Below are 81376 nucleotides of genomic sequence, written 5' to 3'. Positions count from 1 at the left end.
GAAGGGCGACATCCACATCACCGAAGCCGTAAGCGGCACGGTCACCCTGCGCACCCAGTCCGGCGACCTGTCGATCGGCGCCGCCCGCGGCGTCTCCGCATCCCTGGACGCCGGCACCACCTACGGCCGCATCCACAACGCCCTGAAGAACACCGACGGCGCCGACGCCGGCCTGACCATCCACGCGACCACCGCCCACGGCGACATCACCGCCCGCAGCCTCTGACGCAAGACCTACGGCGACAAGACCGTCCGAGGTGCCCAGCAGCACCCTCACCGCGACAACCATCCACGCAACCCATAAGGAGCGCACGGCCATGTCCCTCACCACTGCCGGGCAGAATCGCCCGGAGTTACAGAAGGCCATTCAGGAGATCGTCGATTCCGGTTTCGCCGGACTGCAGCTGCGCGTGCACGATGAGCGGGGCCAGTGGGTCGGCAGCGCCGGGGTGCGCAAGCTCGGCGAGAGCGCCAAGCCGCCGGCCAACGGGCGGGTCCGGATCGGCAGCAACACCAAGACCTTCATCGCGACCGTGGTGTTGCGGCTGGTGGCCGAGGGCAAGATCGGGCTGGACACCCCGGCGGACGACTACCTGCCCGAGTTGGGGCTGGACCGGCGGATCACGGTGCGGATGCTGCTGCAGCACACCAGCGGAGTGTTCAACTTCACCGGCGAGTACGAGGACGACGGGACGGTCGTGCCGGGGATCCCCTGGCAGGGTCGGGAGTGGGTGGACAACCGGTTCAAAACCTACCGGCCGCAGGAGCTCGTACGGCTGGCGTTGTCCAAGCCGGCGCGGTTCGAGCCGGGTACGGACTGGAGCTATTCCAACACCAACTACGTGCTGGCCAAGCTGCTGATCGAGAAGGTCACCGGCCGCACGCTCGCCGAGGAGATGCAGCGGCTGATCCTGGGGCCGCTCGGGCTGTCGGGCACCGTGGTCCCGGATACCCGACAGGAGGTCCCCGAGCCGCACGCCCACGCCTACTACCGGTACGAGGACGCCGGCCGGCAGAAGACGGTCGACGTCACCCGCCAGAACCCCTCCTGGATCTCCAGCGGCGGTGACATGATCTCGACCACCCAGGACCTCCATACGTTCATCTCCGCGCTCATGGGCGGCAAGCTCCTGCCGGCCCCGCTGCTGGCCGAGATGTGCAAGCCGCATCCCAAGGTCGGTTACGGCCTGGGGTTGTTCGTGCAGGACACGGAGCACGGCGGCACCATCGTCACCCACAACGGCGGTATCACGGGCCACGCGGCGCTGATGTACAGCACGCCCGACGGCAGGAAGACCCTGACCGCCTCGCTGAACTATGTGGACGACGCGGCACTGTCCCTGGCCGAGGCGTTCCAGAGGGCGACGCAGAGGCTCGTCAAGGAGGTGTTCGGCGGTGGGCAGGCGGAGCCTGCTGACGAGGCGGCCGAGCCGACCCGGCCGACGGACTGACACCTCGGACCCCTACCCTTGAAGGCGGACTTCTTGCGGTCGTGCATCAGGCAGAGCGCGAACCGGGCCACGCCGAGCTCACTGACTCGGCGTGGCCGGCCGAGCCGGGCAGACAGCAACGGAATCGTCACACGGGAGACGTCAACGCATGCATACGCCGCCATCACGGCCTGGACCGACGCCAACTGACGGATCATCCGTCCGGATCGGCGCTCTCGTCCCGCTGACTCGGCCTGGCTGGGTCGAGGCAGGCCGACACTTGCTCGCGGGACTCGAGCTTGCCGTGCGCGAAGTCAATGACGCCGGCGGGATCGCCGGAAAGCCACTCGAGCTGATCGTCCGAGACACCGCGGCTGACCCGCAGAGGGCCGCGGCGGCCGTGGACGAATTGGCTCGCCTGGGCGTGGCTGCTGTGGCGGGCGAATATCACAGCGTCGTCGCTCGCGCCGCTGCCGCCAGGGCCGACGCCCTCGGCCTGCCGTTCCTCTGCTCGTCAGCGGTTCTCGACGCGCTCACCGAACAGCCGACGGAATGGGTCGCGCGCCTCGCCCCGGCGCAGTCCCACGGCTGGCAGATCTACGCGGACTTCCTCCTCGGCGCGGGCCACAGGCGCATCGCCGTAGCAGCCGAGTCCAGTGTCTACTGGGCATCTGGGACCCGCATTCTGCGGGACTACCTCGCTCCGCGCGGCGGCACCGTCGTCGAACTCGACATGCGAGAGCTCGCCCCCACCGCCGTGTGCGACCGACTCGTCGACCATCGCGCGACAGCCCTCGTCCTTCTGGTCGGCCACCCGGAGCCGGCCGTGTCGATCGTCAAGTCCGTCCGCCACGACCAGCGCCTCGCCGGGATCATGATCGGTGCTCCGGCCGGGCAACCGGAATTCGCCGAATGGCTGGCCTCGCTGGGCGACGACAGCGCCGCGATCCCCTTCTTGCGCTACCTGCCCGAACGCCTCGGCCCACTCGGTGCCCGAGTCGAAACGGCCCTTCGCGAGCGGCTGGCCGAAGCGCCCTCCTTCGTCGCCTTCGAGGGCTACGACACGGTCTCCGTCCTCGCCGATGTGCTGCGTTCTCACGGCGCGGGCCGGGCGCACACGGCCGAATTCTGGCGGGCGGTTGAAGTCGAGGGCACCCGCGGGCCGATCCGGTTCTCCCGCGTGCCGGGCATCAGCGTGTGGCAATGGGCTTGGGCGCCCGTCCAAGTCGTTGACCGAGATCCGGCGGAACCCGATCGCTTTCGGATCCTCCACACCGGCTGAGAGGCGTGGGTCCGGCGCCTAATCGAGCGGCTTGCACACCTCGGTGACGCGCTTGCCGCCGTGGTCTTCGTAGTCGTTGTAAGTGATGCTCTTTCCGTCCTGGTTGAAGGTGAGGGTGCCGCCACGGAAGTCCTTGACCGTCTGACCCCGCTGGAGGATTTCGTTGACGTAGTTCCCGCTGCCGGCGACGAGCACGGCCTGGTCACGGTCGATGACCATGAGGCCGTATCCGACCCCGCAGGTCGGCAGGCCGGCGATGCCGGGCGGTGCGACCTCTCCGACCGTGTACTTCGGGGAAGGTGTGGGTGAAGGGGCCGCGCTCGCGGGAACGGCCGGGGCGGCGGCGGCTGTGAGCACGGTGCCCAGGAGGGCGGCCTTCACGAGCAGCTGTGATGTACGCATCACAAGGTTCCTCTTCTCTGATCACCAGACGGTCAGGAGTTCAACTGAAACTGTTCGCCCCGGTCGTTCTGGTTGACGCATGCGATGTACGGATTCGGGGTTCCCTCTCGGCTCTCGCACGTCCAGGGAACGCGGTCGACCGTCACGGTCACGGGTCGCTCGTCCACGGACGTCTTCTGCGACGCTACGTAGAACGCCTTCGCCACCTTCAGAGCGGTGGGACAGGCCGACTTGCTTTGCGCGTGGACCGCCAGGCCGCCACCCCACTGGCTCCCGCAGTACACCCACGTTTCGCCCAGGAGACGGGTCGAAACCGGGTGGGTGGGCGCGGAATCCCGGCCGACGGCCCCGACCGGTGTGGTCAGCCCCGCCAGCACGGCGGCACCGGTGACGACCACGGCTGCGACGGATCTACTGACGAAGCCCATGTCGACCTCCCTGGTACGGGCTGACCCGTGCGCCGCGGAAAGTCGACACACGCCCCTTCGACCGTAGGGCCACCCACACGGAGTAACCACGATGATGTAGCCCATACGGGTGATATCGGACCTATCCTCCCTGGTCCAAGCGGCCCCGGGGCGAACATTCACCCATTCGGCTCAGCCACCGCTCCCATCGGCGAAGATGGTGAGGTCACTCGTCCTCGCACGTGAGGAGCATGCGCGCAGATGCCAACTTCCGGTCTCGGCTCCAAGCCACCGACGATCGCCGATGTCGCACGTGCCGCCGGTGTGTCGCGGACGACGGTCTCGCACGCCCTCAACGGGCTGGGCAAGGTCGACCCCCGGACGCGGGAGCGCATCAAGCAGGTCGCCGCGGAGCTCGGTTACCGGCCCAACCTGCGGGCCCAGCGGCTGCGGCGCGGGCAGGCCAAGGCCATCGCGCTCGCCTCTTCCATGCCGTTCGCGGTGGCAGGAGGGCCGTCCCGGCTCGGGTTCTACATGGAGATCGCCGCCGCTGCCGCCGAGAGCGCCCTGCTGCACGACTACGCGCTCGTCCTCGTACCGCCCGTGCAGTCCGGTACAGGTCTGCACTCCGTCGACATCGACGGGGCCATCGTCGTCGAACCGGATGTGCACGACGCGGCTGCGGCCCATCTCACCGAGCGCGGGCTCCCGTACGTGGCGCTCGGCAGGCCCGTCTCACCGGACGAGGCCGCTCCGTACGTCGATCTGCGCGGCGGGCCCGTCGCCGAACTGCTGCTTTCCCATCTGTACGAACAAGGCGCCAGGCGGCCGGCGCTGATCATCGGGTCCGGGGCACGGCACTCGTCGGTGGACGCGCGCGCCGCCTACGAGCGCCTCGCCGAGGAGTACGCATGGACGCCTATCGTGGCGACCGCCCCCGAGGCGGGCGGCGAACAGGCCGGCTATGAGCGCTGTGCGGCCCTGCTCGCCGAGCACCCCGGGATCGACGCCGTCTGCGCGTTGGTGGACGCCTTCGCCGTGGGTGCGGTCCGGGCGATCCGGGAGAGCGGGCGCGCCGTACCGGACGACGTCATGGTCGTCACCCGCTATGACGGCCTGCGGGCCCGTACGTGCGAGCCGCCGCTCACGGCTGTCGACCTGCATCTGGACCGGGCGGCGTCCGACGCGGTGGAGCTGCTGCTGGGCCGGCTGCGTGGCGACGTGACCACCGTGGCGGTGGCCACGTCGCCCGAGCCCAGGCTGATCGCGCGTCCGTCGTCGCTGAGGGTCACACCCCCGAGATGAGCAGCAGGCCGGAGACCAGCGCGAAGACGAGCACGAACAGACGCGTCCTGCGCGCGTCCATCCGGTGGTGCACCAGGCGGCTCAGCCACGCTCCGGCGGCGATCGCCGGGAGCAGCGCGGCTGCCCAGCCCAGATCGGCCGGTTGCCCCTCCCCGGTGGCGAACAGCAGCGCCAGCGACGCCACTTCACCGACGAGGAAGCAGAGGGCGACGGTGGAGCGCAGCTCGGCGGGCGGCCGGTGCTGGTAGACCAGCGCGAGCGGCGGGCCGCCGATGCCGGTCGCGGTCTCGGTCAGCCCGGTCACCGCGCCCGCGCCGATGTAGGCGGCCCTGCCGGGAGTGAAGGCGGGTGCGGCGAGACTCACGGCCGCCGCCAGGACGGTGGCGACGCCCACGAACAGGCCGAGGCTGCGGTCCGGGATCAGCCAGAGCAGCGCCAGTCCCCCGGGGGTTGCGGCGAGCCGCGCGGCTGTGATCCAGCCCGCGCCACGCAGATCGAGCGAGGCGCGTTCGCGCCAGGCGACGTACAGGTTGAGCGGGATCATCGACGCCAGGACGAACACCGGGAGCAGACCGGGATCCAGGATCCCGGCCACGGGTGCGACGATCAGGGCGAAGCCGAGTCCGCTGCTGCCTTGGACGAACGCGGCGACGGCCACCGTGACGGCCAGGACCACGAGTGTCTCGGTACTCATCGTGCGGTGCTCCGCGCGCGTGCCGCGGTGGAGGTCGGATGCACACGGGTGATGGCGGCCCTCTTCACTGCGGCGCGGGCCAGTTCGGCCGCCTGCCGTACGAGTGCGGTCCCGTCCCAGGTGGTGGGCCGGCCGCGCCACAGGCGCAGTCGGCCGGCGACGAACACGGCGGTGATCTGGTCGCGGTTGCCGCGCCGTACCAGTTCCCACGGCAGGTCCCAGGAGAGCGCGAGTTCCGGGGTGGTGACATCGACGAGGAGGAAGTCGGCGGCCAGGCCCTCGGCGATGGTGCCGGTGCGGGCGCCGAGGCCGACCGCGTCGGCGCCGCCGCGGGTGGCCCTCTCCAGCCAGGTCCATCCGGCGCCGCAGGACGAGTCGCCGGTGATCAGGCCGTACGCGAGCCTCTGGGCGAATTCGGCCGCCTCGGCGAGCCGGAATCCGTCGCCACGGGTGCCGTCGGTGCCGAGCCCGAAGCGGACGCCGCGTTCGGCCATGGCGGTGGCCGGGGCGACCGCGTTGCCCTTCCAGGCGCTGGCGACGGGGTTGTAGCTCACGGCGGTGCCGGTGTCGGCGAGCAGGGTCAGCTCACGAGGGGTGAGCAGGGTGGCGTGCGCGGCGAGCAGTTGTGGGCCGAGCGCGCCGATGTGGTGCAGGTATTCGAGCGGGCGCAGGCCGTGCTGTACGAGAGAACGTTCGACACCGGCCAGGTGCTCGTTGACATGGATCTGTACGGTGGCTCCGGCTTCCGAGGCGAGACGGGCGGTGTGTCGCAGGGTCGTGGCGGTGGCCGCCTCGGGAACGGAGACGGCGAGGGAGGGGTGGACGAGCTCATCGCCGTCGTACCGGGCGAGATGCTTCGCCGCGGCCGCGAGGACGGAGGGAGCGGCGTCCTCGGCGTGCTCGGCGTACTCGGCGTCGTTGCAGACGAGTCCGAGCACGCAGCGTATTCCCGCGTCGCGGGCGGCGCGGGCGACGACGTCAACGTCCACATCGGCTCGGGTACCGGCGTCGGTGACGGTGGTGAAGCCGCCGCGCAGCGCCTCAAGGGCCGCCAACTTCGCTGCCGCGTAGGCCGATTCCTCGTCGAGCGCGCTCTCCAGCGGCACCCACACCCGCCGGAAGATCTCCGACGGCTCCCCGAAGGCGAGCGCGGAGCCGAAGCTCTGCGTGAGGTGGTGGTGGGCGTCGACGAAGCCGGGCATCAGGAGGTGGCCGGGCAGCCGTACGGCGTCGAGGTGCGGATGCGTAGCCCGGAGTTCCTCTGCGGGGCCCACGGAGCCGAATGAGCCGTCGGTGACGACGACCGCGAGGCCGGCGACGGGGCCTTCGGGCAGCAGAACGGCGTCCGGGACGAGGAGGAGCGGGCCGTGGCCGTCGAGGAGGTCACGGGAGAGCTGGTTCATCGGCTGCTTTCGGTACGGGTGCCGGCCAAGCGGGCAGCGATGCCCGGGCGGATGTGGTGGAAGAGGATGTTGAGGACGGCGGCGACGAACGCGCCGACGGCGACGCCGCTTTCGAGGAGGATGCGGACGTTCGGCGGGAAGCCGGCGTACACACCGGGGATGAGGATGGGCAACAGGCCGAGCGCGAGGGCGACGGCACAGATGAAGGTGCTGGTGTGCTTGTCGAGGTCCGAGCGGCCGAGCATCTGCACCCCGAGAACGGTGATCACGGCGAAGACGACCATGGCGGTGCCTCCGATGACCGCGGCCGGGATGACGCTGATCGCGCGGGTGACGGGCGCGAGGAATCCGATGACGATGAGGACCACTCCGGCCGCGGCGGTGACGAAGCGGCTGCGTACGCCGGTGACGCGGACGATCCCGATGTTCTCGCCGCTCGTCACCATCAGCGGCAGTCCGAAGAATCCGCCGAAGAGGGAGGTGAGCGCGTCACCGCGAACCGTCTTGGGGACGTCGGTGCGCTTGTCGATCTCCTTGCCGACGGCCTCGGCGTTGATGACGGTCTGGCCGGTGGCCTCCGCCATGGAGGCGAGGCTGTAGAGCATCAGGGGCAGGGCGGCCAGGAGGTTGAACTCGGGTGAGCCGAACGGCAGCAGCTGCGGCATGCTGACCAGGCCGCCTTCGCTGGCGCGCCCGAAGTCGATGGCGCCGAGAACCGCCGCCAGGGCGGTGCCGGCGAGCAGTCCCAGCATGACGGCGAGCTGGCGCAGGACGCCGGTGAAGAGCAGGTAGAAGACGACGGTGAAACCGATCGTCGCCATGCCGAGCGCGAGATTCGTGGTGTCGGCGAAGCCGGGCTGGCCGGGACGGCCGGTGACGAGGACGGCGCCGACCTTCACCAGATTGACGCCCACGATGACGATCATCGTGCCGATGACGAGGGCCGGGAAGAAGACGAGCAGCCGCGAGAAGACCGGCAGGACGACGAAGTAGAAGGCAGCGGTGAGGATGACCGCGCCGGTGGCCGTGCGCAGGCCGTGCTGCTCGGCGATGGCGAGGAAGAGGATGAGCGGCGCGCCGCCCGGCAGCATCACGAACGGCAGCCGGGGCCCGAACCTCCAAGGCCCGAGAGACTGGATCAGCGATCCGACGCCGGAGAGCACGAAGGCGGCGGACAGCAGATTGACCGTCAGGCCCGGGTCGAGGCGGAGGGTGGCGCTCATGAGGAAGATCGCCGAGATCGGGGTGGCCGCCATGACGAGAACGTGCTGGATCCCGAAGAGGACGATCCGGCCGAGGGGGCGCGACTCGTCGACGGGGTGCGTGGGCTGCGGCGTTGGTGGCTGTTCCGTACCGGGGAGGGTCTGGCGGGGACTGGACACGTGTGAGCTCCGTTCGGCGTATGGCACGTTCGGGTTTCAGCCGGAACCAAGCCCTGGACGGTGGGCCAAATCGATGTGGCCAAATCGATTTGGCCGCCAGTATGTGAGGGCGGACGAGCACCGTCAAGAGCCTCGACGTCGCGACGAGGAGAGCGGGCAAGAGGCGGTCGGCGCGGGCCGGTTCCGGGCCGGTTCCGGACCCTTGGCCAGGATCCGCGCCCCGCGGCTCCGCTGACGGGCTGGTTACCCTCCTCCGCCCGGCGGACCCCTGCCTGCGTGCAGCACGATTTCGGGTACCGGAACTACGGCAGTCGCATCCCGGGCGGCCTCGGCACGGGACCGAACCGGGGATGCTCCATGCCCGGCCCTTCAGCAGCTCTGGAAGAAGAACTCGGCGTTCTTGCCGTCCGGTGAGAGGAATAGGTAACCGCCCCCGTTGTCACCGAAGTTGACGTCGAAGGGCAGTTGGTGGGAGTCGAGCTGGGCGACCAGCTGCCAGCCCTCGCCCGGCAGGGCGTCGCCCTGCAACCAGACCGGCACCACATCGGGGCCGCCGCGACTCGGTGACCTGCCCGCCCGGCTGGACGACGACGGTGGCGTGTTCACTCGAGAACCCGATGGCGAACAGGTACACCATCCGGTCCCCGTTCCCGCCGCCGTCCGTCGCCGGCACCGGGAACTGCCCCATGAACGGGGCGAGTTCGTTCTCATACGGGTCGACCGGCCACTGCGGCTCCTCCAGCCAGTGCGGCAGGCCGCCCAGCCGGGTGCCGTCCGTGACGGCTGCCTCGGCGTCACTCGCCGGATGGTAGGACGTGAAGCGGTACCGCATGTGGATCCCCCGTGTCGACTGACCTGCTGTGCTGCCGCGCGCACAAGCCGCGTGCCGAGTGGGTCAGGCCGGAGCGTTCCAAGCGGTCGTCAGCCCGTCCAGCCACGCGGGCGGCAGCTCCGCCGCGTCCCACTCCTCCCGCAGCTCCTGCGGCGCGGCGACGAGCCGCTCCAGCACGGCGATACTCGTGGCGGAGTGGAGGAGCGAATAGCGGCCGTGAACCGTGGTGGCGCTGCCCGGTCCGTACGCCGCGAACAGTCGCTCCAGCCGGGTCCGGTGGGCGGCGGCGAACTCCGTCAGACGCCCGGCGTACCTGGCCCGCTGCAAGGGGCTCATCGTACCGAGGACGGCGGCGAGCACCTCCTCGGTCACCTCCGGATCCAGCTCGGAGGCCGCGGTGAACGAGAGGTACAGAGGTGTGACCGCCACCCGCGTCCGCTCCACCTCCATCCGCCCGGCCCGAGGATGCTCCCCGGCCGGGCCCTGGGGCCCGTCCTCGCCCACGACCCGTAGCAAGGTCCGCTCGACGACGATGCCGAGCTCGTCCAGGAGGTGCCCGGCGCCGTCGAGCCAGCCCGACTCGTACGCCTCGCCCTTGTCCCCCGGCGCGCTCCAGTCGCCGCTCAGCTCCTCGTGCGCGAGGGCCAGCGCACCTGCCTCCAGGAGCCCGATCAGTTGCCGCGCGTCACCTGAAGGGACCCCCGCCCGCGCGAGGAGCTGCAGCAGCGTCGTCCTCGCGTTGTCGGCACTCACCTCGTCCGGCCACTGCCGTCCCTCATCGGCCGCGCTCATCAGATCCTCCTCATCGCTCGGGTGGTGCGGTGTGTGCAACGAATCGCTTCCTTGGACGCCATCCAAGCAGCTGGGGACACGGAGCGGCGGCCGGCCGTCGCGACCGCGCACGGACGGCGGGCGTTGCTCCCGTGCGTCGCTGGTGGGTGACCGGGTGACCCGCGAGCGACTGGAGGGCGCCGCCACGGGATCCGGGGCGGTCTGACGCCCTCGTCCTCTGGTCCCCGCCTCGGGGTTTACGGGGCGTCGGTCGCGGTGAACTTCGTGAGGATCAGCAGGGTGTCGACGAGGTCCACGGCGGGGGCGCCGGTGGCCAGGCGGCGGAGCTGCTGGCCGAAGACGAGGGCGACGGCGGCGCCGGCCAGGCGTTCGGGGTCCGGCACGCCGAGGTGGGTCAGGACGCGGGTGGCGAGCAGGTCGTAGGCGGCGAAGCACTCGGCCGCGGCGGCACGCAGCCGTTCGTCGCGGCCGGCCTGGACGTACAGCTCGAAGGGCGCGATGTGGCGGCTGTCGAAGACGTTGCCGCCCGCGACCTGCGCCACCACCTCGGCCGCCTGCCCGATGTCGAAGCGCTCGTCGGAGCATGCGTCGGCGAGCGCCGTGAAGTGCCGGGTCTCCTCGGCCACGAAGTGCAGCAGGCTCTCGCGCAGCAGCTCGTGCTGGGTGGCGAAGTGGTAGGTGACGGAACCGAGGGAGACTCCCGCCTCCTTGGCGATCCGCCGGTTGGTGACGGCGGCGATGCCGTCCTGCCCGATGATCCGCAGTACGGCGTCGATGATGCTCTGGCGGGTGTCGGAAGCATGGGGCATGGCGACATTCTGCCCCATCGGCCGGCACGACCACCCGGGCAGGGCTGGGGAGTTGGGGGCGACCGAGGTGTGGACAAGGGGCGGGGTCATCCCTACTGTTCGTTCGAACGAACAGCACAGGGACGCCGCATGGGAGTCGTCGTGGACATATCCGGATCGAACGTTCTGCTCACCGGGGCCACCGGAGGCATCGGCTCCGCCTTGGCCGCGCGCCTGGCCGCGCAGGGGGCCCGTCTCACGGTCACCGGGCGCCGTGAGGAGGCCCTCAAGACCACCGCGGACGCCTGTGGCGCCCGCACCGTGGTCGCCGATCTGGCCGTCCGATCCGACGTCGTGCGCCTCGCCGGGACCTGCGCCGAGGCGGACGTCCTGGTCGCTAACGCCGCCCTGCCCGCCAGCGGCGATCTTCTGGACTACACAAAGGAGCAGCTCGACCGCGCCCTCGACGTCAACCTGCGCGCGCCCGTCCTGCTGTCCCGGCTGCTCGCGGCGCACATGGTGGCCCGCGGCCGGGGCCACATCGTGCTGGTCGGTTCCCTTTCCGGCAAGGCGGCGACCAAGTCGACCTCCCTCTACAACGCGACGAAGTTCGGGCTGCGCGGATTCGCGCTCGCCCTGCGCCAGGAGCTCAGGGGCACGGGGGTGGGGGTGTCCCTGGTCCAGCCCGGCTTCGTACGGGACGCCGGGATGTTCGCGGCCACCGGCGCCGCTACGCCGAAGGGCATCAGGACCGTCACGCCCGACCAGGTCGCCGACGGCGTCGTCCGGGCCGTCCGCCGCGACCTGTGCGAGGTCAACGTCGCACCGCTTGAGCTGCGGCTGCTAAGTGCCATCGCCGGACAGTTCCCCGGGTTCGCCGAGCGGATCCAGGGCCGGACGGACCTCGACGGCTCCGTGCGACAGATCGTCGAGGCCCAGCGCTCGCGCCGTTAGGCGACGTCGCTCCCGCGCCGCCGGGCGGGAGCGCCGCTCGCCCCGACTCCCCACCCACCTCACGTGAACGGAGAGCACCGCTGTGCCGAGTGAAGATGACCTCCCGAAGGATGCGCCCGACCCCGGCCCGGGTGTCGAGCGCAGGTCCCTGCTCCGATTAGGGGCCCTGCTGGCCGCCGGCGGAGCCGCCGCGCTGGTTCCCGCCCCGGTCGCACACGCCGCGACGAGGGGCCAGGGGACCGACACGGTGACCACCACCTACCGGGGCCGCTCCCCGTACGGCAACGACCAGTGGGCGTACGTCGCCTTCGACGTTCCCGCCGGAGTGCAACGGATCTCCGTGTCGACCTCCCACGACGCCTCCGCCGGCATCCTGGACCTCGGCATCTTCGGCCCGCCCGGCTTCCGCGGCTGGTCCGGGGGCGAACGGTCCGGGTTCACCCTCTCCGCGGCGGACGCCACTCCCGGGTACGTCCCCGGGCCCGTCGGGCCCGGCAGCTGGTCCGTCATCCTGGGGCCGATGGTCGGCGCCGCCGCCGGCATGGCCTGGCAGGTCGACGTCACCCTGCACCTCGGACACGCGCTGCCCACGACCCCGTACGACATCCTGCCGACCTCGGTGGCGGGGCGGGGACCCGGCTGGTACCGGGGCGACCTGCACCTGCACAGCGTGCACTCCGACGGGAAGCGCACGGTGGACGAGATCGTCGCGGCCGCCCGCCAGGAGGGGTTGCACTTCATCGCCACGTCCGACCACAACACCAGCTCCACCGGCGTGACATGGCACGGCAACGTCCCGAGCGACCTGCTGGTCATCAACGCCGAGGAGGTCACCACCCGCCACGGCCACTGGCTGGCCGTCGGCCTGCCCCAGGGCGAATGGGTGGACTGGCGCTACGGCCCTGCCGACCAAGGGGTGTTCGAGGCCCACGCCCGGCGCGTGCACAGTCTGGGCGGACTCACGATCGCCGCCCATCCGCTCACTCCGGCACCGGGATCCTTCTGGGAGTTCGGCCTCGACCGCGTGGACGCGCTGGAGGTGTGGAACGGACCCTGGACCCTGGACGACGCGGCCAACATCGCGGCCTGGCACGTCATGCTCTGCCTCGGCAAGCGGGTCGCCGCCGTAGGCAACAGCGACGCCCACAGCCCCGCGGACGCCGTCGGGCGGCCCCACAACGTGGTGCGTGCCACCAGCCTGTCGACGCCCGCCGTACTGGACGCACTGCGCCTGGGCCGGTCGTACGCCGTCGAATCCGCAGCCGTGACCCTGGACTTCACCGCCCGCGCCGGCGGAGCGGTCGCGGGACCCGGCGAGGAACTGCCCCTGTCCTTCTTCGACAGCGTCGACGTGACCTTGGACGTGACGGGCGCCCCGGACAGCATCGCCACGCTGTATACGGAGTGGGGCATCATGGCCGCCACCTGCATCGACGGCAGCGGCAGGGGGCAGCTGCGCTGGCGCGGCTGGGGCAAGGCCTCCCTGTTCGCCCGGGCCGAGGTGCGTCGGCCCAAGCCCGCCTCCACCACGCTGGACCAACTGGTGGCCCTCACCAACCCGGTGTGGTTCTACTCCGCGCAACTGCCTCCGTACGACGTCGAGCGGCGCGCGCTCTTCCACACCGAGCGCCGCCCGGACGGCTCGTGGAGCAGCATGCGCCCGCTGCCGGGCGCCGCCGGCGCCGCCTCGTTCGCTGGGGTCCAGAGCGCCGTGGCCGGCATGGCGGACGGCTCGGTGGTGGTGTTGGGCATCGCGTCCGACAACAGTCTGTGGCTGACCGCCGTACGGGGCTCGGCCACGCTCCAGCCCTGGCAGCGGGTCGCGGGACCGGACGGCTCGACCGGGTTCACCGTCCGGGAGGCGGACATCGCGGCCTTCCCGGACGGCACCTGCCAGATCGTGGTGACGGCCACGGACGGCACCACCTTCCACCAGCAGCGCCGCGCCGACGGCGCTCTGCCCGGTTTCCGGGCCGTGCCCGGCTTCACCACGCGGAGCCGCTGGGGTGCGACGAAGGTGTCGATCACCGCCATGCCGGACGGGTCCGCCCAGCTGCTCAGTTACGGCACGGACGGTGCCATGTACCACTGCGTTCGCGGGCGGGACGGTACGTGGACGGCCTGGGGACGTCTGGCCGGCTACAACGGGGCCCCGACCTTCTCCGGCCCCGCTCTGGCGATCACCGGGATGCCCGACGGTTCCTCCCAGGTCCTCGCGATCGGGCTCGACGGGATCGTGTACCACCAGCAGCGGCGGCCCGACGGCTCCTGGACCGGCTTCCGGCCCCCGCGGGGCGTCAGCACCGCCACCATGGGGGCCAGCGCCATCGGCATCACGGGGACGCCCGACGGCTGCGCCCAGGTCGTGGCGGTCGGGCTCGACGGACGGATCTGGCACAACATCAGGAAGCCGGACGGCTCCTGGACGCCGTTCTCGCAGATCCCCGGCCCGAACGGAAGGGACCCCTTCCCCGCGGGGCAGGTCCGCATCACCGCCCTGCGTGACGGCACCACGCACGTGGCGGCCATCAGCGCCGGCTAGCCGGAGCCGCCCGGCCCGCCGGGCGGCGCTGCGGCCCGAGGTCGTGGCCCGAGGTCGTGGCCCGAGGTCCTGGCCCGAGGTCGTGGCCCGAGGCTTTTTCCCAAAATGCCAGCTTCATGGGCTTCCCGCATCATGAGTGCTGTGTATGACACAGGCAGGGAATCGATCGCTCTGTCGATCGTGGTTCCCATCTTCAACGAGGAGGAGGCCCTGCCTGTTCTGGCGGCGCGGCTGCGGCCGATCCTGGACGCGAGCGGCGAACCGTACGAGGTCCTCGCCGTGGATGACGGTTCGACCGACGGGACTCCCCGCCTGCTGGACGATTTGCGCGCTGCCTGGCCCCAGCTGCGCATCGTGACCCTTCGGCGGAACAGCGGCCACCAAGCCGCTCTTACCGCCGGATTGCGCCGTTCCTATGGCGCCTATGTGATCAGCATGGACGCAGACCTCCAGGACCCGCCGGAAATCATCCCCGACATGCTCGCCATGGCCCGGGCCGATGGTCTGGACGTCGTCTACGGCGTCCGAATCGACCGCTCCACCGACAGCGGATTCAAACGCCGGACAGCCGCTGCCTACTACTGGCTGATGCGCCGCCTCGCCGGCTCCTTCGTCCCCGCTCAGGCCGGTGACTTCCGGCTCCTGTCCCGCGCTGTCGTGGAAACGCTCAAGACCCTCCCCGACCAGCAGCAGATCTATCGTCTGCTCATCCCCTGGCTCGGCTTCCCCGCCGGCCAGATCAGCTACCAGCGCGGAGAGCGGGTGGCGGGCACCACCAAATATCCCCTCCACAAGATGATCCTCCTGGCATTCGACAGCCTGACCAGCTTTTCGGCAGTCCCGCTGCGCCTGGCCACAGCGATCGGCGCCTTCGGTCTTGTCGTCTGCCTCGCGTTTCTCGTCTGGATCCTCATCGTCCATGCCACGGGAAGCACCCTGCCCGGTTGGACCTCATTGATCACCACGATCCTGTTCTTCGGCGCCGTTCAGCTGTTCTGCCTGGGAATGCTCGGTGAATACGTGGCCCGCATTTACACGGCCGTCCAAGCCCGGCCCACCTATGGCGTCGCTCGCGACACAGACGAGGAACAGCAGTAGAGATTCGTTTCTGCGGAGTGCGCTCGAACGTTACACCAGCACCCCGGCGAAAAACATCGCCCCCAAAAGGGCATACTGGATCGCGCACCACACCAACAGGGGTACCTGGACCCATCGGGACACGCGCCCCACCAGCACGAGCCCGACAAACATTTGCGCATGATTGCGATACCACGACATTTCCGCACCGGCGAAGAACGGCAGCAGGAAAATCGCTACCGTCAAGATCAAGGCGGCCCACTCCTCGACGTCGAGTCGACGGTTCCGGAGGAGTCGAAATGCGACCGTCGCCAGAATGAGCACTATGAAAGCGATATTCAGCCAGAGCTGGCTCCTGTGCGCGGCGAGACTGTGCTCCACCAGCCACGGCAGCCGCCCCTCGGGCGTGTACCAGTGGCTGAACGGAAAATCGTAGGCCTTCCTCATCTCGTCGAAGGGCTGACGTAGGGCACCCTGCTGATAACTGGATTCCTGGAGGATCTCGTACGCGTCCCAGCGGCCGGTCTCCTGCCACATCAGCCACTTGGCCCAGAGCACGCCGCAACCGGCGAGAGCCGCCGACCCTCCGGCCTTCGCGCACCGTATCGGCCACGTGTCCTTTTGCCACGCGAAGAGCGCGCTCAACAGCAGCATGCCGATGGCGACAGCGCCGACCGGATGGCAGGAGGTCGCCACGAAACCACCCGCGGCAGCAATGGCCCAGGAGCCGCGCTTCACTCCGACGATGCAGACGAGCAGTGCCAGCGTTCCGGTGGCGATCGGAAACATGGCGTGGAAATAGACACCGCCCGGGAATACCGTACCGATGGCGAGGGTGAGGCCTGTGGCCCATGTGAGGCGTGCGCCGAGCAACCACCACAACACCGCGAACATGCCGAACAGAGACGCTTCAGCGATGACAACAGCGGATATTTCATAGGAAAGTCCGGTGGCGGAAACCGCCCGGACCGACATGGGGTAGCCAGGGAACCAGGCGACATTTCCACACATGACATCGCGGAAATTCGGGTACCGGTCCCGGCACCAAAACATTTCGTAGCCGGTCTTGGCGATGGACAGATAGTGTCCTGAGTCCCAGCGATGACGACCTTCCGTGGACCAATAAGCCACTTTGGATCCATCGCCCGCAACGGATTGTTTCGCGACCAGCCAGGTGATGAGGTTCGCGACCAGCCATGCGCCGACTGGCGGCAGAAGACTTCGGCGCCCATCGAGGCGCGCCCGCCGGGTGGGTTCCACCGGTGCGGAGTCAGGCATCAGGCATCAGGCACCATGCGGATCACCCGCTGGTCGCTGGAACTCGATCATCTCCGGCTCCGCGGTCGTCTCGTCGGTGAGCTCGATGCCGTGCTTCACGATCAGTCTGGCGAACGCCTCGCTGAGCTGCATCCGGAAGTACTCCGCCGGGCGAGCCGGACCCGTCAGGCGAGCGCCGCCGCCAACACCTCGGCGGCCCTGGCGACCAGCGCGTCGTCACGCGGCGCGGCGGCTTCCGGTTTGGTGGTCAGCACGGCCAGCACCACGGGCGGGCGCCCCGGCGGCCAGGCGAGGCCCGCGTTGTTGTTGGTCCCGTACGACCCGGCGCCCGTCTTGTCCCCGACCGCCCAGTCGGCGGGCAGGCCCGCCCGGAATCGGTCGCCGCTCGTCGTGTTGGCCAGCAGCCACCGCGTCAGGTGCTCCCGGTGCCGGGGAACGAGCGCACCGCCGAGCACGAGCCGCCCGTACGTCCGTCCGATGGCGCGCGGGCTGGTCGTGTCGGTCAGCCGCCACGGCTCGGCCGAGTTCAGCGCCGGCTCCCACCGGTCGAGGCGCGTCGTGCGGTCCCCCACGGAACGGCAGAAGGCGGTGATCGCGGCAGGGCCGCCCAACTCGCGAAGCAGCAGGTTTCCGGCGGCGTTGTCGCTCTGGGCGATGGCCGCGGAACACAGTTCGGCCACGGTCATCCCACCGGCGACGTTCTCGGGCCGCCCCGTCTCCGAGCCCCCGCCCGCCTGCGTGACGTCGTCCTGCGTGTAGTGGATGCGCCGGGCGAGGAACTCGCCGTCACGGTCGAGGTCCCGCATCACGGCCGCCGCGGCCAGCGTCTTGAACAGCGAGCACATGGGGAAGAGTTCGTCGGCGCGGTACAGCACCGTCCTGCCGGTGGCCGTGTCCCGCGCGTACGCCCCCAGGCGCGCCCCGTGCTCGCGCTCCAGCCCGCGCAGCCGCCGGACGGCGTCGCTGTCCCCGCCGCGCGACGCCGCATGGGCCGCGCCCGCCGGCAGCGCCGCCGTCAGCGCCGCCCCCGCTCCCAGAGCCAGTACCGCACGACGAGTCTGATCCACGTCGACTTCTCCTCTTCCCTTGACCGGCCACATGACGAGGAGGACGCCAAAGAGACCCATCCGGTTGCCGCCCGCCCCTCGCGCGACGGCCCGACGGACGCACGGCCCGCCAGGGCACGGGCGGGACGACACCCGGCCCCGGCCCCTGCCCCTGCCCCTGCCCCTGCCCCTGCCCCTGCCCCAGCGGGGTCAGTACCTCCGGCCGCCGCGCAGCTCCAGCCGCTCCCCCGGGAACCGCTCGCGGAAGTCGCGGTCGTGCGAGACCGCCACCACCGCTCCCGGGTACGCCGCGAGGGCCGTCTCCAAGTCCTCGATCAGGTCGAGCGCGAGGTGGTTCGTCGGCTCGTCGAGTACGAGGAGGTCCGCGGGCCGGGTCACCAGGCGTGCGATCTGCAGCCGCCGCTGCTGCCCCGCGGACAGCGCCGCGACGGGGACGCGCAGGTCCTCTTCACGGAACAGGCCGAGCGCCAGCAGCTGTTCGGCGTACTCCTCCGGCAGCCCGGGCCGCCCGGCCGCGAAGGCGGCGAGCAGCGGGAGCCGCGTGGAGCGCGCGGGCAGCTCCTGCGCCAGGTAGCCGATCCGAGCGGGGCGGCGTACCGCGCCCGCGTCCGGCTCGAGGTCGCCTGCCAGGACGCGCAGCAGCGTCGTCTTGCCCGCCCCGTTCTCGCCGGTGACCAGGAGCCGCTGCCCGGGCGCGATCGCCAGCAGCCCGTCCAGACGCAGCCGTTCGCCGACCGCTACGCCGTCGAGCTCGGCAATGGGGAGTCCCCTGCTCGAAGGAAGCGGGGAGCTTGGGGAAGGGGTGTCGACGGGATGCCCGCCGCCTGCCGCCGACAGCGCCGCCGTGAAGCGCAGCGGCTCCGGCGGCGCCGGCACCGGGTTGCGCCGCAGGTGGGCCAGCCGCTCGCGGACCGCGCGCACCTGCCCGCCGAGCTTCGCCTCGTGCGAGCGGCGGTGCTTGCCGAAGCCCTGCCGGGGGTCCTTGCCGGTGGTGGCCAGCCGCTTCCCAGCGGCCTGGAACAGTTCCTCGGTGCGGGCCACCTCCTCCAGCCAGCCCGCGTGGTCCTGCTCCGCGCGGCGGCGGGCGGCGGCCTTCGCGGCGCGGTAGCCCGGCCAGCCGTCGCCGTACCGGTGCACGGTGCGCGCGTCCCGGTCGACCTCGAGGATCGTGGTGGCGATGCGCTCCAGGAAACCGCGGTCGTGGGTGACGGCGACGACGGTGCCGCGGTGCGCGCGCAGGTGCTCCTCGAGCCAGCGCACGGCCGCCGCGTCGAGGTGGTTCGTCGGCTCGTCGAGGAGCAGCAGCTCGGGGGCGGCGGCCAGCACGCAGGCGAGCGCGAGGCGCGACTGCTCGCCGCCGGAGAGCGAGCCGAGCACGCGGTCGCGGGTGATCCCGGCGAGCCCGAGCCCGTGCAGGGCGGCGTCGACGCGGGCGTCCGCCCCGTATCCGCCGCGTTCCTCGTAGGCGATCAGCAGCTCGCCGTACGCGGTGAGCTCGTCCTGCGATGCCCCGCCGAGGCGCTGCTCCGCCGTGCGCAGCCGGCGCTCCATGTCGCGCAGTTCGGCGAGGGCGTGGTCGACGGCGTCCTGCACGGTGCGGGCCGGGTCCAGGTCGAGGGTCTGGGCGAGGTGGCCGGTGCCGCCGGGGAAGCTGACGGTGATCTCCCCGGCGTCCGGCATCTCGGCCGCGGCGAGGAGCCGCAGCAGCGTGGACTTGCCGGAGCCGTTCTCGCCGATCACGGCGGCCTTCTCGCCGGGGCGGACGGTGAAGGAGATCTGGTCGAGGACGGTGCGGGTGCCGTAGGACTTGGTGACGTCCTTGACGGACAGCTGCGCCACGGCAGCCGCAGCGGGGACAGCGATGGGGGCGCGTTCGCGCATGGGGGCTTTCCCTGGGGATGTGAAGTGTCTACGGGCGGCAGAAACGGCGGCGTCGGCCGTGCCCGGGACTCAGAGAAAGGAGAAGAAAGCCATGCGGGCACTATAGCAAGACGATTCGTCTCGTCTCTACTGGTGCGCCGAAATCGGGCGATCCGCGGCGGCGGGCCGCCGGAGCACGCGCACGAAGGTGGCGCCGAGCCTGCCTGCGTGACACCCTGACGACCGTGATCATCAGGGTGAGTGAGGCACGCGTACGTCCTGAACGCTTCGAGGCGTTCCACGACGTGATCGTCTCTGCGGTACGCGATTTTCCCGGCCGCTACCCGGGACACTTCACGCTCGCGTCTCTGACCCGGCAACCGGACGAGGAGCGAGGCTGATGGAAGCCCTACGATTTCCGGTCGTCGAACTGCGGCAGTACACGCTGCACCCAGGACAGCGAGACGTACTGATCGATCTGTTCGACCGGGAGTTCGTCGAGTCCCAGGAGGCGGTGGGCATGACCGTCCTGGGGCAGTTCCGCGACGTGGACGACCCCGACCGGTTCGTCTGGCTCCGCGGCTTCGACGACATGCCGCGCCGCGCCGAGGCGCTGGAGAGCTTCTACGGCGGGCCGGTCTGGCAGGCGCACCGCGACGCGGCGAACGCGACGATGATCGACTCTGATGACGTCCTGCTACTGCGCCCGGCCTCGGCACGCGGCGGGTTCCCCGTGCCGGTCGGCGCCCGGCAAGCCCCCGGCGAGCAGGCGGCATCGCCACCGTCGCTGGTCCTCGCCACGATCTGGTACGGCCGCCGCCCCTTCGACGCCGCGTTCGTCGAGTTCTTCGAGCAGCGGATACGGCCCGTACTGGCTGAGACCGGCGCCGAGCCACTGGCGTACCTACGGTCGGAGCACGCACCGAACACCTTCCCGGCACTGCCGGTGCGGACGAACGAGGACGTCTTCGTATGGTTCGCACGTTTCACCGACGAAGGCGACATCGACGACCACCTGCATCGCTTGCAGCATGCGGGACGCTGGCGCGAGGAGGTGCTGCCGGCCCTTTCGGAACGGTGGGCCAGGACCCCGCAACGGCTCCGGCTGGCACCCACGGAGCGGTCACTGCTGCGGTGAGTTCCGAGGGTGGTCAGCCGAGGGTGGTCAGCCGGCCGCGATGCTCTTGAGGCGGCCGGTCACCACCAGGTTGCCGTCCGGGGTGCGCCGCGCGAGGTCGCCGGTGCGGAAGTAGCCGTCGGTGGTGAAGGAGCGTGCGTTGTGGTCGGGCGCCCGGTAGTAGCCCCGCAGGGTGTACGGACCGCGCGCGAGCAGCTCCCCGGGTTCCCCGTCGGGCACGTCCTTGCCCTCGGCGTCCACGATGCGGATCTCGTCGTCGGGCGAGAGCGGGCGGCCCTGCGTGGTGAGGACCGTCTCGTCCGGATCGTCGGGCCGGGTGAGGGTGAGCAGCCCCTCGGCCGAGCCGAAGACCTGCTGCAGGCGACAGCCCCATGCGGAGCCCATCCGTTCGGCGGTCGCCCGGTGCAAGGCGGCGCCGCCGATCTGCACGAGACGCAGGCTGCTCAAGTCGGCCTGGACCGTGGGAAGTGCGTCGAGCCAAAGCTCGGCGGCGGCGGGCATCAACGACGTGACGGTGACCCGCTCCCGCCCGATGACCGCAAGGCATTCGCCGGGTGCCGGGTTCTCGACCAGGACGACGGTGCCGCCGACGGAGAGGGTGCCGACGATGCCGGGGCAGCCGAAGGTGAAGTTGGACTCGGCGGGCAGCGCGGCGAGGTACACGTCGTTCTCGGTGAGCGACACCAGCTCGGCGGCGGCCCGCGCCTGGTAGGCGTAGTCGTTGTGGGTGCGCGGAATGAGCCTGGGCGCCGGCGCCGCGGTGGTACCGCCGGAGAGCAGGAAGAACGCCACCTGGTCGGCGCTCTGCGCAAGCGCCGGCCCGGGCGGGGCGTCGATGGAGCCCAGCGGGCTGTAGTGGCAGCCCGACGGGTCGGTCGTCAGGCCGCCGTACGGGGACGAGGCGCCCGGCGCCTCGAGGGTGAACACCCGCCGCAGGAAGGGCCCTTGGGCCGCGATGTCCGCGGCCATCGCGGTGTGGTCGAAGCCCTGGTACGTCGAGGGACCGACGTAGCCGACGGCCTGGGTGATCCGCACGAGGTGGGACACCTCGGGCGCGCGGTGCGAGACCGGGCAGAACACGGGGACCGCGCCGGCGCGCATCAGCGCGAACACGGTGATGACGAACTCGGGAACGTTCGGCAGCTGGACGACGACCCGCTGCCCGGGCCGGGGGCCGAGCAGCCGGAATCCTGCGGCCATGCGGTCAACGCGCCGGTTCAGGGCCGCGTACGTGATGCGGGTGCCGCCGTGCACGAGCGCGGTCCGCGGTCCGTACTGCAGGGCCCAGCCGCGGAGCAGGTTGTCCAGCGTGTTGCCACGCCAGTGCCCGGCCGCCCAGTAGCGGTCGGCGAACTCCTGGGGCCAGGGCGTGCAGCCGTCGAGCATGGATGTCATTCGTTTCTTTTCTGTGCCGGTCAAGCCGTGGCAGTCGAGGGCCGGTCCGGCACGACGTCTTGATCTTGGCAATCCAATGCGTCAACACCCGCCCACGCAATGTGCTTTCCCGACGATGGACGCTGGCCTCCATCGGCGGAAAGCCCAAGGAGCGCCGCTGACCAGGAGAAAGGGCGGAAGCAGCGTGCACGAGGTGCGCCACCCCCCGTGCCCGTCCAGACTGGGATGGTGAGGCGTACGCGTACGGTCCTGCTGTGCATCGCCGGCCTGATGGGCGCGGTCCTTCCGGCCGGGACCGCAGCGGTCCCGGCACCGGCACCGGTACCGGCCGCGGCAGCGCCGGAGGCCTGCGTCAGCTCGCCCGGCCCCGCCGAGGGCGACGCGCGCAAGGTCCTCACCATCGCCCAGCGGGCCCAGCGGGAGTTCGGCCTGAACTCGGTGATCCTGCGGGTCTCCTCCGGCGACCGGGAGGTGCTCACCACGGCTCTCGGGGAGTCGATGACGGGAGTCCCGGCCGAGCCGTCGATGCACTTCCGAACGGGGTCCGTGGGCATCGTCTACATGGGCACCGCACTGCTCCAGCTCGTCGAACAGGGCAAGGCCTCGCTCGACGACCCGGTGTCCCGCTGGCTTCCGGACGTGCCGCACGGCTCGAAGATCACCCTGCGGATGCTCGGCAGCTCCACGTCCGGCCTGCACGACTACGTCACGGACCCCGCCTTCGTCGAAAAGCTCGAGGCCGCACCGTTCCGCAAGTGGACACCGGCCGAGGTCATCGGAATCGCGACGGCTCACCCGCTCTTGTACGAACCGGGGACCAACTGGAGCTACTCGCACGCCAATTTCCAGATCCTCGGCGCCTCGCTGGAGAAGATCAGCGGCCTCCCGCTGGACCGGCTGCTCAGGGAGCGTGTGATGGAGCCGCTCGGGCTGAGCCAGACCAGTAACCAGTACACGCCGCGGATCCCGGAGCCCGTCCTGCACGCTTTCACCTCCGAGCGCGGCATCTACGAGGAGTCCACCTTCTGGAACCCCTCGTGGACCACCGCTCCCGGCGCGGTTCTCGTGCAGAACATCTGCGATCTGGACCGGTCGGCGCGTGCCATCGGCACGGGGGAGCTGGTGTCCGCGAAGTCCCTCCGGACCCAGATCGATCCGGGGACCGTCGGGCTGGGCCGCGCGACGTCGTCGTGCCCGGCCAGTGTCTGCCTGACCAATACGGCGGCCCACCACTTCGGCCTCGGTGTCCTCGTCGTCGACGGCTGGATCCTGACGAACCCGTCGTTCTCGGGCTACGCCGCCATAGCGGCCTACCTGCCGGCGCAACGGCTGTCGATCTCGGTCAGCGTGACGCAGGGCCCGAAGAGCCCCGAGGGCAACTCGGCCCAAACGATCGCAGAACGCATCTCCGCCGCCCTCGCCCCCGGACAGGCGTTCAAGATGAGGTGATCCGTCGCCCCTAGGCGGTGCGGTTCAGGGGGTGCTGTTCAGGGGGTGCTGTTCGCCTTTTCGGACACGGCGTGGAACAGGTTTCTGTATGCGCCGTCTTCGCCTGCCGGGTCGTTGGTCTCGCGGAAGAGTTCGACCGCTTTCCGGCAGGCGTCGATGGCCTCCTCGAATCTGTGCAGTTCGATCAGCGCGGCGCCGACGTTCGCGTAGCCGATGGCCACGCCGTGCTGGTTCCCGACCGTCTCGAAGATCTTCACAGCGTGGCGGCCGGCGGTGACCGCTTCCTCGTACCGTGCCATGGCGATCAGCGCGGCCGCGAGATTGCCCGACGCTCTTCCTTCGCCGGGGCGATCGGCGATCTCGCGGTAGAGGGCGGCGCCTCGTGTGTGGGCGGCGACCGCTTCCTCGAACTGGCCCAGCTCTCTGCGGGCCAGGCCGATGTTGTTCAGGGCGTCGGCTTCCGACTGCCGGTCCGCAGTCTCACGGAAGAGCTCTGCCGCCCTGTCGTGGTCTTCGACGGCCGCCGCGAACTGGCCCGCTCTCCGGCGGGCGCAGCCCAGGTTGTTCAGCGCGATGCCCTCGCCGTGGGGATCGGTCTCATGGAGGAGCTCAACGGCGCGGACGTGTTGTTCGACGGCCTCCTCCGGGCGGCCGAGCTGGACCAGGTCCGTCCCGATGTTGGTCAGCGCGAGACCTTCGCCGTGAGGGTCGTGTGCCTCGCGGAAGGCTCTGGCGGCCTGGCCGTGGGCTTCGACGGCCTCGTCCAGCCGCCGGGCGTCGAGCAGGGCCAGACCGAGGTTGTTGCGCGCGAGTGCCTCGCCGTGCCGGTCGTCCATCTCGTGCAGGAGTTCGGCGGCTCGGGTGAGGGCCGTGATGGCCTCCTCGATGCGCCACTGCGCCCTCAGGGTGTTGCCGAGATGGGTGAGCGCGACCGCCTCACCGTGGCGGTCGGCCATCTGGCGAGAGAGATCGGCTGCGTTGTCGAAGGCTTCGATGGCGCGCTCGAACTTCCTCATCCCGGCCAGGGCAGTGCCGAAACGGAGCCAGTTGTTCCGCTGATCCTCGGCGTCCGCGATGTTTCCCTGGAGGTTCACCCCGTCGGCGAGCAAGGAGATCGCCTCTTCGAATCGTCGCAGCTCGTTCAAGACTCCGGTGAGACTGCCGAGCGTGACGGCCTGCCAGCGGCGGTCTCCGAGCTCACCGAAGATTTCCGCACCCTGGGTGTAGGCGTGAATGGCCTCGTCGAACTGGCGCTTCTGGTTGTGCACGTTGCCCAGGCCGAGAAGCGATGTGGCCACGCCGTGCCGGTCGCCTGCTCCCGCGCGCAGGTTCAGGGCATGGGTGTGCACCGCGATGGCATCGTCGAACCGCCGCGCCTGGGTGAGTGCGGCAGCGACGTTGTTCATGGCATCGGCCCTGCTGGTGGGCGAGCCGGTCATACGGCAGAGGTCGAGCGCGATCGCGCTGACGGTGATCCAGTCATCGACGTGGCGTCGGCGGTCGAGGTAGCGGGTGAGCGCGAAGGCGAGATGGAAGCTGATGTCAGGGCGACCCAGGGCTGCGGCGTACCGAACGGCCGTGACCAGATTGACGTGTTCGGCGTCCAGCCAGGCGAGGGCCGCTCCGAGGTCGGCGAAGCGGCGCTCTTGATCTTCGTAGCCGGGCCCCAGGTAGGTGTCGGCGGCCTCGGTGGTCAGGCGGTAGTGGTCCAGGAGACGGTCGAGGGCACCCTTCCGGCCGTCGGCCTGAGCCTCGGCCCGTCCGTGGTCGTCGGCGAACAGCCGGAGCAGGTCGTGCATCGACCAGCGCTCACCGCTCGGCTGCTGCACGAGGTGGGCGCGGGCCAGGGCCGCCAGCAGGCGCCGGGTGTCGGGCCGGTCGACCAGGACGGTGGCCGCGGCGGTGGAGATGTCCGTGCCCGGGGCCGCGGCCACCAGCCGGAAGACCTTCGCCTGCGGGCCGGTCAGATGCCGGTACGACAGCTCGAAGCAGGCCCGGACCGCCAGCGGACGGCCCTGTTCGTCGACCCCGTCGTACGCCAGTACGTCCAGGTCCTCGGCCAGCCCGGCCAGATCCTCCGCCAGGTCCGCCAGGGCCCGGTGCGGCTCGTCACGGAGCAGCGCGGCGATGATCCGCACGGCAAGTGGCAGGTATCCGCACAACCCGGCCAGGCGCTGCGCGTCGGCGCGCTGGGCGCCGACCCGCTCGTCGCCCGTGCCGCCGACCCCCAATGCCTTGCCGAGGAGCGCGACGGCCTCGTCGGAGGTGAGGGGATCGAGATCGACGCGGTGGGCGGGCAGATCGGACAGGGTCTGGCGAGACGTGATCAGGACGCGGTGCGGAGGCGGCGGCGCCAGCGTGGCGATCTGTCCCGGGCTGCGTACGTTGTCCAGCACTGCCAGCAGCGGCCGTCCCCGCTCTGCGAGTTCCTCGAGCGCCAGGTGCCAGGCGTCCCGCTTCCCCTCCGCGGTGGGGGGCACCTTGATCCCCAGCGCACGCAGGAAGCGGTCCGTGACCGCCGCGGCGTCCAGTTCGGAGTCCGGGCTGAAGCCGCGCAGGTCCGCGAAGAGGATCCCCCCGGGGAACCAGCCCTGCTTCCGGGCCTGGTGTGCCGCCTGCAGCACGAGAGCGGTCTTGCCGACCCCGCCCATCCCTGCCACCACCACGGCCCCGCCCTCGTCACGGGCCGGGTCGAGCCAGTCCATCACCTCCCGCACCGCCGCGTCGCGGCCGGTGAACTCGGACGGCGGCGAGGGCAGTGTCACGGGCCCCGTCGGCGGTGCGGTGCCGCCGGCGGCGCGAGGCCGCCCTCCGCGAGCCTGGCCACGCTCGACCTGAGCCTTCGACAGGGCCTCGGACCACCACCCTTGCGGCCGGGGGGTGTACCCGCTCCCCGCCGCGACCGCCCGCCCCTGGAGGAAGAACGCGACCAACAGGAAGAACTCGGTCATCTTCGGAGCGGGCACGGCGGCGCCGGTCAGCCAGGCACTGATCGAGGTGTCCGAGGCCGGGGCGACCGGCGGCCTTCGATCGGCGGCCAAGGCCACCAGTCTCGCCAGCTTCGGCGACCCCGCCGCCTCGTACACCGCCCTCAGCTCGGCCCAGAACCGCTCCGCGTGTGCTCCCATCCCCGACCTGCCCCCCAGCCTTCGGCTTCCGCTTCCGCGCAGCGCATCCCCGGAAGAGCCGCTGTCCGCAGGCTGAGCAGGCTAGTTGCTCCCCGCCGCCCTCGTACCCGTTCGCCGGAAACCTCCCGGGAACCGCTCCATGGGGCTACGAGCAACGGAACCTCTACCTCTACCTCTACCGGGGAGCGCACCATGACCCGCACCACGCCCGACGCCGACCGCAGCAGCCGCCGTACCCGCCGCACCCGCCGTACCCGCCGCACGGAAATCCTCGCCGTCATCGGCAGCGCCGTCGCCGGAGCCGTCAGTGGCGCCGTACGCGCTCTCACCACCTGGCTCCTCGACCACTGAGCCGGGTGTTCTCGCGGGCCCGGGGTAGACGAACCGGTGACGCACGGCACAAGCGCATGACGGCAGAAACGCGGTGAGGACATTGGCGGTCAAGGCGGTGGGCTGGGCGCGGTCGTTTCCGGTTGCGGAGGGCGTCCGGGCAGCGCGGCAGTGGACTGCGGGGCACCTGGCGTCACTGCCGTGGAAGGGTTCGGCGGTCGACACCGTGCACTCCGTGCTGATCTGCGTCTCCGAACTCGTCACCAACGCGCACCTGCACGCGCTCGGCACCGCACATCTGGTCCTGACCTGGGACGGCTGCTGCCTGCACGTGAGCGTCGCCGACTCCGATCCACGGCTGCCCAGCCCCCGGGAGCCCGACGCCGACGAAGGTGCCACGTCCGGTCGCGGGCTGGGCATCGTCACCGCACTGGCCGATTCCCTGGACGTCCACGCGTGCCACGGCGGCAAGGCGATCACCGCGTGCTTCCGCCCCACCGGCGGACCGGACCCGCACGCGGCCGACCCGTGCACAGGCTGAACGCCCGGCGCACGCACCCCACGCTCATGGACAGGGCCGGGACCTGCCGAGCCCGGCTTACACCGCCTCCCCGCGCATGCGGTCCGCAGAGGCGGGTAGCCGCGCCTCCAGACGTCCTGACGGACGACCCGCACCTGGAGGTGCGGGGCTGCCGACGACACGGAAGGGGTGCACATGTCGCACGTCGAGGAGTACGTCGAGGTCAACGTCCCCGTGAGCACGGCCTACAACCAGTGGACGCAGTTCGAGGAGTTCCCCGCCTTCATGGAGGGGGTCGAACGCGTCGACCAGCGCACGGACACGCTCACCCACTGGGTGACGAACGTGAACGGCGTGCAGCGCGAGTTCGACGCGCGGATCACCGAGCAGCTCCCGGACCGGCGCGTCGCGTGGATGACGGTCGACGGGGAGCCCCGCCAGGCCGGGCTCGTCACCTTCCAGCCGATCGACGCGACGACCACCAAGGTCGTCCTGCACATGAACTGGGTGCCCGACGGGCTGGCCGAGACGGCCGCCGACAAGCTCGGCTTCGTCAGGCGTCAGGTCATGGGTGATCTGAAGAGGTTCAAGCTGTTCATCGAGTCGCGCGGAATCGAGACGGGCGCCTGGCGCGGCGAGGTCTGATCCCGCCGGCGGAGGCTGCCGGACCGGACGGGGCCCCGGTCTTCAAGAGGGTTACGCGCCTGAGGCAGGCGCAATCCCCGGCCATCTCGGCCAAGTTGCGCGTACGCCCCCGAACGCCCCCCGCAGTGACGTTCCATCCCCCCTGTACGGGGGCACCCGCGTGGTGCCGTTGGTTCGTCAACCGAGGAGAGCTCACGATGACGAAGGTCCTCGTCCTGCACAGCGTCAGCCTGGTCAGGTCGGCACTGGCCGCCCTGCTGAGATCGGAAGGGCCGTTCGAGGTCACCTCGGCGGGCTGGCGGACCGCGGCACGCCAGGCCGAGTCCTTACGACCGGACGTGACGGTCGTCGACCTCGACTGTCCGGGGACGACGGCCGTCCTGGCCGACAACGGGGGCGCGGACCGCCAGGTCCTGGCGTCCCCGTCGCCGGTCCTGGTGCTCGCGTCGACCGGCGCGCCCGGTTCGCTGCACCGGGCCTTCCGGGCCGAGGCCCGTGGCTACGTCGACAAGGACGGCTCGCCGGGGCGGCTCGTACGGGCCGTCCGGAAGGTCGCCGCGGGGGAACGCTTCATCGACGCCTCGCTGGCGTCCGCCTTCATGGAGGCCGACCCCGTACCGCTGAGCCCGCGGGAAGTCAGTGTGCTGGCCCGGGCCGCGGAGGGCGATTCCATCGCCGAGATCGCCCGCACCCTGCACCTGGCGAGCGGGACGGTACGCAACTACATGGCGGCGGCGACCCGCAAGACAGGGGCGCGCAATCTCATCGACGCGATCCGGATATCCCGGCGGGAGGGCTGGGTCTGATCCGCTGCCGTCGGGGCGGGGAGTGAGGGCCGCGTCAATCGTCCGCGGCCCCGTTCCATTGCCCCACCAGATCGCGGTACAGCGGCGATCTGGCCGGGAGTTCGGCGTGCGTGCCGCACACGGCGCGGGTCCCGTCGAGGACGAGGACCCGGTCGGCGCGGGCTGCGGAAGAGACGCGGTGGGCCACGACGACGAGGGTGCCGGGACGGTCCGCGAGGGCCCGTTCGGCACGCTCTTCCGTACGGGGGTCCAGGTGGCAGGTGGCCTCGTCGAGCAGGAGCAGCGGAGCCGGCGAGAGGTAGGCGGCGGCGAGTGCGAGCTGCTGGCTCTCGCCCCGGGACAGCAGCCGGGGGGACACCTCGGCGTCCAGCCCGCCCAGCCGCTCCACCAGGCCTTCGAGTCCCAGGGCGCTGATGGCGCGCAGCACCTGGGCGTCCACGGGCGCGCAGGCCCGTCCCGGGCCCGAAGACGGGCTGGTCAGGTGGGCCAGGTGGGTCAGGTTCTCCCGCACGGTGCCGGTGAACACGTAGGCCTGCTGCGGCAGCAGGGTCCGCCGCGGGTCCGGCCCCGTGGCACCCGGTTCCCGGCGGGCGGCCGCGCCGGCGACGAGGACCGTCCCCGCGTCGGGTGGCAGCATCCCGGCGAGCAGCGCGGTGAGCGTCGACTTGCCGATGCCGCTCGGCCCGACCACGGCGAGGTGCTCCCCCGGCCGCACCACCAGGTCGAGCGAGTCGAGTACGGGAGCCGCGCCGGGGCCGTAGGCGAAGGTGACGCCACGGAGCTCGGCCGCGGCGGCGGTCCGCCGGCCGGCGGGGACGGGCGCCCGCGGCTCGGTCGTGCGGCGGCCGTCCGAGGCCGGCGGCAACGGATCGCAGAAGCGTTCGAGGACCACCAGCAGGCGGGTACCGGCGGAACCGAGCGCCGTCATCAGCGCGTCGAGGGCGGGCAGCAAGGCCGTGACCACGTACGTGAGACCACCGGCCAGCGTGCCGGCGGTGATCCCGTGCCCGAGCAGCCAGGGCGTCGCGGCGAGCAGTGCGATCACCGGCAGCCGGCCCGCCGTGCCCAGGGCCAGGGTGCGCAGGGCCGTCCAGCGGGCGAGCCTGCGCGCCAGCCGCTCCTGGGTGGCGATCAGGTGCTCCACCCGGGCTTCTGCCGCCGCCTGTCCGCCGCAGGCGACGATGTCGCGCAGGCCCTCCCCCAGCGCCCCCACCCGGTCCGACAGCGCCTCGTCGGTGTCCAGGGCGCGGCGTTGTACGGACGCCATGGGGCGGAGCGTGGCCAGGAAGGCGGCCGCGCCCAGCAGCAGGGGCGGCAGCACGATCAGCAGCAGTACCGGGGCCAGCGCTGCCATGCCCGCGAGGGCGCCCACGGCGGTGAACACGAACGCACGCGCCGTCAGGACCAGCCCGGCGAAGGAGTCGCGGGCCATTTCCGTCTGCTGGGTCAGCCGGGACACCGCGCCCGTGCCGGGAGCGCGCGCCGGGTCGGCCACGGCGCGGTCCAGTGCCTGCCGCACCGCCCTGCGGACCAGGCCGTCCCGCAGCGGCTCCACGAGGTCCGCGAGTGCGGCGAACACGCCGCGCAGCGCGAACCCGCCGAGCAGTGCTCCGGCCCCGGCCGCGGCCAGCCAGGCGAGACCGGTGGCGGTGCGGCCGGCGAGGAAGCCGTCGTCGAGGGCGCGGGCCACACCGTAGCCGCCGAGGAAGGTGTGCGCGGACTCGACGAGCGACCATGCCGCGAGCCGTACCAGAGCGCCCTTGTGGCCACGTAGGAACCGCCGGCCCTCGGGGGCGACCCGACGCCAGGCCTCGCCCTCGCTCACCGCGCCGCCTCCGGGGCCGCCACGGGATCGTCCGCTTCCGCTCCGGCTCCCGTCTCTGCGTCGGCGGCGAACACGGCCCGGTAGTCGGGGTCGTGCCGCCACAGCTCGCCGTGGGTACCGGCCGCCCGCACCCGCCCGTCCTCCAGCCATACGACGAGGTCGGCGCGGGCGGCGGACGAGAGGCGGTGCGCGACCACGACCCGGGTGCCGGGCCGGATCCCGTGGGCGAGCGCCCTCTCGACCTCGCGGGCCGTGACGGTGTCGAGGCTGGAGGTGGCGTCGTCCAGCACGAGGAGCCGGCCCGCGTGGCAGAACGCCCGGGCCAGTCCGAGGCGTTGGACCTCACCGCCGGACATCGGGGCGTCTGCGAGGCGCGTGCCGTACCCGTGGGGCAGGCGCCGCACGAACAGGTCGGCGCCCGCGGCACGGGCCGCGGCGCGGACCGCTTCCGGGCCGGGCTCCGGACCCGCGCCGAAGCCGATCGCGGCGCCGACCGTGTCCCCGAACAGCACGGGCCGGTCGAAGGCGTACCCGACCTCGCGGCGCAGGGCTTCGGCGGTCAGCTGCCTCAGGGGTACGCCGTCCAGCAGGACCTGGCCCGCGTCGGGGTCGGTGAGCCGGCCGGCCACGGCGGCGAACAGCGTCTTGCCGGCCCCGGACCGGCCCACGACCGCCACCGTGGCGCCGCCGGGGATCACCAGGCTGACGTCGTGCAGGACCGTCGATCCGCCGCGCACGACCCGGACGTCGCACAGTTCCAGGGTGCCGGGGCCGCCTTCCGGCAGCTCCGCCCGCCCGTGGTCGAGTACGGGCAGGGTCAGCAGGGCGGCGGTCCGCCGGGCGGCGGCCCGGCCGCGGACCACGGCGGCCAGTCCGCCCGTCACGGCGCCGACGCCGGCCGCGAGGGCGGCGTAGCGCACGGCGGCGAGGAGTTCGCCGACCCCGATGGCGCCGGCCGCCAGGCGGATGCCGCCGACGGCGAGGACCGCGTACAGGAGCAGCGGCATGAGGGCCGCGGACCGGGCCGTCGTGCCACCGTAGACCTGCCACATGCGCCTGCCCTCGGTGCCGAGCTCGGGCAACTGCGCGAGGATCCTGGCGCGTTCGCGCTCCACGGTACCGGCGGCGGCGATCGTGCGCGCCCCGGCCATGGCCTCGGCGAGGCGGCCGGCGGTCGCGAGCTGCACCTGCTGGTAGCGGGCGACGCTGGTGAAGGTGTCGCGGGCGAAGGCCCGCAGCAGGAGCACCAGCAGCGGAACGCCCAGGAGAAAGGCGAGCGCCGTCCACAGGTCGATGAGGAAGAGTGCGGCGACCGCGCCGAGTGGCGGCAGCAGTGCGGCGACGGCGTGCGCGACGGCGGCCGGGACCTTCCCCGCCTCGGTGGCGTGCGCGGTCAGCCGCGCGGCGGTTTCGCCGGGTGCGTACCGGGCGGCGTGGTGCGGGGCCGTCCACAGCAGCCGGGCCAGCCCGAGCCTGCGCAGCCGGGCGGTGGAGCGGCCGTCGACCTCGCCGGTCAGCCGTGCGGCGGCGGCGTCCAGTGCCACTTCGGCCGCGATGACCGCCGCGCACAGCAGCGTCCAGACGGGGCCCGAGGGGTCCCGGCGGAGCAGCAGGTCGAGGGTGTGGCCGAGGACCGCCGGTTCGGCGAGTGCTGCCGCGGCGGCCGTCACCGCGCATCCGAGGACGGCGGCGGTGCGTCCGCCACTGTGCCGGGCCGCTGCCACGAGCGCCTGATCGGCGCCGCGTGCCACGGTCGGCGCCTGTGCCGGATCGACGGCCGCGTCAGGGGGGCTCATCGGCGGATCCCTCCAGGGACGGGGTGCGGGCCCGGACGGCGAACCGCCCGGGCCCGAGGTGACCCGAGTCAGTTACAGGTCGTGATGCTCAGGCTGCTGTCACCGCAGAGCAGCAGGCTGGCCCGGCTGCCGCCGCCGGTCATCGCGACCTCCGCGGTCTCTTCCTCGGGGGTCTCCATCGACTGCAGGTCAAGAAGCGTCATGTCAGGTTCCTCTTCTTCTCTTGAGTGGTGCGATGGGTCACGGCCCCGGTCGGGACCGGCTCGGGGGCCGCCGCGGTGTCGCGCAGCGGCGGGAGGAACGGCAGGTGCGCGCGCCCGCCGGGCGCCGCGCTGCCGAGGGCGAGGAGAGCGCCGGCCGTGCCCGTGGCGAGGTCCATGGACAGCCGCATCATCTGCTCGCCTGGGAAGGCCAGATGCCCCTGGTACGGCACGGCGTGCCGGGCCAGTGCGTCGATCTGGCGGGCGATGGCGTCGGATCCGGTGCCGGGGCCCGGCGTGGTGGTACGGGCCAGGTAGAGGATCATCCCGGCGGCGCCGCGCATCAGCCCGGGCTGGGCGTAGAAGGTCGCCTGCGCCGCCCGTACGATCTCGCGCCGGGCCTGTGCGAAGCGCTCGTCCGGACCGTGCTCCAGCCAGTCGTCGAGCACCATGCCGATGCCGACGCTGCCCTCGCCGAGGTACGGCATGGTGCGCCAGCCCTCGTTCACCTGGAGGGTGCCGAACGCGCTGGTGACGCAGCGGTCGAGGTCGCGGTGGAGCGCATGGGCTGCCTGGGTCAGCAGTTCCTTGTCGCCGGTGCGCTCGTACAGCCGCACGAAGAGCAGGGCGGGGCCGGAGTCGCCGTACAGCAGTCCCGCGCGGGTGGGCCGCTGCTCGGGGCGGGCGAGCAGTTCGGCGCAGCGCAGGGCCGCGGTGTGCAGCTCACTTTCGCCGCTCGCGGTGCCGAGGGCGTCCAGGGCCAGGCCGATGCCGGCGAGTCCGCTGTGCAGGTCGGGGCCCGTGCTTTCCCAGGGCTGGTGCAGCAGTTGGTCGGCGAGGGCGAGAGCACGGCCGTGGTGTCCGAGCCGGTGCAGTGTCCACGCGGTGCCGGCCAGGCCGTCGTAGAAGCCCAGCGCGGTGCCGGAGAGGGGTTCCTCGGTCCGGTCGAGCAGCCATTCCTCGGCCTCGGGCCAGGGTTCGCCGCCGGTCTCGGCGAGGGCGTGGAGCACTCCGGCGATGCCGTAGCCGAAGCCGATGCCTCCGCCGGCGGTCGCGAACTGGGCGATGTCGCCGGGGACGAGGCGGTCCTCGCGGTCCGGGGTGGCGCTCGCGCGCAGCGCCGCGGTCATCGACGTACGGGCGGCCGGCCAATCCCGCGGTTCGACGGGCAGGTATGGCCCGCCCGGTTCGGGCGGGCGGCCGCCCGGCGCCTCGTGCGGAACGCCGGAGAGGATCTCGTCGACGGCCTCGTCGAGGAACCATCGCGGTACGGGGAACTGCTCGGCGGCGACGGCGGCCAGATGTGCGGCCTTGGCCCGGTCCAGGACGAGCAGGCTGGTCAGCGGGAGGAACAGGGCGAGCCGCAGGCAGGCGAGGGCGTAGCGGTCGACGGAGAACCCGCGCCGCTCGGCCGGGGCGACGAAGGCCGGGTTGGCCACGGTCTGCCGCAGCCCCTCGTCGACGTGCGCGGCCGCTTCGAAGTCCAGCAGTGCGACGGAGGGTTCGCCCGTCTCGTCCTGCGCCACCATGATGTTGAAGAGGTGGAGGTCGTTGAAGACCACGCCGCGGGCGTGCACGGCGTCGACGGCCTCCGTGACCCGCCGGTGGATCGTGAGGGCCCACTCGGTGTACGCGGCGAGCTCCGCCGGGTCGGGATCCGCCTCGATCAGCGGGTGGCGGCGGGCGAAGTAGGTGTTGAGCGGTTTGCCCGCGAGGTGTTCCAGCACCAGGAAGTGGTGGTCTCCGACGGTGAACGCGTCGCGGACCGCCGGGACGCAGTCCAGGCCCGTCAGCCGTTCCAGTGCGGCCCGTTCGCGGTGCAGCCGGGTCACGGCGTCGGCGCCGTCGGCGGCGAGGCCGGCGTACGGCCGGGCCTCCTTGAGGACCACGGGCTCGCCGGTGCGGCTGTCCTTGCCGAGGTAGACGCCGCCTCCGTTGGAGAAGTGCAGCGCCCGTTCGACCGTGTAGGGGATGCCGGTCAGGGTGACCGCGGAGCGCGCCGTTAGGTGCGGCTTCACGAAGGCGGGCAGGTCGAGCCACTCGGGCGGCTGGAAGGCCGGTCCGCGCCGGTCCGGTACGAGCCGCCCGTCGGGGGTCTCGATGGCCGGTACCAGTTCGCCGTGCTCGTCGTAGCAGTGCCGCAGGGTGAAGCTGCCGTAGCGCAGGTGGACCGGTCCGGCGCCCCAGCGCAGATCGCTGAGGATGTACGGGCCGGCCGCCCCCGCCAGCGCGGCGTCGAGGTCCTCCGCGATCCGGCGGCACTGCTGCTCGTCGGCCGGGTAGACGGTGATGAACTTCCCGCTCGCCGCGCGGTCGGCGTACTTGGCGTTGCGCAGGTGCAGCAGGTACCGGCTCGGTATGAACTTGAAGGCGATGCGTCGGGCGGTGCAGTAGTCGTACACCGTCGTCAGCAGCGGCTCGGCGTTGTCGAGCGTGGCCGAGACGTGGATCTTCCAGCCCTGCACGGGCAGTTCGGCGCCGGCGGGACGCAGGGCGAGCCAGTCGCCGCTCCGGTGCGAGCGCCATCCCGGCGGGACGGGGGCGAGGGCGGCCGGGTAGCTCTCGCCGGCGCGCCGGTACGGCGCGTCGTAGAACCAGCGGTCGGCGTCGCAGAAGGCGGCGTACCCCTTGTTCACACCTGCTCCCTCGGTCGGCGGCAGACCCGACCGTGTCACGCCGGGCGGAGGCGGCGACAGTCACCTCTGTCACCGGTGGGATGTGCAGTACTCACGAGTCACGAGACTTTGGCCGCGGCCTTGGACGGGCCGGCACCCGCGCACCGCTGACGGCCCATCAGGGCGGGCCTGCCATCCGCAGTCCGGCACCGGTGTGCCCGTACGCGGGAGCTCACGGGCGCATGCGAAGGGCCCTGTGGGGCACGCGCACGGCGTGAGCGACATTCCCCGCACCGCGCCCCGTCGAGCCGGTCCACCCGCCGCCGCCCTCGTGGCGCGCACCCGCGCCGAGCTGCGGCGTACGGCCGTCCGCGTCTGGACCGACCACCTCGCCGACCACGCGGCCGCCCTCACCTACTACGCCGTACTGGCGCTCCTGCCCGCGCTCGTCATCGCGGTCTCCCTCGTCGGGCTGCTGGGCGAGGCGACGAGGAGCCGGCTGATCACCGAGCTGACCTCGTACGCACCCCCGCAGTCGGCGCAGGTGCTGCGCGAGGCGCTCGCCGGCCTCTCGGCAGAGCAGTCCTCGGTATGGGCCCTGCTGATCGGCGGTTCTCTGAGCGCGCTGTGGTCGGCGTGCAGTTACCTGGCGGTGTTCCGCCGTGCCCTGCACACGATGCACCGGGTGCCCGACACGCGGCCTCCGCTCCGTGCGGCCCACACCCTGGTCGTCAACGCCGTGCTGCTGCTGATCCTCCTCGTCGTCGGCGCGGCGGGACTGGTCGCGTCCGGGCCACCGGCCCGATGGGTCGCACGGGCCGTCGGCGGCGGCAGCCCGGACGGCATCGCGCTCCTGCGCTGGCCCGTACTGCTGGTGGTCGTCACCCTCCTGGTGCTGGTCCTCTTCCGTACCGGACCGGCCCGGGTCCGGGGCACCCGCCGGGGCCTGCCCGGCGGCGTACTGTCGGCCCTGCTCTGGCTGGCCGCCTCGGGGCTCTTCACGCTCTACACGGAGCTGGACACGTACGGCCGGCTCTACGGCTCGCTGGCCGGCGTCGTCGTCTTCGTCGTCTGGCTCTGGTTCGCCAATCTGGCCCTGCTCACCGGGGCCCAGTTCAACGCCGAACGGGCACGGGGGCCGGCGGCCCGACGGAGGGCCGCAGGTGCGCCGCGCGGGCGTCCGGTCAGCCTTGTCCGCTCGGAAGGATCTCCTTGACCTTGGCGATGGCGAAGCCCCACTCCTGGCTCACCGTCGGCTTCGCGGGCACGGCCACCTCATCGGGATTGGTCACGACGTCCAGCACGACCGGGCCCGGCGTCTGCAACGCCCTGCGCACGCTGTCGTGGAGGTCGGCCGGGTCGGTGACGCGGATGCCGGTGAGGCCGAGTGCGGTGGCGACCGCGGCGAAGTCGGGGTTGTCGAGTTCCGTTCCGAACTCGGGCAGGCCGCCCTGTTCCTGTTCGAGTTTGACCATGCCCAAGCGGTGGTTGTCGAAGACGACGAGCTTCACCGGCAGCTGGTACGTCTTGATCGTCATGAGGTCGCCCAGCAGCATGCTCAGGCCGCCGTCACCGCAGAAGGCGACGATCTGGCGCTCGGGCGCCCAGAGCTGTGCTCCAAGGGCCTGGGGCATGGCGTTCGCCATCGACCCGAGGTTGTACGAACCGATGAGGCGCCGGCTGCCGCGCATGGTGACGAAGCGGGAGAGCCAGACCGTGGCCATGCCGGTGTCGGAGGTGAAGACCGCGTCCTCGGCGGCGTACGTGTCCACTGCGGCGGCCAGGGCTTCGGGCCGGATGGCGCGGTCCCGGTTGTCCAGGACCGCCCTCAGCTTGCCGAGCAAGCGGCGCTCGTGGGCGGGGTCGGCCAGCCGCTGCTGCCCCTCCTGCCAGTGCGCGAACCGGTCCCGCGCGTCCTCCAGGTGGGCCCGGTCCGGTGCCTCCTTCAGGAGCGGCAGCAGGGCCCGCAGCGTTGCCCCCACGTCCCCGGTCAGGCCCACGTCCACGGGGACCCGGCGGCCCAGGTTCTCCTCGCGGGTGTCGATCTGGACCACCTTGCAGTCCTTCGGGTACCAGTCGCGGTAGGGGAAGTCGGTGCCCAGCATGAGAAGTGCGTCGCCGTGGTCGAGGGCGTGGGAGGCCGCGGGATTGCCGATCAGTCCGGTCTGGCCCACCTGGAAGGCGTTGTCGTCCTCGAAACCCTCCTTGGCCTTGAGGGTGAGCACCATGGGAGCGGCGAGCAGTTCCGCCGTACGGAGCACTTCGGTACGGGCGTCGCGCGCTCCGCGGCCGACGAGCAGGGTGACGCGGGAGGCGGCGTTCAGGAGTTCGGCGGCCTCGGCGAGGGCCGGGTCGTCCGGGCGCGTGAGGGGGCGGTCGAGGGCGAAGCGCGCGGGACGGTCGTCGCTCAGTTCCTGGTCACCCAGGTCGCCGGGCACGCTCAGGACGGCCACGCCGCTGAGGCTGACGGCAGCGCGTACGGCGGACTCCAGCATCCTCGGCATCTGGTTCGGTGAGGTGACGGTGGCACGGTAGACGGCCACGTCACGGAAGAGCAGGTCGTTGTCGACTTCCTGGAAGTAGTCGCTGCCGATCTCGGCGAGCGGGACCTGGCCGCAGATCGCGAGGACGGGGGTGCGGCTCTTGGCGGCGTCGTAGAGACCATTGAGGAGGTGTACGGAGCCCGGTCCCACGGTGCCCATGCACACCCCGAGGGTGCCCGAGAGCTGGGACTGCGCCCCGGCGGCGAAGGCCGCGGCCTCCTCGTGCCGACAGCCGATCCAGTCCAGGCCGTCGGTGGTGCGGATCGCGTCGGTCAGGGGGTTCAAGGCATCTCCGACGACTCCGAAGACGTGCTGGACGCCCAGTTCCTTGAGTGCGTCGACGATCACATGGGCGACGGTACGTGCCACAGGGGTGCCCTTCGGTCCGGTCGCGGCTCCCTCGGTGTGGGTGCCGGGTTCAGTCGTGAAGTTCCTCGCGGTATCGACGGGTGGCCGTTCACAGGTTGCGCAGGGCGGGCAGCAGTTTGGCCTCGGCCCACTCCAGGAAGGGTTGCTGCTGGCCGCCGCCGACCTGGACGAGGGCGACCTCGGTGAATCCCGCCTCCGCGTACGGGCGTACCGCGTCGACGAAGGCGTCCACGTCGTCGCCGCACGGGATGGCCTCGGCGACGTCCTCGGGCCGGGTGCGTTCCGAGGCTTGTTCGAAGCTCGCGGGGCCGGGGAGTTCGGCGTTGACCCGCCAGCCGCCGAGCGCCCAGCGGAACTGGTCGTGCGCGCGGGCCACCGCGGCGTCGCGGTCGGTGTCGTAGCAGACGGGGAGCTGACCGACGCGCGGTTTGCCGGCGCCGCCGTGGGCGTCGAACTCCTGCAGGAGCTCCCGTTCCGGCTCGGTGGCGATCACCAGGTCGCCGTGCCGGCCGGCGAGCTCGCAGGAGCGGGGCCCGGAGACGGCGATGCCGATCGGGGGCGGCTGGTCGGGCAGGTCCCAGAGCCGGGCGTTCTCGACGTCGAAGTGGACACCGTGGTGGCTGACGCTCTCCCCCGTGAACATGCGCCGGATGATGTCGACGGCCTCCTCCAGCATGTCCAGGCGCACGTGGGCGGCCGGCCAGCCGGCCCCGACGATGTGTTCGTTCAGGTTCTCGCCGGAGCCCAGGCCCAGACGGAACCGGCCCTCGGACAGGATCTGCATCGTCGCCGCCTTCTGCGCGACGACCGCCGGGTGGTAGCGGAAGGTCGGGCAGGTCACGTACGTCATGAGCGGGATCCGGGAGGTGGCCTGCGCGGCGGCGCCCAGGACGCTCCAGGCGTAGGGGGCGTGGCCCTGTGACGTCAGCCAGGGGAAGGAGTGGTCGGAGATGACGGAGAAGTCGAATCCCGCCTTCTCCGCACCCACCACGTGGGACACCAGCTCTCGTGGTCCGGCCTGCTCGGTCATCATCGTGTACCCGATTCGCACCATACGGGGCGCTTTGCCGCGATCACGTCCCGCGAAACCCTCCGAGGAGCAGAAGCCCCCCTACGGCCCAGCAACGGTGGGGCCGGACTGACTGGGAACGCCGGGGCCGCCGCACCCCCCTTAGGTGCGACGGCCCCGGCGCGTTCGCGGGCGGCTCCGCTTACTGCGCGGACACCTTCAGTAGCTTGTTCGGGGTTCCGCTGCTCGGGTTGGTGATCTTCCCCGGGGTCGCCCCCGTGGTCAGGGCCTGTGCGATCTGCGAGGGCGACGCGTCCTTGTGGGCAGCCAGATAGAGGGCCGCCGCCCCGACCACATGCGGGGTCGCCATCGAGGTGCCGGAGATGGTCTTCGTGCCGCTGTCACTGTCGTTCCAGGCGGAGGTGATGTCCGAGCCGGGCGCGTAGAGGTCCACGATCGAGCCGAAGTTGGAGAAGGAGGACTGGGAGTCGTCGGCTGCGCTGGAGGCCACCGTGATGGCCTCCGGGACCCGCGAGGGCGAGCCCTGCCCGGCGTCGGAGGACTCGTTGCCCGCCGCGACGCCGAAGGTGACTCCGGCGGCTATGGACCGGCGCACCGCCTCGTCGAGCGCCTCGTCGGCGCCGCCGCCGAGGCTCATGTTGGCCACCGAAGGTCCGGTGTGGTTCTTCGTGACCCAGTCGATGCCCGCCACGACCTGCTCGGTGGTGCCCGACCCGTTGTCGTCGAGTACCCGGACGGCAACGACCTTGGCCTTCTTGGCCACCCCGTGGGAGGTGCCCGCGATGGTCCCGGCGACGTGCGTGCCGTGCCCGTTGCCGTCGTCGGCGGTCTGGTCGTTGTCCACGGCATCGAAGCCGTGCGCGGCCCGGCCACCGAAGTCCTTGTGGCTGATCCGTACGCCGGTGTCGATGACGTACGCCGTGACGCCCTCGCCGCCCGCGTCGGGGTACGTGTACTTCTTGTCCCCCGAGGTCGCCGTCTGGTCGATGCGGTCGAGGCCCCAGGACGGGGGGTTGTCCTGGGTGGTGTTGATGGAGAACTTCTTGTTCTGGACGACCTTGCCCACGGCCGGGTCGGCGGCGAGGCGCTTGGCCGCGGTCTCCGAAAGCCCGGATGCGGAGAAGCCGTTGACCGCGGACGTATAGGTGCGCTTCAGCTCGCCGCCGTACTTCTTGGCGAGTGCCTGCTTGTCGGCGTCCTTGTCGAGTATGACGATGTAGCTGCCGCTGAGCGCACCGGGTGCGCCGAGCCCGTACACCGTTCCCTCGGCCGGAGTGTTCGCACCGGCGAGAGGGGACAACAGCATGCAGACACCGGTTGCAGTGGCGACTCCCGTGGCCACTGCAAGGACCCGGAAGCCGCGCGAACGGGTGCGTGCGTGCTTGTGAGTTGACATGGAGAGAGTGCTCCTCGTGTTGACGTGTGGGGCGTCAAAGCGTGTTGCGCAACCCCTCTGGAGCCGAAAGATCTCCGGGGGTACAGCTCGAAACCCTGACCGATTACCGGAGTTGATTCAAGGCCGCCCCGCGCGTCAGCCTTATTCAACAAGGTTTCTTAAAGAGACCTCCTCGCCAGCCCCTCCGGATGACCACACTCTTCGAACCATCCACACATACGCGTTACCTTCCGATGCACTCGCGAACACACGCCTGAAACACAGGGGTTCGCTGCCGAAAAAACGGTCCCCCGAACGGTTACCCGCCCTGGTGGCCGGACATCAGGAGGGCGATCTCCCGCGCCACCGCGCCGCGCTCCTCCTGGCGCCCCATGAGCGTCAACTGCTGCTCGTAGCGGTGCAGAGCGCCGACGAGCAGCCGCACCCTTTCGGCCTCCATCGCGTGCATGCGACGCGCTGCGGCGACCGCCTCGGCCCGCAGGGCCAGCGCTATCGCGGGCTCGTCGGCGAAGTCCTGACGGCTGTATTCGTACAACGCGACTGTCAGCAGGGGCAGATACGCCAGCGGGCTCACCTGGGCGAGCACGCGGTAGGCGGCGACCTGCTGTCGGACCGTCAGCGCCTGGGAGCCGAGGAGGGCCACGCGGGCCCGGAGTACCGCGTCGTGATTGATGTGCGCCGTGTGAGTCATGACGTTGATTCTGAAAGCCGCACAGGGGCCCGAACAAGGGCATTTGCCTGTGCCCTTGGTCCTACGAAAAGGCCCTCTGACCTGTCATGATGGATACGTCATCACCCCTGCGCCCGCCGCCCGGCGGGCGGGTCAGGTGCACCGGGTTCCCCTGGCGGGGAGCCGCCCCTCGATGAGGTAGGCGTCGACCGCGTCATCGACGCACGAGCTGCCGATGTTGTACGCGCCGTGGCCGTCGCCTTCATGGGTCAACAGCACACCGGAGTCCAGCTGCCCGGCCAGTCCCTCGGCCTCCGCGTACGGGGTGGCCGGGTCCCGGGTGGTGCCCACCACCAGGATCGGGGGCGTCCCCGGGGCGGTGACCTCGTGGGGTGTGCCGACCGGCTCGACCGGCCAGTCCGCACAGCCCAGCCCGCTCCACGCCAACCACTCCCCGAAGACGGAGGAGGCCCGGCGGAAGGAGGGCAGCTGGGCTCGGACCTGTTCGGGCGAGGTCAGGGCCGGGGGGAGGTCCAGGCAGAGGACGGCGGTGAGCGCCTCCGAGTAGTTGTCGGCGTACGGCATGGCGATGAGCGCCGGCATGTCCGCCCCGTTGCCCGCCAGCGCCTCCCGTAGGGCTGCCTCCAGCCGGGGCCAGGCGTGCTTGCTGTAGAGCGCGTCCGAAATGGCCAGCAGGGCGGTGTCCTTGTCGAGGGTGCCCTGCTCACCTGCGGGCAGTGGCGTACGGTCCAGGCGCGTCAGCAGTTCGGCGAGGCGTTGCCGGGCCCCCGGAACATCAGTGCCCAGCGGGCAGTCGGGCCGGCCGGCGCAGTCGGCCAGGAACGCGTCCAACGCCCGCTGGAAGCCCGCCGCCTGGCCGCGCAGGGAATCGAGCGCGTTGCGCCTGGGGTCGACGGCGGCGTTGAGGACCAGCCGGCCGACCCGGTCGGGGAACCGCTCGGCGTAGAGGGCACCCAGGTAGGTGCCGTACGACAGGCCCAGGTAGTGCAGGTGCGCGTCCCCGAGGACCGCACGCAGCACGTCCATGTCACGAGCGGTCTCGATGGTCGAGACATGGGCCAGCCGCTCACCGGAATCCGCCTGGCAGGAGGCGGCGAAGTCCTTCTGGGAGGCGACGTAACGATCGACCTCGGCTGGATCGTCGGGTGTCACGTCGACCACGGCGGAATCGGCCGACGGTGCGGCGGACCGGCAGTGGATCGGCGCGCTCTGCCCCACCCCGCGGGGGTCGAAGCCCACGAGGTCGAACCGGGACCGCAGCCGGTTGGTGAAGTGTTCGTTCGCATGGTCCTGCACGGCGAGGAGGCCGGATTCGCCTGGTCCTCCCGGGTTGAACAGCAGCGAGCCGGTCCGGTGGGCCGGGTCGGTCGCCGGTCTGCGGACGAGGGCCAGCCGGATGGTTCGTGCGCCCGGGTCGGCGTAGTCCAGCGGCACCGTCAGCCGGCCGCACTGGGCACCGCGTCCGCACTCCTTCCAGGCGATGGTCTGGGTGTAGAAGGGGCGCAGCCCTGCCGGTACGGAGGCGGGGATGCTCGCCGCGTTGCCCTGCGAATGGGCCACGGGCTTCTCGGAACGCACGTACGGGACCAGCAGGAGCGCGCCGACGACGAGTACGACCAGGACGAGCACGACGGCCACCCACAGACCACGCCGCCGGTGGCGGCGGTGCGGTCCCTGGCGCAGGCTGCCGGCGGCAAAGTCGAGGAGGGCCGCCGGCCAGATCAGGGCCCGGCCCCAGGCCCGCCTCAGCATGGTCGTCCGGCGGGGGGCGGGCTCGGGGCGGGTGGGACGTACGGGGGGTTCGCTTCCGGAAGGTTCCGGGGCCTGGGCGTCCATGGTCGTCCACCAGCCTCCAGGTGGCCGTGGCAGACCGCCCCACCTCGGGCGGAGGCCCAGGTCGCGGCGGGGCGCCGTCCTGGGCAGGCTCCGCCAAGGGCGATCCTAAGTTCGAGTCGGAACCCGCGCACCTTGGCCGTCGCGGCCAACGGCCGCACGGGCGACATGTCGTGCGGCCGAGCCGTGGCGATCGCTTCGTCGACCGGTACGGCGTGGCCGCCGTCACACTCGCGTGGTGTCACATCCGGCGCCGCTGCGCTGTCCTCGCTACGGAACCGAGAGAAGGGATCCGTCAGGATGAACGCCGTCATCGTGTGCGTCTCCGTGTCGCACGGCAATACGCGCCGTGTCGCCGACACCATGGCCCGGGTACTGGGCGCGAAGGTCGTCTCCCCCGAGGAGGCCGACCCGGAGGAGCTGGCCTGCGCCGACCTCGTGGGGTTCGGCGCGGGCGTCTTCCACAGCAGGCTCCATCCGCGCCTGACCGACTACGTCAAGGGACTTGCCCCGAGGCGGGGACGAGCCTTCGTGTTCGCCACCAGCGGGCTCCCCGAGGTACCGCTGGCGCCTTTCACGCGCCCCCTGGTCCAGCTCCTCGAAGGCAAGGGCTTCGAGGTGGACGGGAGCTTCTCGTGCCGGGCGTTCGACACCTGGACGCCCTTCAAGCTCGTCGGCGGCATCAACAAGCAGCGGCCGAACGTCGGGGACCTGACCGCGGCGCGGGCGTTCGCCGCGCGGCTGCGGGACGGACGAGGGCCGGTGTCCTGACCGTGCCGCTGCCCGGCCGTTCGAAGGTACGCTCCCGGGCTCCTGCGTCGCGATGCGGCGGAAGGCAGGGAAGCCACGGAAGCCAGAGGAGGTCCTCGTACGCGTGGCCGGGATCCCCGATAGCGTCGAGGCGCCGCGAGCCCGTCCTGATCGGAAGCCACCCCGGACGGGGCCTAGGCCGTCTCTTTCGGATCTTGTCGGTCGAGCCCGCGTTGTCCGGTGCCGTGCATCGCAAGGCGGAGGGGCGCCCGTGTACTGGACGTACTCGGTCGCCCCGACAACGCGGCGAGGTGCGGTGCCGGGCAGCGAGGGCCCGGCAAGATCCGAAAGAGACGACCTAGCTCCGGTCCGGGCGGAGTTCGATGCGGTCCGGGGCCAGGTCGACCGCCACGCGGTGTTCCATGCCCAGGGCCTCCAGGAACTTCGGGGGGAGCTGGACGCGTCCGGAGCGGTCCAGGACGACGTACTCGCGTTCGCTGATCGATTCCTCGCCGTGCTCGTCGGTGACCAGGCGGCGCAGCACCTCGCTGCTGGTGCGGCCGTCACGGATCGCCACCGTGCGGCGGACCTCGCCCGCCACCATGGGGTCGTGCGTCACGATGACCACCGTCACGCCGAGCTCCTTGTTCACCGTGCGGAAGGTCTCGAAGACCGCCGCGGCCGTCTCCGAGTCCAGTTCGCCCGTGGGTTCGTCGGCCAGCAGCACCCTGGGGTCGTTCGCCATCGCCACGGCGATCGCGACGCGCTGCTGCTGGCCGCCGGACAGTTCCGCCGGGCGCCGGTGCGCCAGGTCGCCGATCCCCAGGGCGTCCAGGACCTCCGCGACCCGGGCGGCGCGGCGCGCGCCCGCGCCGCGCCGGGAGCCACCGCCACCGCCGCCGCCGCCCTTCAACTGCATCGGCAGGGCGACATTCTGGGCGGCTGTCAGGAACGGGAGCAGGTTGCGGGCCGTCTGCTGGAAGACGAACCCGACCGCTTCGCGCCGGTAGCGCAGCCGGTCCCGCGCCGACAGCTCCAGCAGGTCGTATCCGGCGACCGCCGCGCTGCCCGCCGTCGGGACGTCCAGGCCCGCCAGGATGTTCAGGAGGGTGGACTTGCCGCTGCCGGAGGCGCCTACGAGGGCCACCAGATCGCCCTGGGCGACCGTCAGCTCCAGTCCCTGGAGGGCCTGCACCTCGATGCCGTCCGTGCTGAAGATCCGGACCAGGCGGTCGCAGGCGATCGCGGCGTCCGCCGCCGGGGTGCGGGGTTCCGCGGCGGCCGTCGCCCGGCGGCGCAGCTCCTCGTACGTCGGCTGGTCGGTGTTCAACGCTGGTCTCCCGCTCTCAACTCGTGGGTGATCTGCCGTCGCCCGGACGTCGCCGCCTCGACGAGCACGGCGGCGGCGACCAGGACGGCCAGGCCCAGGGCCTGGGTCAGTACGGGTCCCGGCGTGAGCCGTACACCGGTCGGCACGTTCGCGCCGACCAGCGTGGACAGGTCCATCGCCGGGCCCAGCAACGCCACCGCGGCCGCCGCCACCAGGGCCCCGCCCAGCGCCGCGGCCAGGGTCTGCGGCAGGGTCTCGGCGAGGATCAGCGCCACGCCCTGCCGGCGGCGCAGCCCCATGGTGCGCAGCCGGGCCAGCAGCGCCGCACGTTCGGGGACGGTCCGCATCAGCGTCAGGAGTACGGCCAGCAGCGCGAATCCGGCCGCTGCGGCTACGGAGGCCCAGAAGAGGCGCTGCGCCGACCGCTGCAGCGGATCGGCGCCCAGCTCGGCGACGGCCTCGGCGCTGGTGCGCACGGGATACACCGCGTCGGCCGGGTGCACCCGGGAGGCCGGATCCTGCCCCGTGGCGGGCGCCGGAGCCGCGGCGGCGGACGCCGCCGGGAGCGCGGCCCGGACCAGCGCGCGCAGCCGGTCCGCGTCGGGGGAGCCGAGGCCGGACCACTGGTTCGGGTGGTCGACGCCGCCGATGAGGGCCGTCGCGGGGCCCGACGGCAGGACGACGGTCGCGGCGCCCGCAGCCGGCCGGGCCGGGGTGCAGTCGATCACTCCGGTGACCCGTGCCCGCAGCTCTCCACCGTTGCCGGGCCGCAGTACGTAGGTACCCGCGGCGGCCTGCCGTGCCAGGGCGGCGCTGAAGAGCGCGGGCACCGGGGCATCGGCGGACGCGCCGCCGGCGGCCAGCAGGGCGGGGTCGAAGGAGCCGCAGCCGAGGGCACGGGAAAGCTCCGCGTACGCGGCCGGCTCGGCGACGATCACCGTGACCTGGGTGGAGCCCTGGGCGGTGCCGAGGACGGAGGAGTCGTCGTCGATCCACAGCGGCACGGACGTCCGTACGCCCGGCAGTTCGCCCGCGGCCTTCGCGAGCCCGGCCGGGAGCGGCGAGTTCCCGTACGTGGAGATCGCCGCGTCACCCCCGACCTTCAGCCGGGCCACCCCCAGCCGGGCCGAGTCCACCGACTCCAGGACGGCGGCCCCGAATCCCCCGGTGGTGATGGCGAGCAGCAGCGCGACCATCGGCAGGACGGAAGGACCGCTCCGGCCACGGGTGTGCGTCCCGGTGCCCCGGGCCCCCGAGCCGCGGGCGGCCCGCGCCAGCCCCAGGAAGCCGACCAGCCCGCGGCGGCGGCCGGCCGCCCGTGCGAGCCACCCGGTCACCACCGGCTGGAGCCGGGCCAACAGCAGCGCCCCGCACAGCGCGAGCAGCAGTGGAGCCGCGACCAGCAGTGGGTCCGGGTCGCTGCCGGCCGGGGCGACCCCGCGGCGGCGGACCTCCAGCACGGCCGCGCCGGTCGCGGTCAGGACGAGCAGCTCGGCCACGGGCCTGCGCCACCGCCCGGCCGGGCGCGGCGGGGAGAGCAGCACGGCCGCCCGTACCGGGAAGGCCAGCAGCGCGAGCAGTGCGACGGCCGCGGCCGAGAGCAGCGCGGGTGCGAGCCGGGGCGTGGGCAACAGGAGTACGGCGAGCGCGGCGGCGGCCGCGGCCGCCGGGAGCACCGTGACGGCGCCTTCGCCGAGGAGCCGGCCGACGATGGCGGCGCGCGAGCCGCCCCGCGCCAGCAGCAGCCGCAGTTCGGCGTCCCGGCGGTCCCCGGCGAGCGCGCCGGCCAGGCACAGGACGACGAAGGCGACCCCGCCGACCCCGGCGGGTCCGATCGCGGCGAGCGGCGCCGCGGCCTGTCTGCGGGCGCGGGCCTGCTCGAACAGCTCGGGCAGCCAGGAGGTGGTCCGCAGCCGCTCGCGGTGGGTCTCCCGGGCGACGGTGGCGGCGGTGGGCCCGGCGACGTACGAGGCGATCTCCTGCGTCGTGGCGTCGAGCCGGTCGGCCCGCAGGCGGCCGACGTCCACCGGAAGCCGCCAGAAGTCCTCGGCGGTGCGGCCCCAGGTGTCCATCCGGTCGAGGTCCCCGGCTCCGATCAAGGCGTCGGCGTCCCAGGAGAGGTTCTCTCCGTTGTAGTGCTCGCAGGCACGGACGAGGCATCCCATGTCCACCCAGACGTCATCGGTCTCGTCGCGGACCGCGTAGAGACCGACGACCTCCACGGAGGGCGTGCCCTCGACCAGGGGCGTGCTCTTCAGGACGGATCCGAGGCGGGCGCCGAGGGTCTCGGCGACGCGCTGCGAGAGAGCGATCTGCAGGGGCGCCCAGCCCGCGGCGGCGTCTTCGGGGGCACCCGCGGGCGCTTGGCCGGCGGGCGCGGCGGGTGTGCTGCTCGGCCAGCGCCCCTCCACCAGCTGCACGTGCGCCTGCGCCTGCCGGACGTACAGCAGGGACAACCGGGGCGGGAAGCCGGACGGGCGGGACAGTTCGGGATTCAGCAGCGGCTGCCGCTTGGTGGTCCGCGTGCCGTGGACCACCGTGTCCGGGTCGACGTGGAAGGTGTTCCCGGTACGGGCGAGCAGGCTGTTCAGCGTCCCGTCCAGGCGTTGGGGGCTCTGCCCGTCCTCCGGGGCCGGCGCGGTCACCAGCAGGCTGGTGCTGCTCGGCCCGCTGCGGTGCAGGAAGGCCCTCAGGGCCTGGTCGGCGCCCCGGTCCTGGGCCAGTGGCAGCGCGGCGGCCAGCAGGACGGCGACGAACGCGAGCGCGGCACCGAGCGCGGTGCCCAGCGGCGCCGCCCGCAAACGGGTCCTGACCCACGGCGCGGGCCGCGGGGTGGCAGCGGCGGACGGCGGGGTGGCGGCGGACGGGGCGGCGGACTGCGGCGGGGTGGCGGACGGCGGCGGGGTGGTCACATCTCCTCCACGGGGCGCAGCCGGGCGGCGATGTCGCGGCCCCCCGGGCCGCTGAGCACGGCCGACAGCAGCGGAACGGCCGCGATGGCGGCGGCTGTGAGCAGGGTCGGCCAAAACGGCATGTCCACCCGTACGGGCGGGAACGGCCGCCCGGCGGTGGGTGTCAGCACGATCAGGGGCGCCATCAGATGGACGAGGGCGACGCCCAGCCCGGTCCCGACCGCGGTCCCGATGGCGATCAGCACCCCGCCCTCGGCGGCGGACGCCCGGGCCAGCGACCGGCGCGGCGTGCCGAGGGCGAGCAGGACCGAGAACTCCCGTCCGCGCACGCGCCGTTCGGCGGCTGTGGAGGTCGCGAAGCCGATCGCCGCCAGGACCGCGCACGCGGCGGCGAGGGCGGCCAGCGCGCTCTGCGGGCCGGCGCTCAGCGGGTCGCCCAACAGGCGCGCGCTGATCTCCTCGCGCAGGTGGACGCGTTCGGTCCTGGTCCCTTCGCGCAGCGCGGCCGCCGCGCGGGCCGGGATCGGGTCGCCGGCCGAGGCTGCGGGCAGCCACCACTCGGTGGGCGGGGGCGGCTGCTGACCGGAGGACTCCAGCAGGAACCGGCCGAGCGTGCGCAGGTCGACGGCGAGCGCCGCCCGTCCGACCACGGGCAGGGAGTCCACGGCGGCGGTGATCCGTATCGGGGCGGTCGCGCCGTCCAGCGTGACGGGAACCGTCTCGCCGACGGAGGCGCCTATGGACCGCAGGTAGGGGGTGGTGGCGACCGCCGGAACCTGGGCGGCGGGCGGCTCGGTGGGCGTCGGGAACAGCACGGCGCTGACACCCTTGTCCGTGCCGGACCCGCCCCAGTAGCGCAGCCGCAGCACGTCCGGTGAACCGGCCGGGACCGGGGACAGTTCGGGGGCCCGCAGGGAGCGGGGCCCCTGTGGGGGCGCCGACTGCCAGCCGCCCCTGCCCGCGGGGGCGGGTGCGGCGACCGTGGCGGCGCCGCCGTCCACGGTGTCGGAGACGGCGATCCGGCGCAGGGTCAGCTCGCTGCCGTCGCCCCCGGGGCCGCCGTCCCCTGCGTACGAGAGGCGTACGCCCGCCAGCGTCAGCGGGGCTGCGACCGAACCGACGGGGGGACCGGTCAGTGTGTCCAGGAGGAAGGGGAGGGTGGCGTCGCCGCTGGTGGGCAGCGTGACCGACGGCGTCCCGTGGGTCACCCCGAACCGGTCGCGCACCAGCAGGCTCACGGCTGCCCAGCTCGTACCGGTGGACCGTACCGTCACGTCGAGGTCGATCCGGCGCGGGGAGCCGGACAGGACGACACCGGGGCCCTCCGCGGCGGCGGTCGCACCTGCGGCGTCCGCGTCGCCCGCGGCGAGCGGGGCGAGCGGGGCGAGCGGGGCGAACAGGTCCCGCATCCGGTGGCCGCCGCGCAGGTCCGCGCGCAGCGGTACCCGTTCGCCCACCTTGGCGGCGTCCAGCGCGACGAGCTCGGTGACGCCCCCGCCCGGCAGCTGCTGCTCCCGGCGGACCACCGGACTCAGGCGGTCCCCGCCCGGCAGTGCCCCGTAGCGTCCGCCCTGCCCCATCGGGGGCATGCTGCTCGCGGAGAGCCGCAGGCCGCCCGCAGTCGCGAAGTCGGCCTGGTCGCGCTGGGACGCGGACCAGGCGGTGTGCTGACCGAGGGCCAGGATCCCGCTGGAGACGGCGAGTACGAGCAGCAGCACGGGCCCGGTGGCCCGGCCGGGCCGTCGGGCGAGCTGCCAGCCGAACAGGGCCGGGCCCAGGCTCCGGCCGCGCGCCGCCAGCCGTCCCCCGGCCCGCGCCGCGAACGGCAGCAGCCGCAGGACCAGGAGCGTGCCCCCGCACAGGGCCAGGGCCGGAGCGGCGACCAGGACCGGGTCCACGCCGAGCCCGCCGCCGAGCCCGCCGCCGGCGGGGCCGTCGGCCGCGGGAGCGTCCGAACCCCCGTACTGCGACAGCTGCTGGTAGCCGAGGACGGCGAGGACCACCACGGCCAGGTCCACGCCGGAGCGGGCGGCGCCCGTCACCAGGGCCTGCCTGCTGCCCACGCGGCGCAGTACGGCGGCCGAGGCGCCGCGCAGGACGGAGGGCAGGGTCGTCAGCAGGACACAGGCCAGGGCGCAGCCGGCCGCGACCGGCCAGACCAGCCAGGTGTCCGGGATCTCCAGGTCGACCCGCCCGAGCGGTCCGAACCGGCCGAACAGGCGCAGCAGGGGCGGTGTGAGCAACGGTGCCAGGACGGCGGCGGGCAGGGCGAGCAGCAGCGACTCGGTCGCGCCCAGCGCGCCGAGGCGCCGGCGGGAGGCACCGCGCGCGGTGAGCAGGACTCGCTCCGGCTCCTGGCGGACGGTCAGGATGTGGGAGACGAGCAGCAGCGCGGCGGTCGAGAGGACGGCGAGCTGGAGCGCGCCCATGAGGAGGGTGGACCGGGCGACGAGCATGCCGGAGTCCAACTCGGCCAGCAGTCGGGGCAGTTCGGTGGTGGCCCGGAGCGAGGTGGTGCGCTCGAGGGAGTCCCCCGCGGGGTCCGTCGCGGTCCGGACGGCCTCGGCCTCGGACGTGCGGATCGTACGCAGGTCCGGTGTCAGCAGCGTGAGGCGGTAGTTCTGCAGGAGGCCGCCTGTCGTGAAGGCGCTGTCGTCCACCAGGAGCGGGCCGTAGGTGGCGAAGGCGCCGGCCTGGATCTCCCGGCCGCCGAGCGGGTCGAGCCGCCAGTACGCGGCGTCCGGATCGGCGGCCCGGTACACGCCGGTGACCAGCACGGTCAGCGGAGGTCCGCCGAACCGGTCGTCCAGCCGGACGGGTGCGGGCAGCGCGGACTCGGCCAGGCCGAGCCGTGTCAGCGCCGCGCGCGGCACGGCCACCTGCGCCGGTGCCGTCGGGGCGCCGGGCCCGGCGGCGGCGACCGGCCCCGGCCACTGGCCGGCGAGCAGTTCCACGTGCTCCCGGCCGAGCGCGGCGAGCAGGGTCAGGTCGGCGTCGCGGCCCGAAACGGCAGCGCCGGGAAGTCCGTACGAACGGCTGCGGGCCACGCTCTCGGAGGCCACCGGAAGCCGCCCGAACACCTCGTCCGCGAAGGTGCGGACGGACTCGTCGTCCTCGGCGCGGGAGGAGGCGGGATGGCCACTGGTGATCACGACGGTGGTCCGGGGCTGTTCCGGGCCGGTCAGGGCCCGTCGAAGCCCCTCCTCCCCCACGCCACGGGTGAATGCCGTCAGCGCGGTCAGAGCGGTCGCGGTGATCAGTACGGTGAGCAGTACGGCGACGGCGAGCGGCCATCGCCCGCGCAGTCGGCGCACGACGAAGCCGAGCACGTGTGCAGTTCCTCCCCCGCCCGGACCCTCGGTACCGGATAGCGGACGATGCTGTCAGATATGAGCCATAGACGGAAGGGGCTTGCGTGAAAGCAGTGACAGATGCGCAAATGCGATCAGAAAGCTACAGCGGCAGGGCCTGCGGGACGCGCGGCGGGGCGCTCCGCTCGGACAACTCGACGGTGGGGTAGATCTCATGAGTGACCATCAGGAACCGGGGGCGGTCGCGGCGGTGCGGGAGGGCGGTGGCGCGCCGATCGTGGTGGTGGACGACGTACGCCACAGCTTCGGCAGCGGACCGCAGGCCGTCCACGCCCTGCGCGGCGTGTCCTTCGAGGTCCGCCGCGGCGAACTCACCGCCCTCAGGGGCCGGTCGGGCTCCGGCAAGACCACCTTGCTGAATCTCGTCGGCGGCCTCGACACCCCGACCAGCGGCCGGATCACCCTCGACGGCACCGACCTGGCGGACCTCGACGAGCCGGGCCTGCTGGCCTTGCGCCGCGACCGCATCGGCTTCGTCTTCCAGTCCTTCGGCCTGATCCCCGTCCTCACCGCCGCCGAGAACGTCGGCGTGCCGATGCGACTGCGCCGCGTCCCCGCCCAAGAGCGCGAGGAACGCGCCCGGACCCTGCTCGCCCTGGTCGGCCTCGCGGACCACGCCGAGCAGCGCCCCGGCGAACTCTCCGGCGGCCAGCAGCAGCGCGTCGCGGTGGCCCGCGCCCTGGCCAACGACCCCGACCTGATCATCGCGGACGAACCCACGGGCCAGCTCGACTCGGAGACCGGCCGGTCCATCATGGAACTGCTGCGTGCGGTGGTGCGCAGCGAGTCGGTCACCATCCTCGTCGCCACCCACGACCCCCACTTGATCGAACTGGCCGACCGGGTCGTGGAGCTGCGCGACGGCCATATCGTCTGAGCCCGTGCCGCGTCTGCTACGGGCGCCAGGGAGACGTGGGCGAGCCAGCACCACCGGCTGCGGCCCCCGGCGGCATCCCGTACGGCGTCTGCCAGCACCCGGTCGTGCCCGCGTCACGTAGCCGGGCAGAACCCGCCCCTGGCCGGGTCCGGTGAGCACGGGGCCGGCAGGGTGGACCTCCAGATCGTGCGGATCCCATGCGCCGATGGGCTTGGCCGGGCCCGACGGCCGCGCGGGAACAGCGGTGCCTTCTCCTGCGGCCGTCCGCCGCAGTTCCAGCAGCTCGTCGACCGGCAGCCGCAGCGCACCGGCCGGGGCCACGACGGTCGCGGCCGACGGCACGGTCCCGTCAGCGCTGAAGGCCCCGTGGACCGTGGTGCGGCCCAAGCCCGCCCGGACCGCGAGCCGGGTCTTGTCCGTACGGGCGCGAGCCAGACCGTCGAGCAGCTCCTCGCGCAACCTGGCGAGCGCGTCCCCGCGCTCACCCGGCTTCCCTGCCACGTGCCCTCCGATGTGTTCGCCGGTGTCATCTTCCACCGGCCGCACCATGGCGAACACCTCTTCCGGGACGGTCGGTCACGTCAACGCCCCAGCCCTCAGCCGGAGATCGCCGTGAACCGTCTCGCCCTCGTCTGCCACGGTGACGGGAGCCCTCGCCCAGTTCCTCGCGTGAACCCGGGCTCGGGCCGCGCCGATCGCTACGGGCGGGCCGCGGTGACCAGGTAGTAGTCCAGGATCTGCTGTTCCCAGGCGGCCAGGAAGTTGCGGGGCCAGGTGCCGGGCTTCCACAGGCGGGCGAGCCAGCGGTCCCAGCCCGGCCAGACCTGCGCACCGATCGAGGTCACCTGGACCTCGGCGAAACCGGCCTCGGCCAGGGCATCGGCGAGCCGGGAGACGGGCCGGGCGATGTCCAGGCCACTGGCGAACGAGTCGAGCAGTCCCGCAAGCCGCTCCGCGTGTGTATGCGCGTGCGGGTGCGTGTGCGCGTGCCCGCCGTCGACGGTGAAGAAGCTGGCGACCGCCAGCCGCCCACCGGGCCGCAGAACCCGCGCCGCCTCCCGGGCGAACGCGGACAGATCCGGGAAGTGCTGAGCCGCCTCGACGCTGTACAGGGAGTCGAATTCCGCGTCGCCGAGCGGCAGACGCTCCGCCGCCCCGAGTACGAAGCGCAGCCGGTCCGGCTGCGCTTCGAGGAGCGGGGAGTTCACCTCGCGGGCCCGCTCAAGCTGCTGGGGGTGGATGTCCACCCCGGTGACCGACGAAGGCCCGTACTCCTCCAGGGCGAGGGCGCACCCGAGGCCGAGACCGCAGCCGATCTCCACGGCCCGCCGGCCCTCGGGGGCGGCCGCGTCGAGTACGTGCCGGTAGAGGTCCTGCTCGCTGCGGATCCGGTCGCCCTGCGACAGCGGTCGTCCGAGGTCGATGGACCGCCAGTATCCGAAGTTGATGAACCCTCCGGCGAACACCGGCACAGCGCTGAGATCGGCCGGCCCGTACGTCTCCCACACCGGGGGCCGAACGACCGGAGGGGACTGCTCCGCAGGTTCACCCGACAACTCCCCACAACCTCCTTGTGACGGGGGCGTTCCGCCCCGAAGTCATCAGTGTGGCCGGTGAAGCCGCGTCACGACAGGGGACCCGCCCGCCCTCGGCGCACTTCGGGGGGCGAGGAGCCGTCGTACGCCCTCACCCGAATGCCCGGTCCAGTGGGCATCCGGGCCGCCGGGCCTTTGACTGGGAAGTCCGGAACACCCTGGGAGGCGTGGTGGCGGCAGTCGCGTGGACGCGTGGTGCGGCAAGTGTGGCGCTGTGCGCGGTGGCACTGGGCGCCGCGAGCTGTGCGGACGGCGACGGCGGCCCGCCCGACGCCGTGGCGAGCGCCGCATCGGCGGTGAAGTCGGCAGGCGAAGCGGTCTCGTCGGCCGCCGCCGAGGCCGCGAGGGCCGCCGAGTCCGCCGCCGCGGTCGCGAAGGACAAGCTCGCCGAGGTCAAGAACGGCGTCGATGCCAAGGACCAGGTGTCCTTGGGTGCGGTGACGACCGACGGGGACGGGTACACGACGGTCCCCGTGACGGTACGGAACACCGATGACGGAACCAAGTCCTTCGCCGTGCAGGTCGAGTTCAAGGACGAGAGCGGCAAGCTCCTCGACACCGTGGTGGTGACGATCTCGGACGTGGCCGGGAAGGGCACGGGGCAGGGTACGGCCCGCAGTACGCACAAGCTGTCCGGCACGGTGTCGGCCGGGACCGGAACCGCCTTGCGCTACTGAGCCCCTCGGTCGGCTTCCTGTCCGGGATGAGGCTCACGCCGATCTCCCCGTTCACTCGTTCGGGTTGCCGCGTGGAACGGAAATGGGGAAGGGACGGGGACCGTGCGGGTGCGGGGCGCAAGGGCGGCGGCGCCAGCCCCAGTCCCGGCCCCTCCGCCGGTTGTTGCGGGAACGTGGCGGTTCCGTGGCAGGTTCGCCGACTCGCGGCCGGGCCGTCCCGGGGCGCCTATCATCCCCGGCATGGCTCCGGAGTCGCGCGTCGTGCCGTACCCCGTCGGCGCGTCGGCGCGCCGCTGAGCCCTCCCCCGCCACTCCCTCTGCCAAGGACCAGGTCCGCCATGAGCGTTCCCACCTCCCTCGATGTCAACCAGGCGCATTCACGACTGCGCGAGCTGACCGTCGTCGACGTCCGCACTCCGGGCGAGTTCGCGTCCGGCCACCTGCCGGACGCCGTCAACGTTCCCCTTGACCGGCTCCCGCGGAGCCTGCCGGAGCTGCGGCAGGCCGCCGAACGCAAGCCCCTGCTCGTGGTGTGCGCCTCCGGTGCCCGTTCGGAGAACGCCGTCGGGACGCTGACCTCCCACGGCATCCCCGCGTCGAGCCTCACGGGCGGCACCCAGGCCTGGGCGGCCGAGGGCCACGACCTCCAGCATCCCGACGGCTCCCCGACGCGGGCCGTCTGGGCGATGGAACGCCAGGTCCGCTTCACCGCGGGTGTCATCGTGCTGCTCGGTCTGATCCTCGGGCTGCTCCTCCACCCGGCTTTCTCCCTGCTGTCCGCTGCGATCGGGGCCGGCCTGGTCTTCTCCGCGCTCACCAACACCTGCGGCATGGCGGTCGTGCTCGGCAGGCTGCCGTTCAACCGCCGCGGCACGGAGGCGCACCCGTGACCTCCCCGGTAGCGACGAGCGTGAAGGAGTGACCGGCGGGATCGCTGAAGCGGCGGGCGTCGAGCGGGCCGTCCTCGCAGTCGGGCTCCAGCGGCCGGGCCCCCAGTGAGACGGCTTCGCGCTCGGCCTCGTCGAGATCCTCGGCTCCGACGAGGATCCGCAGGTGCGCCTGCTGGGAGTCCTCCGGGCGCGGCCAGCTCGGCGGCGCGTAGCCGTGGTCGCGGCGGAGGGAAAGGTGCACCCCGGAGTCCCCCACCACCTCGACCACGTCGGGCTCTTCCCCGGCCCACACTTCGGCGCCAAGAAAGCGGGCGTAGAACTGGGCGAGGGTCTGCGGATCGGCGCAGTCCAGAACGAGGACGCTCATCTTTTTCACCGTCATGTCCCGCGCGTACCCGCCGAATCCGGCCGTACGCCGTCGGCAGCGCGAAGACCGCGCCACCCAGGGCGCTCCTGCCACTTTCAACCTATAGCGCACCAGGGGGCTTGCGGCAAGACCCGGGGCGTGCCGCAGAATCGCGGATCGAGGCCAGAACCTGCGGACATCGGAGTTGCTCAATGCGTGTGTTGTTCTCGACGTACGGGTCGCGCGGGAGCGTCGAACCGATAGCGGGACTCGCGGTGCGGTTGCGGGAACTGGGCGCGGAGGTGCGGGTGTGCGCGCCGCCGGACGAGGAGTTCGCGGAGCTGCTGGCCGAGGTCGGTGTGCCGCTGGTGCCGACGGGCCGGCCGGTGCGCCCGCTGGTGACCTCGGTGACGCCGGGGTCGGCGGTGGGACTGCCGCAGCGCGCGGCCGAGTTGATGGCGGCGCAGTTCGGCACGGTCGCCGCGGCGGCCCAGGGATGTGATGCGCTGGTGGCGACCGGCCCCTTGCCCGCCACGGCCGGCGCGCGGTCGGTGGCCGAGAAACTGGGCATCCGCTACGTGCACGTGAGCCACCAGCCGGTCAGCCTGCCGTCTCCGTACCGCCGGCCTCCCGCGCGGCGGGGCCGGCCGTTGCCACCGGACGAGACCGACAACCGGGCGCTGTGGGACCTGGACGCCCGGATCGCCAACGCGATGTTCGGCGAGATGCTCAACACCCAACGGGCATCGATCGGCCTGCCGCCGGTGGACAACGTCCGCGACTACGCCTTCACCGACCACCCGTGGCTGGCCACGGACCCGGTCCTGGCTCCGTGGCAGCCGACGGACCTCGACGTCGTCCAGACCGGCGCGTGGTTCCTGACCGACGAACGCCCTCTTCCCGCCGAGTTGGTGGCGTTCCTGGACGCCGGCACACCACCGGTGTACGTGGGCCTCGGCAGTACGCCCCTGAGCGCCCCGAAGGACTTCGCCCGGGCGGCCATCGAGGCGATCCGCGCGCAGGGCCACCGCGCGGTCGTCGCCCGCGGCTGGGCCGACCTGGCCCTGATCGACGACCAGGACGACTGCTTCCTCGTCGGCGAGGTCGACCACGAGGCTCTGTTCCGCCGGACGGCCGCCGTCGTACACCACGGCAGCGCGGGCACGACGACGACCGCCACACGGGCCGGCGCGCCCCAGGTGGTCGTACCCCAGGGGGCGGACCAGCCGTACTGGGCAGGCCGCGTGGCCGAGCTGGGCATCGGCGCGGCACACGACGGTCCGACTCCGACCACCGGATCCCTGTCAGCCGCGCTCGACAAGGCCTTGTCGCCCGAGACCTGCGCGCGGGCGAAGGCGGTGGCCGGCACGATCCGCACCGACGGGACGACGGTGGCCGCGAAGCTACTGTTCGGCGAGGTCAGCTGAGAAGGGCCGCAAGAGCCCGCCACCGCGGCCTGGGCGTTCCTCCTCGCTCCCGTTCCTCATCGGCTGCGTCGCGTACCGGGGGGCGCCCTGACGACGGGTGTCCTGGCGCCGCCCGCGGCATCGGCTGGCGCCAGGCCCGACACCGTCCAGCAGGGCCTGAGCGCGCTGGTGCGCTCCGATGGCCTGCCCGCCGCGCTGGCGAGCGTCAAGGACCGTGAGGGCCGTACCCGTACCTACACCGCGGGGGTGGGCGACCTGGCCACCGGCTCGAAGGTGCCGGTTGACGGTCAGGTGCGGATCGGCAGCACCACGAAGACGTTCACCGCGGTGGTCGTGCTGCAACTGGTCGGTGAAGGGAAGATCGGCCTCGACGCCACGGTCGACACCTATCTGCCGGGCCTCGTCCGCGGGGAGGAGATCGACGGACGCCGCATCACCGTCCGTCAGCTCCTACAGCACACCAGCGGACTTCCCGACTACGAAAAGTACGTCGAGGACGACATCCTTCCCCTCCCCTGGTGATATGACCATCCGAGAGTCCCATCCCAGGGGCTATCACAGGGATGCAGCCGGCGCGCCTCTGCGCGACGTCACGGAAATAGACCCCTCCGCGAGCTGGGCGGCAGGGCAGATGATCTCCACCAACTCCGACCTCAACGGGTTCTTCACCGCACTCCTGGCCGGCCGTCTGCTGCCGGCGGCCCAGCTCACCGAGATGCGCACCACCGTCCCCATCGGGAACACCGGGCGCCGGCTACGTACTGGGGCTCATGAGCAGGCCACTGTCGCGGCCCTGTGCCGCTGAACCGCGCCTATCCGGCCAGCCTGGATGGACGTTCGATGAACCGCGCGCGGCCGACAGCAGGTCAACGGCCCTCGTACGGGCGGCAGGCCGAGGGTCACTCAGCGTCTGCGCCTGATCACTTGGGGCACGCCACCCGCCTGAGCTGCCTGAACGACCATTCGGCCGCGGACAATCGAACGAGATGTCTGTAAATCGGTCATCGATGTGCACGCCCCCTTCACACCCGACAGACTCAGCAGCGTCCAGTCGACATAACGCAGCCAAGTGCCGCGTTAAACCTTTAAATTGAAAGAGAGTTTCGTCGTGCGTTACCGCATCGCTGCCGTCTCCACCGCCGCCCTCCTGACCCTGGCCGGCTCCACTGCCATCGCGGAGGCACAGCCCGCCGGCCTGTACGCCCCCTCCGCCGTGGTACTGACCGTCGCCCAGGGCGGCGAGGACGAGGCCACCGTCGTGCGGGCGTCCACCCTCAGCTGCGCACCGACCGCCCAGGGAACGCACCCCGACCCCCAGGCCGCCTGTGCGGCCCTCGCCGCCACCGCGGGCACCCTCGACACGCTCCTGGCCACCCCGGACTCGAACCGCGCCTGCCCGATGCACTACGACCCCGTCACCGTCACCGCGGACGGCGTCTGGCAGGGCAGCCGCATCTCCTGGAAGCACACCTTCTCCAACGCGTGCGCCATGTCCGCGACCTTCAACGGGAACGCCGTCTTCGCGTTCTGACCGCCCGGGCGGAGGCGGGGAGGGCCGAGGGCGCTATCCGGCGGAAGGGTCTCCGGACGTCTTGCGGAGAACGCCTATCTTGTCGATGCGGTGCTCGGGATTGCCCTGGGCGTCGCTCCAGAAGTTGCCCTCGGCATGGTCTTCCGGGGTGGCGCAGGTCGAGATCGTGATCATGGCCTGGGTCGGGGCCGCCCCGGGCTTGCCGGGCACCGCGGCACGCTGCTCGCTCAGCGAGCGTTCCGACCGGAAGGACGTCTTGCGGGTCGCGGTGATCTCGTACGTGTACACCACGTCGCCCACGGTCACGAGCACCGAGTCGCCCTCCTTGACGGCGGGCAGGTCGCGCAGCGGGCCGCCCGCCGAGAGGCGGTGCGCGGTGACCAGGTAATTGCCCACCTGGCCGGGTCCGACCCCGCCCCGCTTCCCGTACGGGCTGGCCGCCACACCCTGGTCCTGGATACGGGTCCCCGGCGCATCGTCCGTGGTGCCCTCGTACGGCGTCACGCGCAGCCCGGCTATCCCCACGGAGGGTATGGACAGGGTGGAGGCCTCGGTCTGATCGGAGGCAATCGGTGACTCGGACGGCCGCGCAGCGGTGGTGGCCGGGGCCGAAGCGGGTACCACTGCCGTCGTCCGCGGCGTGGGAGCCGCTGCACCGGCGGCCACCTGGGTCGTGCAAGCCGCCATCAGGACGACTATGGCGCTGGCCGCCGCGGCGGATGCGACTCGAGACGCGAAGGGCAGGGGCATGGGCGTTTCCGTACTGGTCGGCAGGGTCGTCGGGCAGGCCAGCGACCCGGCTTGCCCCGCCAGAGTGACATACGGAGCAAGAGGTTCATAAGGGCCCGACCTGTGATCTTTTCCCTCCGGCGGATGGCAGGTGAGCCGCTGGCGATCTTGTGCACCGAGCCAGCTGCGTTCCTTCTCCGGTCTGCCGGTGATCCGGACGAACGTGGGCGGCTTCCCGACAGTCGGTGGGCGTTCGGCAGCTCTGCGCGCCGAAGGACGGCCCCCTGACGCGCATGCCGCCGTCGCCCAGCGGGTGCGCCGCTCGCCCGGATCGTGGAAGCTGGGAAGGGCCGCAGCGCCGACGGCGCGACAGACGGGCGAGGAGGGTGTCGTGGACGCTTCAGGAGACGGCCGGATCGCGTCCGCACCCCGGTCCCGCGTGCGGGCGGCCACCGCGCTGTGCGCGGCGGCGGCCCTCGCGGCGGCCGCCGTCCCGGCCTCCGCGCAGAACCGTGCCGCACGGGCGCCGGACCCGGTGGTGGTCGACTGCTTCTCGGAGGCCCAGGTACGCCCTGAGGAGTACCTGCTGGCCTGCGGTGACGGCAACAACCGCCTCGTCGAACTCCGTTGGGACACGTGGGGGCCGCGGACCGCGACAGCGACCGGCACCGACATGGTGAACGACTGCCGCCCCTACTGCGCGGCGGGCCGCTTCCGCCCCTACCCGGTGAAGGTGACCCTGAGCCACCCGGAGCCCTGGCCGGCCCGCCCCGACGTCCAGCGCTTCACCATGATCCGGCTCGTCTACACCGACACCGCACCGTCCCCGGTCCCGAAGGACGTGACGTACAAGCTCACGTACTGAGGCGGACCCCGGCCGCCAGGCGGGCACCCCGAGCCCTGGGCAGCCCCGTCGCCCTGCCGGGGAGCGTCCGCGTGACCGCTGACCGCTGACCGGTGCCCGGCGACCGGCGACCGGCGACCGCGCGAGTGAAGGGTTCACGCCATGACCAGCCCCCTCGACTTCACCCCCAGGACCGCCGTGGTCACCGGCTCCGACTCCGGCATCGGGCGCGCCGTCGCCGTCCGGCTGGCGGAGGCGGGCATGGACGTCGGGATCACCTGGCACGCCGACGAGGAGGGCGCGCACCGGACGGCCGAGGAGGTACGGGCGTACGGGCGCCGCGCGGAGGTGGCCCGACTCGACCTGACCGTCCTGCCGGACGCCGCGGACGTCATCGACGGCCTCGCCGGCCGGCTGGGCCGGATCGACGTCCTCGTCAACAACGCCGGGACCGGGACGGCCATCCCGTTCCTCGACCTGGACCTCGCCACCGTACGGGAGGTCCTGGACGTCGACCTCGTGGGACCACTGCTCTGTGGTCAGCGCGCGGCACGCCGGATGATCGGGCAGGGCGGCGGCGGACGGATCGTGAACATCACCTCGGTGCACGAGCACCAGCCGAGGGTGGGAGCCGGACCGTACTGCGCCGCCAAGGGAGGCCTCGGCCTGCTGACGCAGGTCATGGCGCTGGAACTGGCCGAGCACGGCATCACCGTGAACGCCGTCGCACCCGGCGAGATCGCCACGCCCATGACCGGCCAGGAGGACCGGGACGTCCGCGCCGAACGCAGGGCCGGCATCCCGATGGGACGGCCGGGTGACGCCCGCGAGGTCGCGGCGGTCGTCGCCTTCCTGGCCGGGCCCGACGCCTCGTACGTCACCGGGGCGTCGTGGGCCGTCGACGGAGGCATGCTGCGGATGGGTCCCATGGCCGGTTCGCACCTGGACCGCGACGACTGGCGCCGCCCGTAGCTCTCGGGCCCCAGCTCGGGCCGTAGCGCTCAGGCTCAGGCGGACGGGCGGCGCAGGAGGCCGCGCAGCTTCTCCAGCGGCCGCGGCAGGAACCGCTGCTCCTCGCGGCTCCAGGACACCTCGGGCATGGTGGAGCGGCGGTAGCGCGTCATCATCGAGCAGGACGGCGTACCGCCCTTGTCCTCGATGACGATGGTGATCGGCTGCGGCGGGTCGGTGGGCAGGGCCGCGTTGAGGATCGTCCCGTCCTTGGTCGGCCGGTGGGCGAAGGCGACCGCTTTGCCGTCCACCAGGATCTCGACGTCCTTGGCCGCGGGTTCGAGGAGAACGGTCACGGAGTGCCCGTCCTGATCGACGTGGAAGCGGCGGGTGAGGGTCATGGCCGGCCTCCGGAAACTGCGAGAGACTCCCGCTCCGCCATTGTCTCTCAGCCGTGCATCTCTCCGGAGGACACGGGTGCGCTCAAGGCCGCGCAAGGTGGCGGCAAGGGCGTGAAGGGCACGAAGGGTACGCACCCGCAGGGCACCGACAAGGGGAAGAGGGGCGGAGGAGAAGGCGGCGCTGTTCCTCCCGAGGAGCGCCCCGACCACCCGTGACCCCCTGACCACCCTGACCACCCTGACCACCCGTGAGCCGAACCGCCTACGGGGCGGTAAAGCGGCTGAAAGGGGGAAAGCGACTGTATCGGCCCCCCGATGCGGAACGAATGGTGCAGGTCGCAGCGGTAGACGGACGAAGTGATCGACACGCTGGGTGCGGGAAATCGCAGCGCGTGTGCACCTCGCGGGTTTGATGGGGGCCGGACAGCCTCAGGAGAAGGGAATTCCCATGGGACACGGCGGTGACGTCATCGCGGAACTGACTGCGGACCACGAGGAGGTGGAGGAACTCTTCGCGAACATCGAGGAGCTGCCCTCCGGCGATGCCCGCAGGAAGATGTACGCGGATCAAGTGACCATGGAACTCGTCCGGCATTCGGTCGCCGAGGAGGCCTATCTGTACCCGGCGGTCCGCGAGCAGCTCCCGAACGGCGACGGCATCGCCGACCGGGAACTGGACGACCACGCCGCGGCGGAACGCATCATGAAGGAACTCGAAGGGTGCGATGCCGGCGATCCCCGCTTCGACGACCTGATCATGCAGCTGATGACGACGATCCGGGACCACGTCAACGACGAGGAGAACACCCTCTTCCCGCAGATGCGGCAGGCGTGTTCGGCCGAGATGCTGATGAAGCTCGGTGACAAGGCGCGGCAGGCGAAGAAGACCGCGCCGACCCGTCCGCACCCGTCCGCGCCCGACAAGCCGCCGGCCAACAAGCTGCTGGCCCCCGGGCTCGGGATGGTCGACCGGCTGCGCGACGCGATGAGCGGACGCGGCAAGGAACCGTCCTGACCGACGCTTCAGGACGGCAGGCAGCGACGACGGCGGGCAACGGGACGACGGCAGGCAACGGCGCGAAGGCGGTTCCGGTTCCCTGCACTCGGCCTCAACAGGTCGAGTGGAAGAGGCCGCCCAGGGGCCGGGTCCCGGCCGTCAGGGTGTTGTAGAGCTCGACGGCTGCCGGGGTCTCGTTCACGTGCACCTCTGCCCCTGCCTCCCGGAGCAGCTCCAGGGTTGGTGGGGCGATCTGCAGCCGTCGCTGCATGCCGAGGCTGAGGACGATGATTTCGGCGCCTCGCTCAAGCAGCTCCCGTACGTCCCCGGGCTGGATCCCGGGGTCGTGCCGGGTGCCGTGCTCGGCCCAGTCCCATGCGTGGCCGCCGCCCGGGTAGAGGACGAAGTCCTTGCCCGGGGTGATGCCTTCGACTTCCATCCGGCCCCATGTCAGGCGGATGATCTTCGGGGAAAGGGGCGAGCTCGTCGGGTGGGAAGCGGAAGCGTCGGTCATACGACCAGCATCGCAGCCGTGATGATCACCCGCACGCGCCTTTCAGCCCTTGACTCACGTCCGGCGCCCCGCTGCCGGCGGGTCCGCGGTCCGCGCCGGAGCGCCCATCGCCCAGCGGATGGCCACGGTCACCGCGTGCCCGGAGGGCCGTACGCAGGTCTTCTCGAACGCCGGCAGCCACGGCAGCCCCAGCTCCGCGCGGGCCCATCGGGGGAGCATGCTCACGGCGTTCGCGGCGAGGAGGGCGTACGGGGCGCGGGCGGCCCGTGGCAGGGGTGGTTGGAGCAGGATGAAGCGGGCGGCGTCCCGCGCCTCGGGGGTGCCGCGCAGCTCCGGCCGGTAGGCGGCCAGCCGCGCGGCGAGAGCGGCCCGGTCCAGCGGAGGATCCTGCACGCCGAGCGCGGCGGCCACGCGGGCGGTGTCGGCGATGTACGCGTCACAGCCGGGTCCGTCGAGCGGGTGGGCGCCGTACCGCTGGTGGGCGCGCAGGAAGCTGTCGATCTCGGCGATGTGGACCCAGGCCAGCAGGTGCGGGTCCGCGGCGTGGTAGGGCTCGCCGGTGGCGGTGGTTCCGCGCACCCGGTCGTGGACCGCCCGTACCCGGTCGACGGCCTGTTGTGCGTGCTCCGCCGTGCCGTACGTCGTGACCGCGAGGAAGGTACTGGTGCGCTGCAGCCGCCCCCACGGGTCACCGCGGTATCCCGAATGCCCCGACACGGCGGCCATGGCCAGCGGGTGCAGGGACTGCAGCAGCAGCGCCCGCAGCCCGCCGATGAACATCGAGGCGTCGCCGTGGACGACGCGCACGGGCCGGTCCGGCCCGAACCAGCGCGGGCCGGGGGTGCCGTGGATGCGGGCGCGGTTCGCCGGTCCCGCGGGCCCGGCGACGCGGGAGAACAGTTCGCGGCCGAGCTGTGCGCGCAGTCCGGCCAGTACAGGTGCGGCCACCGTCATGCACCCATTCTGGTCTTCGGATCCGGCGCCTGTCAGGAGGCTACCGCCGGCCACCCGGCCCCGCGGGGACGTCGTCCCCGGAGCGTCAGGCCGCCGTGCTCAGGCCCGGGCGCAGCGCCGCCGGGGTGCCCTCGGAGAGGTAGCGCACCTGGACGGGGGTACGGCGGCTGCGCAGCAGGAAGCCCGAACCGATCGCGGCGGCGGTGAGCAGACCGCCGATCACCAGGGCGCCGCGGACGCCGGCCGTTTCCATGAGCAGCCCGAGCAGCGGCGGCGCGGCCAGGCTCCACAGCGTGCGCACGCTGCTCCACACACCCAGGACCCGGCCCCGCAGGTGTGCGGGCGGATCGGTCTGCAGCACGGTGGTCGTGGCGGTGTCGGAGACGGACTCCGCGACCGCCATCGGCAGGACGAGAACCAGCAGCACGGCGAGGGAGGGGGACAGTCCGGCCGTCACCTGGAGGAGGCCTCCGGCGGCGGCGAGCACGCCCACCATCCGTACGGTGGGCTTGCGCAGCCGGGCGGCGAGCACCGCGCCGATGATGCCCCCGGCCGCCAGCACGGTGGAGACCGTGCCGAAGGCGGCGGCGTTTCCCGCGAGGGGGCCGGTGACCAGCACGGCCAGGGTGAGCCCGTAGTTGCGCCCGAAGAGGGCGCTGATCCCGCTGATGGCGGCCAGCGCGACCAGGCGGGGGCGGCTCAGGAAGAAGGCGAGCCCCTGGCGCGCGGTCATCTCGCCGCCCGCTGCGCCACGCGCTGCCTCACCCTTCCCGCCCTCCTCCGCGTCGCTCCGCGTGCCCTTCTTCAGGGGGTCGGCCGCGGGCGGCGTCGCCTTCCTTCCGGCGCGCGCGGCGCCCCACGCCTGCCCGGCCGGCTTGAGGAACGGGATCACCGCGGCGACGAAGAGGAAGGACAGGCCGTTGCCCGCGTAGGCGGCCGCCGTACCGAGGAAGGCGACCGTGACGCCGCCGAGGGCGGCGCCCGCGAGCCGGCCCGCGTTGTGGACCAGCGAGCCCACACCGATGGCGGAGGGCACGTCCTCGGGACGGACCAGGTCGTTGCCCAGCAGGGCGCAGGCGGGGCCGTCGACGGTGGCGATCAGGCCCGTGACGGCGGCCAGCACCATCAGCACGCCGAGGTTGAGCTGGCCGAGTGCCACCAGGACGGCGGTGACGAAGGCGACGGCTGCCAGCAGGGCCTGGCTCACGGTAGCGGTCAGCTTCAGGGGCCACCGGTCCACCGCGGCGCCGCCGGCGAGCCCCATCAGCAAGCCGGGGGCGGCCTGGACGGAGATGGACAGACCCGTCGCGGCGGCGGAGCCGGTGATCTGCAGCACCAGCAGGTTCTGCACCGTGAGCTGCATCCACGTCCCCGCGTTGGAGACGAAGTGGGCCACGGACCACCAGCGCATGCTGCGGTAGCGCAGGGAGCGCCAGGGCGAGCGGTCGGCGGCGGCGGAAGGCGGCGCGGTGGCAGGGGAGGGCGGCGAGGAAGACACAGTGGGGTACCTGAATGAGCGCAGGGCTCGGCTGGTGGGCGGGGGTGGGGGCGGGAACCGGGGGACGGGACGAGCGGCGCTGCTCCGGCGCGCCCACCGCGGTGGCGGTGGGGTACGTCCGTGGGCCTTCCCCGGAGGGAGTCCGGCGGGAAGTGGCTGGGCAGCTCGGCTCGGAGGGACCTCTCCGTCCCGGCGAACCATCGTGGCAGACGCTGCTTCGAGGCGGCGGCCCGGTCCCGTGCGGGACGGGGTTCACCGGGCCCAAGTCACCGACCGAGTCAGGGCATTGAGGGCTCGGGTGGGCTTGCTCACAGGAACCGCGGCCCGCCCCCGCAGTGACCGCGGTCACCGGCAGCGGACGACCGTCCTCCTCACGCGTCGTTGAAGCCGCGCAGGTCCGCGTCCACGCCCCGGTAGTGGTCGTCCACATCGGGGTGCAGATCGAGCATGTCGAGGAGGACGGCGAGTTCCGCGATGCTGTCGGCGTGGCGCGCGAGGGTCCGGCGGGCGGCATGGCGCTCGCCCTCCACCCCGCCCTCTTCGGGGCACTGCTGGGCACGGTCCATGCCGGTGATCCGACCACGCCGCCGAGCCGGGCGCATCACCTGTGCCGCCGCACGGGCGCTCCGCGCGGCCGGCGTCGCGCCCGCCGTACGCCGCACCGGACACGTCGGGGCGGACGCCGGGGACGGTTGTGCCGTTCGTGGCAGGTGTGCGGCAGGATGGTGGAGCGGGCGGCCGGCTGGAGGTGAGACGCCGTGGACCCTGTCCACCCCCAGGAGAACGAAGGCCCCCGGCGCCGCGCCGAGGACACCGACACCGCGCGCCTGCCCGAGGCCTTCGCGGGTGGCATGAGCGGGGTGGCCCCCTCCGAGGTCCCGGCCGCGCTCTGCCGGGCGTGTGTGGACCTGCTTGACGTCACCGGGGCGTCGATCTCCCTCTACGGCGAGGACGACGCGCGCACCCTGTGGTGGTCCAGCGATCCGGTCGCCGGGCGGCTCGCGGAGGCCCAGTACACCTTGGGTGACGGCCCCTGCCGGACCGCGGTCGGCCTGGCCGCCCCGGTCCTCGCGGCCGATCTCACCCGCGGGGTGGACGGGCGCAGATGGCCGGTCTTCGCCCAGCAGGCCGTCGAGCTCGGCGTGCGCGCGGTGTTCTCCCTGCCGCTGGGCAGCGGCGGGGTCACGATCGGCACCCTGGACCTCTACCGCGACACACCGGGCCCGCTGTCCGAACGGGACCGCTCGTTCGCCTTCCCCGCCGCCGACGCCATCACCACCGCCCTGCTCGCCCTCCACGCCCAGGACCCGCTGGACGGCCCGGGCGGGGGTGCGGGTTCCTGGCTCGACGCCGCCGAGACCGACCACGCGGAGGTGCACCAGGCCACCGGGATGATCATGGTGTATCTCGGTGTCGACCCCCAGCAGGCCCTGGCCCGCCTCAGGGCGCACGCGTTCTCCCGGGGGCAGAGCGTGACGGAGGCCGCCCGCGAGGTCATCGCCGGGACCGTCGTCTTCCGTGACGCGTAGGCGCGCGGCGGGCGGATCATGCCGAATAGGGTCGCCGAATCCGGGCATGCGCGACACGAGAGCACCAGGCACAAGAGAGGCACCAGGCGTACGAGAGGGAGAGAACCATGGCGACCATCAGCCCGATCGACCTGCAGAAGGCTCTCAAGGGCGCGGAGTACCCCACCGGCCTCGACGACCTCGTCTCACTGGCGCAGGACAACGGCGCGGACGACGACCTGGTCGAGGAGCTGAGGAACTCCGGCACCGACCGGTTCGAGGGGCCCGACGACGTCCAGAAGGCCGTGTTCAAGAACAAGTGAGGTCTCCCCATGTCCATGCGTCGGCCCGCGGCCGTCGCCCCGCGTACCCCGCTCCAGCAGGCCGCGCTCCTGGTGGGTGCGGTGTTCCTGCTGGTCGGCGTGCTGGGCTTCATCCCCGGCGTCACCACTGATTTCGACTCCATGACCTTTGCCGGGCACGACTCCGACGCGAAGCTGTTCGGAGTGTTCCAGGTCTCGATCCTGCACAACATTGTCCACCTGCTGTTCGGCGTCGCCGGTCTGGCGCTGTCGCAGAGCTGGGCGGGCGCCCGCGGGTTCTTGATCGGCGGCGGAGCGATCTACCTCGCGCTGTGGCTCTTCGGCCTGCTCATCGACCGGGACAGCGACGCCAACTTCGTACCCGTCAACGAGGCGGACAACTGGCTCCACTTCGCCCTCGGCCTCGTCATGGTCGCCCTCGGCGCCGTGCTCGGCCGCCGCCGGCGGACCGGCGTGCTTCCCTAGGCCGTCTCTTCCGGATGGCTCACGCCTTCGCTCCGCCCTTCGCTCCGTCCCGTTGCAGGTCCGCCAGCCGGGCGGCCGTCTCCACGGCCGCCGGGAGCGGTCGCCGGGCCCGTAGCGCCGCCGGAAACCGCCGGCACAGCTGCCACAGCGCCCGACGGGCCTCGGGGTCACGCCACGCGTCGGAGACCAGGTGGCGCGTGTGCCCCAGTGCCACCGGCACGGGGCGGCGCAGCCACGCCGTCAGCGCGGCGTTGCGGCGCTGGACCACCGGCCGGCCCGGACGTACCCCGCCGGTGGGACGGTGCACCGCCATCACGTCGGGCGCGTGGCACACGCCCCATCCACGGGCCGCCAGGTCGTAGGCCAGCAGGGTCTCCTCGCCCCCGAGGAAGAGGAGAGGGTGGTAGCCGCCGGCCTCCAGGTACGCGTCCCGCCGCGCCACCGCGGCGCAGGCCAGGAAGCCCAGCACCTGCGGGCCCGGCAGATCGTCGGCGCGGCCGAGCGGGGAGGCGGCGAGCATGCCGTTCAGCGGATCCGGCTCGCCGTCCGGTCCGATCCGGACCCCGGCAGCGAGGAGCCCCAGCCGCTCGTACCGGTCCAGCAGGTCCGCCGCACGCGCCAGCGCCCCCGGCTCCCACCAGGAGTCGTCGTCGCTGAAGGCCACGTAGGGCGTACGGGCGTGGCGTACCCCGAGATTGCGGCCCGGGGCGCCCAGGTTGAGGCCGGCCGCCAGGAGGTCCACCCGTGGGTGCAGGCGTGCGACGGCTTCGGGGGTGCCGTCGGTCGAGGCGTTGTCCACGACGATGACCGGCGGGTGCTCGGGCAGACCGGCGAGCCGTTCCAGGGTGTGCAGCAGCTGTTCGCGGCGGTTGTGGGTGATGACGACGACGGTGGTGCGGGGGTCTGCTGTCACGGCCGGGCTACCTCCGTGGGGACGGGTGCGGTGATCGGGTGGTCGGCGCAGCCTGCCCACCGCGTGGGAGACACGCCCGTCCTCCGGCAGGACCGCCGACCCGGGGAGGCCGGTCGGCCCGGCGCGGAGGCGGTGTCGGGCGGCGTGCGTCAGGCGGCGTGCGCCGGGCGTATGTGCTGCGTCGCCACCCGGCGGTAGAGCGATTCGTATCCCGCGGCCATCTGCGCGGTGTCGAAATGCGCCTGCACGCGTTCGCGGCACTTCCGGGGCGAGATGCGGTCGACGGCGCGGACGGCGTCGGCCAGTTCGCCGGGACGGTCGCAGATGTACCCGGTCACGCCGTGGTCGACGATCTCGGGCACCGAGCCCCGGCGCAGCGCCACGACCGGCGTGCCGCAGGCCATGGCCTCGATCATCACCATGCCGAAGGGCTCCTCCCAGCAGATCGGGAAGAGCAGGCAGCGCGCCTCGGCCAGGAGGGCCTGCTTGGTGCGGCTGTCCGCCTCTCCGACCCATACGGCGTCCTCGCCCAGCCGGGGTCTCACCTCCCGCTCGAAGTAGGGCTCCTCGGCCTGGCTGTTGCACCGGCCGGCGATGGTGATCGGCACGCCCGCCTCGCGGGCCGCGTCGATGGCGAGGTGGACGCCCTTCTCCTCGGCGATCCGGCCCAGGAAGAGCACGCCGTCGCCCTTGTGTTCACGGAACGGATAGTCGACGGTGTGTACCGCGTTGTGGACCTGGCCGCTCCAGGCGATGTCCGGCGCCTGTTGCTGTTGCGCGCGCGAGATCGCCACCATGTGCACGGTGTCGCCGAGGGTCCGGTAGTACTCCCCCATCTCGCCGGACACCGGTCCGTGAGCGGTCATCACGGTGGGGGCGCGGCGCTGCCGGGCCTGTAGCGGGCCGGCCATGCTGTGGTCGTGGACGACGTCCGGATGGAGGCCGTCGAGGATGCGTGCGGTGCGCGCGGTGTGCAGGACCTCCGGGCCCGCGTTACCCAGCCGGTCGCCCTGGGGGGTGTCGTCCGTGGCGATGAACTCGCCCTTGGTGCCGTGGGGGCCCACACCGATGACGGTGACGTTGTGTCCCAGCTCCACGAGGCCGTCGACCAGGGCCGCACACATCGACTCGGTCCCGCCGTAGGCGACGGGCGGCAGCTCGTACCAGGGGGTGGAGACCATCGCGATGTCGAGAGGCTCGAAAGACATGTCGTTCACCCTTCACACGTTCCTGGCGCCGGGCCAGGACCCTGGGCCGGACGGCGGATGCTGATGGCTCGGAGCGGCAGAGAGCGGCCGGCGGGGCTGCCGGATGACCTCCACGTCCTCGGGCAGGCCGTCGAGGGTGACCGACCCGCCGTCGACGTGGAGTCCGGTGCGGCTGCCGGCGAGGGGCAGGTTGTGCACGTTCAGACGTCCGTAGCGCTCGGGCCAGGCGGGGGCGACCCACACCTGGCGGTGCGACATCCACGGGTCCAGCCGCAGCAGCGCGCGGATCAGCTGTACCGGGGTGGCGGCTGCCCAGGCCTGCGGGGAGCACGAGGTGGGGTACGGCAGCGGAGCGTCGTAGTCACTGCGGTCGAAACCGCAGAAAAGCTCCGGGAGCCTGCCCCCGAAGGCCTCGGCGGCGTCGAGGATCCCGGTCGCCACACGCTGCGCCTCCTCCACGAAGCCGTAGCGCATCAGTCCGGTGGCCACGAGCGCGTTGTCGTGCGGCCACACCGAACCGTTGTGGTAGCTCATCGGGTTGTAGGCGCCCATCGAGGAGGCCAGTGTGCGCACGCCCCAGCCGGTGAACATCTCCGGCGACAGCAGGCGCTCCGCCACCATGGGGGCCTTGTCCTCGTCGACGATCCCCGTCCACAGGCAGTGCCCCATGTTGGAGGCCAGCGCGTCGATCGGCCGCTTGTCCCGGTCCAGGCCGATCGCGAACCAGCCGCGGTCCGGGAGCCAGAACCGCTCGTTGAACTCGCGCTTCAGGTCGTTCGCCCGCCGCGCCCAGTACTCCACGCCTTCCATGTCGCCGGCCTCGTGCGCGAAGTGCGAGCGCACGACGTACGCCGCGTAGACGTAGCTCTGCACCTCGCACAAGGCGATCGGCGGCTCGGCCAGCCGGCCGTCGGCGAAGTTGACACCGTCGTAGGAGTCCTTCCAGCCCTGGTTGAGCAGGCCGTCCTCCGTCATCCGCTGGTACTCGACGAAGCCGTCGCCGTCGCCGTCCCCGTACTTCTCGATCCACTCCAGGGCCCGATCGGCGTTGGGCAGCAGCGCCTCGACGGCTTCCGGCGCGATGCCCCAGCGCCGCAGCTCGCCCAGCATCACGACGAAGAGCGGGGTCGCGTCGGCCGTGCCGTAGTAGACGCTGCCGCCGCCGCGGGCCAGGGGGAAGTCCAGGCCGAAGCGGGTCTCGTGGAGGATCCGTCCGGGCTGCTCCTCCGTGCTCGGGTTGATCGTACGGCCCTGCGCGCGGGCCAGGGTCTGCAGCGTGCCCAGGGCCAGGCCCGGGTCCAGCGGCAGCGCCATGTAGGAGGCCAGCAGGGAGTCCCGGCCGAACAGCGCCATGAACCAGGGCGCGCCGGCGGCGACCGCGACGTTCTCGGGGTGCTCGGGGTCGAAGATGCGCAGCGCACCGAGGTCCTCCAGGCTCCGCCGCAGCGTGCGGTGCAGCTCCGGGTCCTCGATCTCGCCCACGTCGGGGGTGGCCTCGCGCCATGCCCGCATCCGCAGGGCGGGCGCGGACTCGCCGACCTCCGAACCCGCCGGGAAGGTGCCGCTGATGTGGTGGCCGTCGACGCTCGGCTGGATCAGGACGGTGGTGCGCCATTCCCCGCGGGGTTCCAGGTCGACGTGGAACTCCAGGCGGTCCTTCTGCGCCGTGGCGCCCACCGCCTCCACCCGTACGCCCCGGTGGGCCGAGCCGGCGTGGAAGGTGAAGTTCAGACCGGAGCCCTCGGGCGTGGCGGAGACCTCGCCGCGGGGGTGCACCCGGTTCTCCTTCACCTCGAACAGGTCGGCGAAATCGGCGCCGATGTGCAGGGAGAGCCGGACCGAGACGGGGAGATTGCCCAGGTTGCGCAGGTGGAGGTCCTCGCGCATGCCCTCGCCGACATAACGCCGGCGTTCCAGCAGCAGTTCCGTCTGCGAGCCGCTCGGCGGGACACGGGCCACGAAGGTCGTGCTGTAGGGGTCGCTGGAGAGGACCGTGAGCTGCTGAGGGAGTCGGTCGTCCACGCGCAGACGCCAGTCGGAGATGATGCGGGTATCCCGGAAGAACAGTCCCTGCGGCCAGTCCGCGTCCATGTCGCCCGAGGTTCCCGAGACGCAGAACGTGGGCCCTTCGACCAAGGTCACCGTCGGTGTCTCGTGCACCGCCGGCTCGCTCTCGACGATCGTGTCGGCGAATCCCTCACTCATGCTTCCTCCCGTGGGCGGGCAGACCTCCGACCTCGGCGGCTGTCCGCTTCGGCGGCGGCCGAACCGGCGTTCGTCAGGCACCGGGCTCGGCGATGACGGTGTCGAGGTGGGCGGCCAGGGCCTCCAGGTCGTGGTCGGTGGGCGCTCGGGACCGCGGTCGGCCGGCCCGTCACGGCCGGAGGCGGTCTCGAAAGCGCCGGCGTACCGGTCCGGGTCCAGCCGGGCCGGCCAGGCGGGGGCGGCCTCCGTACGGCGGCCGTCCAGCTTCCAGGCGTCCAGCGTCACGGGGGTGCGGGGTGCGGTTGTCGCCGGAGGCGTCGAGGAGAGCGCGGGCCTTGCCCGAGCCTCCTGTGCTTCAGCCTCCTTCGCTTGATCTTCCTCGCTTCCCGGGTCTCCTCGAACATCATCCGCCTCATCTCGCGATTCCGCCTCCACACCGGTCAGGGGCGCACGCCTGCCGGTGCCGCCCTGCGGTACGACGGCCGCGCCCGCTGACGGGGCGGTCAGGAACCGCCGGCGCGGAAGGCCGTGGCGCGCACGGTGTTGCCGCAGAGCGCGAACTCCCCGCCGTCGTCGGGCGCCAGCTGGAGCCCGCCCCCTCCTACGCCCAGCACGATCGAGGGTGCGACGGTCGGCTCGGCGCCGGAGGCGCAGTACCCGTCGGCCTCACCGAGCACCGGGGTGAAGGTGAGCCGCGTCGAGGCCTGGCCGCCGACCGCCAGGTGCACGGCGCGCGCCTGGCCCTGGCGGACCACGTTCAGGGGTTGGTTGCGGTCCGGCGAGCCCTGACCGGCGAGGGCCACGGTGGGGAATCCCTTCAGGACGCACGCCTGAGGACCGTCGTTGATCACGGTGATCCGCACCTGGCTGCCGCCGATCCGCTCGGCGCTGTTCGCGACGAGTTGCTCGCTCACACAGGGGGCGGCGGTTCCCTGCCGCGCCTGCGTCTCCTGCGCCGCGGCGCCCGGGCCGGCGGCGAGCAACAGGCCACAGGTCAGGGCGCCCGCCACGAGCCAGAGGGACGGGGTGCGGGCCAAGCCGCCACTTCGCGTTGTGCTGTTCACGGGGTCTCCTCAGGGTTCGCAGGTCGCCCACTCCCCCGGCCGCATCGCTTCGCGGCGCCTCGCCGTTCTACGGTCATCGTCCGACGGTGTTCATCAGGACGATGGCCACGAGGTTCGAGAAGATGACGGCGATGACGATGCCGATCATGACCCAGGCTCTGCGTGATTCGTCCATGCGTACGAGTCACCTCCCGCCTCACGCGGGCCGCCGCGCCCGGGTCCGGCGTCCGGACGAAGGCCCAGCGGACCTCTCGCCATCATCACCCCGTTCCACCCGGAGCACAGGTCGGGCGCCGGGGCTCGCAGTCGCCCTCGGCCGCGCCGGCCAGCCGGTTCGATGACGTGCGGCGCGATCCGCCGCCCGGCTTCAGCCCGAGCGGCCGTCAGCGGTGAGCGTGGCGGCGGCCGCGAAGATGCGGGCGCAGCGCTGCGTCATGGCCTCCGGGGTCTGCTCCGGGTGCTTGACCCACCAGCGGACGAGGGTAGCGACCAGGTCCCGCCAGACGTACTTGAGCGCGTCCGCGTCCAGCGGGTCGGTGGATCCGGCCGCGCGCAGCAGTTCGGCGGTGCCGCCGGCGGCGAGCCGGTCGATGGCAGACCAGTACTCCGAGGCCCGGCGTGCGGCCTCGCCGCCGGGCGGCAGGGAGGTGTCGTACAGCACGAACCACGCCTCCCGCTGCCCCTCCAAGGCGGTGAAGATGCCGTGGAGTACGCGCAGCGGGGTGTGCGGAGCGGTCCCTTCCGGGCCCATCGCGGTGCGGATGGCGTCGAGCAGCCGGTCCCCGACCGGGACCAGGCAGGCGACGTACAGGTCCTCCTTGGTGCCGAGGTACTGGTGCAGCAGCGTCTTGGTGACGCCCACGTGCGCGGCGATCGCGGCGAGCGACGCGGCCGCGTATCCGCGCGTGCCGAACTCCTCCGTGGCGGCCTCCAGCATCTGCTGCCGGCGGTGGTGCCGCGGGACTCCCTTGGTGCCGGCCTTCGAAGACGGGGTTGCCATGGACGGATATTATCAGTAGGTAATTTACCCACAGGTAAATTACCTCGACCTCCGGAGCGCATCCATGGCCGGCACCACCCCGCAGCCGACGTCCCGCACCCGCTCCTGGTGGGGCTGGGGCTGGACGGACGCCCATCCCGACGACGCGGAATGCGCCGCGCTCGGCGCCCTGCTCCCCGGCACCCTCAGCCGCCCGCTCCCCGTACCCCGGGTCCGCGATCTGGGCATCGGGGGCCCCGCCGTCGAACCCCCGCGGAGCCTGGACCACCTGATCACCGCCGACCCCGGTGACCGCGCCGCCCATGCGATGGGGAAGGCGTACCGCGACGTGATGCGGGCCCTGCGCGGGCGGCCCGGCCGCATCCCCGATCTCGTCGCCCGCCCCACGGACGAGCGGGGCGTGGCCGACCTGCTTGACTGGGCCGGTGACCGCCAGGTCGCCGTGATCCCGTACGGCGGGGGTTCCTCGGTCACCGGGGGCGTGGAGTACCGCGGCGACGCCCACCGGGCGGTGATGTCCCTCGACCTGACCGCCATGGGCCGGGTCCTGGAGGTCGACGTCGAGGGCCGGGCCGCACGCGCCCAGGCCGGCGCCCTGGGGCCGAGCCTGGAGGACCAGCTGCGGCCCCACGGCCTCACCCTGCGGCACTTCCCGCAGAGCTTCGAGTTCTCCACCCTGGGGGGCTGGCTCGCCACCCGTGCCGGCGGCCACTACGCCACCGGCCGCACGCACATCGACGACTTCGTGCAGGCGATGCGCGTGGTCACCCCGGCCGGCACGAGCAGCTCCTGGCGGCTGCCCGCCTCCGGGGCGGGCCCCTCCCCCGACCGCCTGTTCCTGGGCTCCGAAGGGGCCCTCGGCATCATCACGGAGGCATGGGTCCGCCTGCAGGAACGTCCCCGCCACAAGGCGTCCGCCGCGGTCGCCTTCGCCGGCTTCCACGACGCGCTCCGGGCCGTGCGCGCCCTCGCGCAGTCCGACCTCTCCCCCGCCAACTGCCGTCTGCTGGACGCCGGTGAGGCCGCGCTGTCGGGCGCGGCGCAGGACGGTTCCGCCGTGCTGGTCCTGGGGTTCGAGTCGGCGGACGAACCGGTGACCGCCCGGCTCGAACGGGCCGTCGACCTGGCCCGCTCGCACGGCGGCCGCTGCGACGGGACCGCCGGCCCGGGCGGGGCCCCGGCCGGCGACGCGGCCGTGGGCGCCTGGCGCTCGGCCTTCCTGCGGATGCCCTACCTCCGCGACGGTCTGGCCAGGATGGGCGCCGTCGCGGAGACGTTCGAGACGGCGGCCACCTGGGACCGGATCCCCGGCCTGATCGACGCGGTGCGCAGGGAGGTCGGCGAGGCGGCGCGCAAGGCCACCGGGCACCCGGCGACCGTCAACTGCCGCCTGACGCATGTCTATCCGGACGGGGCGGCGCCCTACTTCACCGTCCTCGCCGCCGGCCGTGCCGATGACGAGGTCGCCCTCTGGGACGACCTCAAGGCGGTCGCGGGCGAGGTCCTGCACCGCCACCGCGCCACCATCACCCACCACCACGCCGTCGGCCGCGACCACCGTCCGGGCTACGACCGCCAGCGCCCCGAGCCCTTCGCCCTCGCGCTGCGGGCCGCGAAGGGGGCGCTCGACCCGCGCGGCATCCTCAACCCCGGCGTGCTCGTGGACTGAACGCGGAAGGGCGTGGGATGTGACGTGGGATGGGGTGACGTGGGACGCCCTGACCGTGTTGGTTCGGTGCCGTCGCGTGGGGGCGGAGGACAGTAGCGGGTGTGGACAAGGATCTCGACACGGTCGCGAAGGAGCTGTACGGGGTGCGGCCGGCGGAGTTCACCGCCGCGCGGGACGAATACGTCGCCCGGGCGAGGAAAGCCGGGGAGAAGAAGCTGGCCGCCGCGATCGCGGCGTTGCGCAAGCCGACCCTCGCCGCCTGGACGGCCGGGCTGCTGCCCCGCCGCCGGCCTGAGGAGGCACGGCAGTTCGCGAGTCTGGGTGAGGCCCTCCGGACGGCGCACCGGACGTTGGACGGTCCCCAGCTGCGGGAGCTGTCGCACGAGCGGCATGTGGTGACGGGTCAGCTGGCGCGCACGGCCCGGGCCCTGGCCGGCGAGCAGGGCCAGCCGGTGAGCGAGAGCGTGCTGCGCGAGGTCGAACAGATCCTCCACGCCGTGCTCGCCGACGAGGTGGTCGCCGGTGAGTGGGAGAACGGGCGGCTGGCTAAGACTCCCGAGACCGTCCTGGGTTTCGACGGCCTGGAGCCGGCACCTGGCGTGGTCCCGGCATCCGCGCCCCGGGCCGTCGACCCCGCGGCGGCCCGCCGGCCGTCCCCGAAGGCCGGCACGCGGGAATCGGCCGCAGCGGCCGCCGCCGCCGAGAACCACCGGGACCGGACGGAGAAGGCCAGGGCCGAGCTCGCGGAAGCCCGTCGGGAGGCCGAGGGGATGCAGGCGGAGCTGACTGCGGCCGAGCACGCGGCTCAGCAGGCCCGTACGGCGATGGAGGCGGCCGAGGAGGAGGCCCGGCGTGCGGGCGAGGGGCTGGAAGCGGCCCGCGCCCGGAACACGCAGGCGGCCGAACGTCACCGGGAGGCCGGCCGGGCGGCGAAGAGGGCATGGACCCGGGTGGAGACGGCCGAGCGGAAGCTGACCGAGCTGACCGATCGAGGACGTTGGGAACGTTGAGGACGGGTTCGGGGTCGGGATGCCGCCCGGGCTGCGAGGGTTCTCCCGCCGCGACGGTCTGATTGCCGCCGGCCGTGGGGATGCTGTCGGGCGGGAACGAGTGGATCCGTGAGCGAGGGAGGGGTGGTCATGGGGTGGAGGACGGAGGAGTTCGGGTCGTCCCACGAGGGCTGGGCGGGGGCGCTCCTGGATGACGGCAGCGAGCCCGGGCCGGCGTATCTGGACCCGGGGAGCGGGTCCGACTTCCACGAGACCCGTGAGTGGTGGGCGTACAGCGGCATCCTGAACCAGCCACGGGCGGCCGCGGCCCGCGGCGCCTGCGCCTGCGGGTGGCGCGGCAACGCGCACTATCCGATCGGCTGGGAGGCCGTCGACACCGCCGGGCTCTACGAACCCGTCGTCGAGGGCCCGCAGGAGGACTGGGAGCAGCACATCGACACGGTGGAAGCCCGGTCGGTGCCGCTGCCCGCCGAGTTGGCCGGCCTCCTGGAACGCGTCGAGGAGCAGCTGCACGCCCTGGCCGGACAGGCGCCGGTGGCGGCGCTGAAGGCGGTGGCCGCGCTGGAGTGCGTCACCAAGCGCGTGGCCCGGGACGCCGCCTACATCGCGAAGGCCGACGAGCTGTCATGGGAGTCGATCGGAACGGGGCTCGGCCTGAGCGAGGACGCTGCCCGTTCCTGTCTGACCCACTACACCTTCCGGCGCTGACCGCCGTCGAGGTGGCCTCGCCCGGGACGCCCGGCCATAGTTGATCTAGTGTTTCCGGGACGGAATGGCCGAGCCCTTCGTAGGGTTGTGCCGCCCAGGGCTGCCGGGTGTGACCCACCGACGTGGTCACGGCCGGTGCCGGTGTTCGTGGGGGTGGTCGGCAGTGGGGGAACCTGGGGTGGCTGGTATGCGCGTGCGGATCGACTCCGGTGACGGGGTCCGGGGTGCGGAGGAGACGGCGGGGCTGACCGGCGACTTCGCCGATTGGCTGACCCAGGACAGGGAGGTCTCCCGGTACGCGGTGGTGCGCCGGGTCCGTGCGGACTCCCCGAGCGGTGCGATGTCGGGTGATCTGGTCGAGTGGATCAGTCTGACGATCTCCTCCGGATTCTCCACGACCGCGCTCGTGTACGCGCACCGGACTTTCCGCGCCTCCCTGCCGCCGCGTCTTCGCTCCGGCGCGCGGATGGTGGTCGAACACGACGGCATCCGGGTGGTCATCGAGGACGGCACCGAGCAGGACGCGGCCCGGGTCGCGCGTGCTCTGGCGGGCACCGAGGCACCCCACAGCGCCCAGGACGCCACGCGATCCACGCCGGACCGGTCTCAGGACGCCGCGTCGGAGGATGCCCCCGGTGCCGGTTCCTGACCAGGTGGCGAGCCGGGCGGTGCTGATCGGGATCGACGGCTACACCCACCCCGACCTGGCGCCGCTGTCCGCCGCGGCCGCCGGGGCACACCGGCTCGCCGACCTGCTGCGCGACCCGTCGGTATGGGGCCTGCCCGCCGCGCACGTCACGGTGCTGGGCACGGAGGCCTCCGCGGCCCAGGTGTTGGGCACGGTGCGCGACGCGGCCCTCGAAGCCACGGACACGCTCTTCGTGTACTTCGCGGGACACGGGCTGCGCGATCGCGACGAGAAGCTGTACCTGGCGCTGGCCGAGGCGGATGCGGATCATCCGCAGATCGGGACGCTGCCGTACCGGACGCTGCGCGATGTCGTGAGGCAGGCCGGGTACCGGGCGCGGCACCGGGTGACGGTGCTGGACTGCTGCTACAGCGGCCTGGCCGGTGCCATGTCCGCCGCCGGTGTTCCCAGCCGCGCCGATCTCGCTCATGCCCTGGAGGAGGCCGCGCACCCCGAGGGGGGCCGGGACTCCGCAGCGCGGTCCACGTACGGGGACGGCCACGGGGACAGGGACGGCCACGGGGTCGCGGACGGCGCCGGCGACGACTACGGGGACTGCGTGCTGACTTCGGCTCCGCCGACCCGGCGCTCCTTCGTCCCGCCCGGTGCCCCGTTTCCGGAATTCACCGGCGAGCTGATCGCGCTGCTGGAACACGGCATCGCCGACGCGGGGCCGGAGTTGAGCCTGGAGGACGCCTGGCGCCGGATCCGACGCCGCATGCGCGAGCGCGGCAGCCCCGAACCACAGCAGTTCGCTCAGAACGCCGTCGCCGCCCGGATCCGCCTGCGCAACCGGGCCGCCGTACCCGCCCCGGGCCCCTGGCACTACGTCGCCGACGACCGGGACCCCTCAGCTCCGGCCGCCACGCGCGCGATGGTGTACGCCACCCGTGACGGCGGGCATCGCGTCCCCGCCCTCCAGCGTCCCGGCGCCGCTCCTCTCCAGCGTCCGGGCCCCGCTCCCCTGCCGCCGACCCGTGCCCGGACCACCGGCCCGGCCGCCACCGGGGCACGCTTCGAGAACGGGCCGCTGGCCGTCGTCGACGCCGAGGACGGCCAGGACGGCCGGGTGCGGGCGTACTGCACAGGAGGCGTGGTACTGCCCTGCCCCGCGGCGACGCTCGACTCGCTCCTGGAGTGGACGCTGACCCGCGCGAAGCTCGGCGCGCCGAGGCTGAACCGCAACGGCAAGGACGCCGATCCGCTGCTCGTCCTCACCTCGGCCGCCGCCGAACGGTTCGGCCTTCCCCCGCGCCTGGACGGCGCCGACTCCCCCGGCCCGTCCTGCCTGCCGGACGATCACGAGGTCCTCCAGCAGCTTCGCCGGGCGGACTGGCTACCGACCCGGCTCGGCTTCGGCCCTTGGGCCCGGCTGTATCGGCCGGTCAGCGACGGCCGACGCCAGTGTGTGCAGCTGTGCGTCCTGCCCTGGGGCGCGCTCGACCCGCGCCACTGGGGGCGGACCGCGCAGCTTCCGCCCGCCGAGGTCGCCCACCTTCTTGGCACCTACGCCCACCGCATCATCACCCCTCACGGCTCTCCTGCCGCCACGGGGCTGGAGCTCATGACGGCGCTGCGCCCGCCGACCCGCGCCGTCAGGGACGAGCGGACCGGGGCCTGGGTGTCCGCGCCCCATCCGGGCGCGCTCACGGCGGCCGTGGACTGCGCTCCGTGTGAGGTCCCGGAGAGGAACGCCCTGCTCGTGCGCCTCTTCGCCCCTCCTTCCCGCCGGCGCACTCCGGACCGGTTCCTGATGGAGGAAGCACACGACTGGTCGCGTCCCCTGACCGACGCCGAACGCCTCGCACCGCATGTGGTCGGCATCAGGGTGAACATGGCGCTCGCGGCGGCGGCGAACCGGCTCAGAGTGGGACTCGACGCCCCCGAGCACGTCCTGCGTCCCGCTTTCGACAAGAATCTGCCCGGCAGTTGGCTGGTGGACCTGTCCCACATCACCTTGGACGAGCGCCTGCCCTCCCCGTTCACACCGGACGGCCGGCCTCCGGCAGGTGCGGCCTGGTACACGACCCCGACCCTCGCCTACGCGGTGGAGCTGGGGTTCGCGGTTCACCCCCTCGAGGCGTACGTCCGTACCAGGAGCGGCCCGTACCTGGACGCCTGGTACACGCGGATACGGGACGGCTACCTGGCCACCATGGCCGACCTCGGCGTGAGCGCCGGTGTCAGCGGCCAGGAGTTCCTGGACGCCATGGCTCGCCACCGGCGGAGCGACCCCGGGCTGGCCGGAGTGCTCGACGCGATCGAGGCCACCGCCGAGGGCGGTCTGACCATGCTCGGCGAACGCCCGTACGAGATGGCCCAGCACCTACGCCAGCCGTGGCAGGCCTCACCACGCCCCACCTGGCGACCCGACATCCGAGCCGCCGTCGCCGCGGCCGCCCGCGTCAACACGCACCGCAAGATGCTCAGGCTGGCGCAGGATGCGGGCCTGTTCCCGGCGGCGATCTCAGCCGACTGCGTCGTGTACGCATCCGACGGCCCGTCACCGCTGGACTTCCTGCCGCACACACCGCAGGGCAAGCCGCTCCCGGGGGGCTTCCGGCTGGGCGTTTCGCCGGGGATGGTCACGCACGCGGGCACGCAGACCGTTTCGTGGGCCGAGAGGATGCGCAGGGAGTACGGGCCGGACGTCAACATCGCCCACCACATCGGAAACCGGCGTTCCCCTCACCGATGACGGACGTGAGCGGCCGCCGCAACGCGGCGGTCCGGTGCTGGCGGGGGGGGGGGGGGGGGGGGGGGACAAGGAAAGAGGGGGGGGGGGGGGAGGGGAGGGGGGGGGGGGGGGAGGAAAAA

Annotated in this window: 70 protein-coding genes and 2 pseudogenes; 33 read left to right on the top strand and 39 right to left on the bottom strand. The window is 72.5% G+C overall.

Going from position 1 to position 81376, the window contains the following annotated elements; translation table 11 throughout:
* The 3 genes and pseudogenes from ACZ4TV_RS31055 to ACZ4TV_RS31045 form a co-directional block, all read left to right on the top strand.
* A pseudogene (locus ACZ4TV_RS31055) lies at positions 1-226 on the top strand (DUF4097 family beta strand repeat-containing protein); the annotation flags it as partial.
* Positions 227-317: 91 nt separating this feature from the next.
* Positions 318-1451 (top strand): serine hydrolase domain-containing protein, encoded by a 1134-nt coding sequence (locus ACZ4TV_RS31050; RefSeq protein ID WP_468138483.1) that lies wholly within the window; start codon positions 318-320, stop codon positions 1449-1451.
* Positions 1452-1599: 148 nt separating this feature from the next.
* Positions 1600-2712 (top strand): ABC transporter substrate-binding protein, encoded by a 1113-nt coding sequence (locus ACZ4TV_RS31045; protein WP_468138482.1) that lies wholly within the window; start codon positions 1600-1602, stop codon positions 2710-2712.
* 18 nt (positions 2713-2730) lie between these two features.
* On the opposite strand, the gene ACZ4TV_RS31040 is transcribed toward ACZ4TV_RS31045, so the two are convergent.
* The gene (locus ACZ4TV_RS31040; RefSeq protein WP_468138481.1) at positions 2731-3114 is read right to left on the bottom strand and encodes a hypothetical protein; all 384 of its coding nucleotides are present in this window, start codon (positions 3112-3114) and stop codon (positions 2731-2733) included.
* Between the two features lie 32 nt (positions 3115-3146).
* On the bottom strand, positions 3147-3542 hold the full coding sequence (locus ACZ4TV_RS31035) for a hypothetical protein (RefSeq protein WP_468138480.1): 396 nt from the start codon (positions 3540-3542) through the stop codon (positions 3147-3149).
* A 240-nt stretch (positions 3543-3782) separates the two neighbouring features.
* Here ACZ4TV_RS31035 and ACZ4TV_RS31030 point away from each other — a divergent pair, with 240 nt between their 5' ends.
* The gene (locus tag ACZ4TV_RS31030; RefSeq protein ID WP_468138479.1) at positions 3783-4826 is read left to right on the top strand and encodes a LacI family DNA-binding transcriptional regulator; all 1044 of its coding nucleotides are present in this window, start codon (positions 3783-3785) and stop codon (positions 4824-4826) included.
* Here ACZ4TV_RS31030 and ACZ4TV_RS31025 read toward each other — a convergent pair.
* From ACZ4TV_RS31025 to ACZ4TV_RS31000, 6 genes are all read right to left on the bottom strand, one after another.
* Entirely contained in the window at positions 4810-5520 is a 711-nt protein-coding gene (locus tag ACZ4TV_RS31025) for a sulfite exporter TauE/SafE family protein (protein ID WP_468138478.1), read from the bottom strand. The two genes, ACZ4TV_RS31030 and ACZ4TV_RS31025, sit on opposite strands and share 17 nt — an antisense overlap.
* Complete coding sequence (locus tag ACZ4TV_RS31020; RefSeq protein ID WP_468138477.1) at positions 5517-6923, bottom strand: amidohydrolase family protein; 1407 nt, start codon at positions 6921-6923, stop codon at positions 5517-5519. The genes ACZ4TV_RS31025 and ACZ4TV_RS31020 overlap by 4 nt, the downstream gene beginning before the upstream one ends.
* Positions 6920-8305, bottom strand: coding sequence for a uracil-xanthine permease family protein (locus ACZ4TV_RS31015; protein ID WP_468138476.1), 1386 nt, complete (start codon positions 8303-8305; stop codon positions 6920-6922). The genes ACZ4TV_RS31020 and ACZ4TV_RS31015 overlap by 4 nt, the downstream gene beginning before the upstream one ends.
* A gap of 369 nt (positions 8306-8674) precedes the next feature.
* Positions 8675-8911, bottom strand: a complete 237-nt coding sequence (locus ACZ4TV_RS31010; RefSeq protein ID WP_468138475.1) for a hypothetical protein — start codon at positions 8909-8911, stop codon at positions 8675-8677.
* A gap of 289 nt (positions 8912-9200) precedes the next feature.
* On the bottom strand, positions 9201-9929 hold the full coding sequence (locus tag ACZ4TV_RS31005; protein ID WP_468138473.1) for a hypothetical protein: 729 nt from the start codon (positions 9927-9929) through the stop codon (positions 9201-9203).
* Between the two features lie 236 nt (positions 9930-10165).
* A complete protein-coding gene (locus tag ACZ4TV_RS31000; protein WP_468138472.1) occupies positions 10166-10738 on the bottom strand; it encodes a TetR/AcrR family transcriptional regulator in 573 nt (190 codons plus the stop codon).
* A 141-nt stretch (positions 10739-10879) separates the two neighbouring features.
* Between ACZ4TV_RS31000 and ACZ4TV_RS30995 the strand changes: the two genes are divergently transcribed.
* The 3 genes from ACZ4TV_RS30995 to ACZ4TV_RS30985 all read left to right on the top strand — a co-directional run bounded on the left by ACZ4TV_RS30995 (position 10880) and on the right by ACZ4TV_RS30985 (position 15311).
* The gene (locus ACZ4TV_RS30995; RefSeq protein ID WP_468138489.1) at positions 10880-11671 is read left to right on the top strand and encodes an SDR family NAD(P)-dependent oxidoreductase; all 792 of its coding nucleotides are present in this window, start codon (positions 10880-10882) and stop codon (positions 11669-11671) included.
* A 247-nt stretch (positions 11672-11918) separates the two neighbouring features.
* Positions 11919-14213, top strand: coding sequence for a CehA/McbA family metallohydrolase (locus ACZ4TV_RS30990; RefSeq protein WP_468138471.1), 2295 nt, complete (start codon positions 11919-11921; stop codon positions 14211-14213).
* Positions 14214-14345: 132 nt separating this feature from the next.
* Positions 14346-15311: a glycosyltransferase family 2 protein gene (locus ACZ4TV_RS30985; protein ID WP_468138470.1), complete on the top strand. Its 966-nt coding sequence runs from the start codon at positions 14346-14348 to the stop codon at positions 15309-15311.
* Between the two features lie 30 nt (positions 15312-15341).
* On the opposite strand, the gene ACZ4TV_RS30980 is transcribed toward ACZ4TV_RS30985, so the two are convergent.
* The 4 genes from ACZ4TV_RS30980 to abc-f all read right to left on the bottom strand — a co-directional run bounded on the left by ACZ4TV_RS30980 (position 15342) and on the right by abc-f (position 19516).
* The gene (locus tag ACZ4TV_RS30980; protein WP_468138469.1) at positions 15342-16568 is read right to left on the bottom strand and encodes a hypothetical protein; all 1227 of its coding nucleotides are present in this window, start codon (positions 16566-16568) and stop codon (positions 15342-15344) included.
* Positions 16569-16574: 6 nt separating this feature from the next.
* Positions 16575-16700 (bottom strand): hypothetical protein, encoded by a 126-nt coding sequence (locus tag ACZ4TV_RS30975; RefSeq protein ID WP_468138468.1) that lies wholly within the window; start codon positions 16698-16700, stop codon positions 16575-16577.
* Positions 16701-16732: 32 nt separating this feature from the next.
* On the bottom strand, positions 16733-17668 hold the full coding sequence (bla, locus tag ACZ4TV_RS30970) for a class A beta-lactamase (protein ID WP_468138488.1): 936 nt from the start codon (positions 17666-17668) through the stop codon (positions 16733-16735).
* A 156-nt stretch (positions 17669-17824) separates the two neighbouring features.
* Positions 17825-19516 (bottom strand): ribosomal protection-like ABC-F family protein, encoded by a 1692-nt coding sequence (gene abc-f, locus ACZ4TV_RS30965; protein WP_468138467.1) that lies wholly within the window; start codon positions 19514-19516, stop codon positions 17825-17827.
* 224 nt (positions 19517-19740) lie between these two features.
* On the opposite strand from abc-f, the gene ACZ4TV_RS30960 reads away from it, so the two are divergent.
* Positions 19741-19896, top strand: a complete 156-nt coding sequence (locus ACZ4TV_RS30960; RefSeq protein WP_468138466.1) for a hypothetical protein — start codon at positions 19741-19743, stop codon at positions 19894-19896.
* Entirely contained in the window at positions 19896-20633 is a 738-nt protein-coding gene (locus tag ACZ4TV_RS30955; RefSeq protein WP_468138464.1) for an NIPSNAP family protein, read from the top strand. The genes ACZ4TV_RS30960 and ACZ4TV_RS30955 overlap by 1 nt, the downstream gene beginning before the upstream one ends.
* A gap of 27 nt (positions 20634-20660) precedes the next feature.
* Here the strand turns inward: ACZ4TV_RS30955 and ACZ4TV_RS30950 are convergent, their stop codons facing one another.
* Positions 20661-22028 (bottom strand): (2,3-dihydroxybenzoyl)adenylate synthase, encoded by a 1368-nt coding sequence (locus ACZ4TV_RS30950; protein WP_468138463.1) that lies wholly within the window; start codon positions 22026-22028, stop codon positions 20661-20663.
* A gap of 207 nt (positions 22029-22235) precedes the next feature.
* Here ACZ4TV_RS30950 and ACZ4TV_RS30945 point away from each other — a divergent pair, with 207 nt between their 5' ends.
* Complete coding sequence (locus ACZ4TV_RS30945; protein ID WP_468138462.1) at positions 22236-23477, top strand: serine hydrolase domain-containing protein; 1242 nt, start codon at positions 22236-22238, stop codon at positions 23475-23477.
* A 38-nt stretch (positions 23478-23515) separates the two neighbouring features.
* Here the strand turns inward: ACZ4TV_RS30945 and ACZ4TV_RS30940 are convergent, their stop codons facing one another.
* Positions 23516-26605 carry a tetratricopeptide repeat protein gene (locus ACZ4TV_RS30940; RefSeq protein ID WP_468138460.1) on the bottom strand — a complete coding sequence of 1030 codons (3090 nt, stop codon included), beginning with the start codon at positions 26603-26605 and terminating at the stop codon, positions 23516-23518.
* Positions 26606-26797: 192 nt separating this feature from the next.
* On the opposite strand from ACZ4TV_RS30940, the gene ACZ4TV_RS30935 reads away from it, so the two are divergent.
* From ACZ4TV_RS30935 to ACZ4TV_RS30920, 4 genes are all read left to right on the top strand, one after another.
* A complete protein-coding gene (locus tag ACZ4TV_RS30935; RefSeq protein ID WP_468138459.1) occupies positions 26798-26956 on the top strand; it encodes a hypothetical protein in 159 nt (52 codons plus the stop codon).
* A gap of 82 nt (positions 26957-27038) precedes the next feature.
* Positions 27039-27476, top strand: coding sequence for an ATP-binding protein (locus tag ACZ4TV_RS30930; protein ID WP_468138487.1), 438 nt, complete (start codon positions 27039-27041; stop codon positions 27474-27476).
* Between the two features lie 174 nt (positions 27477-27650).
* Positions 27651-28100: an SRPBCC family protein gene (locus ACZ4TV_RS30925; RefSeq protein WP_468138458.1), complete on the top strand. Its 450-nt coding sequence runs from the start codon at positions 27651-27653 to the stop codon at positions 28098-28100.
* A 197-nt stretch (positions 28101-28297) separates the two neighbouring features.
* Entirely contained in the window at positions 28298-28906 is a 609-nt protein-coding gene (locus ACZ4TV_RS30920; protein ID WP_468138457.1) for a response regulator transcription factor, read from the top strand.
* A 34-nt stretch (positions 28907-28940) separates the two neighbouring features.
* Here ACZ4TV_RS30920 and ACZ4TV_RS30915 read toward each other — a convergent pair whose 3' ends face one another.
* From ACZ4TV_RS30915 to lanKC, 4 genes are all read right to left on the bottom strand, one after another.
* Positions 28941-30731, bottom strand: a complete 1791-nt coding sequence (locus tag ACZ4TV_RS30915; RefSeq protein WP_468138456.1) for an ATP-binding cassette domain-containing protein — start codon at positions 30729-30731, stop codon at positions 28941-28943.
* Positions 30728-32527 carry an ATP-binding cassette domain-containing protein gene (locus tag ACZ4TV_RS30910; RefSeq protein WP_468138454.1) on the bottom strand — a complete coding sequence of 600 codons (1800 nt, stop codon included), beginning with the start codon at positions 32525-32527 and terminating at the stop codon, positions 30728-30730. Before ACZ4TV_RS30910 ends, ACZ4TV_RS30915 begins: the two co-directional genes overlap by 4 nt.
* Before the next feature lie 68 nt (positions 32528-32595).
* Positions 32596-32730 carry a SapB/AmfS family lanthipeptide gene (locus tag ACZ4TV_RS30905; protein WP_468138453.1) on the bottom strand — a complete coding sequence of 45 codons (135 nt, stop codon included), beginning with the start codon at positions 32728-32730 and terminating at the stop codon, positions 32596-32598.
* Complete coding sequence (gene lanKC / locus ACZ4TV_RS30900) at positions 32727-35363, bottom strand: class III lanthionine synthetase LanKC (protein ID WP_468138452.1); 2637 nt, start codon at positions 35361-35363, stop codon at positions 32727-32729. The genes ACZ4TV_RS30905 and lanKC overlap by 4 nt, the downstream gene beginning before the upstream one ends.
* A 253-nt stretch (positions 35364-35616) precedes the next feature.
* On the opposite strand from lanKC, the gene ACZ4TV_RS30895 reads away from it, so the two are divergent.
* Positions 35617-36558, top strand: coding sequence for a YihY/virulence factor BrkB family protein (locus tag ACZ4TV_RS30895; RefSeq protein ID WP_468138451.1), 942 nt, complete (start codon positions 35617-35619; stop codon positions 36556-36558).
* On the opposite strand, the gene ACZ4TV_RS30890 is transcribed toward ACZ4TV_RS30895, so the two are convergent.
* The 5 genes from ACZ4TV_RS30890 to ACZ4TV_RS30870 all read right to left on the bottom strand — a co-directional run bounded on the left by ACZ4TV_RS30890 (position 36527) and on the right by ACZ4TV_RS30870 (position 43207).
* Positions 36527-38254, bottom strand: coding sequence for a thiamine pyrophosphate-dependent enzyme (locus ACZ4TV_RS30890; RefSeq protein ID WP_468138450.1), 1728 nt, complete (start codon positions 38252-38254; stop codon positions 36527-36529). The genes ACZ4TV_RS30895 and ACZ4TV_RS30890 overlap by 32 nt on opposite strands.
* Positions 38255-38342: 88 nt before the next feature.
* Positions 38343-39308, bottom strand: coding sequence for an LLM class F420-dependent oxidoreductase (locus tag ACZ4TV_RS30885; protein ID WP_468138449.1), 966 nt, complete (start codon positions 39306-39308; stop codon positions 38343-38345).
* 157 nt (positions 39309-39465) lie between these two features.
* Positions 39466-40680 (bottom strand): S8 family peptidase, encoded by a 1215-nt coding sequence (locus ACZ4TV_RS30880; protein WP_468138447.1) that lies wholly within the window; start codon positions 40678-40680, stop codon positions 39466-39468.
* Between the two features lie 298 nt (positions 40681-40978).
* The gene (locus ACZ4TV_RS30875) at positions 40979-41371 is read right to left on the bottom strand and encodes a hypothetical protein (RefSeq protein WP_468138446.1); all 393 of its coding nucleotides are present in this window, start codon (positions 41369-41371) and stop codon (positions 40979-40981) included.
* Between the two features lie 132 nt (positions 41372-41503).
* Positions 41504-43207, bottom strand: coding sequence for an alpha/beta hydrolase (locus tag ACZ4TV_RS30870; RefSeq protein WP_468138445.1), 1704 nt, complete (start codon positions 43205-43207; stop codon positions 41504-41506).
* A gap of 297 nt (positions 43208-43504) precedes the next feature.
* Here ACZ4TV_RS30870 and ACZ4TV_RS30865 point away from each other — a divergent pair, with 297 nt between their 5' ends.
* Positions 43505-43975, top strand: a complete 471-nt coding sequence (locus tag ACZ4TV_RS30865) for a flavodoxin family protein (protein WP_468138444.1) — start codon at positions 43505-43507, stop codon at positions 43973-43975.
* A 337-nt stretch (positions 43976-44312) separates the two neighbouring features.
* Here the strand turns inward: ACZ4TV_RS30865 and ACZ4TV_RS30860 are convergent, their stop codons facing one another.
* The 3 genes from ACZ4TV_RS30860 to ACZ4TV_RS30850 are packed head-to-tail and all read right to left on the bottom strand — an operon-like array spanning position 44313 to position 51525.
* On the bottom strand, positions 44313-45284 hold the full coding sequence (locus ACZ4TV_RS30860) for an ABC transporter ATP-binding protein (protein WP_468138443.1): 972 nt from the start codon (positions 45282-45284) through the stop codon (positions 44313-44315).
* Positions 45281-48196, bottom strand: coding sequence for a hypothetical protein (locus ACZ4TV_RS30855; protein WP_468138442.1), 2916 nt, complete (start codon positions 48194-48196; stop codon positions 45281-45283). The genes ACZ4TV_RS30860 and ACZ4TV_RS30855 overlap by 4 nt, the downstream gene beginning before the upstream one ends.
* On the bottom strand, positions 48193-51525 hold the full coding sequence (locus tag ACZ4TV_RS30850; RefSeq protein ID WP_468138441.1) for an FtsX-like permease family protein: 3333 nt from the start codon (positions 51523-51525) through the stop codon (positions 48193-48195). The genes ACZ4TV_RS30855 and ACZ4TV_RS30850 overlap by 4 nt, the downstream gene beginning before the upstream one ends.
* A 196-nt stretch (positions 51526-51721) precedes the next feature.
* Between ACZ4TV_RS30850 and ACZ4TV_RS30845 the strand changes: the two genes are divergently transcribed.
* Positions 51722-52444 (top strand): ABC transporter ATP-binding protein, encoded by a 723-nt coding sequence (locus ACZ4TV_RS30845; protein WP_468138440.1) that lies wholly within the window; start codon positions 51722-51724, stop codon positions 52442-52444.
* Positions 52445-53142: 698 nt separating this feature from the next.
* On the opposite strand, the gene ACZ4TV_RS30840 is transcribed toward ACZ4TV_RS30845, so the two are convergent.
* Positions 53143-54000: a class I SAM-dependent methyltransferase gene (locus ACZ4TV_RS30840; protein ID WP_468138439.1), complete on the bottom strand. Its 858-nt coding sequence runs from the start codon at positions 53998-54000 to the stop codon at positions 53143-53145.
* 206 nt (positions 54001-54206) lie between these two features.
* Here ACZ4TV_RS30840 and ACZ4TV_RS30835 point away from each other — a divergent pair, with 206 nt between their 5' ends.
* Both ACZ4TV_RS30835 and ACZ4TV_RS30830 read left to right on the top strand, forming a co-directional pair.
* Complete coding sequence (locus tag ACZ4TV_RS30835; protein ID WP_468138438.1) at positions 54207-54716, top strand: hypothetical protein; 510 nt, start codon at positions 54207-54209, stop codon at positions 54714-54716.
* Between the two features lie 338 nt (positions 54717-55054).
* Positions 55055-55606: a rhodanese-like domain-containing protein gene (locus ACZ4TV_RS30830; RefSeq protein ID WP_468138437.1), complete on the top strand. Its 552-nt coding sequence runs from the start codon at positions 55055-55057 to the stop codon at positions 55604-55606.
* On the opposite strand, the gene ACZ4TV_RS30825 is transcribed toward ACZ4TV_RS30830, so the two are convergent.
* The gene (locus tag ACZ4TV_RS30825; protein WP_468138436.1) at positions 55575-55988 is read right to left on the bottom strand and encodes a VOC family protein; all 414 of its coding nucleotides are present in this window, start codon (positions 55986-55988) and stop codon (positions 55575-55577) included. The two genes, ACZ4TV_RS30830 and ACZ4TV_RS30825, sit on opposite strands and share 32 nt — an antisense overlap.
* Positions 55989-56164: 176 nt before the next feature.
* On the opposite strand from ACZ4TV_RS30825, the gene ACZ4TV_RS30820 reads away from it, so the two are divergent.
* The 3 genes and pseudogenes from ACZ4TV_RS30820 (at position 56165) to ACZ4TV_RS30810 (ending at position 58910) form a co-directional block, all read left to right on the top strand.
* Positions 56165-57379 (top strand): glycosyltransferase, encoded by a 1215-nt coding sequence (locus ACZ4TV_RS30820; protein ID WP_468138435.1) that lies wholly within the window; start codon positions 56165-56167, stop codon positions 57377-57379.
* A 29-nt stretch (positions 57380-57408) separates the two neighbouring features.
* Positions 57409-58167: pseudogene (locus ACZ4TV_RS30815) on the top strand (serine hydrolase domain-containing protein); the annotation flags it as partial.
* Between the two features lie 320 nt (positions 58168-58487).
* Positions 58488-58910: an SSI family serine proteinase inhibitor gene (locus ACZ4TV_RS30810; protein ID WP_468138434.1), complete on the top strand. Its 423-nt coding sequence runs from the start codon at positions 58488-58490 to the stop codon at positions 58908-58910.
* A gap of 33 nt (positions 58911-58943) precedes the next feature.
* On the opposite strand, the gene ACZ4TV_RS30805 is transcribed toward ACZ4TV_RS30810, so the two are convergent.
* Entirely contained in the window at positions 58944-59660 is a 717-nt protein-coding gene (locus ACZ4TV_RS30805) for a class E sortase (protein ID WP_468138432.1), read from the bottom strand.
* Between the two features lie 370 nt (positions 59661-60030).
* Here ACZ4TV_RS30805 and ACZ4TV_RS30800 point away from each other — a divergent pair, with 370 nt between their 5' ends.
* Positions 60031-60504, top strand: coding sequence for a hypothetical protein (locus tag ACZ4TV_RS30800; RefSeq protein WP_468138431.1), 474 nt, complete (start codon positions 60031-60033; stop codon positions 60502-60504).
* Positions 60505-60645: 141 nt separating this feature from the next.
* Positions 60646-61455 (top strand): SDR family oxidoreductase, encoded by an 810-nt coding sequence (locus tag ACZ4TV_RS30795; protein WP_468138430.1) that lies wholly within the window; start codon positions 60646-60648, stop codon positions 61453-61455.
* Positions 61456-61490: 35 nt separating this feature from the next.
* Here the strand turns inward: ACZ4TV_RS30795 and ACZ4TV_RS30790 are convergent, their stop codons facing one another.
* A complete protein-coding gene (locus ACZ4TV_RS30790) occupies positions 61491-61835 on the bottom strand; it encodes a hypothetical protein (protein ID WP_468138429.1) in 345 nt (114 codons plus the stop codon).
* Between the two features lie 448 nt (positions 61836-62283).
* Here ACZ4TV_RS30790 and ACZ4TV_RS30785 point away from each other — a divergent pair, with 448 nt between their 5' ends.
* A complete protein-coding gene (locus ACZ4TV_RS30785) occupies positions 62284-62850 on the top strand; it encodes a hemerythrin domain-containing protein (protein ID WP_468138428.1) in 567 nt (188 codons plus the stop codon).
* Positions 62851-62944: 94 nt separating this feature from the next.
* Here the strand turns inward: ACZ4TV_RS30785 and ACZ4TV_RS30780 are convergent, their stop codons facing one another.
* From ACZ4TV_RS30780 to ACZ4TV_RS30765, 4 genes are all read right to left on the bottom strand, one after another.
* Positions 62945-63346, bottom strand: coding sequence for an Mth938-like domain-containing protein (locus tag ACZ4TV_RS30780; RefSeq protein ID WP_468138427.1), 402 nt, complete (start codon positions 63344-63346; stop codon positions 62945-62947).
* A gap of 54 nt (positions 63347-63400) precedes the next feature.
* Positions 63401-64300 carry an oxygenase MpaB family protein gene (locus ACZ4TV_RS30775; RefSeq protein WP_468138426.1) on the bottom strand — a complete coding sequence of 300 codons (900 nt, stop codon included), beginning with the start codon at positions 64298-64300 and terminating at the stop codon, positions 63401-63403.
* Positions 64301-64385: 85 nt separating this feature from the next.
* Complete coding sequence (locus ACZ4TV_RS30770) at positions 64386-65711, bottom strand: MFS transporter (protein ID WP_468138486.1); 1326 nt, start codon at positions 65709-65711, stop codon at positions 64386-64388.
* 458 nt (positions 65712-66169) lie between these two features.
* Positions 66170-66364: a hypothetical protein gene (locus ACZ4TV_RS30765; RefSeq protein ID WP_468138425.1), complete on the bottom strand. Its 195-nt coding sequence runs from the start codon at positions 66362-66364 to the stop codon at positions 66170-66172.
* 192 nt (positions 66365-66556) lie between these two features.
* Here ACZ4TV_RS30765 and ACZ4TV_RS30760 point away from each other — a divergent pair, with 192 nt between their 5' ends.
* From ACZ4TV_RS30760 to ACZ4TV_RS30750, 3 genes are all read left to right on the top strand, one after another.
* On the top strand, positions 66557-67327 hold the full coding sequence (locus ACZ4TV_RS30760; RefSeq protein ID WP_468138424.1) for a GAF and ANTAR domain-containing protein: 771 nt from the start codon (positions 66557-66559) through the stop codon (positions 67325-67327).
* 107 nt (positions 67328-67434) lie between these two features.
* Positions 67435-67629, top strand: a complete 195-nt coding sequence (locus ACZ4TV_RS30755) for a DUF2795 domain-containing protein (RefSeq protein ID WP_468138423.1) — start codon at positions 67435-67437, stop codon at positions 67627-67629.
* Between the two features lie 9 nt (positions 67630-67638).
* Positions 67639-68094 carry a DUF4383 domain-containing protein gene (locus ACZ4TV_RS30750; protein ID WP_468138422.1) on the top strand — a complete coding sequence of 152 codons (456 nt, stop codon included), beginning with the start codon at positions 67639-67641 and terminating at the stop codon, positions 68092-68094.
* A 19-nt stretch (positions 68095-68113) separates the two neighbouring features.
* Here ACZ4TV_RS30750 and ACZ4TV_RS30745 read toward each other — a convergent pair whose 3' ends face one another.
* The 5 genes from ACZ4TV_RS30745 to ACZ4TV_RS30725 form a co-directional block, all read right to left on the bottom strand.
* On the bottom strand, positions 68114-69007 hold the full coding sequence (locus ACZ4TV_RS30745; protein WP_468138421.1) for a glycosyltransferase family 2 protein: 894 nt from the start codon (positions 69005-69007) through the stop codon (positions 68114-68116).
* A 149-nt stretch (positions 69008-69156) separates the two neighbouring features.
* Entirely contained in the window at positions 69157-70215 is a 1059-nt protein-coding gene (locus ACZ4TV_RS30740) for a glycosyltransferase family 4 protein (RefSeq protein WP_468138419.1), read from the bottom strand.
* Positions 70216-70227: 12 nt separating this feature from the next.
* Positions 70228-72420 (bottom strand): amylo-alpha-1,6-glucosidase, encoded by a 2193-nt coding sequence (locus tag ACZ4TV_RS30735; RefSeq protein ID WP_468138418.1) that lies wholly within the window; start codon positions 72418-72420, stop codon positions 70228-70230.
* A gap of 503 nt (positions 72421-72923) precedes the next feature.
* Positions 72924-73484, bottom strand: a complete 561-nt coding sequence (locus ACZ4TV_RS30730; protein WP_468138417.1) for a DUF4232 domain-containing protein — start codon at positions 73482-73484, stop codon at positions 72924-72926.
* Between the two features lie 367 nt (positions 73485-73851).
* Positions 73852-74484 carry a TetR/AcrR family transcriptional regulator gene (locus tag ACZ4TV_RS30725; protein ID WP_468138416.1) on the bottom strand — a complete coding sequence of 211 codons (633 nt, stop codon included), beginning with the start codon at positions 74482-74484 and terminating at the stop codon, positions 73852-73854.
* Between the two features lie 64 nt (positions 74485-74548).
* On the opposite strand from ACZ4TV_RS30725, the gene ACZ4TV_RS30720 reads away from it, so the two are divergent.
* From ACZ4TV_RS30720 to tap, 5 genes are all read left to right on the top strand, one after another.
* Positions 74549-76153 carry an FAD-binding oxidoreductase gene (locus ACZ4TV_RS30720; protein ID WP_468138414.1) on the top strand — a complete coding sequence of 535 codons (1605 nt, stop codon included), beginning with the start codon at positions 74549-74551 and terminating at the stop codon, positions 76151-76153.
* A gap of 101 nt (positions 76154-76254) precedes the next feature.
* Entirely contained in the window at positions 76255-77163 is a 909-nt protein-coding gene (locus ACZ4TV_RS30715) for a hypothetical protein (RefSeq protein ID WP_468138413.1), read from the top strand.
* A gap of 129 nt (positions 77164-77292) precedes the next feature.
* Positions 77293-77871, top strand: coding sequence for a hypothetical protein (locus tag ACZ4TV_RS30710; protein ID WP_468138412.1), 579 nt, complete (start codon positions 77293-77295; stop codon positions 77869-77871).
* A gap of 187 nt (positions 77872-78058) precedes the next feature.
* A complete protein-coding gene (locus tag ACZ4TV_RS30705) occupies positions 78059-78520 on the top strand; it encodes an effector-associated constant component EACC1 (RefSeq protein WP_468138485.1) in 462 nt (153 codons plus the stop codon).
* Complete coding sequence (gene tap, locus ACZ4TV_RS30700; RefSeq protein ID WP_468138411.1) at positions 78507-81257, top strand: telomere-associated protein Tap; 2751 nt, start codon at positions 78507-78509, stop codon at positions 81255-81257. The genes ACZ4TV_RS30705 and tap overlap by 14 nt, the downstream gene beginning before the upstream one ends.
* Positions 81258-81376 lie beyond the last annotated feature (119 nt).

The organism is Streptomyces sp. NPDC028910 (assembly GCF_055564955.1).
This window is presented reverse-complemented; position numbering and strand designations above follow the sequence as displayed.

Coding starts and splice junctions, on each gene's coding strand:
- ACZ4TV_RS31050 (WP_468138483.1), top strand. CDS start 318: ATGTCCCTCACCACTGCCGGGCAGAATCGCCCGGAGTTACAGAAGGCC.
- ACZ4TV_RS31045 (WP_468138482.1), top strand. CDS start 1,600: ATGCATACGCCGCCATCACGGCCTGGACCGACGCCAACTGACGGATCA.
- ACZ4TV_RS31040 (WP_468138481.1), bottom strand. CDS start 3,114: ATGCGTACATCACAGCTGCTCGTGAAGGCCGCCCTCCTGGGCACCGTG.
- ACZ4TV_RS31035 (WP_468138480.1), bottom strand. CDS start 3,542: ATGGGCTTCGTCAGTAGATCCGTCGCAGCCGTGGTCGTCACCGGTGCC.
- ACZ4TV_RS31030 (WP_468138479.1), top strand. CDS start 3,783: ATGCCAACTTCCGGTCTCGGCTCCAAGCCACCGACGATCGCCGATGTC.
- ACZ4TV_RS31025 (WP_468138478.1), bottom strand. CDS start 5,520: ATGAGTACCGAGACACTCGTGGTCCTGGCCGTCACGGTGGCCGTCGCC.
- ACZ4TV_RS31020 (WP_468138477.1), bottom strand. CDS start 6,923: ATGAACCAGCTCTCCCGTGACCTCCTCGACGGCCACGGCCCGCTCCTC.
- ACZ4TV_RS31005 (WP_468138473.1), bottom strand. CDS start 9,929: ATGAGCGCGGCCGATGAGGGACGGCAGTGGCCGGACGAGGTGAGTGCC.
- ACZ4TV_RS31000 (WP_468138472.1), bottom strand. CDS start 10,738: ATGCCCCATGCTTCCGACACCCGCCAGAGCATCATCGACGCCGTACTG.
- ACZ4TV_RS30985 (WP_468138470.1), top strand. CDS start 14,346: ATGAGTGCTGTGTATGACACAGGCAGGGAATCGATCGCTCTGTCGATC.
- ACZ4TV_RS30980 (WP_468138469.1), bottom strand. CDS start 16,568: ATGCCTGACTCCGCACCGGTGGAACCCACCCGGCGGGCGCGCCTCGAT.
- ACZ4TV_RS30975 (WP_468138468.1), bottom strand. CDS start 16,700: ATGCAGCTCAGCGAGGCGTTCGCCAGACTGATCGTGAAGCACGGCATC.
- bla (WP_468138488.1), bottom strand. CDS start 17,668: ATGTGGCCGGTCAAGGGAAGAGGAGAAGTCGACGTGGATCAGACTCGT.
- abc-f (WP_468138467.1), bottom strand. CDS start 19,516: ATGCGCGAACGCGCCCCCATCGCTGTCCCCGCTGCGGCTGCCGTGGCG.
- ACZ4TV_RS30955 (WP_468138464.1), top strand. CDS start 19,896: ATGGAAGCCCTACGATTTCCGGTCGTCGAACTGCGGCAGTACACGCTG.
- ACZ4TV_RS30950 (WP_468138463.1), bottom strand. CDS start 22,028: ATGACATCCATGCTCGACGGCTGCACGCCCTGGCCCCAGGAGTTCGCC.
- ACZ4TV_RS30940 (WP_468138460.1), bottom strand. CDS start 26,605: ATGGGAGCACACGCGGAGCGGTTCTGGGCCGAGCTGAGGGCGGTGTAC.
- ACZ4TV_RS30935 (WP_468138459.1), top strand. CDS start 26,798: ATGACCCGCACCACGCCCGACGCCGACCGCAGCAGCCGCCGTACCCGC.
- ACZ4TV_RS30925 (WP_468138458.1), top strand. CDS start 27,651: ATGTCGCACGTCGAGGAGTACGTCGAGGTCAACGTCCCCGTGAGCACG.
- ACZ4TV_RS30920 (WP_468138457.1), top strand. CDS start 28,298: ATGACGAAGGTCCTCGTCCTGCACAGCGTCAGCCTGGTCAGGTCGGCA.
- ACZ4TV_RS30910 (WP_468138454.1), bottom strand. CDS start 32,527: ATGAGCCCCCCTGACGCGGCCGTCGATCCGGCACAGGCGCCGACCGTG.
- ACZ4TV_RS30905 (WP_468138453.1), bottom strand. CDS start 32,730: ATGACGCTTCTTGACCTGCAGTCGATGGAGACCCCCGAGGAAGAGACC.
- ACZ4TV_RS30885 (WP_468138449.1), bottom strand. CDS start 39,308: ATGGTGCGAATCGGGTACACGATGATGACCGAGCAGGCCGGACCACGA.
- ACZ4TV_RS30880 (WP_468138447.1), bottom strand. CDS start 40,680: ATGTCAACTCACAAGCACGCACGCACCCGTTCGCGCGGCTTCCGGGTC.
- ACZ4TV_RS30875 (WP_468138446.1), bottom strand. CDS start 41,371: ATGACTCACACGGCGCACATCAATCACGACGCGGTACTCCGGGCCCGC.
- ACZ4TV_RS30870 (WP_468138445.1), bottom strand. CDS start 43,207: ATGGACGCCCAGGCCCCGGAACCTTCCGGAAGCGAACCCCCCGTACGT.
- ACZ4TV_RS30865 (WP_468138444.1), top strand. CDS start 43,505: ATGAACGCCGTCATCGTGTGCGTCTCCGTGTCGCACGGCAATACGCGC.
- ACZ4TV_RS30845 (WP_468138440.1), top strand. CDS start 51,722: ATGAGTGACCATCAGGAACCGGGGGCGGTCGCGGCGGTGCGGGAGGGC.
- ACZ4TV_RS30830 (WP_468138437.1), top strand. CDS start 55,055: ATGAGCGTTCCCACCTCCCTCGATGTCAACCAGGCGCATTCACGACTG.
- ACZ4TV_RS30825 (WP_468138436.1), bottom strand. CDS start 55,988: ATGACGGTGAAAAAGATGAGCGTCCTCGTTCTGGACTGCGCCGATCCG.
- ACZ4TV_RS30820 (WP_468138435.1), top strand. CDS start 56,165: ATGCGTGTGTTGTTCTCGACGTACGGGTCGCGCGGGAGCGTCGAACCG.
- ACZ4TV_RS30805 (WP_468138432.1), bottom strand. CDS start 59,660: ATGCCCCTGCCCTTCGCGTCTCGAGTCGCATCCGCCGCGGCGGCCAGC.
- ACZ4TV_RS30795 (WP_468138430.1), top strand. CDS start 60,646: ATGACCAGCCCCCTCGACTTCACCCCCAGGACCGCCGTGGTCACCGGC.
- ACZ4TV_RS30790 (WP_468138429.1), bottom strand. CDS start 61,835: ATGACCCTCACCCGCCGCTTCCACGTCGATCAGGACGGGCACTCCGTG.
- ACZ4TV_RS30785 (WP_468138428.1), top strand. CDS start 62,284: ATGGGACACGGCGGTGACGTCATCGCGGAACTGACTGCGGACCACGAG.
- ACZ4TV_RS30780 (WP_468138427.1), bottom strand. CDS start 63,346: ATGACCGACGCTTCCGCTTCCCACCCGACGAGCTCGCCCCTTTCCCCG.
- ACZ4TV_RS30775 (WP_468138426.1), bottom strand. CDS start 64,300: ATGACGGTGGCCGCACCTGTACTGGCCGGACTGCGCGCACAGCTCGGC.
- ACZ4TV_RS30770 (WP_468138486.1), bottom strand. CDS start 65,711: ATGCGCTGGTGGTCCGTGGCCCACTTCGTCTCCAACGCGGGGACGTGG.
- ACZ4TV_RS30765 (WP_468138425.1), bottom strand. CDS start 66,364: ATGGACCGTGCCCAGCAGTGCCCCGAAGAGGGCGGGGTGGAGGGCGAG.
- ACZ4TV_RS30755 (WP_468138423.1), top strand. CDS start 67,435: ATGGCGACCATCAGCCCGATCGACCTGCAGAAGGCTCTCAAGGGCGCG.
- ACZ4TV_RS30750 (WP_468138422.1), top strand. CDS start 67,639: ATGTCCATGCGTCGGCCCGCGGCCGTCGCCCCGCGTACCCCGCTCCAG.
- ACZ4TV_RS30740 (WP_468138419.1), bottom strand. CDS start 70,215: ATGTCTTTCGAGCCTCTCGACATCGCGATGGTCTCCACCCCCTGGTAC.
- ACZ4TV_RS30735 (WP_468138418.1), bottom strand. CDS start 72,420: ATGAGTGAGGGATTCGCCGACACGATCGTCGAGAGCGAGCCGGCGGTG.
- ACZ4TV_RS30725 (WP_468138416.1), bottom strand. CDS start 74,484: ATGGCAACCCCGTCTTCGAAGGCCGGCACCAAGGGAGTCCCGCGGCAC.
- ACZ4TV_RS30720 (WP_468138414.1), top strand. CDS start 74,549: ATGGCCGGCACCACCCCGCAGCCGACGTCCCGCACCCGCTCCTGGTGG.
- ACZ4TV_RS30710 (WP_468138412.1), top strand. CDS start 77,293: ATGGGGTGGAGGACGGAGGAGTTCGGGTCGTCCCACGAGGGCTGGGCG.
- ACZ4TV_RS30705 (WP_468138485.1), top strand. CDS start 78,059: ATGCGCGTGCGGATCGACTCCGGTGACGGGGTCCGGGGTGCGGAGGAG.